Source organism: Agrobacterium sp. SORGH_AS_0440 (genome assembly GCF_031453135.1).
GTDB classification, from domain to species: Bacteria; Pseudomonadota; Alphaproteobacteria; order Rhizobiales; family Rhizobiaceae; genus Agrobacterium; species Agrobacterium pusense.
The window spans coordinates 230,601-345,943 of sequence record NZ_JAVIYR010000002.1 but is presented as its reverse complement, the minus strand read 5'-3'; the positions used below and the strand labels follow the sequence as shown (position 1 = coordinate 345,943).

110 protein-coding genes, 1 tRNA gene and 3 pseudogenes (2 of these 114 cut by a window edge) are annotated in these 115,343 nt (G+C 58.4%); 35 read left to right on the top strand and 79 right to left on the bottom strand.

What is annotated here, in order from left to right; all coding sequences use genetic code 11:
- From QE453_RS10945 to QE453_RS10885, 13 genes and pseudogenes are all read right to left on the bottom strand, one after another.
- On the bottom strand, positions 1–89 hold the start of the coding sequence (locus QE453_RS10945) for a 4-hydroxyproline epimerase (protein WP_112766106.1). The gene continues 949 nt to the left of window position 1, outside the view; the window shows 89 of its 1,038 coding nt (coding positions 1–89); the start codon lies at positions 87–89; its stop codon lies beyond the left edge, outside the window.
- Positions 90–213: 124 nt separating this feature from the next.
- Positions 214–1,536: an alpha/beta hydrolase gene (locus QE453_RS10940; protein WP_004439698.1), complete on the bottom strand. Its 1,323-nt coding sequence runs from the start codon at positions 1,534–1,536 to the stop codon at positions 214–216.
- Between the two features lie 187 nt (positions 1,537–1,723).
- Positions 1,724–3,220: an acetyl-CoA hydrolase/transferase family protein gene (locus QE453_RS10935; protein WP_184285203.1), complete on the bottom strand. Its 1,497-nt coding sequence runs from the start codon at positions 3,218–3,220 to the stop codon at positions 1,724–1,726.
- A gap of 295 nt (positions 3,221–3,515) precedes the next feature.
- A complete protein-coding gene (locus QE453_RS10930) occupies positions 3,516–4,316 on the bottom strand; it encodes a phosphodiesterase (protein WP_184285202.1) in 801 nt (266 codons plus the stop codon).
- Between the two features lie 63 nt (positions 4,317–4,379).
- The gene (locus QE453_RS10925; protein ID WP_004439693.1) at positions 4,380–5,672 is read right to left on the bottom strand and encodes an ABC transporter substrate-binding protein; all 1,293 of its coding nucleotides are present in this window, start codon (positions 5,670–5,672) and stop codon (positions 4,380–4,382) included.
- 42 nt (positions 5,673–5,714) lie between these two features.
- Positions 5,715–6,536 carry a carbohydrate ABC transporter permease gene (locus tag QE453_RS10920; protein ID WP_112766102.1) on the bottom strand — a complete coding sequence of 274 codons (822 nt, stop codon included), beginning with the start codon at positions 6,534–6,536 and terminating at the stop codon, positions 5,715–5,717.
- A pseudogene (locus QE453_RS10915) lies at positions 6,536–7,464 on the bottom strand (carbohydrate ABC transporter permease). Before QE453_RS10915 ends, QE453_RS10920 begins: the two are co-directional and overlap by 1 nt.
- Positions 7,461–8,606, bottom strand: coding sequence for an ABC transporter ATP-binding protein (locus QE453_RS10910; RefSeq protein WP_162699350.1), 1,146 nt, complete (start codon positions 8,604–8,606; stop codon positions 7,461–7,463). Before QE453_RS10910 ends, QE453_RS10915 begins: the two are co-directional and overlap by 4 nt.
- A gap of 200 nt (positions 8,607–8,806) precedes the next feature.
- Positions 8,807–9,619, bottom strand: a complete 813-nt coding sequence (locus tag QE453_RS10905) for a class I SAM-dependent methyltransferase (protein WP_112766101.1) — start codon at positions 9,617–9,619, stop codon at positions 8,807–8,809.
- Between the two features lie 303 nt (positions 9,620–9,922).
- A complete protein-coding gene (locus tag QE453_RS10900; protein ID WP_309777063.1) occupies positions 9,923–11,284 on the bottom strand; it encodes a HEPN domain-containing protein in 1,362 nt (453 codons plus the stop codon).
- A 55-nt stretch (positions 11,285–11,339) separates the two neighbouring features.
- Positions 11,340–12,290 (bottom strand): STM4504/CBY_0614 family protein, encoded by a 951-nt coding sequence (locus QE453_RS10895; RefSeq protein ID WP_309777062.1) that lies wholly within the window; start codon positions 12,288–12,290, stop codon positions 11,340–11,342.
- Between the two features lie 164 nt (positions 12,291–12,454).
- Positions 12,455–13,000, bottom strand: a complete 546-nt coding sequence (locus QE453_RS10890) for a recombinase family protein (RefSeq protein ID WP_309777061.1) — start codon at positions 12,998–13,000, stop codon at positions 12,455–12,457.
- Positions 13,001–13,136: 136 nt separating this feature from the next.
- Entirely contained in the window at positions 13,137–13,586 is a 450-nt protein-coding gene (locus QE453_RS10885) for a hypothetical protein (RefSeq protein ID WP_309777060.1), read from the bottom strand.
- A 1,039-nt stretch (positions 13,587–14,625) separates the two neighbouring features.
- On the opposite strand from QE453_RS10885, the gene QE453_RS10880 reads away from it, so the two are divergent.
- On the top strand, positions 14,626–15,057 hold the full coding sequence (locus QE453_RS10880) for a DUF6998 domain-containing protein (RefSeq protein WP_309777059.1): 432 nt from the start codon (positions 14,626–14,628) through the stop codon (positions 15,055–15,057).
- Between the two features lie 173 nt (positions 15,058–15,230).
- Here QE453_RS10880 and QE453_RS10875 read toward each other — a convergent pair whose 3' ends face one another.
- The 10 genes and pseudogenes from QE453_RS10875 to QE453_RS10835 form a co-directional block, all read right to left on the bottom strand.
- A complete protein-coding gene (locus QE453_RS10875) occupies positions 15,231–15,758 on the bottom strand; it encodes a hypothetical protein (RefSeq protein WP_309777058.1) in 528 nt (175 codons plus the stop codon).
- Positions 15,743–16,378, bottom strand: coding sequence for a hypothetical protein (locus QE453_RS10870; RefSeq protein WP_309777057.1), 636 nt, complete (start codon positions 16,376–16,378; stop codon positions 15,743–15,745). The genes QE453_RS10875 and QE453_RS10870 overlap by 16 nt, the downstream gene beginning before the upstream one ends.
- A 174-nt stretch (positions 16,379–16,552) precedes the next feature.
- On the bottom strand, positions 16,553–17,107 hold the full coding sequence (locus QE453_RS10865; RefSeq protein WP_309777056.1) for a ribonuclease H: 555 nt from the start codon (positions 17,105–17,107) through the stop codon (positions 16,553–16,555).
- Between the two features lie 98 nt (positions 17,108–17,205).
- Positions 17,206–19,671: a hypothetical protein gene (locus tag QE453_RS10860; protein ID WP_309777055.1), complete on the bottom strand. Its 2,466-nt coding sequence runs from the start codon at positions 19,669–19,671 to the stop codon at positions 17,206–17,208.
- A 221-nt stretch (positions 19,672–19,892) separates the two neighbouring features.
- Complete coding sequence (locus tag QE453_RS10855) at positions 19,893–20,156, bottom strand: hypothetical protein (RefSeq protein ID WP_309777054.1); 264 nt, start codon at positions 20,154–20,156, stop codon at positions 19,893–19,895.
- 155 nt (positions 20,157–20,311) lie between these two features.
- Complete coding sequence (locus QE453_RS10850) at positions 20,312–21,673, bottom strand: hypothetical protein (protein WP_309777053.1); 1,362 nt, start codon at positions 21,671–21,673, stop codon at positions 20,312–20,314.
- A gap of 27 nt (positions 21,674–21,700) precedes the next feature.
- Positions 21,701–21,922 (bottom strand): annotated as a pseudogene (locus QE453_RS25245) (DUF6538 domain-containing protein); the annotation flags it as partial.
- A 92-nt stretch (positions 21,923–22,014) separates the two neighbouring features.
- A tRNA-Arg gene (locus QE453_RS10845) sits at positions 22,015–22,091 on the bottom strand.
- 217 nt (positions 22,092–22,308) lie between these two features.
- On the bottom strand, positions 22,309–23,727 hold the full coding sequence (locus QE453_RS10840) for an ATP-binding protein (RefSeq protein ID WP_006698926.1): 1,419 nt from the start codon (positions 23,725–23,727) through the stop codon (positions 22,309–22,311).
- Positions 23,728–23,971: 244 nt separating this feature from the next.
- Positions 23,972–26,026, bottom strand: a complete 2,055-nt coding sequence (locus QE453_RS10835; RefSeq protein ID WP_112766100.1) for a methyl-accepting chemotaxis protein — start codon at positions 26,024–26,026, stop codon at positions 23,972–23,974.
- A gap of 351 nt (positions 26,027–26,377) precedes the next feature.
- On the opposite strand from QE453_RS10835, the gene rpmH reads away from it, so the two are divergent.
- From rpmH to yihA, 4 genes are read left to right on the top strand one after another with little or no spacing between them, the layout of a single operon-like run.
- Positions 26,378–26,515: a 50S ribosomal protein L34 gene (gene rpmH, locus QE453_RS10830; RefSeq protein ID WP_003493611.1), complete on the top strand. Its 138-nt coding sequence runs from the start codon at positions 26,378–26,380 to the stop codon at positions 26,513–26,515.
- A 35-nt stretch (positions 26,516–26,550) separates the two neighbouring features.
- Positions 26,551–26,934: a ribonuclease P protein component gene (gene rnpA, locus QE453_RS10825; protein ID WP_004439680.1), complete on the top strand. Its 384-nt coding sequence runs from the start codon at positions 26,551–26,553 to the stop codon at positions 26,932–26,934.
- Complete coding sequence (gene yidC, locus QE453_RS10820; protein WP_004439678.1) at positions 26,934–28,736, top strand: membrane protein insertase YidC; 1,803 nt, start codon at positions 26,934–26,936, stop codon at positions 28,734–28,736. The genes rnpA and yidC overlap by 1 nt, the downstream gene beginning before the upstream one ends.
- A complete protein-coding gene (yihA, locus tag QE453_RS10815; RefSeq protein WP_004439676.1) occupies positions 28,733–29,386 on the top strand; it encodes a ribosome biogenesis GTP-binding protein YihA/YsxC in 654 nt (217 codons plus the stop codon). The genes yidC and yihA overlap by 4 nt, the downstream gene beginning before the upstream one ends.
- 12 nt (positions 29,387–29,398) lie before the next feature.
- On the opposite strand, the gene QE453_RS10810 is transcribed toward yihA, so the two are convergent.
- Complete coding sequence (locus QE453_RS10810) at positions 29,399–29,776, bottom strand: hypothetical protein (RefSeq protein WP_022555534.1); 378 nt, start codon at positions 29,774–29,776, stop codon at positions 29,399–29,401.
- A gap of 266 nt (positions 29,777–30,042) precedes the next feature.
- On the opposite strand from QE453_RS10810, the gene argB reads away from it, so the two are divergent.
- Entirely contained in the window at positions 30,043–30,927 is an 885-nt protein-coding gene (gene argB, locus QE453_RS10805; protein ID WP_004439672.1) for an acetylglutamate kinase, read from the top strand.
- A gap of 47 nt (positions 30,928–30,974) precedes the next feature.
- Here argB and QE453_RS10800 read toward each other — a convergent pair whose 3' ends face one another.
- Positions 30,975–31,892: a DMT family transporter gene (locus QE453_RS10800; protein WP_037089382.1), complete on the bottom strand. Its 918-nt coding sequence runs from the start codon at positions 31,890–31,892 to the stop codon at positions 30,975–30,977.
- Positions 31,893–31,998: 106 nt separating this feature from the next.
- Here QE453_RS10800 and QE453_RS10795 point away from each other — a divergent pair, with 106 nt between their 5' ends.
- Positions 31,999–32,712 carry a pyrimidine 5'-nucleotidase gene (locus tag QE453_RS10795; protein ID WP_309777052.1) on the top strand — a complete coding sequence of 238 codons (714 nt, stop codon included), beginning with the start codon at positions 31,999–32,001 and terminating at the stop codon, positions 32,710–32,712.
- Positions 32,713–32,812: 100 nt separating this feature from the next.
- Positions 32,813–33,409, top strand: a complete 597-nt coding sequence (locus QE453_RS10790; protein WP_045532928.1) for an EF-hand domain-containing protein — start codon at positions 32,813–32,815, stop codon at positions 33,407–33,409.
- Between the two features lie 41 nt (positions 33,410–33,450).
- Here the strand turns inward: QE453_RS10790 and QE453_RS10785 are convergent, their stop codons facing one another.
- Positions 33,451–33,708 (bottom strand): DUF1150 family protein, encoded by a 258-nt coding sequence (locus tag QE453_RS10785; protein ID WP_003503706.1) that lies wholly within the window; start codon positions 33,706–33,708, stop codon positions 33,451–33,453.
- A 56-nt stretch (positions 33,709–33,764) separates the two neighbouring features.
- Complete coding sequence (locus QE453_RS10780) at positions 33,765–34,190, bottom strand: Hsp20 family protein (protein WP_244405310.1); 426 nt, start codon at positions 34,188–34,190, stop codon at positions 33,765–33,767.
- A 203-nt stretch (positions 34,191–34,393) separates the two neighbouring features.
- Here QE453_RS10780 and QE453_RS10775 point away from each other — a divergent pair, with 203 nt between their 5' ends.
- Positions 34,394–35,338, top strand: a complete 945-nt coding sequence (locus QE453_RS10775; RefSeq protein WP_309777050.1) for a nucleoside hydrolase — start codon at positions 34,394–34,396, stop codon at positions 35,336–35,338.
- Between the two features lie 69 nt (positions 35,339–35,407).
- Here the strand turns inward: QE453_RS10775 and QE453_RS10770 are convergent, their stop codons facing one another.
- Both QE453_RS10770 and QE453_RS10765 read right to left on the bottom strand, forming a co-directional pair.
- Positions 35,408–37,741, bottom strand: a complete 2,334-nt coding sequence (locus QE453_RS10770) for a methyl-accepting chemotaxis protein (RefSeq protein ID WP_309777049.1) — start codon at positions 37,739–37,741, stop codon at positions 35,408–35,410.
- Between the two features lie 166 nt (positions 37,742–37,907).
- Positions 37,908–38,768 (bottom strand): TIGR00730 family Rossman fold protein, encoded by an 861-nt coding sequence (locus QE453_RS10765; protein WP_004439649.1) that lies wholly within the window; start codon positions 38,766–38,768, stop codon positions 37,908–37,910.
- Between the two features lie 143 nt (positions 38,769–38,911).
- Between QE453_RS10765 and dapD the strand changes: the two genes are divergently transcribed.
- Genes dapD through QE453_RS10750 form a run of 3 tightly spaced genes read left to right on the top strand, consistent with a single transcriptional unit; the run spans position 38,912 to position 41,558 of the window.
- The gene (gene dapD, locus QE453_RS10760; RefSeq protein WP_006698917.1) at positions 38,912–39,766 is read left to right on the top strand and encodes a 2,3,4,5-tetrahydropyridine-2,6-dicarboxylate N-succinyltransferase; all 855 of its coding nucleotides are present in this window, start codon (positions 38,912–38,914) and stop codon (positions 39,764–39,766) included.
- A gap of 15 nt (positions 39,767–39,781) precedes the next feature.
- A complete protein-coding gene (gene dapE / locus QE453_RS10755; RefSeq protein ID WP_004439645.1) occupies positions 39,782–40,978 on the top strand; it encodes a succinyl-diaminopimelate desuccinylase in 1,197 nt (398 codons plus the stop codon).
- Positions 40,962–41,558, top strand: coding sequence for a hypothetical protein (locus QE453_RS10750; RefSeq protein WP_004439642.1), 597 nt, complete (start codon positions 40,962–40,964; stop codon positions 41,556–41,558). Before dapE ends, QE453_RS10750 begins: the two co-directional genes overlap by 17 nt.
- A gap of 12 nt (positions 41,559–41,570) precedes the next feature.
- Here QE453_RS10750 and truA read toward each other — a convergent pair whose 3' ends face one another.
- The 3 genes and pseudogenes from truA to def all read right to left on the bottom strand — a co-directional run bounded on the left by truA (position 41,571) and on the right by def (position 43,865).
- Positions 41,571–42,371, bottom strand: coding sequence for a tRNA pseudouridine(38-40) synthase TruA (gene truA / locus QE453_RS10745; RefSeq protein WP_309777047.1), 801 nt, complete (start codon positions 42,369–42,371; stop codon positions 41,571–41,573).
- Positions 42,371–43,307 (bottom strand): annotated as a pseudogene (gene fmt / locus QE453_RS10740) (methionyl-tRNA formyltransferase). The gene truA and the pseudogene fmt overlap by 1 nt, the downstream one beginning before the upstream one ends.
- 45 nt (positions 43,308–43,352) lie before the next feature.
- Positions 43,353–43,865: a peptide deformylase gene (gene def / locus QE453_RS10735; RefSeq protein ID WP_004439632.1), complete on the bottom strand. Its 513-nt coding sequence runs from the start codon at positions 43,863–43,865 to the stop codon at positions 43,353–43,355.
- A 149-nt stretch (positions 43,866–44,014) separates the two neighbouring features.
- Here def and QE453_RS10730 point away from each other — a divergent pair, with 149 nt between their 5' ends.
- The gene (locus QE453_RS10730; RefSeq protein WP_309777046.1) at positions 44,015–45,208 is read left to right on the top strand and encodes a DNA recombination protein RmuC; all 1,194 of its coding nucleotides are present in this window, start codon (positions 44,015–44,017) and stop codon (positions 45,206–45,208) included.
- A 54-nt stretch (positions 45,209–45,262) separates the two neighbouring features.
- A complete protein-coding gene (locus QE453_RS10725) occupies positions 45,263–46,162 on the top strand; it encodes a ribokinase (RefSeq protein WP_004439628.1) in 900 nt (299 codons plus the stop codon).
- Between the two features lie 63 nt (positions 46,163–46,225).
- Here QE453_RS10725 and trmB read toward each other — a convergent pair whose 3' ends face one another.
- From trmB to sppA, 27 genes are all read right to left on the bottom strand, one after another.
- Positions 46,226–46,924, bottom strand: coding sequence for a tRNA (guanosine(46)-N7)-methyltransferase TrmB (gene trmB, locus QE453_RS10720; RefSeq protein ID WP_004439625.1), 699 nt, complete (start codon positions 46,922–46,924; stop codon positions 46,226–46,228).
- A 170-nt stretch (positions 46,925–47,094) separates the two neighbouring features.
- Positions 47,095–48,357 (bottom strand): methionine adenosyltransferase, encoded by a 1,263-nt coding sequence (gene metK, locus QE453_RS10715; RefSeq protein ID WP_004439623.1) that lies wholly within the window; start codon positions 48,355–48,357, stop codon positions 47,095–47,097.
- A gap of 192 nt (positions 48,358–48,549) precedes the next feature.
- A complete protein-coding gene (locus QE453_RS10710) occupies positions 48,550–48,969 on the bottom strand; it encodes a helix-turn-helix domain-containing protein (RefSeq protein WP_004439621.1) in 420 nt (139 codons plus the stop codon).
- A gap of 132 nt (positions 48,970–49,101) precedes the next feature.
- Positions 49,102–50,691 (bottom strand): apolipoprotein N-acyltransferase, encoded by a 1,590-nt coding sequence (gene lnt, locus QE453_RS10705; protein WP_244405323.1) that lies wholly within the window; start codon positions 50,689–50,691, stop codon positions 49,102–49,104.
- Between the two features lie 204 nt (positions 50,692–50,895).
- Positions 50,896–52,035 carry a hemolysin family protein gene (locus QE453_RS10700; RefSeq protein ID WP_004439615.1) on the bottom strand — a complete coding sequence of 380 codons (1,140 nt, stop codon included), beginning with the start codon at positions 52,033–52,035 and terminating at the stop codon, positions 50,896–50,898.
- Positions 52,036–52,050: 15 nt separating this feature from the next.
- Positions 52,051–52,557, bottom strand: coding sequence for an rRNA maturation RNase YbeY (gene ybeY / locus QE453_RS10695; RefSeq protein WP_006698908.1), 507 nt, complete (start codon positions 52,555–52,557; stop codon positions 52,051–52,053).
- Positions 52,558–52,567: 10 nt separating this feature from the next.
- A complete protein-coding gene (locus tag QE453_RS10690) occupies positions 52,568–53,623 on the bottom strand; it encodes a PhoH family protein (protein WP_004439610.1) in 1,056 nt (351 codons plus the stop codon).
- 40 nt (positions 53,624–53,663) lie between these two features.
- A complete protein-coding gene (gene miaB, locus QE453_RS10685; protein ID WP_309777044.1) occupies positions 53,664–55,103 on the bottom strand; it encodes a tRNA (N6-isopentenyl adenosine(37)-C2)-methylthiotransferase MiaB in 1,440 nt (479 codons plus the stop codon).
- Between the two features lie 62 nt (positions 55,104–55,165).
- Positions 55,166–55,963 carry a 1-acyl-sn-glycerol-3-phosphate acyltransferase gene (locus QE453_RS10680; protein ID WP_045532949.1) on the bottom strand — a complete coding sequence of 266 codons (798 nt, stop codon included), beginning with the start codon at positions 55,961–55,963 and terminating at the stop codon, positions 55,166–55,168.
- A 30-nt stretch (positions 55,964–55,993) separates the two neighbouring features.
- Complete coding sequence (locus QE453_RS10675) at positions 55,994–56,422, bottom strand: Fur family transcriptional regulator (protein ID WP_004439602.1); 429 nt, start codon at positions 56,420–56,422, stop codon at positions 55,994–55,996.
- A 64-nt stretch (positions 56,423–56,486) separates the two neighbouring features.
- Complete coding sequence (locus QE453_RS10670; protein ID WP_309777042.1) at positions 56,487–56,981, bottom strand: N-acetyltransferase; 495 nt, start codon at positions 56,979–56,981, stop codon at positions 56,487–56,489.
- A 43-nt stretch (positions 56,982–57,024) separates the two neighbouring features.
- Positions 57,025–57,693, bottom strand: a complete 669-nt coding sequence (gene tsaB, locus QE453_RS10665) for a tRNA (adenosine(37)-N6)-threonylcarbamoyltransferase complex dimerization subunit type 1 TsaB (RefSeq protein WP_244405327.1) — start codon at positions 57,691–57,693, stop codon at positions 57,025–57,027.
- 17 nt (positions 57,694–57,710) lie between these two features.
- The gene (locus tag QE453_RS10660) at positions 57,711–58,274 is read right to left on the bottom strand and encodes a NifU family protein (protein WP_006698903.1); all 564 of its coding nucleotides are present in this window, start codon (positions 58,272–58,274) and stop codon (positions 57,711–57,713) included.
- A gap of 144 nt (positions 58,275–58,418) precedes the next feature.
- Positions 58,419–58,910 carry a universal stress protein gene (locus QE453_RS10655; protein ID WP_003503758.1) on the bottom strand — a complete coding sequence of 164 codons (492 nt, stop codon included), beginning with the start codon at positions 58,908–58,910 and terminating at the stop codon, positions 58,419–58,421.
- A gap of 113 nt (positions 58,911–59,023) precedes the next feature.
- Entirely contained in the window at positions 59,024–60,088 is a 1,065-nt protein-coding gene (gene trpS / locus QE453_RS10650; RefSeq protein ID WP_022555513.1) for a tryptophan--tRNA ligase, read from the bottom strand.
- A gap of 103 nt (positions 60,089–60,191) precedes the next feature.
- Positions 60,192–60,596 (bottom strand): VOC family protein, encoded by a 405-nt coding sequence (locus QE453_RS10645; RefSeq protein ID WP_022555511.1) that lies wholly within the window; start codon positions 60,594–60,596, stop codon positions 60,192–60,194.
- A complete protein-coding gene (gene murJ, locus QE453_RS10640) occupies positions 60,596–62,185 on the bottom strand; it encodes a murein biosynthesis integral membrane protein MurJ (protein WP_022555510.1) in 1,590 nt (529 codons plus the stop codon). Before murJ ends, QE453_RS10645 begins: the two co-directional genes overlap by 1 nt.
- A gap of 7 nt (positions 62,186–62,192) precedes the next feature.
- The gene (locus QE453_RS10635; protein WP_022555509.1) at positions 62,193–65,021 is read right to left on the bottom strand and encodes a [protein-PII] uridylyltransferase; all 2,829 of its coding nucleotides are present in this window, start codon (positions 65,019–65,021) and stop codon (positions 62,193–62,195) included.
- A gap of 97 nt (positions 65,022–65,118) precedes the next feature.
- A complete protein-coding gene (gene mutS / locus QE453_RS10630; RefSeq protein WP_082074375.1) occupies positions 65,119–67,770 on the bottom strand; it encodes a DNA mismatch repair protein MutS in 2,652 nt (883 codons plus the stop codon).
- Positions 67,771–67,959: 189 nt separating this feature from the next.
- Positions 67,960–68,841, bottom strand: coding sequence for a GNAT family N-acetyltransferase (locus QE453_RS10625; protein WP_004439575.1), 882 nt, complete (start codon positions 68,839–68,841; stop codon positions 67,960–67,962).
- 94 nt (positions 68,842–68,935) lie between these two features.
- Positions 68,936–71,182 (bottom strand): hybrid sensor histidine kinase/response regulator, encoded by a 2,247-nt coding sequence (locus QE453_RS10620; RefSeq protein ID WP_244405333.1) that lies wholly within the window; start codon positions 71,180–71,182, stop codon positions 68,936–68,938.
- A 55-nt stretch (positions 71,183–71,237) separates the two neighbouring features.
- Entirely contained in the window at positions 71,238–71,726 is a 489-nt protein-coding gene (gene lspA / locus QE453_RS10615) for a signal peptidase II (RefSeq protein WP_004439571.1), read from the bottom strand.
- Positions 71,726–72,583, bottom strand: a complete 858-nt coding sequence (locus QE453_RS10610) for an RNA methyltransferase (protein WP_184285186.1) — start codon at positions 72,581–72,583, stop codon at positions 71,726–71,728. Before QE453_RS10610 ends, lspA begins: the two co-directional genes overlap by 1 nt.
- The gene (locus tag QE453_RS10605; RefSeq protein WP_137068239.1) at positions 72,580–73,713 is read right to left on the bottom strand and encodes a class I SAM-dependent methyltransferase; all 1,134 of its coding nucleotides are present in this window, start codon (positions 73,711–73,713) and stop codon (positions 72,580–72,582) included. Before QE453_RS10605 ends, QE453_RS10610 begins: the two co-directional genes overlap by 4 nt.
- A 93-nt stretch (positions 73,714–73,806) precedes the next feature.
- On the bottom strand, positions 73,807–74,148 hold the full coding sequence (locus QE453_RS10600; RefSeq protein WP_004439562.1) for a LapA family protein: 342 nt from the start codon (positions 74,146–74,148) through the stop codon (positions 73,807–73,809).
- Positions 74,149–74,211: 63 nt separating this feature from the next.
- On the bottom strand, positions 74,212–74,538 hold the full coding sequence (locus tag QE453_RS10595; RefSeq protein WP_219256707.1) for an integration host factor subunit beta: 327 nt from the start codon (positions 74,536–74,538) through the stop codon (positions 74,212–74,214).
- Positions 74,539–74,540: 2 nt separating this feature from the next.
- The gene (gene sppA, locus QE453_RS10590; protein ID WP_244405503.1) at positions 74,541–75,494 is read right to left on the bottom strand and encodes a signal peptide peptidase SppA; all 954 of its coding nucleotides are present in this window, start codon (positions 75,492–75,494) and stop codon (positions 74,541–74,543) included.
- 234 nt (positions 75,495–75,728) lie between these two features.
- On the opposite strand from sppA, the gene lptC reads away from it, so the two are divergent.
- The 6 genes from lptC (at position 75,729) to ptsN (ending at position 80,845) form a co-directional block, all read left to right on the top strand.
- Positions 75,729–76,394 (top strand): LPS export ABC transporter periplasmic protein LptC, encoded by a 666-nt coding sequence (gene lptC / locus QE453_RS10585; RefSeq protein WP_309777038.1) that lies wholly within the window; start codon positions 75,729–75,731, stop codon positions 76,392–76,394.
- A 13-nt stretch (positions 76,395–76,407) separates the two neighbouring features.
- A complete protein-coding gene (locus tag QE453_RS10580; RefSeq protein WP_004439544.1) occupies positions 76,408–76,971 on the top strand; it encodes an LptA/OstA family protein in 564 nt (187 codons plus the stop codon).
- Positions 76,972–76,980: 9 nt separating this feature from the next.
- Positions 76,981–77,790 (top strand): LPS export ABC transporter ATP-binding protein, encoded by an 810-nt coding sequence (lptB, locus tag QE453_RS10575; protein WP_404977891.1) that lies wholly within the window; start codon positions 76,981–76,983, stop codon positions 77,788–77,790.
- A 153-nt stretch (positions 77,791–77,943) separates the two neighbouring features.
- Entirely contained in the window at positions 77,944–79,494 is a 1,551-nt protein-coding gene (gene rpoN, locus QE453_RS10570; protein ID WP_112555969.1) for an RNA polymerase factor sigma-54, read from the top strand.
- Positions 79,495–79,728: 234 nt separating this feature from the next.
- Complete coding sequence (hpf, locus tag QE453_RS10565; RefSeq protein ID WP_003520085.1) at positions 79,729–80,301, top strand: ribosome hibernation-promoting factor, HPF/YfiA family; 573 nt, start codon at positions 79,729–79,731, stop codon at positions 80,299–80,301.
- A gap of 82 nt (positions 80,302–80,383) precedes the next feature.
- Positions 80,384–80,845: a PTS IIA-like nitrogen regulatory protein PtsN gene (gene ptsN, locus QE453_RS10560; protein ID WP_004439537.1), complete on the top strand. Its 462-nt coding sequence runs from the start codon at positions 80,384–80,386 to the stop codon at positions 80,843–80,845.
- An 82-nt stretch (positions 80,846–80,927) separates the two neighbouring features.
- Here ptsN and grpE read toward each other — a convergent pair whose 3' ends face one another.
- Entirely contained in the window at positions 80,928–81,563 is a 636-nt protein-coding gene (gene grpE, locus QE453_RS10555) for a nucleotide exchange factor GrpE (protein WP_022555501.1), read from the bottom strand.
- Between the two features lie 112 nt (positions 81,564–81,675).
- Entirely contained in the window at positions 81,676–82,767 is a 1,092-nt protein-coding gene (gene hrcA / locus QE453_RS10550; protein WP_022555500.1) for a heat-inducible transcriptional repressor HrcA, read from the bottom strand.
- A gap of 136 nt (positions 82,768–82,903) precedes the next feature.
- Between hrcA and rph the strand changes: the two genes are divergently transcribed.
- From rph to hemW, 3 genes are read left to right on the top strand one after another with little or no spacing between them, the layout of a single operon-like run.
- Complete coding sequence (rph, locus tag QE453_RS10545) at positions 82,904–83,620, top strand: ribonuclease PH (protein ID WP_003503798.1); 717 nt, start codon at positions 82,904–82,906, stop codon at positions 83,618–83,620.
- Between the two features lie 17 nt (positions 83,621–83,637).
- A complete protein-coding gene (gene rdgB / locus QE453_RS10540; protein WP_004439530.1) occupies positions 83,638–84,282 on the top strand; it encodes an RdgB/HAM1 family non-canonical purine NTP pyrophosphatase in 645 nt (214 codons plus the stop codon).
- Positions 84,283–84,287: 5 nt separating this feature from the next.
- The gene (hemW, locus tag QE453_RS10535; RefSeq protein WP_077986818.1) at positions 84,288–85,487 is read left to right on the top strand and encodes a radical SAM family heme chaperone HemW; all 1,200 of its coding nucleotides are present in this window, start codon (positions 84,288–84,290) and stop codon (positions 85,485–85,487) included.
- A 68-nt stretch (positions 85,488–85,555) separates the two neighbouring features.
- On the opposite strand, the gene dnaA is transcribed toward hemW, so the two are convergent.
- From dnaA to mutM, 4 genes are all read right to left on the bottom strand, one after another.
- Complete coding sequence (gene dnaA, locus QE453_RS10530) at positions 85,556–87,019, bottom strand: chromosomal replication initiator protein DnaA (protein WP_309777035.1); 1,464 nt, start codon at positions 87,017–87,019, stop codon at positions 85,556–85,558.
- A gap of 865 nt (positions 87,020–87,884) precedes the next feature.
- Positions 87,885–88,151: a 30S ribosomal protein S20 gene (rpsT, locus tag QE453_RS10525; RefSeq protein WP_309777033.1), complete on the bottom strand. Its 267-nt coding sequence runs from the start codon at positions 88,149–88,151 to the stop codon at positions 87,885–87,887.
- Positions 88,152–88,346: 195 nt separating this feature from the next.
- Positions 88,347–89,120 carry an enoyl-CoA hydratase gene (locus QE453_RS10520; RefSeq protein ID WP_045532973.1) on the bottom strand — a complete coding sequence of 258 codons (774 nt, stop codon included), beginning with the start codon at positions 89,118–89,120 and terminating at the stop codon, positions 88,347–88,349.
- Positions 89,121–89,147: 27 nt separating this feature from the next.
- On the bottom strand, positions 89,148–90,044 hold the full coding sequence (mutM, locus tag QE453_RS10515) for a bifunctional DNA-formamidopyrimidine glycosylase/DNA-(apurinic or apyrimidinic site) lyase (RefSeq protein ID WP_045532975.1): 897 nt from the start codon (positions 90,042–90,044) through the stop codon (positions 89,148–89,150).
- Between the two features lie 143 nt (positions 90,045–90,187).
- Between mutM and ubiE the strand changes: the two genes are divergently transcribed.
- From ubiE to QE453_RS10500, 3 genes are all read left to right on the top strand, one after another.
- The gene (ubiE, locus tag QE453_RS10510; protein WP_045532977.1) at positions 90,188–90,964 is read left to right on the top strand and encodes a bifunctional demethylmenaquinone methyltransferase/2-methoxy-6-polyprenyl-1,4-benzoquinol methylase UbiE; all 777 of its coding nucleotides are present in this window, start codon (positions 90,188–90,190) and stop codon (positions 90,962–90,964) included.
- Positions 90,965–91,000: 36 nt separating this feature from the next.
- Positions 91,001–92,575 carry a 2-polyprenylphenol 6-hydroxylase gene (ubiB, locus tag QE453_RS10505; RefSeq protein WP_309758460.1) on the top strand — a complete coding sequence of 525 codons (1,575 nt, stop codon included), beginning with the start codon at positions 91,001–91,003 and terminating at the stop codon, positions 92,573–92,575.
- Between the two features lie 161 nt (positions 92,576–92,736).
- Positions 92,737–93,651, top strand: a complete 915-nt coding sequence (locus QE453_RS10500; RefSeq protein WP_244405337.1) for a sterol desaturase family protein — start codon at positions 92,737–92,739, stop codon at positions 93,649–93,651.
- Positions 93,652–93,659: 8 nt separating this feature from the next.
- On the opposite strand, the gene QE453_RS10495 is transcribed toward QE453_RS10500, so the two are convergent.
- The 3 genes from QE453_RS10495 to QE453_RS10485 form a co-directional block, all read right to left on the bottom strand.
- Positions 93,660–94,034 (bottom strand): MmcQ/YjbR family DNA-binding protein, encoded by a 375-nt coding sequence (locus QE453_RS10495; protein ID WP_004439515.1) that lies wholly within the window; start codon positions 94,032–94,034, stop codon positions 93,660–93,662.
- Complete coding sequence (gene coaBC, locus QE453_RS10490) at positions 94,031–95,236, bottom strand: bifunctional phosphopantothenoylcysteine decarboxylase/phosphopantothenate--cysteine ligase CoaBC (RefSeq protein WP_244405341.1); 1,206 nt, start codon at positions 95,234–95,236, stop codon at positions 94,031–94,033. The genes QE453_RS10495 and coaBC overlap by 4 nt, the downstream gene beginning before the upstream one ends.
- A 170-nt stretch (positions 95,237–95,406) precedes the next feature.
- A complete protein-coding gene (locus QE453_RS10485) occupies positions 95,407–96,990 on the bottom strand; it encodes a peptide chain release factor 3 (protein WP_022555492.1) in 1,584 nt (527 codons plus the stop codon).
- A gap of 90 nt (positions 96,991–97,080) precedes the next feature.
- Between QE453_RS10485 and dut the strand changes: the two genes are divergently transcribed.
- From dut to cysK, 3 genes are all read left to right on the top strand, one after another.
- Positions 97,081–97,551, top strand: a complete 471-nt coding sequence (gene dut, locus QE453_RS10480) for a dUTP diphosphatase (protein ID WP_004439510.1) — start codon at positions 97,081–97,083, stop codon at positions 97,549–97,551.
- An 87-nt stretch (positions 97,552–97,638) separates the two neighbouring features.
- The gene (locus QE453_RS10475; protein WP_112555979.1) at positions 97,639–98,256 is read left to right on the top strand and encodes a LysE family translocator; all 618 of its coding nucleotides are present in this window, start codon (positions 97,639–97,641) and stop codon (positions 98,254–98,256) included.
- A 141-nt stretch (positions 98,257–98,397) separates the two neighbouring features.
- Positions 98,398–99,366 carry a cysteine synthase A gene (gene cysK / locus QE453_RS10470; RefSeq protein ID WP_006699690.1) on the top strand — a complete coding sequence of 323 codons (969 nt, stop codon included), beginning with the start codon at positions 98,398–98,400 and terminating at the stop codon, positions 99,364–99,366.
- Between the two features lie 201 nt (positions 99,367–99,567).
- Here cysK and QE453_RS10465 read toward each other — a convergent pair whose 3' ends face one another.
- The 10 genes from QE453_RS10465 to rsmI form a co-directional block, all read right to left on the bottom strand.
- Positions 99,568–101,100: a YifB family Mg chelatase-like AAA ATPase gene (locus tag QE453_RS10465; RefSeq protein WP_112555983.1), complete on the bottom strand. Its 1,533-nt coding sequence runs from the start codon at positions 101,098–101,100 to the stop codon at positions 99,568–99,570.
- 182 nt (positions 101,101–101,282) lie between these two features.
- Complete coding sequence (gene gshB, locus QE453_RS10460; protein WP_022555488.1) at positions 101,283–102,242, bottom strand: glutathione synthase; 960 nt, start codon at positions 102,240–102,242, stop codon at positions 101,283–101,285.
- 237 nt (positions 102,243–102,479) lie between these two features.
- On the bottom strand, positions 102,480–102,992 hold the full coding sequence (locus QE453_RS10455) for a cupin domain-containing protein (protein ID WP_004439501.1): 513 nt from the start codon (positions 102,990–102,992) through the stop codon (positions 102,480–102,482).
- Between the two features lie 110 nt (positions 102,993–103,102).
- Complete coding sequence (locus QE453_RS10450; RefSeq protein WP_037089418.1) at positions 103,103–104,203, bottom strand: sn-glycerol-3-phosphate import ATP-binding protein UgpC; 1,101 nt, start codon at positions 104,201–104,203, stop codon at positions 103,103–103,105.
- Positions 104,204–104,213: 10 nt separating this feature from the next.
- Complete coding sequence (ugpE, locus tag QE453_RS10445; RefSeq protein ID WP_004439496.1) at positions 104,214–105,056, bottom strand: sn-glycerol-3-phosphate ABC transporter permease UgpE; 843 nt, start codon at positions 105,054–105,056, stop codon at positions 104,214–104,216.
- Between the two features lie 11 nt (positions 105,057–105,067).
- Positions 105,068–106,036 (bottom strand): ABC transporter permease subunit, encoded by a 969-nt coding sequence (locus QE453_RS10440; RefSeq protein ID WP_020011090.1) that lies wholly within the window; start codon positions 106,034–106,036, stop codon positions 105,068–105,070.
- 82 nt (positions 106,037–106,118) lie between these two features.
- On the bottom strand, positions 106,119–107,417 hold the full coding sequence (locus QE453_RS10435) for an extracellular solute-binding protein (RefSeq protein WP_022555483.1): 1,299 nt from the start codon (positions 107,415–107,417) through the stop codon (positions 106,119–106,121).
- A 107-nt stretch (positions 107,418–107,524) separates the two neighbouring features.
- Positions 107,525–108,085 (bottom strand): sugar O-acetyltransferase, encoded by a 561-nt coding sequence (locus tag QE453_RS10430; RefSeq protein WP_309777030.1) that lies wholly within the window; start codon positions 108,083–108,085, stop codon positions 107,525–107,527.
- 10 nt (positions 108,086–108,095) lie between these two features.
- Positions 108,096–108,464 carry a YraN family protein gene (locus QE453_RS10425; RefSeq protein ID WP_045532991.1) on the bottom strand — a complete coding sequence of 123 codons (369 nt, stop codon included), beginning with the start codon at positions 108,462–108,464 and terminating at the stop codon, positions 108,096–108,098.
- Positions 108,454–109,395 carry a 16S rRNA (cytidine(1402)-2'-O)-methyltransferase gene (gene rsmI / locus QE453_RS10420; RefSeq protein WP_072493860.1) on the bottom strand — a complete coding sequence of 314 codons (942 nt, stop codon included), beginning with the start codon at positions 109,393–109,395 and terminating at the stop codon, positions 108,454–108,456. The genes QE453_RS10425 and rsmI overlap by 11 nt, the downstream gene beginning before the upstream one ends.
- 265 nt (positions 109,396–109,660) lie before the next feature.
- On the opposite strand from rsmI, the gene dnaN reads away from it, so the two are divergent.
- From dnaN to QE453_RS10390, 6 genes are all read left to right on the top strand, one after another.
- Complete coding sequence (dnaN, locus tag QE453_RS10415) at positions 109,661–110,779, top strand: DNA polymerase III subunit beta (RefSeq protein ID WP_309777028.1); 1,119 nt, start codon at positions 109,661–109,663, stop codon at positions 110,777–110,779.
- Positions 110,780–110,971: 192 nt separating this feature from the next.
- Positions 110,972–111,565, top strand: coding sequence for a phospholipid N-methyltransferase PmtA (gene pmtA / locus QE453_RS10410; RefSeq protein ID WP_006699699.1), 594 nt, complete (start codon positions 110,972–110,974; stop codon positions 111,563–111,565).
- Positions 111,566–111,659: 94 nt separating this feature from the next.
- A complete protein-coding gene (locus QE453_RS10405) occupies positions 111,660–112,256 on the top strand; it encodes a histidine phosphatase family protein (RefSeq protein ID WP_309778127.1) in 597 nt (198 codons plus the stop codon).
- Positions 112,257–112,260: 4 nt separating this feature from the next.
- Positions 112,261–112,968, top strand: a complete 708-nt coding sequence (gene pyrF / locus QE453_RS10400; protein WP_004439469.1) for an orotidine-5'-phosphate decarboxylase — start codon at positions 112,261–112,263, stop codon at positions 112,966–112,968.
- A gap of 20 nt (positions 112,969–112,988) precedes the next feature.
- Entirely contained in the window at positions 112,989–113,276 is a 288-nt protein-coding gene (locus QE453_RS10395) for a DUF1330 domain-containing protein (protein WP_004439466.1), read from the top strand.
- Between the two features lie 120 nt (positions 113,277–113,396).
- A complete protein-coding gene (locus QE453_RS10390) occupies positions 113,397–114,377 on the top strand; it encodes a complex I NDUFA9 subunit family protein (RefSeq protein WP_112766079.1) in 981 nt (326 codons plus the stop codon).
- A gap of 577 nt (positions 114,378–114,954) precedes the next feature.
- On the opposite strand, the gene QE453_RS10385 is transcribed toward QE453_RS10390, so the two are convergent.
- Positions 114,955–115,343, bottom strand: partial view of an undecaprenyl-diphosphate phosphatase gene (locus QE453_RS10385; protein ID WP_037089424.1) — the end only. The gene runs 418 nt beyond the window's last position; 389 of the gene's 807 nt are visible here — the last part of the coding sequence; its start codon lies beyond the right edge, outside the window — the gene reads right to left on this strand; its stop codon occupies positions 114,955–114,957.

Genomic DNA, 115,343 nt, shown 5'->3' with positions numbered 1-115,343 from the left:
GGAATTTTCGGCGCGCCGCCGGTGACGACACGGCCGATTTCGCCTTCGCAATGAACATCGAGAAGCTGGAGGGTGCGTTTCCAACGCATGGGTCTTACTCCGAAAGGGGTTGTCGACCGACCATACAGATAAAAATACAAGCTGTATACAAATCTGACGACGCTCTGTGACAAAAAGCGCTTAGCGTTCCCGCGGCCCCTAACGCATCGCAGTTTAGCGATTGCGGCATTCCGCCCGGTTTCGATTGGCAGCGGCATCGCAGTTGATCCTTGACGACTGAAGCGCCTGATCGTCCACCACGGAGCCGGCCGTATCACCCACCGATCCCACGGTATTTTCCACCGAGCGGCCAAGCCGCTCCACCTGCCTGCCGTAGTTTTCCCGCGTGCGGGGATCGAACACAGCAATTGGCGCGCTGACCACAACGCTCGCTGCTGTTCCCACCGTCTGCGCGGCACCGATGCTGACGGCGCCCAAGGCTTCGCCCAGGCCGACATCGGAATCCGTCACGGTCTGGCCCGCGATGAGGCGGTCGCCAATCAGACGCACGACCTCCGGGCTTTCGGCAAACTTGCCGTGGTTCAGGCGGTCACCCGATTGCAGCTTCGTCAAATCGAGAACCGTGATACCGGCCTTCTCCAGTTGGCTGCTGTAGGGCTCAACGGAAGGATCAATCTGGCCAAGACGGTCAACATTGCCGGAAATGCGGCGCGACAGGCTGAGCGCGCGGTCATCCTGCGAAACGAAGAGCGTGAATTTCGGTGGTGTCTTGCCGAGGCTTGCGAACTGGCGGCTGAAGACATCCACGTCGAGATCAGGTGCTGCCAGAATGACGTTGCCGATCTTCGGATCGACGCGGCCATTGCGGATAGCCATCTGCCGCAACGCCTCCACCGCAAGCCAGGTGCCCATGGAATGCGCCATGACCGTGACTTCACGGATGGATTTGTCTTTCGCCAGCCGCGTCAGCATCTCTTCCAGCGCGTCACGGGAATAGTTGGTGCTTTCCTTGTCGTAATTATAGTCGAAGATGCTGGCGCGTGACGGCCAGGTGAAGACGACGGGCACGACATCGGTTCTGGAATCATGGACGATCTGGGCAAATCGATAGACGGATTCCTCGTAGCGGTTGTTGAAACCATGCACGAAGACCAGCACGCGGCGGTCCTTTTCAATATGCCGGCCGATCCAGCTTCGCGTCTCGGCTTCGGAGCGAATGGGCTCGACCGCAACGGTAGTGAAATCCTTCAGCGGATTGGGCGGCAGCTTCTTCGGCCACTGCACCTGTCCGACCTTGCGGTTGGCGTCTGGCGGTATCGAGACGGTGACCGCGTCGACCTTCAGCCCCGTACCCCGCTCGCCGCCGAAAAGAACCGCAGGATTGTCAGACGGCGCGCGTGTCGTCGCGACAAGGAGATTCACCGGCGTCGTACCGGCCACTGTTTGTCCCGTTGGCGTCATCACTCCGATCGGCCGCCCGCCGCAACCGGCAAGCAGGGCAACAATCGCGATCATGGCGACGAAGCGAATGGGCATTACATCACTCTCCTGCAACCCTGAGGCAGCCGGGTCGCTGCCGAGAGAGAGGATTTTCTACCGGAGGCGGAACTGACGCGCCAGCAACCACAGCGAAGTGGCGGATGATTTCCATCCCGGTGTGTCCAAACGGACCCAATTTCGCGTGGGCGCGTCCGATACCTCAGGCTGGATTCCTGATCCGCCGCTATTTCTGCGGCAGCATGGTGCCCCTTTCACGCAGGGCGCCATGCCACGAAAGCGCTTCTTCCATGAGATGCGGCGTGTGCCCTCCCCGCGAGACTGCCCGCTGGAAATAGTCCGTTAGCGCATCACGATAGGCCGGATGCACGCAGTTCTCGATGATGACCGCCGCGCGTTCACGAGGCGCAAGGCCACGAAGGTCGGCAAGGCCCGTCTCGGTCACGAGGATATCGACATCATGTTCGGTGTGATCGACATGGCTGACCATGGGAACGACGCTCGATATGGCGCCGCCTTTGGCGATAGACTTGGTGACAAAGATGGACATATAGGCATTTCGGGCAAAATCCCCCGAGCCGCCGATGCCGTTCATCATATGCGTTCCCCCGACATGGGTCGAATTGACGTTTCCGTAAATATCGAATTCCAGCGCCGTGTTGATGCCGATGATACCGAGGCGACGGATAACTTCGGGATGATTGCTGACCTCCTGCGGGCGCAGAATGAGCCTGCTTTTATATTCGGCCAGACGCGGCATGACCCGCTCATTCATGGCGGAGGACAAGGTGATCGACGAACCCGACGCGAAAGTCAGCTTGCCCGCATCGAAAAGTTCGAATGTGGAGTCCTGCAGTACCTCCGAATACATTTTGAGATCGTGAAACGGCGTATCAATGAAACCGTGCATCACAGCATTGGCGATCGTGCCGATGCCGGCCTGAAGCGGCTGAAGTTCGTGGGTCATACGGCCTTGACGCACCTCGTTCAGCAAGAATTCAGTGAGGTGGCCGGCAATGGCCCTGGTTTCATCATCCGGCGGCAGCACTGTCGAGAAGCTGTCGCTCTTGTCACTCAGGACAATAGCGGCGATTTTTTCCGGCGGCACCGGAATGAAGGGCAGTCCAACACGGCTATCCGTCGCCACCACCGGGATGGGCATGCGGGTCGGACGTTTTGCGGGAATGAAGATGTCGTGCAGCCCCTCCAGCACCTCGGGCTGGGACAGGTTGATCTCGACGATCACCTTATCGGCCAGGATGGCGAAGCTCGCGGAATTGCCAACGGAGGTGGTGGGCACGATGCCACCTTCAGCCGTGATCGCCACGGCTTCAACGATGGCGATATCGACGCCGTGAATCTGACCGCCGCGCAATTGCTCGACGGTCTCGGAGAGATGCTGGTCAATGAACATGACCTTGCCGTCATTGATCGCCTTGCGCAAAGCCGGATCGGACTGGAACGGCATGCGACGCGCCAGCATGCCCGCCTCGACCATGGTCTTGTCGAGATCATTGCCCAGCGATGCCCCCGTCATCAGGGTGATTTTCATGGGATGCAGCTTGGCATGCTCCGCCAGCGCCAGCGGCACCGCCTTGGCCTCGCCGGCACGCGTGAAGCCACTCATGCCCACAGTCATGCCATCCCGAATGAGACTGGCGGCCTCTTCGGCACTGACGATCCGGTTCAAAAGGGACGCGTTGCGAATACGCTTTTCGAGCATGCACTTCTCCATGATCTGCAATCACGATGGCACGGCATTCGGCTGGCCACCTATTCGGCGACTATGGCGTGCAGTTTCATCGATGAAACTGACATAGATCAAGGGCAAGAAGGGAACCATCACTTCTGCGTATCAAATCCCGTTCAGCGACAATAAGTGACGCATCGGCGCGACAGGCTGGCAGGCCCTCACACCATGCCGGCCCTGCGATCGGCAGGAGACTTCCGTTACGCCGTGATCGGCGAGGAGTGACGAGGCCTTGTTCGCGTCATCGCAGTGAGGAAAAAGCAACTCGTCAGGGGCCTTCGCAGACAGGCGCCCGCCCAAGCACGACCTGCCCTACTTCCACATCATAGGCACGCAGGCCGAACGCGCCGAGGCTTATGACCCGGTAACAGGGATTGCCGCCCGTCCACAGGGGATCGACAACGTCGATATCGGTGATAAAGCGATGCGCGCAGGCCTGACCGGAACTATAAGCGATGCCTTCGGCCGTCGTGCCTGCCATTGGCACATGGATATGGCCAAAGATGATGTGACGCACACCGGCCGGGTGAGCGACGAGCCGGCGCATGACAGCCCCGTCATCATGCATGCCGATATGTTCAAAATGGCGGATGCCACAATCCATCGGCGGGTGGTGAATGAAAACCGTCACGGGCAACTCGCCCGCGCTTTCCAGCGTGCTCTCCAGCCATGCCAGACGATCCTCACCATACATGCCGCCTATGACATCGGCTTCATGGCTGTCCAGAAACAGCAAACGACCAAAATCGGTGTCGATAAAGGACTGGATGTAACCGTTATCGTCCCGCGGCTGTTCGGGAAAGGCGGCCACGAATTCCGGGCGGCGATCGTGATTGCCGAGCATCAGCCGCACCGGCATGGAGGCCGACGCGAGGATGCCGCGGAGCAGCTCGTAGGCTTCCGGCTCACCGTAATTGCAAAGATCGCCCGTCATGACAAGAAGATCGGCGTCGGCGTGTTTTTCAACGATATCAGCGATTGCCGCGCGCAGCTGCTTTTCCGGGTCGACGCCATTTATGGCGACGCCGGGCAGCAGAAGATGGGTATCAGTGATCTGGATAATCTTCATTTGGGGCTTCCTGCGCAAAATGGCTGCGGGAACGGATTTCCCGCAGCCTCTCGATGGTGCTGATTATTTCAGCAGGGCGTTGGTCTGCTCGACGATCTGCTTGAGACCGGCTTCCGGCGTCACCTCACCGCGCATGACGGTGCCGATGATGTCACGCTGGGTGCGCCAGATGCGGACGGAATCGCCACCGGGGTAACCGGCCCAGGGCAGAGAACGGTCAGCCTGAAGCGAAGCGGTTTTCACATTCGGGTTCTCGACGTAATAAGGAGCGAGGAAGTCCGGGCCGGTTGCCAGCTTGTTGGTCGGCAGGTAACCGGTGATGCGAACGATGGTGTTCTGCGCTTCCGGACCGGTGATCCACTTCAGGTATTTCCAGGCAGCATCCTGCTTGGCCTTGTCCTGCGTCAGGATAACGGCAGAGTTACCGCCGGTCGGAACGCCGCCCTTTTCCTTGTTGTCCAGCGGGAAGGTCGCCGTCTTCAGCTTGAAGCGGTCGCCAACCAGACCCTGGATCGTCTGAACGTGAGCGGGCGTCGAGAAGATGAAGCCGGTGAGGCCTGCGCCGAACTGCTGGCGGGACTGATCCCAGTCGAGCAGGTTCTGGCCACCTTCGGTGACGAACTGGCGGGTCATCTTCAGGGCGTTGAGGCCGATCTCGTTGTCGAAGGCAACGGTCTTGGTCTTCTCGTCAACGAGCTTGCCGCCCTGCTCGACAATGAGCGCCTGCCACAGCCAGTCATCCGGCCAGCCGTTGATGTCGTAGCTCATGCCAGCGAACTTGGGGTCGAGAGCCTTGATCTTCTTGGCAAGAGCGATGAGCTCCGCAAAGGTCGTCGGCATCTTGTCCGGGTCGCCGCCGGCCTTGGTGACGAGGTCCGAGTTGATGTAGATGATCGGCGAGGAAGCGTTGACCGGCAGACCATACTGCTTGCCGTCGATCTGGCCGAGTGCCGCCATCTTCGGGCTGTAGTTCTTGTCGAGGAAAGCCTGACCGCCTTCAGCCTGAATGAACGGGCCGAGATCGGTGATCTGGTTACGCGGTGCGAGCGTGTGCACCAGTTCCGCCGTCAGATTGTAGCCCGAGAAATAAACGTCGGGCAGATTGCCGGTGACGGCAGAGCGCAGAACCTGCTGCTGGCCTTCGTTATAACCGGCAGCCGGAGCGAGGAAGTTTATCTTCACGTCCGGGTTCTTCTTCATGAATTCATCGGCCAGCGGCTGATGGAATTTCGTGAAGCCCGGCAGGTTGTAGAGAACATTGAGCGTGATTTCGTTGGCGAAAACCGGCTGAGCGAGGCCCGCAAAAGCCATGCCAAGGGCCAGACCGCCCATCACAGCGCGTCGGTTGAGTTTCATGTCAGTCTCCAGAGAGGTTGGGAGGAGGAAGTCTGAACGGCGTCACTTGACGCCGGTCATGGTAATACCGGCGATGAAATGCCGCCGTGCCAGGAGGAAGCACAGCACCATCGGCGCGGTAATCAGTGTCGCGCCCGCCATCAGCGCGCCGTAATTTGCGCCGGATTCAACATCGGCGAAAAACATCATGCCAAGCGGCGGTGGCGCGAGATTGGTGTCAGAGATAACGATCATCGGCCAATAAAGGTCGTTCCAGTGGGCGACGAGCGAAAAGACCGAGAAGGCGGCGAGTGAAGGCAGCGAACCACGCAGCACAAGCCCCCAGCAGATCTCCATTTCAGAGAAGCCGTCCATGCGTGCCGCTTCGATGATTTCATCCGGATAGCTGCGGAAGGACTGATTGAACAGGAAGATGGCGAAGACGGAGAGAAAGAAGGGCATCATCATCGCGAAATAGGTGTTCAGCAGCTCCGTCTTTGCCAGACCGACGAAAAGCGGCAGGGCAAGGGCCTGGATGGGGACGCAGAGCGCGGCGACGACCAGGCCAAGAAGCAGCTTGCGGCCCGGGAACCGCAGTTTCGCCAGAGCGTAGGCCGCCGGCACAGATGTCAGTATCTGGACGACAAGAATACCGAAGCAGACGATGACGCCATTGAGCATGAAGCGTGCCATGGGCACTTGCCCGGCTGCGCGATTGTAATTATCGGCCGCGTCGAATTTCTCCGGGATCGGCCAGAGCGAAACGTTGAATATTTCCGCCGGCGAACGGATTGACGTCAGCACCATCCAGTAGAACGGCAGGAGCATCAGGAAAGCGCCGAGCGCCAACACAAGATGCGGAAGATATTTGCGGAGTGCGGCCATCAATAATGCACCTTCCGGTCCATATGCAGCGTCTGGCCGATCGAAAGCACCAGTACGATTGCGAGGAAGATCACCGTCAGCGCGGCGGCATAACCGGTGTTGGAATACTCAAAACCTTCGAGATAGAGATCGAACAGCAACGTCTCCGATCCGAAACGGCCCTTGGTCAGCACTGCCACCGTCTCGAACACCTTAAAGGCCGAGATGGAAGTGGTGACCACAACGAACATGGTCGTCGGTCCGAGCATCGGCCATGTCACCGTCAGGAAGCGGTCCACCGGGTTCTTCGCGCCATCGAGACGCGCCGCCTCGTGCAAATCCTTCGAAATGGCGGTGAGACCGGCAAGGAACAGCACCATGTTGAAGCCGAGTATCTGCCAGACGCCCATCAGCGCCATGGTAGGGATAAGGAGAACGGGGTTGGAGAGGAAAGCGACGGGTTCGAAGCCCATCCACTTGATCGCCGCATTCACCGGGCCGAGCGATGGATGGAGCAGGAATTGCCAAACGGTCGCCATGGCCACCAGCGTTGCGGTGACCGGAAGGAAGTAAGCTACTTCCCAGAAGGCGCGGCTGCGCTTGCGATTATAGACAAGCAAGGCTACGCCGAGCGCCAGAAACACGCCGAAGGGAATGACGATGGCAGCGTAGATGGCCGTATTCGTCAAGGCACGCAGGAAAACCGGATCCTGAAACGCCTTGACGAAATTTCCCAGTCCCACAAAGCGCGTGGACAGCGCGCCAAGCTGATAATCCGTGACGGAAAACCCGGCGAGAACGAGCATCGGCACGATATAGATTGCCAGAAGCAGCAAGCTTGCGGGTGCCGCAAAGATCAGGCCGCGCCGGATCATCCGCCGGTCGGCCTTTGAAAGCCGCGGGCGAGCGCTGGCACGCGCCGCGCGCCAGAAAAATCAACCGCCGTCATGCCGGCACCTGCTCGCGAACGGTCACCTTGCGGCGGAGACCGTCGGCGGCGAAAAGATGCGCGCGCTCCGGCACAAAACCGAGGGTCATGACGCCATTCGCATCAGCGCCAAGCGTTTCGCCGGCACCCTGTCGCAGGGTTACGGCCACCGTCTCATCACTTAAAAGACGGCAACTCACGAAGCGGTCTGCGCCATGGGTTTCGCTGCGGACCACACGCACGGCCAAACCTTCCGCGCCGGGACGCAGATCCTCTGCGCGAAGACCAAGCGTTGCGGGACCGGCGTCGCGGCCCGCGGCTTCGAGACCAAGATCCCGGGCGAAAGCCGTCACCTTGCCGCTGGCGGCGATTTCGACCGGCAGCAGATTGATGGAGGGCGTGCCGATGAAGCGCGCGACGGTGAGCGTGGCGGGCTTGCGGTAGAGTTCATCCGGCGTGCCAAGCTGCTCGATACGACCTTCAGACATCAACGCGATACGGTCGGACATCGTCATGGCTTCGATCTGGTCATGGGTGACATAGATGAAAGTCGCGCCGAGCCGCCGGTGCAGGCCTGCCAACTCTTCGCGCATGTGGGCGCGAAGCTTCGCATCAAGATTGGAGAGCGGTTCGTCCATGAGGAAGGCGGCCGGCGAACGCACCAGTGCCCGGGCAAGCGCAACACGCTGACGCTGGCCGCCGGAAAGCTGCGCCGGCTTGCGATCCAGCAGATGCGCGATCTGCAGCGTCTCGGCCGCCTGCTCGACGGCTGCTTCGATCTCTCTCACCGTTTCGGCCGGGGCCGCAAACCGCCCGATCAGCGGTAGCCGCGCGGCAAAGGGCAAACGCCGCATCCTAAGCGGCGTCGCGATGTTCTGGCGCACGCTCATATGCGGATAAAGGGCGTAGGACTGGAACACCATCGCGAGATTACGGTCGCTCGGATCGATCTCGGTCACATCCTGTCCGCCGATGGACACCGAACCGCGATCCGGCGTTTCGAGCCCTGCTATGATGCGCAGCAGCGTGGACTTGCCACAGCCCGACATGCCCACCAGGGACAAAAACTCTCCGGGGCGGATGGAAAGATCGATCTCTTTCAGAACATCGTCGGCGCCGAAGCCTTTGCCGATGCCCGAAAGTTCAAGTGATTGTGGCGTCATTCTGCGCTCCTTTTCTGAAGCGCATATGCTTATATTGTATGACAATATGACGAAGGTTTGAGGAAAGTTCGATGACACGCGAAAGCCCGGAAATCTCGGACAATCGAAAACCGCGATGAATGGGCCTTTACTCGAAACCACTAAAATTGATGGGTATTTCCGCGCTTGTCCGTGAACCGAAAATCGCTGGGGGCGCAGACTTATAATGCGGCGAGAATCACATGCGCCTGAATTTTGCCGGTAACCTCACCGCTGCCATGGCGGGCTTCAATGGCTGCGGTGACGTAATCTGTCGCAGCATCCAGTGTTCCGGGGGCCCTTGCCTCGATTTCCGTGCGCAGAACCGTTCCCTGGCAATAAGCAACCGCCGGAATATGGGGCGAATCGGCCCGACTTTGCGTCGCCACCGTTTCAATCGTCACCCAGGAAAACCCCGCATCCTCCAGTTCGCGGCGGATCGCGGCCACATCATGATAACCATGCGGGGTGCGTGCGAGGAAGCGGGGTGGATCATCGGGAAACAGGCGCGCCAACGCGTTTGTCACTTCATCTGCGAAGTGGTTTTCCCCAATGCGATCCCAGACATTGAATAAATAATGCCCGCCGGGCTTCAGCACCCGCTTTGCCTCACGATAGGCCGACGGCCGATCACCAAAAAACATTGCGCCGAACTGACAGAAGACAAGATCAAAAACAGCGCTTGCAAAAGGCAGGAGCTGGGCATCGGCCTGTTGCCATTTTATGCGGTGATCCGGTGCCTGCTGCGACGCGGCAAAGTCGAGCATAGGCTGATTGAGATCGGTCACCACATAGCTGGCGGCAGGCAATAATCGGGACGTGAATTCGCGCGTGACGGCGCCGGTTCCTGCAGCGACCTCCAGAATATCAACCGGCATCAAGGCCGCCGCCCGCCGCGCCAGATCAGTGGCGAAAGGTGCGAAAATCAACGGCACCATATAGCGGTCGTAATTTTCCGGAATCGACCCCGCAAATACCTTATCCGCTTCCAACATGGCTTTCACCCCGAGCCATCCGACGATCGGATGATTTTAACATATATTCGGGATGTGTGGAATTCGTTCGGTCCTGCCGCGTGCCAGAGGGGCCGAGGAATCTGGCGGAACGGACTTGCTCATCCAAGCCGCATACGAGGCTAGAAATATCGCGTGTTTCAATGCTTGTTTTTAAGAAAAGAAATGGCGCACCCGAAGAGATTCGAACTCCCTTGAGCGGCGCATATAACCCGACAAACGCTTGACTTGTCCCCATGCTGCGGAGGCTCTGTGTACCAATGCGGTGAATCAGTGTCAACACAGCTAACCTCCGAATTTCTTTCTGTCGATTGCAGCGAGAAATTCATCTTTGGTTTTAAACCTTCCGATGTTGCCGATGGCCTGTGATAGCGCCGCTCTGATATTCTCGAAAGCGCTATCTAGCTCCTCGACATCCGTCGTGGTCAAGCGATGATGGATGTACTGCGATCTCATCTTGTATGTCCTGCGAAAATTCTCGACGATCGCTTGTCGCTTGTCAGGCACAGAGGTGGTCAAAAAGGCTACGCGCTCGCCCACATTTTGCTGAATAGGCTCGCTCGCGTTTTTCAACATTAGCCCTTCAATCGCAGAGAATGCGAACACCAATCGGTCAGATAGTTCAGGGAATGTGGTCGCGCGAGAAAAGGCTAATATGCTTGACCGGATTGCCTTCTCAAAATCGCTAAGCTTTTCGAGATCAATTAATCCAGCTACAGCATCAAGGCCTTCCTCGACATATGCTCCGGCCTCTTCCTTACTCACACGCCAGTAGTCAACATTGTCTAGCGCAATGCCAGATGAATAATGTAGGCCACCGTCTGTGCCATCAACGATAACATGGGTTTTAGGAATGGATAGCTCACCGAGTAGTGTAACTGGCGACATAATTGTTGACGCTACAGTAGCCACACTAAAAAAACGAAGAAGTCCAATCGCATCACCAGCCCGTTGTAGGGCCGCTTTCTGTGCGTAACCAGCCTCAGCTAGCACCTCAAATTGGAGAGCCGAACAGTCCGCCATTGAAGTGCGGAGAAGACCAACAAATTTTTCAACATCTGTTGCTTTATTAGGGTTAAGCTCTAGGAGACGTGCTTGCATCATATCGAAATACCTAGGGCCCATTGGTATCACCCTAGACATTCCAAATTGAAATGCCTCCTCGACTGCCAAATGCTGAATAGGGACGGTAACGGTTCGCAATACGATGTCCTCCGCAACCTTTCGCAAAAGTAAATCACAGAAAGGCTCTTCTAATCGGACCTCAAGGCGTCCGCGCGCCCAATCCAGAAACAGGTTTTCCACGTAGTCGGTACTTACGGAATTGGAGGCCCATTTGACCTTCAAGACTGCATCGATCAGCTTTGTTAGTTTTTCAAAATCTTCTTGTGTGAGACCAAATGAATGGTTGCCTTCCCACATGAACACGAAGGCTCGGCCACCAGACACCTGAGTGACCCATGCTTTGGGGTGCCCCACAATGTCATCATCTGTGATGGTGGTTATGTTATCTGGTTGCCACCAGCCGTTGCTTGGTTGCCTTTGGGGCGAAACTTCAATTCGCCGCACCGATGAAAACACGTCCCCGGCAATGGCCTCAATGGACGCCCTAGCCGAGGGATGTAGTTCGAAGACAACAGTAGCCATGGATAGTCCAAGTAATAAGGTTTCATTATTTGGTCGCGCGAAGAAACAATGGCTTTTAGCGAAGCCCTCTCTCCGCGTTGATTAGGAACAGTATAGTTGATGCAGTCATATGTAGGACATAGCTAGCTAGATAGTCTGGAACCGCCTGCACTATAACGCCTTGCCCATGCCCACTAGTTTTATTTCTTGCTGTAGGTACGCTTGATTCCAACATTGAGCGGAGACTGCTGAAATGGTTCTGCCAGTAAGAGGGTATCAAGCCATTTTCCAGACACACGTCGATGAGCTTCTTTGCCGTATCGTTTTGATTGATTTGCCACCTACGCTTATTGCAGATGATTTTCATCGTGCTTTCAAAGGCCTTGAGTGCATCGGTCAGGCACTCCTTCGTCTTCCCCTTGCGGAAATGATCAAAAGCACTGCGGAATTCTTCGTCCGCGCCTGCGTAAATCTTATCTTGAAGAAGCAAGAGCGCGGGCCGTACTGCTTCCGCATGAACAAACTCGGAATCGATGCGGACTATCTCACTCGCAATATACTCGTACCCCACGCCTGCTCTGCGCATCCTAGCATTGATCTCAGCTAAGGCATCTTTCGCTATCGTCTCCGCGTCGCTATGTCCTCGGTAATCCGACTTGCTGGCTTGCCTTTCAATGATGCGACACAAAAGCTCGACCGCACTTAGTACCTTTTCAACGTCCTCCTCGCCTAATATGAACTCCGTAAGTTCCGCGAGATAGTTCAGTTCGTAGCGGTTGCTACGATGGGGTAGTTGAAAGAGCCCGAATTCGCGCCGTAATATTGTTACTACGATTTCATATGATTTTCTGACGTTATCTGACCCACGAGCATAGTGGTCACTATAAATTTCATAATTACCCACAACTTCATGCATGATCGTTACGATCTGTACCCTAAGCGGGTTCGGGAGTTCATCGTAAGCGTATACGTCCGGCACCTCGCCGCGTTTTTGTTTTTGCCGCTGCCAGAAAGTCTCAAAAATCACGACTTGCCTCCGTCCGAATCGAGCAAAGCTGCGTATATTAGAAAATATACGTAGCATTGAACGTGACTGCTACAAGTTGTTAGGACTCTCTTTCCACAAGCGGTCGTATACAGACCAGAAACAAAACACGTAGACGTCCTCTCAGAGATGTCTAAACGAAATGCTCACCCCGCTTCCGCAATTATCCTGTAGACCGTCGAGCGCGCGACATTGAAGCGCCGGGCCACTGCTGCTGGCTTATCGCCCACGGCGAGAGCGGCCCTTATGGCATCCCCATCAACCGTCACAGGACGCCCTTTGTATCGCCCTTCTTCTTTCGCTTTGGCGATACCCTCAAGCTGCCTCTCTTTCCTGAGGTCCGTCTCAAACTCGGCAATGGCACCCAGCATGTTGAACATAAGGCGTCCGGTAGGTGTCGTGGTATCGATGTTCTGTTCCGTTGCGATCAAGTCCACACCCTTGGCCTGTAGTTCCTGCGAGATTGCGTGTAGGTCGGACACAGAGCGGGCTAGGCGATCAAGGCGGGTCACAACCAACGCATCCCCCTTTCGAGCAAAGCGGATGGCCTCAGCGAGCTTTATGCGGCCTTCGCGGGTGGTTCCACTTGCCTTGTCGATGAAGACCTCCTCAACACCGTGGCGGGTAAGGATATCCACCTGAGCGGTTTCATTCTGGCCGGTGGAAGATACGCGGGCATAGCCGATTTTCATGAGACACCTTTTGTCCGATAAGGTCTAGATGAAATCGGAATATCGTCCGATAATCCACGTGTCAATCCATATAGGACACTTCTCCGACTGATACGACCGTCCGCAGTGGGTATACTTTATCGGACGAGAGGGGCGGCTAGCTTTTTTTCCTGTTTGCAAAAATCCTTTCCACAACAGCGGCATGTTTCTCATCGCTCATTGCATTTAGCATATGGCTCGTTATCAAGCGGTCTTGGAATGAATTTTCATATGGTAATGTTATTACGAAATTCGACTTGCTCTCTCCCAAAGCAACGTCTTTGTATCGCCATTGAACAGGGTCATCGATCTCATCTTCTATGTGAATAATCAAACCGTCCATGTAGAAGCGAAAGAAACCGACTTCCCGCTTTTCCCCTTGCTCCTCAAATTCTCTGATTTGCTTTATTGGAGTTTGGTTGTGCCAGCCGCCACGCGTTATCAGCTGAATTAGGTGAACCGGAAAATGTTCGAATGGAGTGGCATCATTGGACAAAACCAATTCTGTGAGAAGCCGCATTCGCACATCGGAGATTTTCACCGTTGAAAATCCCGGGAGATTGGTCATTGCTGCTCGCCACAAAAGACTAAGGCAAAACCGCCGCATTTTTACGGGGTCCGAAAACGAGACCTTCCTTAATCCCTTCTCACCGTTAAAGTCTTCGCTCTCCACAGGGCATTTTGACTTATCGCCCCATGAACTCCACACGAGATAGTGGCGGCGTAATTCGGCTATGGCGAATGTGTCGAGACGCTCAAAAACGTCTTCACCCTGTCGGGTGACGAGTGTCTTGTCAAACCAGCTATCGTAACGAGCTATTGGATGCCTATCGTCCCCTCCCTCAACCCTCACTTCGCTGCGGTCCGGGGGCGTAGTGAGGGCTTTGGGAAGTAAATGACATTTAACAAAGGTTCCGCGTGTTCCAGTGAGTTTGCACGTCCCGAATGCCATGGCCAGACCAAATCATCGTTAAGTTGAATGAAGCTGCGTGATTATGACGCTGCATCATGATTGATCAAGTCGCGAGTGATATCAGCCGCCATCAATCTCTTTGCTAGTTCTCTCCCGGCCTTGGTTAGGTGTATCTCGGGTGACCTAGCACCCGTAGGCCCGCATCGCTGCTCCACAAGACCAAGCCCCGGTTTCCCATGCCGGTCATGCTTGCCGAGTGCGTAGACGTTTCGAGAGACAGATGATTGGCTAATGCCGACAAGTTCCGGTAGGTCACACTGGAGAACTCCGGGGCGCATCGCCACGGCCAAGAAAACCGAGACCATGTGTATCGGCATATCAGCCCGGAACTCCCTCAGCACCTCAATGCGGTCACTCAGTATCCGAAGCGCACTCACCCGCTTGGGCGTCCTCCGTTTCTCAATCGCCAGTTCCATATGGTCTCCCTTTGCACGTCATGAAGATGCCGGAAGGAATGCCAAGGTCAAGACTTGATCTTAATGAGGAGTGAGCCTAGCCGCGCCTGTGTACCTGCCCGAGCTAATCTGTGCGTCCGTGGGGGCACGGGGGAGTGCGCGCGAGCATTTCTATCGATTGCCGCCTCGAATTTTTTTGCCGAAATAGCTGCGTGGAAAGAACATGATTGGGGGCCCCTGTGACGAGACATAAGTTACCTGAAGAAATCCGCGCACTAGTTCATGCAAGGAATATGTTGCGCACTAGGTTCGAACACCACGGTCTTAGTTTCACCCTTGACGGCAATCTTGTAGGCGACTTGGGTGAAGCTGTGGCCGCTGAACTTTTCCATCTCACGCTTGTGCCCACTCGAGCATTTAAAGCCGTCGATGCATACGATACCGAAAACCGTTCTGTTCAAATCAAAGCATCAGGTCGGGGCAGGACGTTTGCCTTCACCCACTCCGAATTATGCGCGGACAGACTTATCGCGCTTGTCTTCGACTATGAAAATGAAGAAGTTGAAGTGGTCTATGATGGAGAGTACCGCGCAGCGATCAGCCGCCTACCTGATACCTGGGATGGCCAAAAATCGGTTTCGGTTCACTTCCTACGGACTCTGAAAAAATGAGCCTCAGAGAGGTTTAGCGGCACCTATTCAGCTGACATACGGTCTTGGCTTTGGACGATAAGATACGTATCTTTGTGAGCGGTAGCGGTGGCTACCACCGGGCCTCATTACGCTAGAGGGGCTGAAACACGAGGGTCGCGGTGATCGAGACTGCGGCCCTCACCCCTCCTGCATCAGGGCTGCTTGGGTTTCCCATAACGATTATAGCTGTCCAGCCCGACACCGCCTATCTTGAGCGCGGCAGCAAAGGGGCTGGGGCCAGTTGCCCACGGCATCGAGTTGATACGGTCCTGAGCTTTCGCCTTAAGGCCGTCCATCTCCCGCGTGAGGTTTGCCGTGGTGAACCCCGAGTTCTGGCTGATGCGGTCCTTGGCGGTCGCTTCTTTTCCGTAAACGTCCGCAAGAAGAGCATCGACCGAGAGGCCGGATACACCGGCTTCCCCGGCTGCGACCATGGTGGTGGCGCGGGCAGCGCGGGCTTCACGGGAGATATCCTGCTTCTGGACAGCCGCCGCATCCTCCTCCTGAATTTGTCGTGTCTGTACGTCAGCGTATTCACGAACAAGGTTTGCGTTTGCGGCCTTCTGGTTTTCACGGACCATTGCGTTTTGCGCTGCTGCGGCCTGCCGTTCGCCTATGTATCCGGTAACTGTCTGTGCAGTCCCGAGCGCCGCAGCCACCATCGTTATTGGATCACACATGCGGCGCTCCTGATTTTGAATGCTTCTTGGAAATTATGTCCGCTGGGGCTTTTAGCGATCTTGCCGAAATCAAAACCACAACGGTGCAACATCCGCTTCCGAGGACGATCACGGCAATCCATGAAACTCGATAGGATGGGATACTTCCCATGGAAGATTTCGACATGATGATTGGCTGTCGCGGTCAGGCGTTCGGTGTCGACGCCCAAATCATCAGTCGCCAGAAACCAGAGGTTCCCCACGGTGCGGTCTTGGGGATACGGCACAGTCCCGAACATCGCCACCGGCAAACCCCGGTCATCCAAAGCGGTCAGGCAAATGTCGGAATGTCGGAGACCTCGGGTAAGGCTAACTTCGGCGGAAGGCGATGCACATGCCACGAGGCTTTCGAGGTCGGCCTTGCGGAGCCTTGGGGCGAGATAGGTAATGTCATCGGGAGCGGATGGCCGGACCTCAAGGCGGGCCGGTGATGGCGGTGGTTTGCGTTTCACGGAAATATCCTTGCGGGTGTCGCAGACAGAAAGCCGCTCCTCAAAGATGAGGCGGTGCTGTGGGAGGTGGTGACGATGGTGGAGAAGGGTACAGGATGCAGAGCGATATTGGCTGCCATAGGTCAGCATAAAGACGCCAGAAGGTTCCCATAGGTATTACCTATGATTATGCTTTTATAATCATCCTATGAATAAATATCTTAGGTTTTACCTAGGGAAGACCATCTCTTCTCCTATGGTGGGCTATAACATCTCCTCCTATGGGGAGGGGTAATCGATGGTCTGCCTATTTGGTCTAAGAGATCATGATCCCGATAGGAACCAATTGAGATGCTTTTTCCTGATCGACAACCGCCCTTTGGGGAAGCCTCCCTCTGCCGCCGCATTCGCCAGAGTGTCAGCCATCTCATTGAGACGATGACCGGAATGACCAAGCACCTTCTCCCAATAGATGGTCTTTCCAGCGCAGGCGGCATCTAGCCTTTCCCAAAGCTCCCTATTCTTCACCCAGCCGCTAGATGACTTCCAGCCTTTGGTCTTCCACTGGGGCAGGAAGAGCGTGAAACCTTTGAGTACATATTCGCTATCCGTTTGAATGATGGTCGGCGTTTCCGCCTCCCGGACGCTCTCCACGGCCATGATAACTGCCGTCATTTCCATTCGGTTGTTGGTGCTTTCCAGTTCTTCCGAACGGGCTGCATTGGGTGCTTGCTGGAGAAGCTGCATGCCGTCCCATAGCTGCTTGATGTAACCCCAGCCACCGGGGCCGGGATTGGGAATGGCAGCGCCATCGGTGGCGATGATGTAATGCCTGCCCGCTTTGATGGAGGGGAGGCTGATATCGGGGATTATGGTCATGCTGTTTCCATCGGTTGTTTATCGCGCATAAGCGCTGGAAAAAGAAACCCCCCGGCCCGTGAGGACCGAGGGTGGATTTTGCGATTGAACGCCAGCGGTCATTTGTTGGAGGGCTTCTGTCCGTTGACTTCCTCGTACTTATCGCCGGTGAAAAACCCGCCGCGCACAGGTGGCAACAGTCGTTCCAAAAGCGGCACATGTGGTTTCTCTGGTTCTGCTGGGATGCCGGATGCCTTCCGGTCTTCCTCGTCACGTTTGCGGATGGCTTCGGCAGTATCCCCCGTGAATACCCCTCCGGGGACCATCGGCATCATTCTAGCCAATGGCGTGATGCCTGCCGCTAGGTCTTTCTGCTTCCGGGTGTGTTCATCGATGACTTTCTGCTTGACGTTATCTTGCCGCTCCCGCTCCATTTCAAAAAGAGAGCGAAGTGTCAGATTTGCCCGTGCAGAGTTCTCGACGGGATATTGACCGGATTGATGTACGATAAGCCAGCCCTGCCCGTTTGTGGCGGGCCTGATAGTCAGGTCGCTCGCTTCCACCCCCTCGTCTTCGCCAAAATCCTCGACATATTTTTCAATGGCGCGAGAGGCGAGAGTGCCGAAGTTTTTAGGGATGTCCTTTCCACCCGTGTAAACGAAGTTTCCGCCAACTTCGGTGTGAGAAGCAAGAAAGCGGCTCTTGGCTTCGTCAAGGGCATCCTCTGTGGCCATGCCATTTTGGACATAAAACTTACCCAGCCGGGATATTTCAGAAGCCACGTAACTCTTGTTCGCGGGAGGTGAACCTGAGGTAAACCATCCGCCTCCATGCCGGATGTCGTTAACCCGCTCCTCGACCTGATCTAAGCGGGCTGAGGTGCCAATCGACCGGACTTTATCTGGGTCCGATGTTTGCATCATTGCCATTTGCATCGCCTGTTCCGGCGCAAGTTTGACGTACTGTGTTGCAACTCGGTACGCCTCAAAGAAGTCCCTGTCGGTGCTGTCCTTGATGTGCGTTTCGAGAAGCTTGGGATTGGCAGCATGCAACCTCATATAGAGGTCGGCACTGTCCTGTAGCACAGGTGGAACGGCACCGCCCGAAAGGGTGAAAGGGGTGGCGGCTTTCGACCCTGATTTGAGCAAGCTTTCCCATTTCGGATTAGTAAGATTGTTGACCGAGAAACTTTCCACCTGCATCCCAAATGCCTGCTCCTTGTCTGCCTTGCCCAACTGCACAAGCCGCTCGGTCTGATCGACAATCCTTTTCGCTAGGGCCTTTTTCTGCTCCTCCACAGAGACCGTCTTGTTGCCACCTGTGTCGGTCAAAACGGTCGCCTCCTCGATAAACGGAAGCATCCCTGTTCTCGCTGCCTCGAAATTGCGGAGAATAAGGTCTTCCTCGGACTTCGTGGCAGCGGCGCGCATCTGTAGCCTTTCGGTGTTTTTTCGCGCCTGCTCCTGCTGCTGTTCTACCACGGTATTATTGTGGTTGATGACAGCGATTGACTGGGCTTCCGTGTAAGCGCCGGGGTTAGCCTTATGCCATTCGCGGAACCGCTCTACATTCAGTTTCCCTTCCTGCGCCTCGTTGAGAAAATCGTATCGCGTTTCGCGTGTCGCTTTTTCGGTGTTGTCAAATGCCTGCCTTTCGGCATTTGTCGTGATACGATTTGCATCCGCCTGAAATTCCCGGTTGGCTGAGAGGGGGCCGAGAACAGTGCCATCGGCTCCCTTGCGGTCGGAATTGAGGATGGCGTTGACCATCTCCATGTCGCCCTTAGTCGCGAAAGCTTCGGCCAGCCGGACCATTTCCCTGTCCTGCTCCTTGAAGTCCACATGGAGCAGAGAGCGGTTACCTTCGTATTTCCCCCGGAGTGCGGTGACGATTTCCTGAGGGCTTTTACCGGCTTCCCGGAGTGCGGTGGCTTCACCGTGGAAGGTGTCGTAGACCCCGCTGACGGTATCCTGTTTCACCTGCTCGGTCTTGTATTGAGCCTGAGCGGTCTTCGCCCTGGCACCGAAGCCGTCCATGACCTTGGTGTACGCCCCAGTAAAGTGGGGGTCGTTCCCGTACTGCTCTAAGTCTTCCGCTGTCCGGCCTCGGATAAGACCATCGACATCACCAGAGTTCTTGTCGAAGTTGGTCTCGTATTCCGTGGACAGCTCGTTGACGCGCTCATACGCCAGCCGTTCGCCATACTGCTTCATGAAAGCAGCCTTGAACCACGGGTTCTCCATTTCGCTCATCTTGCCGCTGTTCACAGCATCACGAGCCTCTTGGAAACTCATGCCGCCAATGCGCCGCATAGCGCGGTCCTCGGCGTCCTTCTGTGCCTTGGCGGCGGTATTATCGAGATAGTTGGTGAGCGCTGGGCTGATCTGGGCAAGCGCCCCGGCAAGCTGCTGGAGACCGTTGGGTCCAGAAGGTGCGGCCTGAGGGCGGCTGTAGGTATCCACCGGGCGAGCCTGCGGCTGCAAGGCTACATCCCCGATGGGGTTCCGAACCTGCACGCGTCCACGGTTCGAACCACCCACTGAGGGACGGTCATCTTGTCGGGTCAATCCCGGTAGTTTTGTCATGGGAGTTCCTTCTGGCAGCCGAAAAGGTGCCGAGCTAATAAAAGGTGGGGCCGGAAGCCCGGTAATGGAAATGAAAAAGGCCACCGCCAGCTTTCATGAAAAAAACTGAGGGTGGCCCGAAAAAGGAATTCTCGCGCCACCATCGTCGGGGCGGAGAAACTCTATGGTGAGGGGTAATTCAGCCGTCTGCTGATTTGCGAGCCTCTAATGGTGGGTTCTAATTAACGTCCAGCCAGCCGCGCATACTGCTCACTAAAGCGCTCCGCCCGTTCTGCCCTGTCCAGCGCCTGACCAAGATGGTTACGAGCTTGGGAGTACCCCTGCTTGATGGCCTTGGTTTTTCCGCGACTCTTCCGGGCTTGATTTTTCAGGAACTCGACATTGTATTTTTCAAGCGCGAGCGCCGCCTCCAGCTCGACAATGCGTTTTGTGAGGGCCTCGACGGTATCATTGTGTGTGGCGTTACCGGTGATGATGTTGCGCATGAAAAATATTCCCTGATAAGCGCTGCACCTTCCGCACTGTTCGGAAGGCGTGGAAGCGAAGCCCCCAAGAAGGGCCACAGGAAGGTACAGGTGAGCGGGCGTAAGGATGCCGCCGAACCTGCCTTTGGTTGCCCCGTGGTTCTTCCTCGGGGCTTCTAGGCGGTCTTGATCTCGATGGGCGGGAGCTTGCAAATTTCACGCAACAAGGCACTGGGCTCAAACTCGCCGTAGTTATTTCCCTGTGTCGGCAGGCTATGCCCGCAAATCGCGTCAAGGTAGACGTTATCTATACCAGCGGTGCGGCCCTTGGATTTGAACCAGTGCCTCCAAGCGTGGTTAGGTCCGATACGGGGGTCGGTTACCCCGGCAACGGACCTCACCCACTCCCCAAGCAACTGGACTGTCTGCACCCATGGCTGTTTGGATTTCAGCGCGCAATTGAAAAACAACGGTCCAGCTTTGGCGCGACCGGCGAACTTCCACAAGCCTTGCTCAATGAGGTGCGGGTGAAGTGGAACGTACCGAAATTGTCCTGTCTTGATTGTTCCAGCATCAGGCAAGAGTGCAATGCATTGGATGCCGTCAATCTCTACGAAATCCTGTTTACGGAGCTGGCAGACTTCACCAGCTCTTGCACCTGTATATGCACATATCCAAGGCACCCAGCGCATGGCCGAACGGTTGATTTCGGAATAGCTGTTCTCTGCGGTCAACGCATCGAGCGCACAACGGAGGATGCTATGGGCTTCCTCAACATAAAAGCTCTTGGGGCGGCTCTGCTTTTTCCGAGGACCTTCTAGCAAGAGCTTTGCAGCCGGATTATGCACCACCAGTTTCCCGCCCTGCGCAGTCATCCCATAGGCATAAACGGTGCTTATCGCAGCCCTGTACGCTTTTATAAAGGTTTCATGCGAAACCGCACCCGCTTCGATAAGCTTACTATGCCATCTAACGATATCCGCATCCGTCAAGCGGTCAGCGTCATCATGACCGAGATACGCCACAAGCTGCGTTATGATACCTGTGTAGCGTATCACCGTTTGCGGCTTTGGCTGTTTCAGGCGTCCCGCCCATGTGGAAAGAAGGCCGGTGATTTTGGTCTTTCCGCCCTCATCGACTTTAGATTGAGCATTGCCCATGTCGAAAGTAGGAAACCGAGAGCCTGTTATATCAGGGCTGAAATCACCTTTGGCGCGCTTTTCCAAAAGGTCCGCTATGTCTGAGGCCGCACGGTCGAATTCCAGTAGGAGGCGCTCGTAAGTGTCCTGAGTGACCGTAAGGTGATGCTGCGCGAGCGCACCGTCAACCCATGAACCCAAGCGGCTGCGAAGGTCTGGCAGAGGTTTGATCATCAACCCATAGAGGTCTGACCGCTGTAACACGCGGTCGTTTGCCTCCCATTGGCGGCGGCGTTCGGCCCACTCCCCGGCTTCCCTTGGGTCGTCTTCGAGCGCCTTGCGGATGGTATGGTACATCTCACCGGCTAGGCCAACGATTTGCCGCAGTGTGAGGGTCACAGGGCCATTTTCGAAGCTCAACCAAATGCGGTCAAACTCCGCTTGCGCCTCTGGGGCCAACCTTTTCGCGTCTGCTGGTGTCTTGGTTCTGAGCGATACCTTGATATCATCCCCAATTGTCGGACATGAAGCATAACCGTCAATCGTGACCGTGACGGACTTCCCCTTAGCTATTGACTTGAGTCGCGCTGGTACGCGCTGCCGATACCAATAAACGCCAGTCGAAGGATGTTTATATGGGGAGGGCATAGAAAGGACCATGTGTGCTACCTTTGTGTACCAAAAGCAGCAGGAAATTAATCAGCAAAATCAGATTATTGTTATCCATCAAGAGGATGGAATGGCGCACCCGAAGAGATTCGAACTCCTGACCCCCAGATTCGTAGTCTGGTGCTCTATCCAGCTGAGCTACGGGTGCGTGCCGTTCCGGTCGTTTCCGGTGGCGTGGCGATCCTCTAAAACGTCCTCATTCCGATTGCAAGCGATTTTGCTTCGAAATTGTCATTTTTCCGCAGCAATTCAATTATCGCATTGAAAATAAACGACATTCCTAAACGTGCGTTTTCGAGAGCGCGTGAGCCGCATATCATCCAGCGGGTATGAAGGCTGCGCTGGACTATCCGGGTGGGGGCCTTTCAGGCGGTTCTGGCCGCCTGCACCGTCGTGGCGCGATCGGCGATTTCGATGCGGAACTGCGTGCCGGGGCCCGGCTTCTCGACAAGCGCGATGGTGCCGCCGTGGGCCAGCACCAGTTCGCGGGCGATGACCAGGCCGAGCCCGGTGCCGCCGGAACGGGCCGAGCCCCTGAAGGCGGAAAACAGGTTCTCCTTGGCCTTCCGCGGCATACCCGGACCGTTATCGTCGATCACGATGCTGACGACGCTGCCGGCCCTCTGGCCCGAGATGGAAAGATACCTCGGCGCGGCATTGGCGGCATCGGATTGCAGGGCCTGGACGGCATTGCGACACAGATTGTGGATTACCCGGAATAGCTGCTCCGAATCCGCATCCACCGTCAACTCCGCGGGCACGCTGTCGCGGAATTCAATACCGCTGTCCGGCTCCAGCGCCAGGATATCGCGCACGTCCCGCACCAGAAGGCTCAACTGCACCATCTTGCGTTTCGGCGCACCTTCCGTCGCCTGGCCATAGGCCAGAACTTCGCCGGTATAGGCAACGGCACGGTCGATGGTACGCAGCAGTTTCGGCGCGAAGCTTCGCACCATCGGGTCTTTTGCGTCCACCAGACGGTCAGACATCAACTGCGCGGATGAGAGGATGTTGCGCATGTCGTGGTTTATCTTCGAGACGGCGAGGCCGAGATCCACGAGGTTTTTCTGTTGCCGCAGCGTTTTCTGCAGTTCCGTCTGCATATCGGCGAGATGACGCCCGGCAACGGCCAGCTCGTCCGTTCCCTCCTCCGGCACGAAAATCCGCTCCGGGTTGCCAGGATCTTCCGAAAAATTCTGCATGCCGAGCGTCAGCCGGCGTATCGGCCGTATCATGATGCGGTTGATGGAGATGAAAATGAGGCCGGCGGTGATCAGCGAAAGAACGATGGAAATGAGGAACACATTGCGGGCATAGGCCAGCATGGCAGCCCTGAGCTTGTTCTCGCCCAGCACCAGTTCGATGATGGTGTCGCTGTCGCCAACGACATCGAAAACGCGGATGACGCGGTTACCGCCGAACAGCAGGGTGGAAAAGGCATCGCGTACTGCGGCCACCTGCGACACATCGGAAAGATCATATTGCTCATCGACGCCGGGCGGGGTTTCCGCAGCCGCCAGCAGCCGCGACGTACCGTCCTTGCGCAGGGCTATCAGTTTCGCGCCTGTCGCCATCAGGGTATCGTTCTGCACGCTTCGCGGCAATTCGGCCTGCAATCCGTCAATCACCGCGCCGGCCGCGGCAGCCGTATTCAGACGATCCCTCAACCAGGACAGGCGCATATTTGCGACGGAAGGCACGAAGATGAGCACTTCCGCGATCATGACAAAAATGACCGTGAGCAACAGCAGCCGCCCGGAAAGACCGGCAGTCAATCCCGGCATGCCGTGCGCCGGATTATCTTCCGTGCGGTCCAAGCTGTCTACGCCTTTAGAAAACACCGGGGCCTGATCCTGTATGCGCGCCGCCGCTTCGGTTGAACGGCTCGGTTTATATGCACCAACGATAATAGGACCTAACGGATTTTTTTCCAATGCGCTGCGACGCAAGGTTTTCATTGCAATAAAACAAACGCCGCCACAAGGCGGCGTCTGAAGCAAGAAGCGGCTTAGTTATCAGGTAACCCCGTCAGAATTCCTGCCAGTCCCCCTGCGCCGGCGCTACGGCTGGCTGAGCGCTGAGTGCCCGGCTGACGCTGTTCATCAATTTGCGCGCCGGAGAAGCCACCGCCGTCGTTCTGTCTGACACTGCAACGGGCCGCATGGGCTGCGCGGCGCGGGCCGGACGCGACGCGGTCTCGGCGCGAAGGTTCCGCTGAACACCATCCGCGCCGACATTGAAGCGGGTCACCAGCGTGACAAGATGGTCCGCCTCGCTGCTGAGCTTATGGGTTGCGGCCGAGGTTTCCTCCACCATGGCGGCATTACGCTGTGTAACCTGATCCATCTGGTTAATGGCCGTATTCACCTCGTGCAGGCCTGTGGACTGTTCCTTCGCCGCGGTAGCTATGGAGTGGATATGCTCGTTGATCGCCAGGACGCGCGTTTCGATCTCACTCAAAGCGCTGCCGGTTCTCTGGACCAGCGATACCCCGCGCCCGACTTCCTCACCGGACTTGGTGATCAGCGCCTTGATGTCCTTGGCCGCCGTTGCCGAGCGCTGTGCGAGCTCACGCACTTCCTGAGCGACGACTGCAAAACCCTTGCCTGCCTCGCCGGCCCTGGCCGCTTCCACGCCCGCATTCAGAGCAAGGAGATTGGTCTGGAAGGCGATTTCATCGATGACATTGATGATCTGGCTGATTTCCCGCGACGCATGCTCGATACGGTCCATCGCAGAAACGGCATCGCGTACGACATTGGCGGATTCTTCGGTCTTCTGCTTGGTTTCAGCCACCATGGCGCTGGCTTCCTGGGCGCGGTCGGTGGAATTTCGGACAACGGCAGTGATCTCGTCCAGAGCGGCGGATGTTTCCTCGAGCGCCGCGGCCTGCTGTTCCGTTCGCCTGGAAAGATCATCGGCGGCCGAGCGCAATTCGCCGGCATTACCGCTGATACCCTCCGTGCTGCTGCGCACTTCGCGCATTGTTTCCCGCAGCTTGGCCAGCGTCTGGTTGACGTTCGACTGGAGTTCGGCGAACACGCCGCGGAACTCGCCATCCATCTTCTCCGTCAGATCGCCCCGCGCAAGACCTTCGATGACGCGGCTGGTCTCGGAGACACCATTGTCCACGCCGATGAGCAGGGCGTTGATCGTGGCTGCGAAACGGTTGAGGTTGTCGTCGCCATAATCCTTGTTGATACGGCGGCTGAAATCCCCTGCGGCGGCGGCATCGACGACAACGGCCATGCCGGCCTGCAGGTCGTCACTCTTGGCCCGCATGGCGGATTCCTGAGCGTTCATGCGGCGCACTTCGCGGCCATTGGTCTTGAAGACCTCGACGGCCGCGGCCATTTCGCCAATCTCGTCCTTGCGCCCAAGGTAGGGAACTGCCACATCCAGATTTCCGTCGGCCACCTCGCTCATGACTTGGGATACCCGGCGGATCGGCGCACTCAGTTGACGCGTTCCGATATAGAGGCCGAAAGCAGCCCCCGCCCCCACGCCGGCGACAGTCACCGCGACAATCACCCAGAATATGGAAGTGCTGAAAGCGTCGACCCCCGCCTTGACGACTTCAAGCTCGGCAATGTCGTTTTTCACGATACTGTCGATCTCCGCCTGATAGGCCTTGCGATTGGCGCGGTTTGCTTCGTTGTTGCCCTGCTGGCTCGCCGCCTGAGGCCCGCTTTCCTTAGCCAGCCGGACGGTCTCCAGGCGGAAAGTCCGGAATTCCTTCGAGCGGCCGGCAAGCTTGTCGAAACCAGCCTTCTGTTCCGCCGGCACGAGCGGTGCCCAGCTGGTAATGAGCTTGTCCATGGCGTCGAGGTTCTTGACCATGCCGTCGGCAAAGGGTGCGGCCGCAGCAATGTCCGCCGCTGCATAGATGCCACGCGCCTCCATGACGACTGCCGTTACCAGACGGTTGAGCGCCTCGCCCTTGTAAGCACGTTCGGCCGCTTGTTCGAAATGGTGCGACCGAACCCAGAATTCGTTGATCGCATAGATGGACAGCCCGCCGATGGTACAGGCAACAAGGCTCATCAGTCCGACAAGTAGATTGATACGACCGCGAATTCTCAATTTCGTTCCCCCAACAAAAACCAGCTGCGCGATGAAAATGGGAAGCTGGCATAACTTTTCGCGTCACAAGATTTATCAATGCGGCCTTAAGAAAGAATTTCAGATTTTATCGATTGCGGATGGGAATCGGCCCTTATCTGTCGTCGACAAGAGAAATCGCGGTGCGTTTTCCGCAAAAGGTGAAGAGCGAAAACCCCTTCGGCAATTGACTTTGCTTGGCCTATGCCCTTATAAGCCGCGCACGCTCGGCCATTGAAAGCTCGCCCAGGCGGGTTTAGCCGTGCAAAAAACGAAACGCTCTTGCAAATAATTGCAAATTCAAGAAGGGCCGCACACCGCGGTATTAAATAAATGTCGAAGCGTACCTACCAACCGTCCAAGCTTGTTCGCAAGCGTCGTCATGGTTTCCGTGCCCGCATGGCTACTGCCGGCGGCCGCAAGGTTCTCGCAGCCCGCCGTGCGCGCGGCCGCGCCCGTCTGTCGGCTTAATTGCCGATCTGTGGCCCGATGAAAGTCGTGGGCACATGAGCGAGACTAAGAAAAGCCCCGGCCGGCTTAAAAACCGGTCGGAGTTTCTTGCCGTTCAGGCAGGTGAAAAACGGCGGGGAAGCACCTTTCTTCTGGAAGTGCTTGATCGGAAATCCCCGGAAACCGAGCCTCGCGTCGGTTTCACCGTAACAAAAAGACAAGGCAACGCGGTCGAGCGAAATCGCATGCGCCGCCGTCTGAAGGAAGCCGTCAGGCTTTCTGCCGGGGTCGCAATGAAGCCCGGTCATGACTATGTGATTGTCGCCCGCAGGGATGTGCTTGATACGGCCTTCCCGAAACTTCAGTCTCTCCTTGCCGAGCGCATTGAAGGAACGGCGAAACCGAAACGGTCCCAGGAGACCCGCTCCAGGAAAGAATGATGGAAAAGAACCGCAATTACTTCATCGCGATAGCCCTTTCGGTTGTCATCGTCCTCGCCTGGCAATTCCTTTACATGAATCCGCGTATCGAGCAGCAGCGCCGCGCCGAAGAGGCCCGCCAGGCGCAGCAGCAGACCACGCAGCAACAACAGCCGGCGCCGGGCGCCGCACCAGGTGCTGCCGTTGAAGGCGCACCGCCCGCCTCCTCACCGCAGACTGCCGCAACGGCGACCCGCGAAGAGTCGATTGCAAGAACCCAGCGTGTGGCCATCGACACCAATGCCATCGCCGGCTCGATCAATCTCACCGGCGCCCGCTTCGACGACATCCGGCTCAAGGACTACCATGAGACCGTCGATGACTCGAGCCCGATCATCACGCTGTTCTCGCCCGCTGACACCAAGGACGGTTACTTCACCGAGCTCGGTTACGTTGCAGCGCAGGAAGTCGGCGGCGTTCCCGGTCCGACCACCGTCTGGACGCTCGCAAGCGGCGACAAGCTGACGGAAAACACGCCCGTCACCCTCACCTACACCAATGCCAAGGGTGTGATTTTCTCCCGTACGGTTTCGATCGACGAGCATTACATGATCTCGGTCGCCGACAAGGTTGAGAACCCCGGCCAGGCGGCCATCTCCTTCGCCACCTATGGCCGCGTGACGCGTAACAACAAGCCCGCAGTTCCCCCGGTCTTCGTCATCCATGAAGGTTTTCTCGGCGTTTCGGGCAAAGACGGCAGCCTGACGGAAGAAAAGTACAAGGACGTCGAAGAAGCACCGGTAACGGTTGCCAAGGCGACCGGCGGCTGGCTCGGCATCACTGACAAATATTGGGCTGCGGCCATCGTTCCGCCCCAGACGACGCCATTCGAAACCCGTTATTCGCACATCACCGGCAATCAGCCGAGCTATCAGGCAGATTTCAAGAGTGACCCGATGACGGTCGAGCCCGGCCAGTCGATCGAGCTGAAGAGCCTTGTTTTCGCTGGCGCCAAGGAAGTGCCGCTGGTTGACCGTTACGAGACGACCTACGCAATTCCGAAGTTCGACCTTCTGATCGACTGGGGCTGGTTCTACTTCATCACCAAGCCGATGTTCAAAATGATGGATTTCTTCTTCCGTTATTTTGGTAACTTCGGCGTAGCGATCCTGCTTACCACCATCGTCGTCAAAGCCCTCTTCTTCCCGCTCGCCAGCAAGCAATATGCTTCCATGGCGAACATGAAGCGCGTGCAGCCGAAGATGGAAGAGCTGAAGGCCAAGCATGGCGATGACCGCATGGCCATGCAGCAGGCGATGATGCAGCTCTACAAGGAAGAAAAGATCAATCCCGTTGCCGGCTGCTGGCCGATGCTGCTGCAGATCCCGGTCTTCTTCGCGCTCTACAAGGTCATCTACGTCACCATCGAAATGCGGCACGCGCCGTTCTTCGGCTGGATCCACGACCTTTCCGCGCCGGACCCGACATCGCTGTTCAACCTCTTCGGCCTTCTGCCTTACGATGTGCCGCACTTCCTGATGATCGGTGTCTGGCCGCTTGTCATGGGCATCACCATGTTCCTGCAGATGCGCATGAACCCGACGCCGCCCGATCCGACGCAGGCGATGATCTTCAACTGGATGCCGCTGATCTTCACCTTCATGCTGGCCTCCTTCCCCGCCGGTCTGGTCATCTACTGGGCATGGAACAATACGCTCTCCATCACCCAGCAGGCGGTCATCATGAAGCGCCAGGGCGCCAAGATCGAGCTGTTCGATAACATCAAAGGGCTGTTCAAGCGAAAGCCGGTGCAATCGAAATGAGTGAAACCGGCGCGGCAACCGAAAAGCCACTATTCGGACGACCCTGGATTTTCATTCGCGGCGTCCCCGCGATGAAATTCCTGCCGCCTGAAGGGCCGCCGGAAATTGCCTTCGCCGGTCGTTCGAATGTCGGCAAATCCTCGCTCATCAATGCGCTGGTGGGCCACAAAGGGCTTGCCCGCACCTCCAACACGCCGGGACGCACCCAGGAACTGAATTATTTCGTTCCCGATGGTTACTCCGGTGCAGAGGGCGATCTTCCGCCGATGGCGTTGGTCGACATGCCCGGTTACGGTTATGCGCAGGCCCCCAAGGATCAGGTCGATGCCTGGACGAAGCTCGTCTTCGATTACCTCCGCGGCCGTGCGACGCTGAAGCGCGTCTACGTGCTGATCGATTCCCGCCACGGCGTGAAAAAGAATGACGAGGAGGTTCTGACCCTCCTCGACAAGGCGGCTGTGTCCTACCAGATCGTGCTGACGAAGACGGACAAGATCAAGGATGCCGGCGTGCCGCGGCTGATTGGCGAAACGCTTGAGAAAATCCGCAAGCGCCCTGCCGCCTATCCGGAAGTTCTCGCCACATCCTCGGAAAAATCAGTCGGGCTGGATAACCTGCGGGCCGAGATCATCAGAACGATCTCTCTTTGAGAGGCGTGCCTCTCAGGCGATGGTGAAAAGCAGAACGGCGGTCCAGAGCATCGCCGTCAAAGCCAGAAGGCGCCAGAAGCGCACGGAATGCCAGATCTCCGAGAGCATGGCTGCGAACATGCTGCCACTCCGCAACGGCTGGCTCCTGAATGGCAGACCGGATCGGCGGGGGTCCCGTTCCAGCAGCGCAGCGACGGTCGCATTTTCGCGATATTCGGTTTCCGCCAGATTGTCACGCCAGCGCCTGACCATGGCCGCGAACTGCCTGTCGCGTTTTACGCGCTTGGCAAGCTCCGCCATGCTTTCCGGCGGCAGGGCACCCAGCACATATTCGCCGGCGAGCACTTCGTCCCGCAAACCGCTTTGCTTGTCTCGATCGGGTGCCGTCATGTGTTCAATCACTCCTCGGTCGTTCAGGTGCACCATTTCCACGGCGCGAGACATCTTCATCACCCTGAATTAACCCCTCCCCTTCATCAGCAAGGCTGGTCCCATTGGCCCTTTATGTCAATCTCATTACAGGGCCGGAACAGGCAAAAAAAAGAAATTTGACCGCAGCCGACACAATAAGGCCCGGAGGTTATTTCATCCGTCAAAGACTTGCTTTAGAGCGGTGACAGGCTTCAACGGCCGCAACCACAGACCGAGGTTTTTAGATGACGTCTTCCGAAAGCGAAACTCAGGCGCGGCTGCTCGCACAGGCTCTGCCTTTCATGCAAAAATACGAGAACAAGACCATCGTGGTGAAATATGGCGGCCACGCCATGGGCGATTCCACGCTTGGCAAGGCATTCGCGGAAGACATCGCCTTGTTGAAGCAGTCGGGAATCAACCCCATCGTCGTGCATGGCGGCGGCCCGCAGATCGGCGCCATGCTGAGCAAGATGGGCATTGAGTCAAAATTCGAGGGCGGCCTGCGCGTCACCGACGCCAAGACGGTCGAGATCGTTGAAATGGTTCTGGCCGGCTCGATCAACAAGGAAATCGTCGCCCTCATAAACCAGACGGGCGAATGGGCCATCGGCCTGTGCGGCAAGGATGGCAACATGGTCTTCGCCGAGAAGGCGAAAAAGACCGTGATCGACCCCGACAGCAACATCGAGCGCGTGCTCGACCTCGGCTTCGTCGGCGAAGTCGTGGAAGTCGACCGCACACTGCTCGACCTGCTCGCTAAATCGGAAATGATTCCGGTCATCGCACCGGTCGCCCCTGGCCGCGATGGCGCGACATACAACATCAATGCCGATACCTTCGCCGGCGCGATTGCGGGTGCACTTCACGCTTCGCGTCTGCTGTTCCTCACCGACGTTCCCGGCGTTCTCGACAAGAACAAGGAACTCATCAAGGAGCTCACCGTCTCGCAGGCACGCGCCCTCATCAAGGACGGCACGATTTCCGGCGGCATGATCCCGAAGGTCGAGACCTGCATCGACGCCATCAAGGCTGGTGTTCAGGGCGTGGTGATCCTCAACGGCAAGACGCCGCACTCCGTCCTTCTGGAAATCTTTACCGAAGGCGCCGGCACGCTCATCGTGCCCTGATGTGCTTCAGGGTGGCGGACGGCAAACCTGTCCGCCACATCAGGCATTCACCCGAATGCCAGGAGCGACAGCACACCGACCACAATCAGCAGGCAGCCGGACAGTTCAAGCCGGTTGATCTTCTCCTTGAAGAAAAGCACGGTCGAAGCGAAGGCGAACAGCATCTCCACCTGCGCCAGTGCCTTCACCACGGCGGCCTGCTGCAGGGTCATTGCCGTGAACCAGCCGAACGAGGCCGTGGCGCCCACGAAACCGACGGCAAGTGATGGTTTCCACACCCTGGCGATGCGCCGCAATTCTTCCCTCTCCCGCCAGATGATCCACAGGAACATCGATACCGTCTGCATGACGATGACGATGACGAGGGTGAAGCCCGCCTGCATCATCGCATCCGGGGCAGGCAGGCTTGGTGCTAGCGCCAGCGATGCCGACCGATAGGCAACAGACGACAGTCCGAAGAACGCACCCGAGGCGAGGCCGATACCCGCCGTTCGGCTGAAGATCGAGGTGAGGAAGGAAGCGGGCGTTACTTCCGTGCGCGCCACGGAAATCAGCATGACGCCGGCGACCGAAATCGCTATCGCCGCCAATGTACCGCCCGTGACGCTCTCGCCTATGAAAATGAGAGCAAACAGCGCCGCCTGTGCCGGCTCCGTGCGGGAATAGGCCGTGCCGACAGCGAAATTGCGGAAAGAGAACAGGTGCACCAGAAGGAATGTGGCGGCGATCTGCGCCATGGCCCCGACCGTTGCCCACACGGCGAAGGCCATGTTCGGCACCGGCAGCGGACGGCCAAGCCCAAGATGCAGGAATGCAAGATAAGCGAGAGCGAAGGGCATGCCGAACACGAAGCGCACAAACGTTGCACCCGTGGTGCCCATCATGCCCTTGAGGTGTTTTTGCAAAGTCGAGCGCAGGTTCTGCAAAAACGCGCTTGCGAAAGTAATGCCTATCCAGAGTTCCATGCCCTTGGCGGTATCATGCGCGCGAGGCCGCAGCCAAGCCCGAATTTCTGATCAATCGTCCTCTTTTCGATTTTCTTCCGCATTCGAAACAGGCATAAAGCTGCCCATGGACACAAAGCCGAAAAACCTGCCAGACGCCGCCGATTTCGCCCATGTCAGCGAATGGATCTTCGATCTCGACAACACGCTCTATCCGCATCACGTCAATCTGTTTTCCCAGATCGACCGCAACATGACGGCGTATGTGGCGGAGCTTCTGAAGCTCGACCCCGACGAAGCGCGCGCCTTGCAGAAGCGTTATTATCACGACCACGGCACGACGCTGCAGGGCCTGATGATCCATTACGGCATCAGCCCGGACGAGTTTCTGGAACGCGCCCATGCAATCGACTACTCGGCGCTGAAACCGCATCCGGAACTGGGTGAGGCCATCAAGGCTTTGCCGGGTCGGAAGTTCATCCTTACCAATGGCAGCGTCAAGCATGCGCAGGCTGCTGCCGGAGCGCTCGGCATTCTCGATCAGTTCGAGGATATTTTCGATATCGTCGCCGCGGGTTATCTGCCGAAACCTGCCAGCGCAACCTACGAGAAGTTTGCAGCACTTGCAAAACTCGATACGAAAAAGGCTGCGATGTTCGAGGATTTGCCGCGCAATCTCGCGGCCCCGAAAGCGCTGGGCATGAAGACCGTGCTACTCGTGCCATCAAATCTTGAGGGCGTCATCATGGAACGATGGGAAATCCCTGATGTGACGGATGAGCATATCGACTACATTACCGACGATCTGACCGGGTTCCTGACAAAAACCATCGCCCGCTGACTAGCGAACATTACCGAAGCTTCATGCACCTTACGGATGTTTAAGTGGTGGGGCTTGCTGGACGTCACTATCTTTTCTTCAGGGACACCAAAGAAAGGTAATGACGATGACCACACGCAAAATCGCCCTGTCTGCTCTTGGCGCAGCCCTTGTGCTCAGCACGGCCGCAACGGCCAGTTTCGCCGCACCCGGTAAAGGCCATAAGGATCGCATGCCGATCCGCCAGGAGGCTGCCTTCGTTCACCTGCTGAAGGTGGCCGACACGAACAAGGATGGCAAGATTTCCAAGGAGGAATTCACCGCCCGTCAGGATGCCCTGTTCGCTGAGATCGACAAGGACAAGGACGGCTCGATCACGCCAAAGGAAATGCGCGAATATCGTCAGGCAAAGATGGAGGCCTTCCGGGCCGCTCACCCGCGCCCCGAGCGGGAAGAGGCCAAGGCGGATGAAGCGAAAGCGCCTGAGGGCAAGCGTGCCGAGCGTGACCATGGTGGTCGTTTCGGCCATCAGGGCTGGGGCAAGCACGGCGGTAAAGGTGGCGGCTTCGCGCTGATCCGCTGGGCCGATACTGACGAGAACGGCCAGGTCAGCAAGGCCGAATTCGCCGCCGCCGGAGAAAAGATGTTCGAACGACTGGACAAGAACAAGGACGGCGTCATCTCCATCGACGACATGCCGGACCGGCCGTTCCTCTAAGCCAAAAAAGCAGAAAGCCCGCTCAACCGGCGGGCTTTTTCTTAATGCAGACTGACGGTTTTAAGATCGTCTTCCGCCGCCTTGAAGAAGGTGCTCGAACGATTGTCTGTCAGGAGAATTGGCGTCCCGTCCGCGCCGAACAATGCCCAAAGGTCCAATTGCGGATCGAGATCGGGCGCCTCCGGGAAACAGCGGCTGACGTCTTCCGCTCGGATCTTGCGGATATATCCCACTTCTCCTTCGCCGATATGGGCGAGCTGGGATTGGGTGAGACGCGCATGCGCTTCTTTCAAAAGCATATTTCAGCCTCCTTCTTCACGCCGAGCGATTCATGTCCGATTCCGGCGTTCATGGTCTACTCTGAGACGGAAATATTAATTTTCTTTACCACGTCTGAAATTTCGGGCCGGACCAGATCGATGGAAAGAAGGCCGTTGCGCAGGCGCGCCTCCCTGACTTGCATGCCATCGGCAAGCACGAAGACCCGCTGGAACTGGCGTGCCGCGATGCCTCGATAGAGAAAATCGCGCTTCTCCTGTTCCTGCTGGCGTCCGCGAATGACGAGCTGATTATCAGCCGTCGTCACGTCGAGATCATCCTCGGAGAACCCCGCCACGGCAATGGTGATGCGCAGGCGTTCCGGTACGTCATCGCTGCCGGGCAGGCGCTCAATATTGTAGGGAGGGTAGCCGTCATTGGCCTTCGCCATGCGCTCCAGCGTCTTTTCCATGGCATCGAAACCCAGCAAAAGCGGGTGGGTGAATGGCGTCATGCGGCTCATATCTGTTCTGTCCTTGCAACCAAGCGACGTTTAGCGGCCCCGCTTCCGGCAACCTCGCCGGTCAATCGCACCGGCCCCTGCAATATGGGAAGCCGAACCGCGATGCGCAAGTCAAAGTGACCGGTGAGCGGCGGCAGGAATGAGGCTTGACAAGTGAGCACCCGCGGCTCGAAAAAAGCGCTCATCTCAACGGCGGGCAAGACATGGCAGAACGCAGAAAAATCATTATCGACACCGATCCCGGACAGGACGACGCAGCCGCGATCATGCTGGCCTTCGGCAGCCCGGAAGACATCGAAATTCTGGGGTTGTGCGCAGTTGCCGGCAATGTTCCCCTGAAGCTGACAAGCCGTAACATTCGCATCATCTGCGAATTGTGCGGTCGCACCGACATTCCCGTTTACGAGGGCGCCGAAAAGCCGCTGGTGCGCAGGCCCATCACCGCCGAACATGTTCACGGCAGTACAGGTCTCAACGGCCCGGTTCTCGACGAACCGACCATGGAGGCAGAAAAGCAGCACGCGGTCGATTTCATCATCGAGACGGTGATGCGGAAGCCTGAGGGCACCGTTACCCTCTGCACCCTCGGGGCCTTGACCAACGTGGCGCTGGCGCTCCTGAAGGCGCCGGAGATCGCTGATCGCGTCAAAGAACTGGTGATGATGGGCGGCGGCTTCTTCGAGGGCGGCAACATCACGCCCGCGGCGGAATTCAACATCTATGTGGATCCGCAGGCTGCCGACATCGTCTTCCGCTCCGGCATGCCCATCGTCATGATGCCGCTCGATGTCACGCATCAGTTGCTGACGACCAAGGCACGCGTCAATCGCATTCGGGAGATCGGCACGAGGCCGGCGATCGCCATGGCGGAAATGCTGGAATTCTTCGAGCGGTTCGACATCGAGAAGTACGGTTCGGATGGCGGTCCGCTGCATGACCCAAGCGTTATTGCCTATCTCATCAAGCCCGAACTGTTCGAGGGCCGCGAATGCAATGTCGAGATCGAGGTCCATTCCGAACTGACCATGGGCATGACCGTGGTGGACTGGTGGCGCGTGACGGATCGCCCCGCCAATGCCCGCGTGATGCGAAAGGTGGATGCGGATGGTTTCTTCGAGTTGCTGACGGAGCGTTTCGCGCGTCTTTGACGGACGCTGATGCTAAAAAAGGCCGCTGGCGATACCAGCGGCCCTTCATATTTCAAACGGAAAACCGCATCAGAATTCCGTCCAGTCATCCTGAGCCAGCGCATTTGCGCCGCTGGTTCTAGGACGCGCGCGGGGCGCAGCTGGACGGGCGGACGTCGGGGCGGCAGCAGCGGGAGCGCGCATGGCCGCAGCGGCGGCACGCAATTGCTGGCTGGGCTGACCGCCGGAAACTACGAAACCGGCGACAAGCGATTTGAGCGTTTCGGCCTCGCTGTTGAGCGTCACGCTGGCCGCAGTGGTTTCCTCCACCATCGCCGCATTTTGCTGGGTGACCTGATCCATCTGCGTAACGGCGGAGTTGATTTCCTTCAGGCCCACCGCCTGCTCACTGGCTGAGGCCGAAATCTGCCGTATAAGCTGGTTGATCTGCAGAACCTGATCGGCGATCTTTTTCATCGTGTCGCCGGCCTTGCCGACCAGCTGAACACCCTCGCCCACCTGCGTGGCCGAGGTATTGATCAGACCCTTGATCTCCTTGGCAGCAGTTGCAGAGCGCTGCGCGAGTTCGCGCACTTCCTGGGCGACAACGGCAAAGCCCTTGCCGGCATCACCCGCGCGGGCCGCTTCCACCCCGGCATTCAGCGCCAGAAGATTGGTCTGGAAGGCGATCTCGTCGATGACGCCGATGATGCGAGAGATTTCCGCCGAAGATTGCGCAATGCCCTGCATGGAGTTCACGGCCTGCTGCACGACCTCGCCAGACTTGCCGGCGTCTTCACAGGCATGGCTGACGGCACCGGCCGCCTCTGCGGCGTTTTCGGCGCTGGAATTGACCTGGGCGGTCAGCTCGTTAAGCGCAGCGGCAGTTTCTTCAAGGCTGGCGGCCTGCTGTTCCGTGCGATGCGAGAGATCGCTGGCGGCGCGGGTGATCTCACCGGTGCCATTGCCGATGCTGACGACGGTTGCGTTGACGGTGGAAACCGTTTCCTCGAGGCTGGCAAGCGCCGAGTTGAAGTCGTCGCGCAGCTTTGCATATTCGCCCGGGAACTCGTCCTGAATGCGGTAGGTCAGATTGCCCTGCGACAGGGCATTCAGGCCGGAACCGAGAACGCTGACAATGTGCTGCTGCATGCGGCTGTTTTCATTGCGCTCGAATTCAGAGCGCTGGCGCTCCGTTTCGGCGTGACCACGCTGGGCGTCGGCTTCGGCCTCCATCTCACGGATGCCGGCAAGCTTGGCGCGGAAACCTTCAAGCGCTGTCGCAACCGAACCGGTCTCATCCTGCCGGTCTTGACCGGAGACGGGCACGTCGTAGCGACCGTCGCTCAGCGTCCTGACGTCGGTAACTAGCGATGCAAGCGGGTTGCGAACGAAATAACGGACTGCAAAATAAAGCGCTGCAATGACGGCGGCAAGAATGACGATCGCACCGATGATCATCAGATAGGTCTGCTCCTGAACCGGAGCGTTCAAGGCCTGATGGGGAATATCAACAAGGACGACCCAGGTTGCGTTGAGCCCTGGAACGGCGAAGGGATAAACGAGACGGTTATACGGCGCGTCGGTATCAAGGCCGAGGTCTTCGATGAGACCCTGCTTGCCGGAGGCAATCGCGGCCTGGACCGTGGCCGCGCCTTCTCCGTCATACGCTTTCATATTCTGCTCGGGCGTTGGCGGAACCAGCCACTGGCCGCCCTGGGAGACGAGCGTCACGCGACCAGTTTCAAAAGGATGCAGAGACTGCAGTTTCTGGGTGAGAGAGGCGAGTGAAATATCGACACCTGCCACACCGATCATCTTGCCATCCGACATGACGGGGTAGGCAAGCGAGGTCATCGTGGTCGGCACTTCCGTGCCTTCGGCGAGATAAGGTTGGGTAATCGCTCCCTTGCCGGTCTTGGCGGCCAGCGCATACCACTCCGCTGCGTAATCGTTCTTGAAGGTCGAGAACTGGATATCGCCCTTCTGTGTCTTGGACCAGTAAGGTGCGAAGGCGCCGGTCGCATTGGTTCCGAGATCGAGCCTGCCCGCAATCTCTGTCGACTGGCCATCGAAAAGGCCGAGCTGCTCGCAGAACCAGCTGCCGAATGCAAAGGTATTCTGCTCCACATTGGCCTTGAGGATGTTGACGATGCCAGGGCGATCCATCGACTTCGCCTGATGCGCCCGACCGATGACGCCAGCCATTGAGCGGGCAGCGCTGCCGAGTTCACCGACGTCGGCGGCGATGACGTTGGCGATGGCGCGGGCTTCCGTATTGGCCTGATCCATGGTCAACGCGTGTACGCGCTCACTGGTCTGGGAGATGAGGAAAGAATTGGATGCAACGAGAACCGTGGTGATGGCACAGCCGGTTACGAGGATCAGCTTGGTCGCAAGCGACTTCACTTTGAGATTGAACATTTAGGCCCCAATGGAAATCGTCAACCCGAAGGAGCTGACGTCAACGGATGACAATCTCCGTCATGGAGGCCCGTCCGCATGGGACAGTGCGCTGCAGCGCGACAGGGCGAAGTTAGAATATGATTGCTAATTAAGCCCTAATAATACTTCGCCGCGCCGTGCATCTTCAGTGTTCGTAGTAGTCGGAGATGATCTTCCAGGCATCGTCCGCCGTTTCGGCAAAGTGCAGGAGATTCATATCCTCGGGAGCGATGGTGCCGAAATCCGCCAGGAACTCGAAATTGACGACGGATCGCCAGAACTTTTCTCCAAAAAGAATGAGAGGGATCGGGGCCATGCGCTTGGTCTGGATCAGCGTCAAGGCTTCAAAAAGCTCATCGAGCGTGCCAAAACCGCCGGGGAAAACCACCACGGCCTTTGCCCGCATCAGGAAGTGCATTTTCCGGATCGCGAAGTAGTGGAAATTGAAGCTCAGTTCCGGCGTTACATAAGGGTTGGGCGCCTGCTCGTGCGGCAGGACGATATTGAGGCCGATGGAAGGGCCGCCGGCATCCATGGCGCCTCGGTTACCCGCCTCCATGACGCCGGGGCCGCCGCCGGTGACCACCACATATTCCAGGTGACCGGATTTCGCGCCGTAGTCGGTGCAAAGGCGGGCGAATTTGCGCGCTTCGTCGTAATAAACCGAGGATTGCTCGAGATTGCGCTTCTGCGTTTCATTGCGCGCCGCCCAGGCCTCTCCTCCCGGTTCGGGAATGCGGGCGCCGCCAAACATGACGACGGTGGAATTGATCCCGCGTTCGGTGAGCGCCATTTCCGTCTTCAGAAGTTCCAGCTGCAGCCTGACGGGTCGCAATTCCTCGCGGCAGAGAAAGTCCGTATCCACATAGGCCAGCCGGTAGGACGGGGAGTCCGACTGCGGCGTCTTGACAACGACCTCGGCCTGCTGCTTGTCCACAGCGCTGCGCTTCAACGGGTCCCATACCCCGTCCTTGCGCCGCAATTTGCCGTTTTTCAGTCGTGTCATTTCCATGCCTTTCGTCTGCGGCGCCAAATCACCCAAATCGCATTGACGCCTTTCCAACACTCCCTTAGATCAAATGGCCAAAGCCTTCCAGCGGCACGGAACCCGCCGTGACCACGAACACACGCGACTTTAAGGAATTTTCCATGAGCCTCACGGATCTCTCTTCCCTCGAAACGATCATCGAAACCGCCTTCGACAACCGCGACAGCGTGAATGTATCGACGAAGGGCGAGGTTCGCGACGCCGTGGACACATCTCTTCAACTTCTCGACAGCGGCGAGGCACGCGTTGCTGAAAAGCAGGCGGATGGAAACTGGAAGGTGAACCAGTGGCTGAAAAAGGCCGTGCTTCTCTCCTTCCGTCTCAATGACATGGAAATCGTGACCGGTGGTCCGGGCGAAGCCACCTGGTGGGACAAGGTTCCGTCGAAGTTTGAAAACTGGGGTGAAAACCAGTTCCGCGCCGCCGGTTTCCGCGCGGTGCCAAACGCCGTCGTGCGCCGCTCGGCTTACGTGGCCAAGAACGTCGTGCTGATGCCTTCCTTCGTCAATCTCGGCGCCTATGTCGATGAAGGCACGATGGTCGATACCTGGGCAACGGTCGGCTCCTGCGCGCAGATCGGCAAGAACGTGCATCTCTCCGGCGGCGTCGGTATCGGCGGCGTTCTGGAGCCGCTGCAGGCAGGGCCCACCATCATTGAAGACAATTGCTTCATCGGTGCGCGTTCGGAAGTCGTGGAAGGCTGCATCGTGCGCGAGGGTGCTGTTCTCGGCATGGGCGTCTTCATCGGCAAATCGACCAAGATCGTTGATCGCGCCACCGGCGAGATCACCTACGGCGAAGTCCCGCCCTATTCCGTCGTCGTTGCCGGCACCATGCCGGGCAAACCGTTCCCGAATGGCGAGCCGGGCCCCAGCCTCTATTGCGCCGTGATCGTCAAGCGCGTGGATGAAAAGACCCGCTCCAAGACCGGCATCAACGAGCTTCTGCGCGACTGATATAAAGCTGATACCATGACCACGACCGATCCCGTTGCCAATCTCGCCGCCCTCATCCGTTGCCCTTCGGTGACGCCTGCGGAAGGCGGCGCGCTTACTCTGCTCGACAACCTGCTTTCGCCGCTCGGTTTTGTGGTGGAAAAAATGGTGGCGAGCGAGGCGGGAACACCCGATGTAGAGAACCTCTACGCCCGTCTCGGCAACGAGGGGCCACATCTGATGTTTGCGGGCCATACGGATGTGGTTCCCGTGGGGGATGAGGCCGCATGGAGTCACCCGCCTTTTGCCGCAGAGATTGCCGGTGGCGAAATGTTCGGTCGCGGTGCGGTGGACATGAAGGGCGGCATCGCCTGTTTCGTGGCAGCCATTGCCCGCCATATTGAAAAACACGGCAAGCCGCAGGGCTCCGTCTCCTTCCTGATCACCGGTGACGAGGAAGGCCCATCAATCAACGGCACTTCCAAGCTGCTGGAATGGGCTGCTGCAAAGGGCGAGACGTGGGACGCCTGTGTCGTCGGGGAACCGACCAATCCCGACCAGCTGGGCGACATGATCAAGATCGGCCGCCGGGGGTCGCTCTCCGGTCGCATCACGGTCCATGGCGTGCAAGGCCACGCCGCCTATCCGCATCTCGCCGACAACCCAATTCGCGGTCTGCTGCAGTTGACGCATGCGCTGATGCATCCGCCCTTTGATCACGGCACGGATAATTTCCAGCCTTCCAATCTCGAAGTAACGACCGTCGACACCGGCAACGCCGCCACCAATGTGATCCCGGCGCGGGCGACTGCCTCCTTCAACATCCGTTTCAACGACACATGGACAGCGGAGAGCCTTCGGGCGGAAATCATCCGCCGCCTGGATGCCGCTGCGGCAGACGGCGAGCTTCGCCCCGACCGCACACCGGTAAAGTACGAGATCGTCTGGGCGGACCGACCGGCCCATGTCTTTTTGACCCGGAACAATGCCCTCATTTCGTCGCTGTCAGGCGCGGTGGAGGCCGTGACCGGCAAGGAGCCGAAGCTTTCAACCACCGGCGGCACGTCGGATGCGCGCTTCATCAAGGACTATTGCCCTGTCGTGGAGTTCGGCCTTGTCGGGCAGACCATGCACATGGTCGATGAGCGGGTAGCCATTGCCGATCTTGAGACGCTGACGCGCATTTACGAAACCTTTATCGAGCGCTGGTTCGCCCATGCCGACGGCAAGTGAAGTAAGGCTCTATCTGACGGGCCTGTGGCTGTTGCTGCTCGGCGACCATAATGGCGCACGTTATCTGGACCTGACCGAACGCGGCATGTGGCGGTCCTTCTATTCCGTCCTTTGGTGCCTGCCCGCCATGCTGGTTTCCTGGCTGTGGCTGCGGGCAGCGTTTCTCGCCAGCTACCCGCCGGGAACAGGAACGGGGTTCATCTTCTTCTTTCGCCTGGCGATGGTGGAGGCCATTTGCTGGATCGTGCCGCTGCTTTTGATCGGCATGTTGCTCTTTGCCTTTGGCGCACGTGAAAAATTCACGCCTCTCGTCACCACCATGAACTGGCTGTCGCTGCCCTTCTCATACGCCTACGCCGTTCTGATCCTGATTGCGTTCTTCCTGCCACCGTTGCAGGGGCTGATCGCGATTTTGTGGCTGGCGCTGCTTCTGTCGCTGGTCTTTGCCTTTTCACGGATCGTGCGGTTTTTTATCCGCGACCAGTCGCTGCTCGTTTCCGCCATCGTCATGACGCTACTGGTGCCCGGCATGCTTCTGTCGGAAGCGTTGCAGCGCTTTCTCGGTGTCTATCCGGCCTGAGAGAATTAGACGTCAATCCGCATCCTGCATCACCTCGGCTTCGGGGTGTCGGCGCGGCGGAATGACGTCGGGATAATCGACCTGCATGAAATAAAGACCGTCCGGTGGCGCGACCGGGCCACAGGCTTTTCGATCGCGTGCCTCCAGTGCGGCACGCACGTCCTCTGGCGTCATCGTGCCCTCGCCTGCCAGTTTCAGCGTGCCGGCGAAAGAGCGGATCTGGTTATGAAGGAAGCTCTGCGCCGTCGCGCGTATCTCGATGAGATCGCCATTGCGCGTCACATCCAGCCGGTCGAGCGTGCGCACGGGGCTGTTCGCCTGGCAGTGCACGGAGCGGAAGGTGGTGAAATCATGCCGGCCGACGAGCATCTGGGCGGCTTCATGCATGCGCTCGTGATCGAGGTCCTTCGACACCCACCACGCCCGCTTGTGCTCCAGCGCCAGCCGGGCTTTTCGGCAGACGATGCGGTAGAGATAGTGCCGACGAAGGGCGGAAAAACGGGCGTCGAAATCCTCAGTCACGGAGGCGGCATCGAGCACGGCCACCGCTTCACCCGCCATGGCGAGATGCGCATTGATGGCATTGCGTAGCTTGTAGGGCTCCCAGTCTCGCGAGAGATCGACATGGACAACCTGCCCAACGGCATGCACGCCGGAATCGGTTCGGCCAGCGCCGCGAATGGAAACGCTCTCGCCGGTCAGCGACCGAACCGCAGCCTCCAGCGCACCCTGAACCGAGGGGCCGTTTTCCTGTCTCTGCCAGCCATAATAGGGCGTACCGTCATATTCGACGGTCATGCGGAAGCGTGGCATCAGCCGAGCCTTGTAGTGGCCGGAACCGGGGTACCGCGCACGAAATCGGCCGCCGACATCGGCTTGCCACCCCGCCTTCTGCAAACGGGTAAGCCGCACGGCGCCGCTGCCGCAGGCAATGGTGAGAACATCATCCAGTGCGCTGCCTGCCTCGCCCATTCCGCTGGCGAGCTCGGACGCCAGTACCTTGACGCGCTCGGGCTTGCCGCCGATCTCCATCTCCAGCCATGCGCCGGGAAACGGCGAAAGGCCGCGAATATGATTATGCACATCCTGCGCCGGCCTTGAAAAATCGATACGGGTTTCACCCTTGTCGATCTTTGCGGCGTAGAGCACACCCTCTTCCGCCTGTGTGACGAGGGGCAGGTCATCTGCTTCCAGCTTGTCCATCGCCTGACGCATCAACCGAGCGCCTGTCAGCATCAGGCTGTCATGCAGCTCGCCGGCCGTCATGTTCTCGGCAATCGCGACTTTAGCGGTCAGCGCGACAGGGCCGGTATCCAGACCCTTTTCCATTTTCATGACCATCATGCCGGTTTCGGTGTCACCCGCCATGATCGCCCGCTGGATGGGAGCCGCGCCGCGCCAGCGCGGCAGCAGCGAAGCGTGACCGTTGTAACAGCCAAGCCGCGTGCCGGAGAGGATCGCTTCAGGCAGCAGCAGCCCGTAAGCCACGACGACCGCGACATCGGCATTGAAATCCCGAAACTGCTGGCGATCTTCCTCCGCCTTGAAATTCAAGGGTGTCAGTACCGGTAAGCCCAGCAGTTCCGCAGCCTGATGCACCGGCGATTTCTGCAGATCAAGGCCGCGACGGCCGCCTGGACGCGGTGGCTGGGTATAGACGGCAGCAATCTCGTGGCCCGCTTCCACCAGTGCACGCAACGTCGGAACGGAAAAATCCGGCGTGCCCATGAATATGATGCGAAGAGCCATGATTGCCCCCTGCCCTGTCTTCCGCTCCGTCAGCTGTGCGACGGATCAGACTTTTGCGCGGGCTGCTTTCGTGAATTTCTTGATGACCATGTCCCGCTTCAACCGCGAGATATGGTCGATGAACAGAACACCATTCAGGTGATCGATCTCATGCTGAAGGCAGGTTGCCAGCAGACCATCCGCCTCGACCGTCTGCTGCTTGCCGTCACGACCGACATATTGCACCGTGAGCGACGCAGGGCGCTCCACCTCGGCATAATAATCGGGAATCGAGAGACAGCCTTCCTCATAGGTGGAAATGTCATCGGAAACCTTGAGGATTTCCGGATTGATGAAGACGATCGGGGTCTTTTCTTCGCCTTCACGCGCAACATCGATCACCAGCAACCGGCGCGGCACACCTATCTGGATGGCGGCAAGGCCGATGCCGGGGGCATCATACATCGTTTCCAGCATGTCGTCCGCCAAACGCAGCACCTCGGCATCCACCTTTTCGATGGGCTTCGATTGCTGGCGCAGCACGGGATCGGGCAAAATGATAAGCGGTTTGATGGTCATGGCTTCCCATAACGTATCTCTCGCGCGGAGGAAATAAAAAACACGACGATGAAAACGGCTCGCGGCATCCGTTCTGCCGGACTCATTTCCGCCGCAGGAACGTTCTTGTTTTGATCTTACGAATCAATCGAAATCTGCTAGATTTAGTCATGAACACAGACTTCTCGGTTCTCCTTCAACCCGCGCTGCGGGCCGGCTCAGTCGATATCAGCTTCGGCGCGCTTCTCGCTTCCGCGATTTTCGGCCTTGTCGTTACATGGCTTGTGACGGCGAACCGGTCGAAGAAAGCTGGGGCCGATGGCGAGATCTCCGACCTGCTCAAAACCCAGTCCGAACTGCATGGCCGGATCGCGGCCATGGCGGAAACGCTCGGCACGCGTCAGACGGAGATGAGCCAGACGCTGAATCAGCGTCTTGATGGCATGTCGCAGCGGCTGGGCGAAACGCTGACCGAGCAGACCCGGTCTACCCATGAAAATCTGAGCCGCCTTCAGGAGCGCCTGGCGGTCATCGATGCCGCACAGGGCAATATTCAGGATCTGGCCAAGGACGTGGTCGGGCTTCAGGCGATACTTTCCAACAAGCAGACACGCGGCGCCTTCGGACAGGCGCGCATGGAGACGCTGATCGCCGACGCCCTGCCGCCGGGTTCCTTCCAGCTGCAGCCGACACTTTCCAACGGTTACCGGCCGGACTGCACCATCAAGATGCCGAACAATGCGCCGCCGCTCGTCATCGATGCCAAGTTTCCGCTGGAAGCCTGGAACGCCATCAAGGCGGACGAGACGCCGGAAACCAAACGCGCGGCCGTGCAGCAGTTCCGCCGGGACATGGAAGTGCATATTCGCGATGTCGCCGAGAAATATCTCATTCGCGGCGAGACACAGGATACCGCCTTCATCTTCGTGCCGTCGGAATCGATTTTCGCCGATATCCACCAGCATTTCGAATATCTGGTGCAGCGCGCCCATCGCGCCCGGGTGGTCATCGTTTCGCCATCGCTGCTGATGCTCTCTGTGCAGGTCATCCAGTCCGTGCTCAAAGACCAGCGCATGCGCGAGCAGGCGCATCTCATTCAGGGTGAAGTGGCGCTGCTCATGGACGATGTGCGGCGGCTGGACGATCGGACGCGGAAGCTGCAGGCCCATTTCGGGCTGGCGCAGAAGGACGTCGACATGATGCTCATCTCCTCTGACAAGGTACTGGCGCGCGGACAGAAAATCGAGGGCCTCGATTTCTCACCGACGGAAAAAGACGCTGCTCATGGTGAAATCGAACAGGCGCGTCGCTTTGCCGAAAACCGAGCCGGTGCGGCCAAGTTGCGGGTGGTTGACGACGAGTGATCGTCTCGGGCAAAGTCGCCGCCTTGCTTAAATTTCGTACGGACCCAGCGCCCCATGATTACTGTTTTCGGCTCCATCAACATGGACCTCGTCGCGACCGCCAAACGTCTGCCCAAGCCCGGTGAAACCGTAACGGGAGAGACATTCTCCACGGCCGCCGGCGGCAAGGGAGCCAATCAGGCGCTTGCCGCACGGCGTGCGGGCGCCGCGGTCAAGATGGCGGGCGCTGCGGGTGATGACACCTTTGCCGCTCCAGCACTGACCTTGCTGCGGGACGCGGGAACCGATCTGTCATTGGTCAAAACCGCGCCCGGCCCGACTGGAACGGCGGTTATCCTGATCGGCGAAGGCGGAGAGAACATGATCTCGGTCATTCCCGCTGCGAATGGTGAGGTCTCGGCATCCGACGCGGCAAAGACCATATCCGAAATGGCTCCAAGCGATATTCTCATGCTGCAGTTCGAGATACCGGCACCCGCCATCGAAGCTGCACTGACGGCCGCAAAGGCGAAACGCGTCACCACCGTCATCAACACAGCACCGCTGACCGCGGACGGACCGCGTCTCGCCGGCCTTGCCGATATCGTCATCGCCAATGAAACCGAGTTCGAGCTGCTGATCGGCAAGAATGGCCTCTCCAGCGACGAGCGGGAAAACGAACTCAAGGCCCTTCACGAGAGGACCGGCCAGACTTTGATCGTCACGCTTGGTGCGGATGGCGTGATCGCCATTCGTAATGGCAAGCTCTACAGGGCTTCCGGCCTGAAGATCGAGCCGGTCGATACGGTTGGTGCGGGCGATACCTTCTGCGGATATCTCGCCGCGAGCCTCGATCAGGGAATGGATTTCGAAAGGGCTCTGAAGCGGGCCGCAGTCGCAGGCTCACTCGCCTGCACGCGTGCCGGCGCGCAGCCTTCCATTCCGCAGGCAGCGGAAGTTGACGCGGCCCTTTAAGGGGTCTTGCCGTTAGCGCATTTTCCGGACGTAAAACCGCTGCACACTTTTACTTGAAATGCTTTAGCGACGGATGAAGGTGAGATAGGCCGAGCTGCGGCCTTCTCTTTTTGCCTTGTTCTCGTAACGCGTGCCCGGCCAGTTGGCATAGGGCGTGCGCCAGTCATCAGCGCTTGTCGCCGTCCAGTCAAAGCCGCCGTGCCGGGCGCAATGCTGCAGCGTCCAGTTGACGTAAGTGTCGATGTCGGACGCAAAGCAGAACTTGCCGCCGGGTTTCAACACACGATGGAAACGGGCGAGATTGACGTCTGACACGAAACGCCGCTTCCAGTGCTTCTTCTTCGGCCAGGGATCGGGATAAAGCAGATCGATGTGATCGATCGATCCTTCAGGCAGCCAGTCGAGTAACTGCGTCGCATCATCGTCGTAAAGGCGGATATTCATCAGTTCACGTTCGCGAACCGTGGCAAGCAGTTTGGCCATGGAATTGACGAAGGGTTCGACACCGATGAAACCCGTCTCGGGATTTTCGACCGCGCGGTGGGCGAGATGTTCGCCACCGCCGAAACCGATCTCCAGACGGATCGATCGCACATCTGCCGGAAAGAGCGCGGCGAGATTTTGCGGGGGCACGCTTTCCAGATCGATTTTCAGCAAAGGCAGCAGATTTTCGATCGTATCGACCTGCTGATTGCGCAGGGGCTTGCCCTTGCGCCTGCCAAAAAACGCTTCCGTCGCGCGCGAACGCCGTTCTTCCGTCATCTCATACTCTCAAGACCAAATAGACTTAACCCGCACAGCACCCCGTGAGGCACTGTGCGGGTTACAAAACTCGGTGACGGTATCTCTCAATCGCCGCCAAATAACAAGCGCGATATCCAGTTGACGCATTTTCCGGACGTAAAACCGCTACGCACTTTTACTGGAAATGCTTAAGCGCTCAAAGCTTCCTTGAGCGGCTTCACCAGATCGAGCTTCTCCCAGGAGAAGGAGCCGTCGCGGCCAGCCTTACGGCCGAAATGACCATAGGAAGACGTCTTGGCGTAAATCGGCTTGTTGAGATCGAGATGACGGCGAATGCCCGATGGCGAAAGGTCCATGACCTTGCGGATCGCGGCCTCGACCTGATCTTCGCTGACCTTGCCGGTGCCATGCAGATCGACATAGATCGACAGCGGCTGGGCAATGCCGATTGCATAAGAAATCTGAATGGTGCAGCGCTCGGCGAGGCCGGCAGCCACGACGTTCTTGGCGAGGTAGCGGGCGGCATAGGCGGCGGAACGGTCGACCTTGGTCGTGTCCTTGCCAGAGAATGCGCCACCGCCATGGGGGGCGGCACCACCATAGGTGTCGACGATGATCTTACGGCCGGTCAGACCGGCATCGCCATCAGGGCCACCGATGACGAACTTGCCCGTCGGGTTGATATACCACTGGCAATCGTCAGCGATCTTCAGATCACCGAGAGCTTCGCGGATATAGGGTTCGACAACGGCGCGAACCTTTTTCGAATCCCAGCTTGCATCGAGATGCTGCGTGGACAGCACGATGGACACGGCTTCGGAAGCCTTGCCGTCGACGTAACGAACCGTCACCTGGCTCTTGGCGTCGGGGCCGAGCTTCGCCGCCTCGCCTTCGCCGCTTTTACGGGCGGTGGCCAGCAGCTGCAGGATACGGTGGGAATAATAGATCGGCGCCGGCATGAGGTCAGGCGTTTCCTTGCAGGCGTAACCGAACATGATGCCCTGGTCGCCGGCACCCTCGTCGCCCTGCTTGTCGGAAGCGTTGTCCACACCCTGCGCGATATCAGCCGACTGCGGATGCAGGAGAACGTCGATCTTGGCGGTCTTCCAGTGGAAACCATCCTGCTCGTAGCCGATATCACGGATCGCCTTGCGGGCGGCGGATTTGAACTTCGAGGGATTGATAACCGGATGGCCGGCTGCGTCCTTGAGGACCTTGCCGTCCTTGTCCTTCTTCAGCAGCGTATCGGGAACCCGAACCTCGCCCGCAATCACGACGCGGTTGGTCGTTGCAAGCGTTTCGCAGGCGATGCGCACGGTCCACGGGTCCACGCCCGTCTTGGCCGCTTCACGGTAAATGAGATCCACGATTTCATCGGAAATACGATCACAAACCTTGTCCGGATGACCCTCGGCCACGGACTCGCTGGTGAACAGATAATTGGCACGCATGCGGGATTCCCCTCAAAGAACGGTCTTCGAGTTTGTTAGTCATTTCGGCCGCGAAAAACAAGGACACAACCACATAAATATATCGTTTATGTGAGAATTCCTTTCTAATCTGGCACAAAAAAACGGTCCCTGCGGACCGTTGAGTGCCCGGCATACCATGCCGGAAATTTTCTGCGCTGCAGGGGCCAGGCCCTACTCGGCATCGCCCTCGGCGGCGAGCGCCTTGACGAGATCGACCAGACGGCGACGGACCTTCGGGTCGGCGATCTTCACGAAGGCGCGGTTCAACTGCAAACCTTCAGCCGAAGACAGGAAGTCGACGACGTAATTGGAGCTCGAGGCTTCCGCCATGCCGGATGTACCGCCAGCCTGATCGCCGGGTGCATCTTCGAAAAAAAAGGAAACCGGTACATTGAGGATCGCCGAGATATTCTGCAGGCGGCTGGCGCCAACACGGTTCGTGCCCTTTTCGTACTTCTGAATTTGCTGAAAGGTAATTCCGAGACTTTCACCCAGTTTTTCCTGGCTCATGCCGAGCATGGTTCTGCGAAGACGAATTCGGCTTCCGACATGAATGTCGATGGGGTTAGGCTTTTTCTTATTTTCGGTCATCATGCGGTCCTGACACTCGGATGGGTTGATATCTCGCTTCATTACTATTCGAAGAAATGAGCCGGTATTTCGACAGCAGCTAAACTTGTTTTACGACTGACGTATTCACTATGCAATTGCAGGAGTTCCCGGTCAATTCTGGCGCCGGGCAAAACTCCAGGCAGGAAATACCGCAGCGATCATCATCACGGAAAAAATCAACCAGAAATACGTCCGATGTGTGTCGTAAGTAAATGCGTCGTTTGACCCACCACTCAAAGTGGCGTCAACAATGCCCACCCGACCGTAATCCAATCCGGCAATAATGCGGCCATAAGGGTCTATAACCGCCGAGATACCCGTATTGGCACCGCGAATCACCGGCACACCCGTCTCAACCGCCCGCACTCTGGCCTGAAGAAAGTGCTGATACGGCCCAGGCGTATCACCAAACCAGCCGTCATTCGTCACATTGAGGATCGCCGCCGAGCCAGCGAGAGCCGGCGTCATCTCACCGGGAAAAATGATCTCGTAACAGATCAGCGGATAAAAGGTCTTTCCGGATGGAAGCGTCAGGGGCGTGCGCGAAGAGGCTGCTGAAAAGCCCCCGGGCAGGGCGATGACATTATCAATGCCAAACTCCCGCAGGATACCCTCGAAGGGAACATATTCTCCAAAGGGGGTCAGATGGACCTTGTCCGTCGCGCCGATGATTTCTCCCTGACTGTCGATGGCGTAGACCGAGTTATAATAACGCGGCGGCCTGCCAGCACCCGCATCTTCCATCCTGACGGCTCCGGTGAAGAGCACCTGCCCGTCTTGCAGCGTCTTTGCGATCTCGGCCAGCGCGTCGGGATTTTGCGTTAGGATGAACGGCACCGAGGTTTCGGGCCAGACAATGATGTCGGGGCGCTTTTTGCCTTCGCCCGGAGGCAGGGCTGTCAACCGCAGATGCTCGCCGAAAATCTCGGCGCGGTCATCATTCAGCATCTTGCGAGACTGATCGATGGACGGTTGGACGATTCTGACTGTCACCGCATCTGCCGGTGTCTCCGCGGGTGTCTGGACGCGGTAGAAGCCATAACCCACATGGCTGGCCAGCAGCAGCGCCGCCAGGGAAAGGCCGGGCCACATGCCTTTTCTCGTGGCGATGAGCGCGGGGGACGCGAAGATGAAAACGGCAAGCGTGGTCACACCGAAAAGACCGATCAGATGCGCCGACTGCATCATGACCGGGATCGGCATGATGCCGTAACCTATGGCGTTCCACGGAAAGCCCGTCGCCAGGAAACTGCGCAGCCATTCCGCAAATCCGAATGCGGCGGCAAGGGCGGCGATCCGGCCTAGACCGTTCGACCACACAAGATTGGCCGCAGCAACCGCGAAACCGTAAAACAGCGCCAGAAAGGCCGGAAGCCCAAGGATGGCAAGCGGCAGCGCCCAGGCAAATTCGTCCGCTTCAAGCAGAAGCGCGTTGCCCAGCCACCACAGGCCAGCCACGAAATAACCGAGACCGAAACACCAGCCTATAGCAAAAGCGGGAAGAATGCGGCTGAAGAGGCCGCCGCCCGGCTTGCCGGTGCAGCCATCCACCAGCCAGACCAACAGGGTGAAAGACAGGAAAAGCGCTGCGAAGAAACCGAATGGAGGCAGGGCGAGCGCTCCGACCGCGCCTGCAGCAATCGCCATCACTGCGCGGCTCATGCCGCCGGCCAGCATCACCCTGCCTGCAAGACGCTCCATGCCATCTCCGTATCATGCGCATCCGGAAACCCGCTCCAGGCAAGCCATTCCGCGAAATTTCCCTTTGTTTCGACGTAAAGGAAAAAAGATTCGCCGTCCACACCAGGCAGGGCAGATGGAGCGGGATCTCATGCCCGGGTAGTCGAACCCGCAGAATCCGGAAGATCAAACGGCGGGATCGACGGGGGCTACCCGTCTATCCTTTCAGTCCACGTTCTGCTGATGGGCGATCAACCGCGTCTCCGGCGGCGGCAATGCAATCACCTCACCGGCATCGCCAGGGGCGCGGTCGTCTTCCCCTTCGGAGCCGTGATCGCGTACGATACGAACGCCCTTGATACGCCTCGTATCCGCATCGAGGATCTGAAACTCGAAACCGGGCACGGCGCGAACGACCTCGCCCTTGGCGGGGATACGGCCCAGCGCGAAGAAGATGAGTCCACCGAGCGTATCGATTTCTTCCAGATGTTCGCGCACGTCGAATTCCGGACCGATAGCCTCGGCAAGTTCGGTGAGTTCCGCGCGGGCATCCGCCACGAGCACATCGGCAGAAAGACGCGAGAACATCGCCTCGTCCTTGTCGTGCTCGTCGTCGATGTCCCCAACCACCATCTCGACGATGTCTTCATGGCTGACAAGACCGTCGGTACCGCCATATTCATCGATCACCACGGCGAGCTGGGTTCTCTGGGCCTGCATGGTCTTCAGAAGATCGGAGGCCAACATGGACGGCGGCGCGAAAAGAATCTTGCGCACCAGCCCGGCGTCGGCAACCGTCTTTTCCAGATCGACCCGCGCCAGATCGAAATTCGGCCGCGGCGACCGCGGCGCCTTCACTTCACCGTAAGCGACGCCACGCGATCCCACCCGGCGCTTGTTGCGAGCCTGTTTGGCAACATAAGCAAGCAGATCGCGGATATGGATCATCCCCTTGGGGTCGTCCAGCGTCTCTTCATAAACCGGCATACGGGAACGTCCGGTTTCCTCAAACAGGATCAGCGCGTCACCGATCGTCATATTCTGATCGAGACCGTCAATATCCACCCGCGGGATCATGATATCTTCGACCCTGATCTCACGGAAACGGAGGATGTTGTGTAGCATCGCCCGTTCTTCGGGCGTAAAAGCGGCGCCTATTTCAGTGTCGTCCATCAGCGCATCGGTCAGATCCTCGCGCAGGCGCTCACCCTGAGACGGTTTCAGCAACCGCGCGATGCGCGACCAGATGGTCGATCTCGGTTTGGCATTGTAGTCCTGACGTAAGTGACTACTGCCCTCCTCCGAAGAGGACTGCTCGCCGTTTTCTCTGCCCTCATTGGCAGGTCGTGCAGAATGTTCGTTCATGGCTCCAGACAATATTTAAAGCGGTTCTTGACCCGCATAGGGATCAGATAGGCCAAGCACCGCCAAAATGCGAGTCTCAAGCGACTCCATTTCTTCCGCTTCTTCCTCGTCCATGTGGTCATAACCAAACAAATGCAGGAACCCATGAACGAGAAGATGGGTCAGATGATCCTCGAAACTCTTCTCAAGTTCAAGGGCCTCTCGCTCTACCGTTTCTCTCGCGACGACGATATCGCCCAGCATAGGGCCGGGCATTCCGCCCGGCTCCAGCGGAAAAGCAGGGAAAGACAAGACGTTGGTCGCCTTGTCCTTGTCACGCCACTCGGCGTTGATTTCCCGGATATTTTCATCGTCGGTGAAGACCAGCGAGAGCTCGACCGGCATTTTCGGGAAGGGTTGATCCTCTTCCCGCTTCAGAAAATCGACCGCCGCATCCAGCGTCTTTGACGCAAAAGCAGACAGGTCCTCTTCCGAGGACCAGCCTTCGGCCTCGACGCTGATTTGAATATCCAGAGCTGTCATTATCTTTTCGTCAGTCGCCCTTCAGCAGGCTCTCATCCGGCACAGCCGTATGGGATTCATAGGCCCGGACAATGCGCGCCACCATCGGGTGACGGACAACGTCCACATCCTTGAACCGCACAACGGACACGCCTTCCACATCCGTGAGGATCTGCAGGGCTTCCACGAGGCCAGACTTCACGCCGCGCGGCAAGTCCACCTGGCTTGGGTCGCCGGTCACAATCATGCGACCGTTTTCGCCAAGGCGCGTCAGGAACATCTTCATCTGCATGGTGGTAGTATTCTGAGCTTCGTCCAGAATGACGGCGGCATTGGCAAGCGTGCGGCCGCGCATGAAAGCCAGAGGTGCAATTTCGATGACGCCCGCCTGAATGGCGCGCTCCACCTTGTCGCCGGGCATCATGTCATACAGCGCGTCATAAAGCGGGCGGAGATACGGATCGACCTTTTCCTTCATGTCGCCGGGCAGGAAGCCCAGACGCTCACCCGCTTCAACGGCGGGACGCGAAAGGATGATGCGATCGACCGCGCCACGCTCCAGAAGCTGCGCGGCATGCGCCACGGCCAGATAGGTCTTGCCCGTGCCGGCAGGGCCAACACCGAATACGAGTTCGGATTGTTCCAAGGCGCGCATATAGACGTCCTGCGTGGGCGTCCGCGCCGAAATGGTTTTCTTGCGCGTTGAAATCTGCGCCATGGAAATCTTCGCCTTGCGCTCCATGGTCGGCAGCGTCAGCTGGTCGTCCGCTGCAACGGCCATGCGGATCGCCCCCTCGACATCAGAAAGCTCGACGGCGCCACCTTTCAGCAAACGCTCGTAAAGGAAATCAAGCGCGCGGCGGGCCTGATTGGTGGAGACCACATCGCCGGTGATAGCGACCGAATTTCCACGCGGACGAGCGTCGATATTGAGGCGCTGCTCCAGAAGCTTCAGGTTCTGATCGAACTGACCGAATAGCTCTCCTGCTATCCTGTTATTCTCGAACGTGAGGACGAAGTGATTGGCGTCGGTCGCGGCTTGGCGTGGCTGGCGCGATGAATTTGATACCAATTCGTGTGCGTTCAAGCGGTCAGGCTCCTGTCCCAATCAGTGTCGGCTCCCCACTCTAACTCTCTGCCACCTCGGCAAACAAGCTGTTTGGACCCGTTGCGGTGATTCGTACATTAACAATGTCACCGATTTTCAAAGTCTTTGCATCAAGATTCACGGATTGCAGCCACGGAGAACGACCTATCAACTGCTCAGTCATGCGGCCGGGCTTTTCCAGCAGCACATCCATGGTCTTTCCGACCAGCGATTCGGCAAATTCCTTCTGTTGCCGCAGCAAGAGAGCCTGCAATCTTTCCAGCCGCTCGGCCTTCACGTCTTCTGCAACCTGGTCCGTGAGGTCGGCCCCCGGCGTGCCGGGACGGGTGGAGTATTTGAACGAGAAGGCCTGCGCGTACTTCACCGTTTCGACCATCGCCATCGTATCTTCGAAATCGCGATCCGTCTCGCCGGGGAAACCGACAATAAAGTCTCCAGACATGGCAATATCAGGGCGGGCGGCGCGGATTTTTTCAATAAGCTGGATATATTCCTCGCCCGTATGGCGACGGTTCATCGCTTTCAGAATTCGGTCCGAACCGGACTGAACCGGCAGATGCAGATAGGGCATCAGGATGCGCAGGTCGCGATGGGCGCCGATCAGGCGATCGTCCATGTCGCGCGGATGGCTGGTGGTGTAGCGGAGCCTCGCAAGGCCCGGAATTTCCGCCAGCCGGTAAAGCAGTTCGGCAAGGCCCCATTTTTCGCCCTTCGGGCCTTCGCCCTGCCAGGCGTTGACGTTCTGGCCGAGCAGCGTGATCTCACGCACGCCGGCATCGACAAGCTTCGTCGCCTCATCAACAATCTGGCGCACGGGACGGGAAACCTCCGAACCGCGCGTATAGGGCACGACACAGAAGGTACAGAACTTGTCGCAACCTTCCTGCACGGTCAAAAAAGCCGTAACACCACGCGTTCGCAGCGTGGATTTCTCGGCAACCGGCAGGTGTTCGAACTTGTCCTCCACCGCGTATTCGGTCTCGATGACGCGCTCGCCTCCACGTACCCGTTTCAGTGCTTCCGGCAGGCGGTGATAGGTCTGCGGGCCGATGACGACATCCACGGCGGGCGCCCGGCGAAGGATTTCCTCGCCTTCCGCCTGCGCCACGCAGCCGGCAACGCCGATCATGAATTCCCGACCCTGCTCTTCGCGCGACTTTTTCATGTCCCGCAGGCGGCCAAGCGCGGAGTAGACCTTTTCCGCCGCCTTTTCGCGAATGTGACAGGTATTCAGCAGAACCAGATCCGCCTCGCCCATATCCTCCGTCTGAACATAACCGTCCTTCGCCAGCGCATCGCTCATGCGGACGGAATCGTAGACGTTCATCTGACAGCCATAAGTCTTGATGAAGACCTTTCTGCTGTTTGCCCCATCGCGCGCGATGGATGCGGGCTGGCTGTTCGAACCCTCGCGGGCGATCATGGGTGGGGCGTCAAGGCCAAGCGTTTCCTGGGTCATGGCGGCTATCTAGTGTTTTTCACGGCCAGATTAAACAGAAAAATGCCGGAAAAGCTACGATCTCACGAATTCCGCCAGCCGCCGCGCAGGCTGAAGGCCAGCATTGAGCGGATGGAGGCGGCGATATCGGTCGCCAGTCGCTTGCGGTTGTCGGTGCTGTGGAACGGAACGCTGTCACCAAATGTCACGTCGACATCGATGGCGCCCGCTTTGATGATGCCGAGCAGATGCGGCACGAGCGTGATGCTGCCCGGCCAGGCGGCGATGACGCGATGATAGCGCCCCATCGCCATGCCATGCAGCCGCGTATAGGCGATGGCTACCGGCTGGACATAAACAAGCTTGCCCGGTACCTGTTCTGCGGCGGTGGACGCCGCACCGAAGAGCGAGGATTTGACGGCCAGCATGCGGTTTCCGTCCGAGGTAGTTCCTTCGGGAAAGAGGACAACGATCTCGCCATCGGCCATGCGGCTGGCGATCTCGCTCACCTGCATGCCGGTGCTGCGTTTCTGCTCGCGTTGAACGAAGATGCTTTTCTGCAGCCGCGCGAGCCAGCCGAAAACCGGCCAGTCGCGCACCTCAGTCTTGGCGATGAACACCACGTCGGCAATGCTGCCCAAAACGAGGATGTCTTTCCATGAGGCGTGATTGACCGCGAGCATTAACGGCTTTGCCCGCTCCACTTCCCCGTGGACATGCACGCGTATGCCGAGAACATGGCAGGCGATACGATGCCAGACGCGGGGAATGCGGCGGCGGAGCCGCCAGTCGAAGGCAAGGCCCAGCAGTTGAAGCGGCAGCAAAACAAGCGTGACGATCAGGAGTACGACCGCAATATAGGCTGTCCGCAGCCACATCATGATGGGAACGCCCGCTTGTTCACCGGCGTCTCAGTGTTCGCCAGGCTTCAATGGCACGCCGTAAAGTTCCAGCCGGTGATCCACGAGCCTGAAGCCGTGTTCGCGGGCGATCTTCTCCTGCAGAGCTTCGATCTCGGCCGAGTGAAATTCAATGACGACGCCATTCTTCAGGTCGATCAGGTGATCGTGATGCTCTTCAGGCACGGTCTCGTAGCGTGAACGGCCGTCGCGAAAATCGTGACGCTCGATGATGCCGGCATCCTCGAACAGCTTCACCGTTCTATAGACGGTGGAAATCGAGATGCGCGGGTCCACGGCGGAGGAACGGCGGTAAAGCTCCTCGACATCTGGATGGTCGGCCGATTCCTGAAGGACGCGGGCGATGACACGGCGTTGGTCGGTCATCCGCATACCGCGTTCGGCACAAAGCTCCTCCAGCGTTTTCGAAAGGTCTGTCACGTCTTATGGCCTTTTGAGAATTCCGGTTTGCGGCTTTCGCCGAAAAAATGCCTGTCGCAGGGAACTAGCGAAGATCGCGGCGCATGACAAGCGCCGTCGACTTCGTTCCATCTTTGGCCGTGTAATAGGCTTTGCGTTCCGCGACGGTTTTGAACCCGAGCTTCCTGTAAAGACCCAGAGCGGACGCGTTGTTATTATCAACTTCAAGGAACATGGTTTCTGCGCCGCGCATCATCGCCTCGCGGATGGCCGACTGCATCAAACGCCAGCCGAGACCCGCACGTGCGAACTTGTCGGCAACGACCACGGTCAGGATTTCCGCCTCGCCCGCCACTTCCCTCGCCAGCACGAATCCACCGAGCGGCTTGCTGAAAAAGGCGTTTGTCTGCCGGGCAACGGCACCGAAAACCGATCCCTGCGTCAGCAGTCCCGAAAACTCCCCGTCGTTCCACGGGCGCGGAAAGCGCAGCGCATGCAGTTCCGCAACCGCGGCGCAATCCTCATGCTGCATCGGCACGATCTCGAAATAGGGCTTCCAGCTTAGATATTCGTCAAACATATCAGGAATCGGGAATCAGAAACATGCACTCATGCATGCCGTATCAGGCAACGTCCTGACGTGCCAGCGCAAAACCGGTTTGTGGCCGGGCATCCGGCCCACGCAGATAAAGAGGTGCCGGTTTCGGCTGCCCTTCCGGCTTGCGCGCGCCAGCACGGGCAACCGAGGCAATCGGAAAGTGGTCCGGCCCGGACCCGCTTTCCTCTCCTGCAAACAGCGGCGCGGCGGAGCCGATGATGGAACAATTAAAACCGGAAAGAACACTCTTGGCGTCATCCAGAGACAGAAGCGCCGCCTCGTTGAGCGGTAATCCGTCCATGCCGAATGTCTGGAGATAGGTTTCGCCACGTTTGGCATCCAGACCGACCGCCACTGGCCGGTCGGGGTTTTGCAGCAGATGATGCAGGGCAAGCGTTTCTAGCGTGGTGACGCCGACGGCCTCGACGCCGAGCGACAGGGCAAAACCGCGCGCCGCGGCAACACCGACCCGGATGCCCGTGAAGGACCCGGGGCCGATGGTCACGGCAATACGCCCGACATTCCGCAGCGACAGTTGCGCCTGCTCCAAGGCTCCATCGATCACGGCCATCAGCCTTTCGGCATGGCCCTTTCCAATTGTTTCGCAGACTTCTCCAAGCACCCTGTCCGAGGTGCTGTCATAGATACAGGCGGAACAATCCACACCTGCGGTGTCGAGTGCGAGAACAATCATGATCTGGCTTTACAGCATTATACCGCTTCGACTTCGCGCACTTCCGGCACGAAATGGCGAAGCAGATTCTGAACACCATGCTTCAGCGTGGCGGTGGAGGATGGGCAGCCCGAGCACGCGCCCTTCATGTTCAGGAACACCGTGCCGTCGCGGAAGCCGCGGAAGGTGATGTCGCCGCCGTCCTGCGCCACGGCGGGACGGACGCGGGTTTCCAGCAGTTCCTTAATGGTGGCGACGATGGTTTCATCACCCTCTTCGAAGAACTCGCCTTCCTCATCCGATACTTCGGCCGCAATGGCAGTGCCCATGATCGGGCGGCCGGACATGAAGTGTTCCATGATCGCGCCCAGAATGGCGGGCTTCAGGTGCTGCCATTCCGCGCCGTCCTTGGTGACGGTGATGAAATCGAAACCGAAATAAACGCCGGTCACACCCGGTATCATGAAGAGGCGCTCTGCCAGCGGCGAAGCTTGGGCCTGCGACGGGTTGAGGAACTCCACCGTTCCGCTTTCGAGCACGACCTTGCCCGGCAGGAACTTCAGCGTTGTCGGGTTCGGCGTGGCTTCCGTCTGAATGAACATCGTCTGTCTCCTTCGAGGTCGCCGTTCACGCCCCGCAATTTAGAATTCTTCCAAAAAATACGCCCGGCGAAGCTACACTTCAAGCCCTGACATGATAATTACATTCAAGAAATCGTAAGGCCCTGAATCTCGCCCGAAACCGGATCAGCAGAGAGCGTCGATTTCCTCATCGGACAAAGTATCCGGCAACACGGTGACGGGGATCGGGAAGGCTGCCCCTCGCCCGGCGATGGAGGAAACGAGCGGTCCCGGACCTTCCTTCGTCGATCCCGCCGCCAGAACGAGAATGGCGATATCGCGGTCTTCCTCGATCAGCCCATGGATCTGCTCGGTGGCGCTGCCTTCGCGGATCACCGCTTCCGGCTCGATGCCGATCGTCTCGCGCACCTTCTGGGCGATCTTGGCAAGCGTGGCTTCCGCCTCCTCGCGCGCCTCGGCCCGCATGATCTGCTCGACGCCAAGCCACTGCTGGAAATCGCCTTCCGGGATCATGTAAAGCAGCACCAGCCCGCCATTGGAGTTCTTGGCGCGACGACCGGCATAGTGCACGGCCCTCTCGCATTCCGGCGTGTCATCGATAACTGCAAGAAACTTGCGCCGATGCCCTTCCAGACGCGACAGCCGTTTTGAAACCATTCTGCACTCCCTAGGTCCGCCGTGATCCGTAAACCGCCCGACGGTTCGGGCGGAGATTATATCAAATCACGACAGGCGCAAACCGCCCGACGCATTCGAGCAGCAGCGACCTGTCAGCGCAGGAAGCCGACGATGTCGCGCACCTCGTTCATGGTCTTTTCGGCAATGGCGCCCGCCCGTTCGCCGCCCTGCTTGAGGATGGCGTCGATATGGGTCGGATCATCGAGAAGGCGACGCATCTCATTGTTGACGGGAGCCAGCACATTCACCGCGAGCTCGACCAGGGCCGGCTTGAAAGCCGAGAACTGTTGTCCGCCAAACTCGGAAAGAACGTCGGCCTTCGTCTTGTCGGAAAGCGCGGCATAGATGCCAACGAGGTTGTCGGCCTCGGGGCGACCTTTGAGGCCTTCCACTTCGCTCGGCAGCGCATCAGGATCGGTCTTTGCCTTCTTGATCTTCTTCGAGATGGCATCGACATCATCCATCAGGTTGATGCGCGACAGATCGGACGGGTCGGACTTCGACATCTTCTTGGTGCCGTCCTTCAACGACATCACGCGCGGGGCCGGACCGCCGATCAACGGCTCCACCATCGGGAAATAGGCGTGCACCGGCTCATCGCCGACCGTTATATCAAGCCCGAGGCCCGCCTTGCGGATATGGTCGCTGAAATCGATGTTGAATTTCTGGGCGATGTCGCGGGCGAGTTCCAGATGCTGTTTCTGGTCGTCACCAACAGGAACATGGGTGGCACGATAAACGAGAATGTCGGCAGCCATTAGGCTCGGATACGCAAGGAGGCCGAGCGACACCTGTTCGGCATTCTTGCCGGACTTGTCCTTGAACTGCGTCATCCGCTCCATCCAGCCAATGCGCGCCACGCAGTTGAACACCCAGGCCAGTTCCGCATGCTGCGGCACGGCCGACTGGTTGAAGACGATATGCTTCACCGGATCAATGCCCGAGGCGATGAAGGCGGCCGCGATAGAGCGGGTCTGCGCCTTCAGGTCCGAGTGAACGAGCTGGGCGGTGATGGCGTGCATGTCGACGACGCAATAGATGCAATCATTATCTTCCTGCAGCGCCACGAATTTGCGGATCGCGCCGAGATAATTGCCGAGATGCAGATTGCCGGTCGGCTGGACGCCCGAGAAAACCAGCGGCTTGAATGCGTTCATTGTCGTCCTCGAAAAGGCTTGTGGAGGGCCCCGCCCCGTGATTGGAATTGCACGCGCGCTTATGCACCCGCAGCCCCTCGCAATCAAGCGCTTTCAGGGCCTGTCAGCCGCGCGGCTCCAGAAGATCCCAACGATTTCCATAGGGATCGACAAAGACCGCAACGGAACCGTAAACCTCATGGCGAGGCTGTTCCAGGAAGCGCACGCCGCGGGCAAGCATCGTCTCATAATCGCGTTGGAAATTGTCGGTATGCAGGAAAAATCCGACACGGCCGCCGGTCTGGTTGCCGATGGCAAGGCGCTGCTCTTCACCATCGGCCTCGGCGAGCAGAAGGGCGCCACCGTCAGCGCCCTGCGGCTTGACCACCAGCCACCTTTTGCCGTCGTCCAGTGGCTGATCGGAGAGGCACTCGAAGCCGAGAACATCGCAATAAAACGCCTTCGCCCGATCGTAATCATCAACCACGACGGTAACGAGGGCGATGCGGCGGTTTTCAGCAAAGGACATCAGCCAGCCTCCGTCTCGACGTTCTTTTTTCCGCGCTTGCGGGCGGCCCGCTTCACCATGCCGATGTCGGCACCTCCAGACACGAAAGCCAGAACGAAATAAACCAGCATGGCGGCAAAGACGAGGCCCATGATCGTGCCGGCCCGCACGAAAATGGACGAGGCGGAAGACAGCTCGAAGGTCAGCCACGTCAGCGCATAATGCACAAATACGGCCATCAGTGCCGCGGCCAGGAGCAGGCGCGGGATACGGGTGAGTAGCGGAATATCCACATGCCAGTGACCGCGCCACAAAAGCATGCCGAACAGCAGGGCGGCATTCACCCAGCCGGCGGTGATTTCGGCAATGGCAATGCCCGGGCCGCCAAGACGCGGGAAAAGCGTCAGTGCCAGCGAGACGTTCACGACAACCGAAATCGCCGCGAAAATCATTGGCGTGCGGGTATCCTCGCGCGCGAAAAAGCCCGGAATGAAGGCCTTGATGAGCACGAAAGCCGGCAGGCCCAGACCGTAGATGCCAAGAATTTGCGCAACGGTGAAGGTGGCCGAGGGCGAGAAATTGCCGCGCTCGTAAAGGAAACGAACGATGGGTTCGGCCATGACGAGAAGAGCGGCTGCAGCGGGCAGGGTCAGGAACAGCACGAACTCGACCGAGCGGTTCTGCAGGCTTCCGGCCTCCACCATATGGCCGCCGCGCAGCGCTCGCGCCAGTTCCGGCAGGAGCACCGTGGCAACGGCAATGCCGACGACGCCGAGCGGCAGTTGATAGATTCGGTCCGCATAGGCAAGCGAGGATATGACGCCCTCGCCGCCGGAAGCGATGTTGGTGTTGATGAGCAGATTGATCTGGGTAATGCCGCCGGTGATGGCTGCCGGCAGGGCAAGGACCAGAAGCCGCTGCACGTTCTTGGTCAGCCGTGGTCTGCGGAAACCAATGCGCATGCCGGCATTGCGCACCGCAATCCAGACGATGGCGAGCTGCACAAGACCTGCCACCATCACGCCCCATGAGAGCGCGTAACCGACCTGAAGCGGATCGTAATTTTTCCACCATGCCAGCGCGAGCACGCCGATGAGAATGATGTTGAGGAAAACGGGAGCAATCGCAGCCGCAAAATAACGGTGCAGAGAGTTCAGCATGCCGCCCATCATCGCCGCCAGCGACATGCAGGCGAGATAGGGGAACATGATGGTGGCAAGGTGGATGGTGTTTTCGAACTTCACCGGGTCATCGACGAAACCGGGAGCAATCACCGTGCGCACGATGAAAGGCATCGACAGTTCCATCAGGATCGTCAAGGCCAGCAGCACCGTGAACAGGACGCCGAAGACCTCTTCCGAAAAGCGCCTTGCGCCTTCCATGCCATTCGCTTCGATTTCCTTGGCGAAAAGCGGCACGAAGGCAGAGTTGAATGCACCCTCGGCGAAAAGCCGCCGGAAGGTATTGGGAAAGCGGAAAGCGGCGTTGAAAGCATCCGCCACCGGCCCGGTGCCGACGGCGGCTGCCATCAGCGTTTCGCGCAGGAAGCCGAAGATGCGGCTGCCGAGCGTGGCTGTGCCGACTGTGGCGAACTTGCCGATGAGACTCATGGGACTTTCAAGCCTTTGCCGTGCGCGCGGCCGGCAGCGCCGCCACGTCTGGATGGGCGATGATGCCGTTTGGCATGCGGTCGCGCAATTCGTCTTCCTGCTCGCTCATGACCGCCTTCAAACGTTGCGCGATGCTGGCCTGCCGGTTGTCGTTCGTCACCTTCTGACCGAAGAGATCAGTGACGTAGAAGGTATCGATGACTTTTTCACCAAATGTCGTGATGCGGGCGGAGTGAATGTCGAGTGACAGGTCGGCGATGACAGCCGTCATGTCAGCCAGAAGCCCCGGCCGGTCGAGGCACTCGACCTCGATGACGGTGAACTTGTTGGACAAGCCATTCGAGATCGTCACCGAAGGCGGAATGGTGAAGGCGCTCTTTTTCTTCCGGCTCTTGGTGCGGGTGGCGATCATTTCCGGCAGGCGCTGCTTGCCGGAGAGTACTTCCTCGATCAGTTTGCCGACATTGTTGCCGCGCCGCGTCTCGTCCTCGTCGATCGGAAATTCGCGGTTGATGAGGATCGTATCGAGCGCCCGCCCGTCTGAGGTGGTGAAAATCTGCGCATCGGCAATGTTGGCGCCGGCCGCGGCGCAGGCGCCGGTTATGATCGAAAGCAGGCGCGGATGGTCGGGCGCCAGAACGGTGATTTCCGTGATGGCGTGGAAGGAATGGGTGCGCACCATGGTCGAGAGTGCCTTTTCCTGCTTGTCCGCCTCGCGGATGAAGCGGGTGTGTCGCACCTGATCTTCCAGCGCCACAGTCAGGAGATAAGGCTCGTAATGCAGCTTGGTGTATTTGCGCCGCGCCTTCTGGCCCCAGTCATCAAGGGCGTCGTAGAGCGCCTGCCGGGCAATCTGCGCGCGCTCCTTGCGCGAAACTTCCGAGAAACCGCCGGAGAGAAGCAGTTCCGTCTCATAATAGAGCGAGCGCAGCAGCTGGCCCTTCCAGCCGTTCCACACACCCGGACCGACAGCCCTGATATCGCAGACGGTCAGGATGAGCAGCATCTTCAGCCGCTCCATGGATTGCACCTTGTCGGCAAAATCGGTGATGGTCTTGCGGTCGTGCAGGTCACGCGTCTGGGCAACCATGGACATCAGAAGATGCTGCTCGATAAGCCAAACGACGGTTTCGGTCTGCTTGCCGGTGAGACGGAAGCGCTGGCAGAGCTTGCGGGCGACGCGGGCACCGGCGATCGAATGATCTTCCTGCCGGCCCTTGGCGACATCGTGGAGCAGCACCGCCACATAAAGCGCCTCGCGTTCCTCGACGCCGGGCATCAACTGATTGGCGAGCGGATGGGCATCGACAGCCGTTCCCTTATCCACTTCCGACAGCACGCCGACGGAACGAATGAGATGCTCATCGACCGTGTAATGATGATACATGTTGAACTGCATCATCGCGACGATCTTGCCGAATTCGGGAATGAATTTGCCGAGCACGCCGGCCTCATTCATGCGCCGTAACGTCAGCGCCGGATCGCGCCGCGAGGTCAGGATCGACAGGAAAAGCCGGTTTGCTTCCTCGTTTTCCCGCAGCTCGTCATTGATGAGCGAAAGCGAACGGGTGACCACGCGCAAGGCATCGGGGTGCAGTTCGAGATTGTTGATATCGGCGATATGGAAGAGCCGGATGAGATTGACCGGGTCGTTCTTGAAGACGTCGGGTTTCGCGAGCGCGATGCGCCCCCGGTCCTCGACGAATTCCACCGAGCCAGGGATTTTACGCACGCGATGGGCAAAACGGCTGAGCACGCCGGAAAGGCCCGGCACGTCCTTCGCCTGCCTGTCTTCCAGCCCGGCACAGACAATGCGGGTCAGATCACCGACATCCTTCGCCACGAGGAAATAATGCTTCATGAAGCGCTCGACGGCGGAAAGGCCGGGGCGCGGCTGATAGTTCAGCGCATCGGCAATCTCACGCTGAATATCGAAGGAAAGGCGCTCTTCCGCTTTATTGGTAATGAAATGCATCTGGCAGCGCACCGCCCAGAGAAAATCATCGGCCTTTTCGAACAGCTTCAGTTCGGATCTCGACAGGACACCGAGCTTCACCAGATCGGCCGTGTCGCGAACGTGGTAGTAATATTTGGCGATCCAGAACAGCGTGTGCAGGTCACGCAAGCCGCCCTTGCCTTCCTTGACGTTCGGCTCCACCAGATAACGCGTATCGCCAGCCTTGCGGTGGCGCTGGTCACGCTCGGCGAGCTTGGCGGCGATGAATTCCGGGCCTGTGCCGGTGACGACTTCTGACTCGAAGCGTTTTTCGAGATCGTCGGTCAGGGATTTTTTGCCGCAGATCGCCCGCACCTCCAGAATGGCGGTGCGGATCGTCATGTCGGATTTGGAAAGCCGAATGCATTCATCCACGGTGCGGGTGGCGTGGCCGACCTTGAAGCCGAGATCCCAGAGGAGATAGAGCACGAACTCCACGGCCTTGTGCATGTCAGGCGTGTTCTTGGTGGGAAGCAGGAACAGGAGGTCGATATCTGATCCCGGCGCCAGCGTGCCGCGTCCATAACCGCCAACCGCGGCGACAGCGATCTGGGGCGCATCTTTCGGATAGACGTATTGGCAGGAGAGATCATAGAGCGTTTCGATCAGCCGATCCTGGAGCCAGGAGATGCGACGGGCGCAATCAATACCGCTGCCATCGGCCTTGAGCAGTTCCCTGGCCTTTTCCCGGCCCTCCGTACTGGCCTTGCGGAAGATCGGCAGCAGATCGGACTTGATATCGGCGATGCGTTTGCCGTCTTCCCTGAAGATGATGTCACAGTCGCGCTTCAGCGCCGATACATCGAGAATGTCGGAAAAATCCAGGTCCTTGATGGCCATCTATGCCGTTATCCATGTCCTGTGGGAAACCCCCACCGCTTGCGTTGGGAGTGTCCTATAAAGAGTTTCAGAGGCTATGGACAGGCACTCTATCCCTTCAAGCCTTGCCAAGTTCTTTCTTCAACGCATAGAGCGCGTCCAATGCCTCACGCGGTGTCATTTCGTCCGGATTGAAGCTTTTCAGGGCTTCCTCCACCTTTGATGATCCTGCCTTGCGCGTTTCCTCGCGGCGAACCGCGATCTGGAACAGCGGCAGATCATCGATCAGCTGGCTTGCCGGGTTCTTGCGGTCGGCATCTTCGAGCTTCGTCAGCACCTCGCGGGCGCGCTCCACCACCGAGGCCGGCAAGCCCGCAAGCCGTGCGACCTGAATGCCGTAGGAACGATCCGCAGCGCCGGGTCCGACTTCATGCAGGAAGATGACGTCACCTTCCCACTCCTTCACCCGCATCGTGGCATTGGAAAGGCGGCCAAGTTTTTCCGACAACACCGTCAGCTCATGAAAATGCGTCGCGAAGAGGCCACGACAGCGATTGACCTCATGCAGGTGCTCCACCGACGCCCAGGCGATGGAAAGTCCGTCGAAGGTCGCTGTACCCCGGCCGATCTCGTCCAGAATGACCAGCGAGCGGTCCGTCGCCTGATTGAGGATGGCGGCAGTTTCCACCATCTCCACCATGAAGGTCGAGCGGCCACGCGCCAGATCGTCAGACGCGCCGACACGCGAAAACAACCGGTCCACAACGCCGATATGGGCAGCTTCCGCCGGCACGAAGGAACCGATCTGCGCAAGGATGGCGATCAGCGCATTCTGGCGCAGGAAGGTCGATTTACCGCCCATGTTGGGACCGGTGAGCAGCCAGATCGCGCCGTTCTTGCCGCCATTGACCGCCGACAGGTCGCAATTGTTGGCGATGAAGGGCCCAGCTGACTGCCGCCTGAGCGCCTGTTCTACAACCGGGTGTCGCCCACCCTTGATCGAAAAGGTCATGGAGGCGTCGACGATCGGCCGGCAATAGGCCTGTTCGGTTGCGAGATAGGCCAGGCTCGAGGCGACATCGATGACCGCTAGCGCCAGCGCGCCGGCCTTGATCGCGTCGGCCTGCTGCACCACCGCCTTGACCATCCGTTCGAAGGCTTCCAGCTCCATGGTCAGGGCTTCGGCAGCAGCATTGGCGATGCGGCTTTCGAGATCGGCAAGCTCGGTGGTGGTGAAACGCATGGCACCGGCCATCGTCTGGCGGTGGATGAAGCGGGCCTTCGCCTCGTCGGTCGCCGTCATCACATCGGCATTGCCCGCCGTCACCTCGATGAAATAGCCAAGCACATTGTTATGCTTGATCTTGAGCGACTTGATGCCGGTCTCCTCGGCATATTGCAGCTGCAGCCCGGCGATCACCCGACGCGACTGATCGCGCAGCGCCCGCACCTCATCGAGTTCGGGATTGGCGCCCTCACGCAGGAAGCCGCCATCGCGCTTCAGAAGCGGCAGATCGTCGGCCAGCATCGAGCCGAGCATCGCTTCCAGCCCGCTCGGCAAGGCTTTCAGATCCGCAAGGGCTGAGGCAAGCTCCTCCGGCAACAGCCCCTGATCGAGAATGGCGGCAATTCTCTCGGCCGACGCCAAGCCCTGCCGGATCGCGCCGAGATCGCGCGGGCCGCCGCGCTCCAGCGCAAGGCGGGAAAGCGCGCGCGGCATATCGGCCACCTGCTTGAGCGCATCGCGCAGACCGTCGCAGAGGGAGACGTCGTCAATCAGATAAGCAACCGCGTCGAGACGGGCATTGATCCTCTCCGGATCGGTCAAGGGTGACATCAGCCGCTCGGCGAGAAGCCGCGCACCGCCGCCGGTGACCGTGCGGTTCAGCGCATGCAGCAACGAGCCGTCCCTCTCACCCGAGAGCGTCTTCACCAGCTCCAGATTGGCACGGGTCGCGGGATCGATGAAGAGCGTGGAGGCAGCGCTTTCGCGTTCCGGCGCGCCGAGCGGCGGGCGCTCGGCGATCTGCGTTTTTTCGACATAGGCAACGGCGGCAGCGGCAGCGGCCATTTCCACGCGCGAAAATGTGCCGAAACCATCGAGCGTCGAGACGTTGAAGTAACGCGCGATCCGCCCTTCAGCCGTAGCGCTGTCGAACAGAATGGCCGGCTGCGGCACCGCCACGCGGCCCAGCATATCGAACACCGGCCGCAATTCCTCGTCGTGGAACAGGCTGTCGGCAACGATCAGCTCGCGCGGGTCGATACGCCAGATATCGGCAAGAAGCCGCGTCAGCGTCGTTTCCGCCAAACGGAAGACGCCGGTGGAAATATCAATCCAGGCAAGCGCGAACTGTGCCTCCGCACTGCCGCGAATACGAGCAAGCGCCATCAGATAGTTGGATTCCGTTGGCGAAAGCAGCTTTTCTTCGGTGAGCGTGCCAGGCGTGACAAGCCGCACCACATCGCGTTTTACCACGGATTTCGATCCGCGCTTCTTCGCCTCGGCCGGGTCTTCGACCTGCTCGCAGACGGCAACGCGATAGCCGCGCATGATGAGCTTCTGGAGATAATCATCCGCAGCATGGACGGGAACGCCGCACATGGGAATATCGTGACCCATGTGTTGGCCACGTTTCGTCAGCGTGATACCGAGAGCGCGGGAAGCTTCCACCGCATCGTCAAAGAACAATTCGTAAAAATCGCCCATGCGGTAGAACAGCAGCGAACCGGGATTGTTCGCCTTGATTTCGATGTATTGCTCCATCATCGGAGTGGCCGTCGCACGGCTCTCTTCCGAGATCAGGGAAGCGGTTGTCAGAACGTCCGTCAATGGCCTGCCGATGTCATATCGTGTTGCGGAAAAGGAGCGCTGACACTAACGGGAATGGCTACCCCAAGACAACACGCACGGCACCGCTGCCCACAGGAACATCCCCTCCGGCTACGCAGAACCCGCTCAGCCGTTGATACGTTCGGTCTCGCCGCCATAATAGCTGATGTATCGGCCGGCGATCGACGAAACCGGCAGGACCACCAGCACGTCGGTCGTGTTGAAGGCGTGGTCTACCACCGCGCCGGAGCCGAACATGGCGCCGAGGCGCATATAACCCTTGATGAGCGGCGGCATGGCGTTCAGCGCCTTGCGGGCGTTCAGGGCTTCTGCCGGAACGAGGTCCATTTCATGGTAGAGCTCAGGAAGAGCAACCGCCTCCCACTCCCCCTTAGCAAGGCAGTTATGGTGCAGGAAAGACAAGGCGAGCGCATGTGCTTCCGGCTGCACACCCGGGAAGGAGGCGCAGCCGATCATGGCGTCCATCCGGTGTTTAACGGCGTAGGACCAGTTGCCCTGCCACAGAAGCTCGACGGTGCGCTTGGTGCGATATTCCGGCAGCACGCAGGAGCGGCCAAGCTCCATGAAGCGCTTGCCTGGGTGGCGCGCAACGAGACCGGCGATGTCGAATTCGCTGGCGGAATAAAAGCCATTATTGGCGAGCGCGACTTCCTGACGCAGCAGGCGATAGGTGCCGACGATCTGATCTTCGCTGTCACCCTCGATCGACTTATCGAGCACGAGCAGATGGTCACACACACTGTCCCAGGCGTCGAAGTCGCGCTGGCGCCGCATCGCTTCTGCCGGAAGCCTTGCCTTCATCTCCTCGACGAACACCCGGTACCGTACGGACTGCGCAGCATCAATCTCGCGTTCATTTCTGGCAAGCCGGGTTTCCAGCGTGCCGATGCGACCGAAAAGGCCCTCATTGTCCTGAGCTGTCTCCGGACGAGGAGTAATGACAACATTGTTTTCACAAATGTCGTGATTGAGGATTTCGGCAACCATGGGGAATCGCTCCGCCACCAAAGAATTTTCCTGTCATAAATCACTATTTAACGACAGAATAGTGACAAAATGCAGCCAGAGCGAGTCTGTCAATTTACGATAGCGACAGGCGTTTCGCCTCCAGCAGACGACGGATTTCCTCAACCAGTCGTCGCGGGTCGGCAGGTTTCGTCAAAATCGCGCCAACACCAGCCTTCAGCAGGATTTCGGCGGTCGCGTCACTGGTATCGCCGCTGAGCACGATGACAGGAATATTTCTTTCGCCCTGCAGCATATGGAGGAGGTCAGGGAGCGCTTGGAGCCCGTCGCCGCCCGGCATGTTGAGGTCGGAGACTATGAGATCAGGCAAACGGGATACGCCCTGCTCCAGAGATTGCCGCAACGCCGCAAAATCCCCGACGGCGCGGACGATATAGCCGCTTTTTTCCAGAACGGCGCGGATGACGCGCTGATTAACAGCATCGTCTTCCGCCACGAGTATCTCGATACCGCTCGCCCCCTCCACCACCCGCGAGGAAAATCCCACATCCGGGTGGTTGTCGTTGATGGCGTCCCGTCGCTCTATGCCGCGCAGACGACCGCACAACACGTCGATCAGGGATTTTTCCCGCAGCGGCCGGATCAACCACGCGTCGAAGGCCACATGCATTGTCGACGGCCGCTCTTCGGGGCTGACGAGCAGCGTGCGGCGGACATTGCCGTCCGGCCAATCCTTAAGTGCATCTTTGAACAACGGCGAAATGCGCCGGTCGACGATGACATCGGTAAGGGGGGCTGTCCCGATGGCGGAACTCTTCCTCAGCTTTTCCAGATCTTCAGGCTGATGGATAAGTGTGCATTGGCCGCCGAAGGCCTCGATCGCCTCCATCGTGACCGCTGCCGCCACGCCCCTTGGTGCGACGAGCAGGACATTTGTATGTCGCAGGCAATGGCGCCGCGCCGGATCCGCCATTTCGGCAGGCGCGCCTCCCGGGCGAAACGCCAGCTTGAAAGTGCTACCCTTGCCCTTGCGGCTGGAAACCGTGAGACGGCCGCCGAATTCCCGCACGATACGGGCGGAGATCGCAAGTCCAAGGCCCGTGCCTGCGCTTCGCTGCGACAACGGGCCAGCCTGTTCGAATTCCCCAAAAATACGGGCCTGTTCCGCCCGGCTCATGCCCGGGCCGGTGTCTTCGACGGCGATGTGCAATTCGTCACCGATCATGCGCGCCCGGATGACGACGCCGCCTTCCCGCGTGAATTTGACGGCATTGCCGAGGAGATTGAAGAGGACCTGACGCAGCCTCGCCGGATCGAAATCGAGATGATCGGGTACTTCAGGCGCAACGAAGGATGTAATCTCTATACCTTTTTCATGGGCGCGATGGGCGAGCATCTCAACGATGCTCTCAATCAGCCGCCGCAGGTTCTCCGCGCGCGGATTGAGCCTGAAGCGGCCAGCCTCCATGGTCGAATAATCCAGCAGATCCTCGACCAGCTGCACCAGCGACTGGCCGGATTGCCGCATGCCATCGAGATAGTTGCGCTGCTCGTCGCTGAGTTTCGTCTGCGACAGAAGATGGTTCATGCCGAGCATGCCGGAAAGCGGCAGGCGGATTTCATGACTTACCGTGGCAAGCAGCCTCGCCTTTTCCGCCTCGGCCTTTTCGGCGCGCAGACGGGCATCTTCCCTTTCGGCAAGTGCAAGCCGCTCCTCAGTCACATCTCGGGCGATGCTGCTGATGTGAAGACGGCTGCTTGCCAGATCGCGGGTCACGACATCATGCCAGGAGAAGATGCGTTGGCCGAACGGGGTCGCGATCTCCACATCATAAGCGTGGACCTTTTCGCCCGGGCGGAAAGCGATCCCGATTTCCTCGCAGCTCAACCCTTCCGGGGCCGTGCAGCCGGTCATTTCGCGAAACACTCTATTCGCCTCGACAATACGCCGGTTCATGTCGCGGATCACGACTATATCGCCCATGAACTCCTGCATTTCGGCAATCAGAGACCGGTTTTGCGTCTGGCGCAGCCGGAGATCTGCTTCTGCAACCAGGGCATCGGGCCGATGCAAAGACTCATCAAAGAGCGCATGGAAAAGGACACCGACGAGCACTGCGCCGAAAAAGATCGCCATCGCAACAGTGACAGCATAAGGCACTGCAAGCGCGATAAGGGCAGCGGAAAAAGCCCCCACCGATAACGACACGGCGACATAGAGCGCAATCGACCCGGTACCGGTCGCATGTCCTTCATCTGCAGGGCGTGCCGTCGTATCGAGACGATCCGCAGGCTGCACCGCCGTGGCAGCCAGGCCAAGGCCATCCGAGACTTTTTGCCGAAGTTTTGCCAGTTCGCTCATAGGCAACCGCTACCACGGCAGCGGTTTTGATATGTTTGGCCGAAACGGTAAAATTTTACTTTTTAGCCGCCCGGGCGTGCAAAAACTCGTCGAGAATGACGCAGCCTGCACCGATGGTTATGAAACTGTCAGCAAGGTTGAAAACAGCGAAGGACCATGTCTGGGTGTGGAACAGGATATAGTCGATGACGTGACCGTAAAAGAAGCGGTCTAGAAGATTACCCGCTGCTCCGGCGATGATGAAGGCAAAACCGAGATGGGCGAAGGTGCGATCGGCAGCCGTCTTGCGCCACAGCCACAGAACGAAGACAACGATGACGAGCCGCATGCTGACGATGAACCACCCGTGCATGTCTTCGAGCATGGAAAAGGCGACACCAAGATTGTAGGTGCGGTAAAGCGCCAGAAACGGCGCGACAGGCACCATCTCCTGCAGCGGCAGATAGGCTTCGACCAGCTGCTTGACGATTTGATCCAGCACCAGCGCGGCGACGATCAGGGCAAAGGCCGGGCCAAATTTCGAGAACAATGCCGCCTTGGCCATTACGTCACCGGTGCGAGTTCGAGGAGATGTCGCCGTGCTTCGAACAGCATGACGGCGGTTGCGATGGCGAGATTAAGGCTGTCTGCGCGACCCTGCTGGGGAATGCGCGCCAGCTGGTCGGCCTTGCCGGCAAGCTCCGGCGGAAGGCCGGATTGTTCATTGCCCATCAGGATCACGACCGGCTTGCCGGCATAATCGATCTTTCGATAATCCACAGAACCGGCAAGATGGGTGGCGACGACGCTGACATGTGCCGATTTTTTCCAGGACAGGAAGTCCTCGACCGAGGCGCGCGCAACGGGCGTGGCGAAGACCGAACCCATGGTGGCGCGTACCGTTTCCAGCGAAAATGGGTCCGTGCAATCCCCGACCAGAATGACCCCCGAGGCACCAGCCGCGTCCGCTGTGCGGATGATGGTGCCGAGATTGCCGGGATCACGAACCCGGTCGAGTGCGATATAGGTCTCGCCCTTTTCCGGCCGGATATCCTTCAGCGGCTTCCATTTCTGCTCGAAAATGCCGACGACCATTTGCGGATTGTCGCGGCGGGTGATCGAGGCGATGACCTTTTCGCTGACTTCGAGCACCAGCCCGCCGGATGCGACCGTCTTCACCGCCGCCTGCTCCACCAGCGGCTTGCCCTTGGCGGCTTTGGCGTAAACCAGCGTCTTTATCGTCCAGCCGAGTTCGAGGGCATCGATGACCAGCTTCAGGCCTTCCGCCATGAAAGTGCCGGTCTCCTCCCTGCCCTTTTTCTGGGTGAGCGCCTTGATGTCCTTGATGATGGGATTGGCGAGGCTGGTCACTTCCTTGACCTGACCAACCCGGCGCGTTGTATTTTCGCGCATATCCTTCATTTCGGCTCCCAGCGGCTGAACAGCGATGTGGAAAGCACGCGGCCGGGCGTCTTGCCGTCCAGCCCGGCTTCACGGATGACAAGTTCGCCGGACGTGACGACGCCACCGGCGCCGCGCATGGTTTCACGCATCAGCTCATGCATTGAATAGAAGCTCGCCCTGATCGAATAGGCTGTCAGCACCAGGCCGAGCGCTTTGGGCGACAGGATTTCCCGGCAGATGTCCAGCATCAGAGGCAGATGGTCGAACAATTGCCAGACCTCGCCGTGGGTCCCGCGGCCGAACTTCGGCGGGTCGGTGAGGATGATATCGTAGCTGTTGCCGCGGCGTTCCTCACGCTGGATGAACTTCATGGCGTCTTCGCAGATCCAGCGGATCGGCGCGTGCTCGAGCCGGGCAAGGGCCTGATTTTCCTTGGCCCAGCCGATCGCCTTCTTGGAGGCATCGACGTGGGTGACTTCAGCGCCCGCAGCCGCCGCGACCAACGAGGCGACGCCTGTATAACCGAACAGATTGAGCACCTTCAGCGGCCGGTCAGCCGTCTCGATGGAATGTTTCAGCCACTCCCAATGAACGATCTGCTCGGGAAAGACGCCAACATGCCGGAAAGCCGTGAAGCGGCCGAGAAAATCGACGCCCAAGAGCGACAGGGGCCAGGTTTCTCCGAGCGCTTCCTTGGGAAACCGCCAGCGGCCCATGCCGTCCTCGTCCGTATCGCCGGTAAAGACGGCATCGGCATTCTGCCATACGCGGTCGGGGATCGACGGTCTCCAGAGCGCCTGCGCCTCGGGACGGACGATGCGATAATCGCCATATTGCTCGAGCTTCAGGCCGTTGCCGCTATCGATGAGGTGAAAATCACCGGCGCCGCTCGATTCCAGAATGACGGGAACCTGTTCCGCAGGCAGTGCGCCGGTGCGCTGCATCAGTGCGCGCGCAGGAACCTGTTCGATGGCGGCGGCTACAACGGTTTTTTCCTTCGGTGCGGCCTTCTGCACGCTGCGCACCGCATCCGGCTCGCGCTTTTTCGGCGCGGCATCCGCGCGGCGCGCCGGCTTTACGGCATGAGCCTGTTTTTTCTCGTTTCCGGCTCGCGCGCGATTGCCCGGCCGGCTGTCTTTTTTCTTCAATGGAAATCTTTCCGCTTTTGCCCGCGTCTTATCGCGCCAGCAAATAACATTCCGTAGGCCGCTCGACTAGAGCCGGGACCAATACTGGCGCCATCACTTTGCCGGGAGTTGTCCCGCCTGTGGAAGCTGGCCGGCCGCGGCAGCCTTTTGACGGTTGGCCTCGTCGTGCCAGCGAACGGCTTCCTTCGCCTCGATACGGGCGCGTTTGCGATGTTTGCCCTGAGCGAACCAGGTGGCCGCAGACCCCAGCAGTACACCAAAAATGACCGCCAGAAACAGGAAAACGAAAAATGGCGCGGTGAAGGACAGAACGCCGTCTTCCGGTCGGAAGGGGTTGAGCGCCAACGTCACGGACTGACGATTGGCGACACACAGGATGACGAGGATGATCGCCAGCGGAAGCAGGATGATGAGGTTGATGATTTTTTTTGACATCCGAAAATACTCCATCGCCGCGAGGAAGGCCGGCTCCGTTTCAGTCGCCGGCGTCAAGAACGATCAATCGTCCTCTTCGTCACCCATTCCGGGGTTCAGGCGTTCACGCAGTTCCTTACCCGTCTTGAAGAAGGGCACCCATTTTTCCTCGACGAAAACCGATTCACCCGTGCGCGGGTTCCGGCCCGAGCGCGACGGACGGTTTTTCACCGAAAACGCGCCAAAACCGCGGAGCTCAACACGATTGCCTGCCGCCAGAGCGTCGGTGATTTCATCCAGCACCGCATTGACGATGTTTTCCACGTCACGGTGATAAAGGTGCGGGTTACGCGCAGCAACGATCTGCACCAGTTCAGATTTGATCACGGTTGCCCCCTGAAAGAATTGGATTTTTAACGCGGCTCAACCTGCCAAACGGAAACAAGACCGTCAAGAAACAACTTGTCCGTACCGAGCTGGCCAGGCCCTGCGAAGGGAATTAAATCGTCATATCCCAGAAACTTCGCTATTTGCGCAACACTGAAAAGCGCGAAAGGCGAATTGGAGGACGGCGCACGCCATTCGACAATCGGCAAATCCTTTGCCACACTGCGGGTTTCGAAATAGGTGCGAATTTCCTTTTCGCCGCCGAGCGTGTCGACCAGCCTGTTGGCAAGAGCCTGACGGCCGGTGTAGATCGATCCATCAGCCAGTTTCAGCACATCCTCGCGTGGCAGTTTGCGGCGATCTGCCACAAGGTCCACAAACCAGCCATAGCTGTCCATCACCATGGCGCGGATCATCGTCTTTGCTTCTTCCGGCGCCTCGTGGAACGGTGAAGGCTCCGCCTTCATCGGCGACGACTTGATTTCCTGCAACGAGACGCCGAGCTTGTCCATCAACTGGCCAAGTTGGGGATATTGGAAGATCACGCCGATCGAACCGGTGATCGAGGTTTCTCCGGCAACGATGACATCGCCCGCCGATGCGATCATGTAACCTGCGGAGGCAGCGAGCGTGCGCACATCCGAAACGACCGGCTTCTTTTCTGCGACCCCTCGAATGGCCTTAAAGATGCGCTCACCGCCATAGGTGGTGCCGCCTGGCGAAGAAATCGACACGATCAGCCCTTTGACATTGTCGCTCTTGGCGATCCTGTCGAGCCGCTCGAGAAGTTCGGTATTGTCGGTGATCAGGCCAGAGACCTCGACGCGGGCAATATGGGGCTTCGCACTCTGCTGCGGTCCATCCCAGAAAAAACGGTAGAGGCCGAAGAAACCGGCAACGAGCAGAAGAACGGCGGCAATCCGCCAGAAAGTCAGCTTGCGGCGCAACCGCCTGCGATCCGCTATCGCCATATTGTCCATAAAAACCTCTGTCATCCGCTCTTGCGCTTCAGGCCATATGGTTCTTCTAACGCGAAGCCGCAAGGAAACAATAAGGAAACCAGAATTACGATAAAATTCGCATTTCCCTTGCACCTTTCCAGACAAAAACCATATTGGCAGGACAAAGCACTCGTGCCAAAGACATTTAGATAGAGACACAAGCTTCAATTGTGCGCCTGAAAGGCGCCGGAGAAGCATTCCGGACCCGCTCTTATGCTCGAAAGACTCCGCGAACCCGCGCCAGCATTTCCGCTGCCCAATGACCAGAACGGCGCTTACGGGCGTGCGCTCCGGCATTCAGCGCGTGTGAAACGGCTGAAAATCATTCTGCCGCTCGGGGCGGCAATCGTTTCGCTTGCCTTCATCGCTGTCTCGGTTATCCGAACCTGGGCGCCTGAAGAAGTCTCCCTCGAAAGCGCGAGGATAGAAGACGGCAAGATCGTGATGGAAAAACCTGCCGTTGCGGGCCGCAACGAGAAGGGAATCGATTACTCCATGAACGCCGACCGCGCGTTGCAGGACATCGCCAACCCCAATCTGATGACGCTCGAAAAGGTTCTGGCGGCGGTTCCGGTAAACGACAGTGTCGCGCAGGTGATTGCCCAGGAAGGCATTTTCGACCGCGCCACGAACAAACTAAAGATGACCGCCCCTTTTGACATCAATCTCAGCAATGGCATACAAGCGAAATTCCAGTCTGCGGAAGTCGATCTGGAGGCCGGGAAAATGAGCAGCCAGCAGCCGGTTTCAATCAAAACAAACGACGGCTCGATTGTTGCGCAATCGATTGACATCGCCGATAATGGCAAGACAATTACATTTTCGGGGCAGGTACGGGCACGTATCGCTGCATCCAATATCAAAAATGAAGGCAAGTGAGAGCCCGGTCCAGATGATGCAAATTTCCCGTCCCGTTTTCCTTGGCAAATCCGCAGGCTTAACAGCCGCAGGTCTTGTTTTTTCGTGTCTTGCAACTGTGGCTTTCGCCCAGAACACCACCAGCAACATGCAGGGTGTCAAGCTTTCCGGCGATCAGCCGATTGCGATTGAAAGTGACCAGCTCGAGATTCGCGATCAGGAGCGCAAGGCATATTTTACCGGCAACGTGAAGGTTGTGCAGGGAACGACCACCCTGCAGGCCGGCAAGATGACGGTGAATTACAAGGGCGAGGGTTCCTCGCTCACCAGTGGCGACGCCAACATCGAAAAAATCTTCGTGGACAATAATGTCTATCTGACGTCCGAGACCCAGAAGGCGACGGCCGATCACGGCGAATTCGACATGGCGGCGCAGACCTTCATTCTGACGGGCAAGCAGGTCGTGCTGTCCGAAGGCACCAATGTCTTCACCGGCTGCAAGCTCACTGTTCTGATGAATACGGGACAGGCCAAGCTCGAAAGCTGCGGCGGTCCTGTCCGGATCATGCTCGATCCGAAATCGCAGAAGAAACAGTAGTCTTTCCTCGTGAAGATACCCTCGATCTCAAAAATATTCGGCGGCGGGCGCCACCGATCCACGGACGCCGCCTCACCGGCGGACAAGACCCCCTATCAGGGCACGCTGATCGCGCATGGTTTGACCAAGACCTATAATACGCGTCGCGTGGTCAACGGTGTTTCGCTGGTCGTTCGTCGCGGCGAGGCTGTGGGCCTGCTCGGGCCGAACGGCGCCGGCAAAACCACCTGTTTTTATATGATCACGGGCCTGGTTCCGGTCGATACCGGCAAGATCGCCATCAACGGCAATGATGTGACCACCATGCCGATGTATCGGCGCGCGCGTCTCGGCGTCGGTTATCTGCCGCAGGAAGCCTCGATCTTCCGCGGGTTGACCGTGGAGGAGAACATCCGCGCCGTGCTGGAAGTGCACGAGCCGGACGCAGCCAAGCGCAACCGCAAGCTCGATGAGCTGCTGGAAGAATTCCATATCGCGCAGCTGCGCAAGTCGCCCGCCGTGGCGCTTTCGGGTGGCGAGCGCCGCCGTCTGGAAATCGCACGCGCGCTTGCGACAGATCCGACCTTCATGCTGCTCGACGAGCCTTTCGCGGGCGTCGATCCGATTTCGGTCAGCGACATCCAGAATCTGGTAAGGCATCTGACAGCGCGCGGCATCGGCGTTCTCGTCACTGATCATAATGTCCGAGAAACGCTTGGCCTCATCGACCGCGCTTACATCATCCATGCAGGCGAGGTGCTGACGCATGGACGTCCCGACGATATCGTCAACAATCCGGATGTGCGTCGCCTCTATCTCGGCAATAATTTCAGCCTTTAAGCTGTAGGGCGCGAAAGATTCTTCGTCGCGCCCTGCCCTGACGCTTGACCAAACAAAATAAAAAAGCAATTTTTGGGCCAAGTTCTGTCGTCTCGGTAAAATTTCTGGAAAATCTGGCGACGGAGAAGCTGTAAAGGGAGTTTCGCGTTCGCCATGGCATTGTCTGCCAGCCTTTTGCTGCGTCAAAACCAGTCTCTCGTGATGACACCGCAACTGATGCAGTCCATCCAGCTGCTTCAGATGACGCATTTCGAGTTGACGCAGTTTATCGCGCAGGAGGTGGAACGTAATCCGCTGCTGGAAATTGCGGCAAACGATGGCGATTTGAGCAATGACATGCCGGCGGAAGCCGACAATTTCGGCGACAGCGATGGTGACGGCGCGGGAAAATCCCCCAGCGTGACCGCGGATAGTGAAGACTGGTACGGGGATCGCGCCGCCAATCTTGGCGAGCAACTCGACACGAGCTTCGAAAACGTCTTTCCCGACGATGGCGAGCCGAGAAAGGCCGATGCGCCCGAACTGGCGAGCCAGTGGAAATCGATGCCGGGCCAGGAATCCGGCGAAAGTTACGATCTCGATGACTTCGTCGCCGCAAAACAGAGCCTGGGCGACCATCTCAGTCAGCAATTGCCGCTCTCCATCTCTTCCCCCGAAGACAGGATGATCGCCGATGTGCTTATCGGCCAACTCGATGAGACCGGCTATATCGCCGCAGACGCTGTCGACGACGTCGCCGAGCGGCTGGGAGCGGCTCCTTCGACTGTCGAGCGGGTTCTGAAGACACTCCAAGGCTTCGATCCTCCCGGCGTATTTTCACGTTCACTGAGCGAGTGTCTGGCGATCCAGCTCGCGCAGAAGGACCGGCTCGACCCGGCCATGCGGGCTTTCATCGACAATCTCGAGCTTCTGGCGAAACGGGATTTCGCCTCCTTAAAGAAACTCTGCGGGGTCGATGAGGAAGATCTACTCGACATGCTGGCGGAAATCCGCACGCTCAATCCACGCCCCGGTGCAGGCTACGATTCAGCGGTTTCGGAGACCATCGTTCCCGATATCATCGTTCGTCCCTCCTCTTCCGGCGGCTGGCTGGTGGAAATCAATCCCGAGACCCTGCCACGCGTGCTCATCAACCAGAGCTATTTCGCCGAAGTCTCGAAACACAAGGCTCGCGCAGGAGAGGACCAGGACTTTCTGGCTGAATGCATGCAGACCGCCCATTGGCTGACCCGCAGCCTCGACCAGCGCGCCCGGACGATCATGAAGGTTGCGACGGAGATCGTGCGTCAGCAGGATGCCTTTCTCCTCAATGGCGTGGATCACCTGCGGCCGCTGAACCTGAAGACGGTTGCGGACGCCATCAAGATGCACGAATCCACCGTCAGCCGTGTGACATCAAAGAAATACATGCTGACGCCACGCGGGCTGTTCGAGCTCAAATATTTCTTCAGCGTGTCGATCAGCGCTGTGGAAGGCGGTGACAGCCATTCAGCGGAAGCAGTTCGTCACCGCATCAAGGCCATGATTGCGCAGGAAGCGGCTGATGCGGTGCTTTCCGACGACGATATCGTAGACAATCTAAAGAAGAACGGTATCGATCTCGCCCGCCGCACCGTCGCCAAATATCGGGAGGCGATGAACATCCCCTCCTCCGTGCAAAGACGCCGGGAAAAGAAGGCTCTTGCCAGGTTGTCCGCCTTCTGAGCGATGAACCCGATCACGTTTATGGCGGTTTTTTGCCGCACCATTGACTCTTGTCGCGGCAAGGGCTAGAAGCCCGCCGCACACGTAAGCAAGGTCATTTGTAACGGATTCATCTCCACCGTCCATGGGCGTAAAATTCGAATGAGGGCTTTTTAAGGTCTTCGAAACGCTTGGATGCGCGCGCGGCTTGACGTAAGCTGGTACTCGCAAATCACTACAAAAAGGAAAATTTCCATGAGTGTGCGTGTATCTGGTAAACATATGGAGATCGGTGAATCTTTCCGTCAGCGGATTGAGGACAATATAGGTCTGGCGGTTACCAAATACTTCGATGGGGGGTATTCAGGCCAAGTGACCGTAGAGAAGTCCGGATCGCGTTTTGCGGCCGATTGCAAGCTGCATCTCGATACGGGCGTTGTATTGCATGCGGCGGGTCAGGCGAATGATCCGCAAGCGAGCTTCGATGCCGCCGCCGAGCGGATCGAAAAGCGCCTGCGTCGCTACAAGCGCAAGCTCAAGGACCATCACAATGGTGCGAACGGCGTGTCGCAGGAAATCGCCTATACGGTGATGGATGCTATTCCCGATGAGGACCACGAGGTCCCCGAAGATTACGCACCCACCATTGTGGCCGAGAGTTCGAAACAGATTAAGACCATGTCTGTTGCCAGTGCCGTAATGGCGCTCGACATGACCGACGAACCGGTTCTGCTGTTCCGCAGCCCGGGCAAGGAATATCTCAACATCGTCTACCGGCGTCACGACGGCAATATCGGCTGGATCGACGCGGAAACGATCAAGAGCTGAACAGTCTGACAAGACGTGGAAGGCAGGACGCGAAAGTGCATCTGCCTTCCGCCTCGTCTCGATGGCATGAAGGAAAAAGAGAATGGCGTTGGCAGATTTGCTGCAACAAGATGCGATTATTCCCGCCCTCAAGGTGAATTCCAAAAAGCAGCTGCTTCAGGAGCTGGCCGCAAAGGCAGCCAGAATTACCGGAGTCTCGGAACGGGAAGTGTTCGACGTCATCCTCCAGCGTGAAAAGCTCGGTTCTACCGGTGTGGGCCACGGCATTGCCATTCCCCATGGCAAGCTCAACAGCATCCAGCAGATCACCGGTGTTTTCGCACGTCTTGAAACGCCGGTCGATTTCGAAGCGCTGGACGATCAGCCTGTTGATCTGGTTTTCCTGCTGCTGGCGCCAGAAGGTGCCGGCGCCGACCATCTGAAGGCACTTTCACGCATTGCGCGTGCCCTGCGCGACCCTGAACTGGTGGCCAAGCTGCGTGCTACAGATTCCGATACGGCGATCTACGCCTTCCTTAATCAGGAACAGGCAACGGCTGCCTGACGGCAGGCCTTCTATTCCCAGTTAATGGCAATAAAAAACGCGCCCTGAAGGCGCGTTTTTCGTTACGTCGGCACAGATGGCCTCAAGCGTCTTTTTCATTGACCGACGCGGTGCCCGGTTCGGCCGAGGCAGCGGTTTCCGCCTTCGGGCCGCCCTTGGAGACACCGACCATGGCGGGGCGCAGAACGCGGTCGCCAATGGTGAAACCGGCCTGAATTACCTGCAATACGGTATTGTTGGGAACCGTCGTGTTGGGAATCTCAAACATGGCCTGGTGGAAATTCGGATCGAACTTCTGGCCTTCGGCATCGATCTTCTTCACGCCATGGCGTTCCAGCGTCGACAGCATCGAGCGCTCGGTCATTTCGACACCTTCAATCAAGCCATTCAGGCCGGCTTCGCCATTGGTCTTGAGCTCAGCGGGAATGGCCTCGAGAGCGCGGCGAAGATTGTCTGAAACCGCCAGCATGTCGCGGGCAAAAGCGGCCATGGAGTAGGTCTTGGCATCCTTTACGTCGCGTTCCGTGCGACGACGAAGATTGTCCATTTCCGCGGCAAGGCGCAGGAACTTGTCGCGCAGGTCGGCATTTTCCGCCTTGAGCGCTTCGACCGGATCGGGCTCCGCCGTTTCAGCCTGTTCTTCGCCTGCCTGAACAGGTTCGACAAACTCTTCCGCGACGTCCGCGTCAGGTCCGGGCTTTTTTGTATCGTCGGTCATGACGTTCTCCAGATTAGACTGTTAGTGGTTGCGCCCGATATCGAGCTTTGGCGGGCAAAAATCAAGGCTTGCGGCGAAAAGCTTGCCGCATTCTCCTTCCTTGCCGGCTTGTCTATCTCTGTTTGCGGGAAAGGCGGGCCATGATCTGCGCGGTGTAATCCACCATGGGCACGATACGGGCATAATTCAGCCTGGTGGGCCCGATGACGCCGACCGCACCAACGACACGATTGTCCTCGTCACGATACGGCGCGACGATGAGCGAGGAACCCGACAGCGAAAAGAGCTTGTTTTCCGAACCGATAAAAATCCTCACTCCCGACCCACTTTCCGCGAGGTTGAGGATTTCAATGAGGTTTTCCTTACGCTCCAGATCGTCAAAGAGCAGGCGAACACGATCGATGTCTTCCTCGCCGGCCAGTCCCTCCAGCAGGTTGGACCGCCCGCGAACGATGAGACGACCAAGCTTGCCGTCCTCGCTATCGCCCGCCCAGACAGCCAGACCGCGTTCGATGAGATCCTGTGCCAGCGTGCCGAGTTCGGATTGCAGCTCCGCCTGCTGCTTCTGGAACTGGCCGCGCAATTCCTGCAGCGTCTGGCCGGACAGATGGGCATTGATGAAATTCGCAGCCTCGGTCAACTGTGACGAAGAAATGCCAGTCGGTAACTCTATGATGCGATTTTCGACCTGATTATGATCACCCACCAGCACGGCGAGCGCCTTGGTCGGTTCGAGCCTGATGAATTCGACATGCTTGAGCACCACATCGTTCTTGGCCGTCAGCACCAGGCCTGCGCCCCGCGACATCCCGGACAACATGCGGCTCGCTTCCGTCAGCAGCCCTTCCAGCGATTGCTCGTGACCGGCGACCGGCCCGATCTGGCGATCGATACTTGCGCGTTCCTCCGCCGGCAGATCGCCTACCTGCATGAAGGCATCGACGAAAAAGCGCAACCCGGTCTGGGTAGGAAGGCGCCCCGCGCTGATGTGAGGGGAATAGATGAGGCCCAGTTCCTCCAGATCGCTCATGACGTTCCGGACGGAGGCCGGTGAAAGCGACATCGGCAGCAGCCGCGACAGGCTGCGTGAGCCCAACGGTTCGCCGGTATCGAGATAACCTTCGACGATGCGCCGGAAAATTTCCCGCGACCGTTCATCGAGAAGCGATGCCTGATCTTTTGAAAGCGGTGCAGAAAAGCCCATTCGTCCGTTCTTTGTCGTCCATATCCTGTCTGCCATCAATATAATGCGTCGCGCGGCCGCGGCAAAATGGAAATTGGCTTTGCAAAAGCCAGGACCTCGCCTTAGAAGGCAGGGACCAACATGGAGAGTGGATCATATGCGGCCTTCAGGCAGAAAAACCGACCAGATGCGCAAGGTTTCCTTCGAGCGCAATTTCTCGAAACATGCCGAAGGCTCCTGTCTCGTGAAATTCGGCGACACGCATGTGCTCGTCACCGCAAGCCTCGAAGAAAAGACGCCGCCGTGGCTGCGCAACAGCGGCAAGGGCTGGGTTACCGCAGAATATGGCATGCTGCCGCGCTCCACCCATGAACGCATGAAGCGCGAAGCTGCTTCCGGCAAGCAGGGCGGCCGTACGCAGGAAATCCAGCGCCTCATCGGCCGCTCGCTGCGCGCCGTCGTTGACCTGCAGGCGCTCGGCGAACGCCAGATCAGCATCGATTGCGACGTCATCCAGGCCGATGGCGGTACCCGCACCGCCTCCATTACCGGCGCGTGGATCGCGCTGCACGATTGCCTGAAGTGGATGGAAACCCGCAACATGATCAAGGTCGAGAAAGTCCTGAAGGATCATATCGCGGCGATCTCCTGCGGTATCTTCGCCAACCAGCCGGTTATCGATCTCGACTATCTCGAAGATTCCTCCGCCGAAACCGACGCGAATTTCGTCATCACCGGCTCGGGCGGTATCGTCGAGGTTCAGGGTACTGCTGAAGGCGCGCCCTTTTCCGAAGAAGAATTCCTGACGCTGCTCGGCCTGGCCAAAGCCGGCTGCAGCGAATTGGTCGCCCTTCAGAAACAGGCCATCGCCTGAGCCGACAGGAAAGCGTGATGCGCAAGCTCGATACCAGAACCATCGTCGTCGCCAGCCACAACAAAGGCAAGATTGCCGAAATTGCCGATCTGATCGGCCCTTTCGGCTTTTCCGCCAAGTCGGCGGCTGAGCTCAACTTCGAAGAGCCGGACGAGACAGGTACGACCTTCGAAGAAAATGCCGCCATCAAGGCGCTTGCCTCTGCTAAGGCATCCGGTCTTCCGGCTTTGTCCGACGATTCCGGTCTGGTTATCGACGCGCTTGACGGTGCGCCCGGTGTCTACACCGCCAATTGGGCGGAGACGGCTGACGGCACACGCGACTTCGCCATGGCGATGCGGAAAGTTGAAGATGCACTGGCCGAGCATGGCGCATCGAAACCGGAAGATCGCACGGCCCGCTTTGTCAGCGTGCTGTGCCTGGCCTGGCCCGACGGTCATGTCGAGTATTTCCGTGGCGAGGTGGAAGGCACTGTCGTCTGGCCACCGCGCGGAACGAGCGGATTTGGCTATGATCCGATCTTCAAACCCGAGGGTTACGACACCACATTCGGTGAGATGACCGCGGACGAAAAACACGGCTGGAAACATGGCGACAGCTTTGCGCTATCGCACCGTGCCCGTGCGTTTAAAAAATTCGTAGAAACCTGCCTGGAGGCATGAACCCGATGGTCGGGGAGCACCAACTTTATGCCCCCGGCGCATCGCTTCTGCCGGATACGGGCGATCCCGGTTTCGGGATTTATCTGCATTGGCCCTTCTGCGCGGCCAAATGCCCCTATTGCGATTTCAACAGCCATGTCCGCCACCGGCCGGTAGATCAGGAGCGGTTTACGGCTGCCTTCCTGCGTGAAATGGAACATATGCGGTCGCTGAGCGGCCCGCGCGTCGTCACCAGCATCTTCATGGGCGGCGGCACGCCATCGCTGATGGACCCGCAGACAGTCGCAGCACTTCTTGATGGCGTCTCGCGCTTCTGGCATGTGCCGGATGGTATCGAGATCACCATGGAAGCCAATCCTTCGAGCGTCGAGGCAGAGCGGTTTCGCGGTTACCGGGCGGCGGGCGTCAACCGCGTCTCTCTCGGTGTGCAGGCGCTGAATGACCGCGACCTGAAATTCCTCGGACGGCTGCATGATGTCGCTGACGCCCTGAAAGCCATCAGGCTGGCGCGTGAGATTTTCCCGCGTATGTCCTTCGACCTCATCTATGCCCGCCCGAACCAGACGGTGGCCGAATGGGACGCCGAGCTGAAGGAAGCAGTCTCCTATGCCGTTGACCATCTGTCGCTCTATCAGCTGACAATCGAAGAGGGCACGCCCTTCTACGGCCTGCACAAGGCCGGCAAACTCATCGTGCCAGATGGCGAGCATTCGGCCGTGCTTTATGAAGCCACTCAGGAAATCACCGAGCGTTACGGCATGCCGGCCTACGAGGTTTCCAACCATGCCCGGCCCGGTGCTGAAAGTCGCCACAACCTCACCTACTGGCGTTATGGCGATTACGCGGGCATCGGTCCTGGCGCGCATGGGCGTCTGACGCGCGGCTCCTCCAAGCTCGCAACGGCAACCGAACGCCACCCTGAGACCTGGCTGGAAACCGTTGAGCGGGAAGGCCACGGCATGATCGATCAGGAACTCCTCGGCGTCGATGAACAGGCCGACGAATTGCTGTTGATGGGCCTTCGCCTGCGGGAAGGCATCGATCTCGCCCGCTGGAGCGATCTTTCCGGACGCGACCTCGACCCGGAAAAGGAAGAGTTTCTTCTCCAGCACGGCTTTGTGGAGCGGCTCGGAAACTCCCGGCTGCGCTGCACCCCATCGGGCATGCTCATTCTGGACGCCGTCGTCGCCGACCTCGCCTGCTGACACCCGCGCATCCGGCTTTAATCCTCAAACAAGAAGACAATAAAAAAGCGGCCCGGAGGCCGCTTTTTTCATGCGTTGTTTTCGTTGATCAGGCGCTTCAGCAGCTCGACCTCATGACCGAGCTTGGTATCGCCGGAGATCAGCTCCTCGATCTTGCGCACCGCATGCAGAACCGTGGTATGGTCACGTCCGCCAAAACGGCGGCCGATCTCCGGGAAAGACCGCGGCGTCAGCATCTTCGCCAGATACATGGCGATCTGGCGTGGCTTGACGATGACTCGGGTGCGGCGGTTGGACACCAGTTCCTGCCGCGACACGTTGTAATGCTTGGCGACGATCCGCTGAATATCCTCAATACGCACGCGCTTGGCCTCGCCCGTGCCGACGAGATGCGACAGTAGTTCATCGACCCGATCGACCGACAGATTCGGTTCGAAAGAGCGCCGGAACATCAGCTGGTTGAACGCACCCTCAAGTTCGCGGCCGCTCGCCGTAACGCTTTTGGCGACATGGGTCAGGATTTCGTCCGAAATATCAAAGGAAGGATCTTCCTGACGGGCCGAACCGAGGCGGCGGTTGAGCATTTCATAACGCATGTCGTAATCGGGCCCTTCGATCTCGATGGCCATGCCGCCCTGAAGGCGGGAGCGCACGCGCGGATCGAGCGATTCCAGTTCCCATGGAGCGCGGTCAGCCGCAACCACGACCTGCTTGGCGCTGTCGAGCAGCATGTTCAGCAGGTGGCAGAATTCGTGCTGGATCATCTTGCCCTGCAGAAACTGCATGTCATCGATGACGAGCAGATCGATATTGCGCAGCGTATCCTTCAGCGTCAGAGCGTCATTGTCACGTATCGCGGTTGCGAAACGCCACATGAAATATTCGGCCGTCAGATAAACCACGCGCGGATTGCGCGGGCTGTCGATGGCCGCATTCGCGATGGCCTGCAGAAGATGTGTCTTGCCGAGGCCCACACCCGCATGGATGAACAGCGGATTAAAACGCACAGCGCCGGCGCCGGCTTCTGCGATCGTCTTTGCGGCTGCAAGCGCAACACGGTTGGAGGAACCTTCTACAAACGTCTCGAAGGTGAAACGGGTATCCAGCGGTGACCCGAACAGCGGACCGGAGCCGCCCTGACGCAGGGTTGCCTGCGCGGCCACGGGCTGCGCAGAAGGCGCCGCCGCGGGCTGCTGCGGGACAAAAGGCTTGTTGCGCTGAACCGCCCCGATTTCCTGAGCGGGCTGTGCCCGTTCCTCAGCCTGGGCCGGGCGCACCGGGCGGCTGGCCGAGCGGACCAGAATCTCCACCTTCAGCACATCCGGATCCTCGCTCTGCACGAGGCTGGTGATCAGGTCCATATAACGGTTATTGATCCAGGACTTCAGAAAGGTCGTCGGAACGGTAAAACGAACGACGCTTTTTGAAACGGAATGGAGTTTCAGCCGTGCAAACCAGCTCGCATAGACTTCCGGACCAACCTGTGCCTTGAGCCGCGCGCTAAAACGTTCAAACAGCGCATCATGCCTCATTGCCGATTTGTCCCCTGCCGCTTCTGAGCAAGCTGCATCACATGCCTTTGGTGCGCGGTCCCCATCAGCCACCGCACCCATCGCCAAATTCAATTGCATATTGCCGCCTTTCAAATTGCCAATCATAGCCTGACGACCAAAATAGATCGCCAGAGATCCCCCTCGTTTATTCCCGCCTCCAGCGTTCCCCTCGAAAGAACGTCAAAGACTATTCTCGTTTGCGAGCCGGTTTCCCATTTCCCTCTCCCTCATGGAGAGGCCTGCGACACGCTCAAAACGCTCCTTTCGCCACAACCTTAAGGCGCATTTTTGAGGACAAAAAGCTCCCGCCCGTTCCGAGACCGAAACGGTACAAAAAGCTCCATGACCTGAAAAAACGGACCTCGAAAGACCCGTCAGCAAGAAGGTGAATATCGTCGATACGAACATCGAGATAATCTGTGGACTGAGATCCGCACCCCTTGTTGGAATGCATTTAGGCAGGATCGTGGGGAGAGATCAATGGCGTTTTTTCTGCAAAAACGTAGATCGGCCATTGACTCGCAAAGGCCGTTTTGCATCACCGTCAAGGTTCAAAGCAGAATCGCTTATGAATCAATGAGATTCAATTTTGGCGTTTTTTGAGAGCCTGTTTTGGCAAAAAAATAAAAATCTTCTTGACTCAAAACTTGCCCCGACTTCCGTAGAGCAAGCTTCCCATTTTGGAGAAGACCTCCAGCAAGTATTTGTTTTTGCTTAGTTTTTCCTGTCGTTCAGTTGACACGCATTTGTCACGTTACGGGAGGAATGATTAACAGGCGGTTAGAATCAGAAAAAGCCCGGTCAAAGACCAGGCTTTTTGAATAATTATTTGTAATTAGCCGGATTAGGTGGAAAGAGCCTTCACGCGCTGTGCAAGGCGCGACACCTTACGGGATGCCGTGTTGCCATGCAGAACGCCCTTCGTAGCGGCGCGCTGGATCTCGGGCTGAGCTGCCTTCAGAGCTTCGGTAGCGACAGCGAGATCACCGGTAGCGATAGCTTCCTCGACCTTGCGGATGAAGCCGCGAACGCGCGAACGGCGAGCCTTGTTGACTGCGGTACGGCGAGCGATCTTGCGGGTCGCCTTTTTCGCCGAAGTTGTATTGGCCATGTATGCCTCTCTTCGAATTCAAACCAAATTCCGCAACCAGAGGATCGGGTCTTTCGAAGACCTCACGTAACCCAAGAATGCGGGAGTAATTTCGGACAAGCCGGATGGCTTTCCTTAACCGTGGGCGGGCATATACCGCTAAAGCTTACGCCCGTCAACGCGCAAAACGCTTAAAAGCGCCGATATTCCGAATCCTTAGCGATTCCGGAAAGCAGGTTTGCGCTTTTCGACGAAGGCCGCCATGCCCTCCTTCTGATCTGCCGTGGCGAAAAGCGACTGAAAGGACCGTCTTTCATATCTCAGACCTTCCGAAAGCGGCACTTCGAAGGAACGATTGACACTTTCCTTGGCCATGAGCACGGAGGCACGCGACAGCGACGCGATGCGGGTGGCGGCCTCCATCGCCTCGTCCATCAGGTTCGCGGCTGGCACGATTCTCGATACGAGACCGGCGCGCTCGGCTTCCGCCGCATCCATCATGCGGCCAGTCAGAACGAGGTCCATCGCCTTTGCCTTGCCCACCGCGCGCGTCAGCCGCTGGGAGCCGCCCATGCCTGGAATGACACCCAGCGTGATCTCCGGCTGGCCGAACTTTGCCGTATCGGATGCTATGATGAAGTCGCACATCATGGCGAGTTCGCACCCACCCCCGAGGGCAAAGCCGGAAACGGCGGCGATGACGGGTTTGCGGGTGGCCGCAACCTCGTCCCAGCCGCCAAGAAAATCGCCGACATAGGCATCGACGAAATCCAGCCCCTGCATTTCCTTGATATCGGCACCAGCCGCAAATGCCTTCTCAGAGCCGGTGATAACGACCGCACCGATGGAATCGTCCACGGAAAATGAAGACAGGATGTGTCGCAACTCTTTCAGAAGCACGGAATTGAGAGCGTTTAGCGCCTTTGGACGATTGAGCGTGATGACCCCCACCTCGTCGCGCTTTTCGACCAATATCGTTTCATAATCCACGGCAGTCTCCCCTTCTCCGTCGTTCGTTCATTTCTGGCAGGCGGCGCAATAAAAGGTGGAGCGGCCAGCCTGCACCACCCTTTCAACCGTACCCCTGCAGCCGGGGGTACGGCAAGGCTGCCCCTCCTGATCGTAGACCGAAAAGGAATGCTGGAAATAACCAAGCGTTCCGTCCGTCTGTATATGGTCGCGCAATGATGAGCCCCCGGCGGCGATGGCATCGGCGATGACATCGCGGATTTTCTCCGTGAGATCGACGAGCTTCGCTGTGGGCTTGCCACCTTTCGTTACCAGCGTTCCGGCGGCACGCAGGGGGGAAAGATGGGCGCGCCACAGCGCCTCGCAGACATAGATATTGCCGAGGCCGGCAATAACCTTCTGGTCCAGCAGCGTGCTTTTCAGCGGTTGGCTTTTACCGTCGAACCGGCTCGCGAGATAATCCGCACTCAGCGTATTGCCTGTTGGCTCCGGGCCAAGTTCCGCAAAGGCGGGATAAAGATCGAGCTTGCTGCGCTCCACCAGATGCATGAAGCCGAAGCGACGCGGATCATTGTAGATAACGCAGATGCGCTCTTCGCCTTTATCCAGATGAAAGACGACGTGGTCGTGCTTGCCGTCCTTCGAGCGGGGATGGTGGAACACGCCGGGTATGCTGCCTTCTGCATCGGCTTCCGCTTCCACGCGGAAAGAGCCGGACATGCCGAGATGGGACACGATTGTCAGCCCGTCCTCCAGCTCGATCAGAAGATATTTTGCCCGCCTTCCGAGCGAGATGATTGTCTTCCCCTCGATAAGCTCCGCGAAATCCTCTGGAAACGGAAACCGCAGGTCGGGGCGGCCGAGATGGAGCTTGCGAACCCTTGCCCCTTCCATGGCGGGAGCAAGGCCGCGTCTGACGGTTTCGACTTCTGGCAATTCTGGCATCTGGCTTATCCGGCAGTTTTTCGTTAGGACCATGTGGTCTATAAAGTGCACGCGAAATGTCGCGCCCAGGCGATGCGGCAACAGATAGCGTCGCCATGGCGTTTCCGCTATGGTCCGCCACGCAATAAATATGGAGACAGACGATGACCGACGCCCGTACCACCGCCCAAGGCGGCATGGAAACGTCCTATGGCTTCCACAAGGTGGACGAAGGCCAGAAGCAGGGGATGGTCAACGAGGTCTTCCACAAGGTGGCCAAGCGCTACGATATCATGAATGACGTGATGTCGGCCGGCCTGCACCGGCTGTGGAAGGACGCCATGGTGTCCTCGCTTTCGCCGCGCAAGGATCCCTCCTACAAGGTTCTGGACGTGGCTGGTGGTACCGGGGATATTGCCTTCAGGATCGTCGAAGCTTCCAACCGTCTGGCGCATGCCACCGTTCTCGATATCAACGGCTCGATGCTTGCCGTCGGCGAAGAGCGCGCGGCGAAAAAGAAGCTTTCGGACAATTTGACCTTCGTGGAGGCCAATGCCGAGGAACTACCTTTTGAGGCGAACAGCTTCGACGCCTATACGATCGCCTTTGGCATTCGCAATGTTCCGCGCATCGACGTTGCGCTGAAGGAAGCGCACCGTGTGCTGAAGCGCGGCGGGCGGCTTCTGGTGCTGGAGTTTTCCGAAGTTGAGATGCCGCTGCTTGATCGCGTCTACGACGCGTGGTCGTTCAATGCCATTCCGCAATTCGGCAAGATGATTACCGGCGACGCCGAACCCTATCAGTATCTGGTCGAATCGATCCGTAAATTCCCCAATCAGGAGGATTTTGCGACGATGATCCGCACCGCCGGCTTCTCCCGCGTGACCTATACCAATTACACCGGCGGCATCGCCGCCCTGCATTCCGGCTGGAAGCTCTAAGACCATGGCCGGCATAGGCAGGAGACAAGCATAAGCATGAGCACTTTGGGCGCATATTTCCGCCTCGCAAGGGTTGGCTGGGTTCTCGTGCGCGAAGGCGTCGTGCTGGCCCTGCCGTCCGATGACCTGCCCGCTCCCGCGCAGGTGTTAAAAGCCCTGCTGAAGCCATTCGCCCGTAGCAAGGCGAAAAGAGCGCAGCGTAGTGATCGGCTGGCGGTGGCTGTCGAGCGGCTTGGGCCGTCCTATGTGAAGATGGGTCAGTTTCTGGCCACCCGTCCGGATGTGGTGGGCGCGGAGTTCGCAGACGATCTCGCAAGCCTTCAGGACCGCATGGCCTTTTTCCCAGCAGCAGCCGCCAAAGCGAATATCGAGGGATCGCTCGGACGGCCGGTTTCGGAACTCTACAGGGAATTTGGCGACCCGATCGCCGCCGCCTCCATCGCCCAGGTCCATCCGGCGATTGTGGATACGCCAAAGGGGCCACGCAAGGTTGCCGTGAAGGTGATCCGTCCCGGCGTGCGACAACGCTTCCAGAACGATCTCGAGGCGATGTATCTGATCGCCGACCTGCAACAGCGCTTTGTCCGCTCGGCCCGTCGTCTGCGCCCGGTCGAAGTGACGCGCACGCTGGAGCAGACCACCAAGATCGAGATGGATCTGCGGCTTGAGGCCGCCGCCCTTTCCGAGCTTGCGGAAAATACCAGGCAAGATCCCGGTTTTCGTGTTCCCGAAGTCGACTGGGAACGCACCGGTCGTGACGTCGTCACCATGGAGTGGATCGACGGCGTCAAGATGTCGGACATTGAAGGCCTGAAGGCCGCCGGTCACGACCTGAACAAGCTCGCCGACACACTGATTCAGTCCTTCCTGCGGCACACCCTGCGCGACGGTTTTTTCCATGCCGACATGCATCCCGGCAATCTTTTCGTCGATCCGCAGGGCATGATAGTCGCGGTCGATATGGGCATCGCCGGACGGCTCGGGAAAAAGGAGCGGCGGTTTCTCGCCGAAATCCTCTACGGCTTCATCACGCGCGATTACATGCGGGTGGCGGAAGTACATTTCGAGGCCGGTTACGTGCCGGGCCATCACGACATAGCGAGTTTCGCGCAGGCGATCCGCGCCATCGGCGAGCCAATTCACGGCCAGCCGGCCGAGACGATCTCCATGGGCAAGCTCCTGACCCTTCTCTTTGAAGTCACCGAGCTTTTCGACATGGAAACCCGGCCGGAACTCGTGATGCTGCAAAAGACCATGGTGGTGGTGGAAGGCGTGTCGCGTATGCTCAATCCGCGCTTCAACATGTGGAAGGCGGCTGACCCTGTTGTCGGTGGCTGGATAAGGGACAATCTTGGCCCGAAACGGGTCGTAACCGATCTGAAAGACGGCGTTAAGGCCGCCCTGAAGCTCGCCGAGGCAGCGCCGGAAATCGCCGCCAAGACGGAGAAGCTGCATTCCGAACTGATGTATATGAGCGAGCACGGCTTGCGTTTCGACGCCCAGACCGCAGAAGCCATCGGCAGGGCGGAAGCGCGCCATACCAGATGGGGGCGGATAGCGCTGTGGGTTATTGCGCTGACGCTTGTCTTTATTGCCATCAAGGTAAGCTGAACATCTCGGCACGTTTCCGTGCCATGTTTGTGTAACGTCTCGAGGTAATAAAGACCTGGCCTTTCCTCGGGTCAGGCAGTTGTGCGGGTAAAGGGCTGCTTTGAAGCCGCGATAGTGCGCGGGTGCTAGAGACGGATGATGCCGGTAGGGATTTGATTGTGATGGCTAAAGCGCAGATACTGAAACAAACCCTCTCCTATTCCTCCTGGCCACTCGTCTTTGTTGGCGGCCTCGTGGGGTCATATTTCGCCTTCACGAGCAGCCATCCGATCGCGGCGTTTCTCAGTGTTTATGCCTGCGCGGTTATCACTCTCTTTCTTCTCGAACGCTATATTCCCTATGAAGTCGAATGGCTCGAAGGGGATGGCGAGACAATGACGAGCATCGGCCACACGCTTTTGACCAAGGGGCTTGTGCAACTTGCCGCCGCAGCATCGGCCATCTTCCCGATGCTGGCCGCGAACGTGCTGCAACCGCTTGCCGCAATGCGCTCTGACCTGTGGCCATCGCATCTGCCAATGGTGGTGCAGGTCTCGCTTGCGGTAACGATTGCCGAATTCGGTCTCTACTGGGCCCATCGCATCGCGCATGAAACCGTTTTTTTCTGGCGGTTCCATGCCCTGCATCACAGCGTCGTACGGCTATGGGTCGTCAATACCGGGCGGTTCCATGTGGCCGATTCCCTTTTCAAGATCGCGCTCAGCCAGATTCCGCTTTATTTCATGGGTGCGCCGCTGCAGGTGTTCTGGTGGCTGGGTGCTGTGACCGCATTCATCGGTATCTTGACCCATTGCAATGTCGACATGAAAACGGGTGTGCTCGACTATGTCTTCAGCACGCCGCGCCTACATCGTTGGCACCATTCAAAACAGCTTCCGGAAGGCAATACCAATTACGGCGAAAACCTCGTCATCTTCGATATTCTCTTTGGCTCCTACCATAACCCTGACCGACCCTCATCAACTGATATCGGCATCAAGGGTGAGATCGCCAAGGGGTTTTTGCCACAGCTCGTGCAGCCCTTCACCAAAGAAGGCGTCCGCCAGATCATCGGCAAGGACAAAAAGGTCAATTGAAGCGGAAATTACAGGGCGGGTGCGGGATCGATCACGATGCCCAGCTCGCCCCGCAGTTTTTTTGTCAGGCCGGCTGCCACAAGCTCATAGGAGCGGCGCACATAGTGCTCCACTTCTTCCCGTTCGAGCGGAGAATGATCGGCAATCGATATCCATTTGCGTTTGGCAAAATACGGCGCCTGGGCGATCCCTTCGAGCGCAGTGAGGATTTCAAAGCTCTCCTCCGAGCATTTCACCACCAGCCGCCAGTCTTCCCGTTCGCCCAGCACGGCAAAGACCTTGTCGCCCACCTTGGCAACATGCGAATCCCATTGATCGACGAAACGCACGCCCGGCCATTCGCCAAGCATCCTGTCGAATGTCTTGCGATCAAAGATGGTCATGTGAGTTTCTCCGCGACAAAGGCTGCCAGACGTTTTGCCACTTCGGCCTTATCGAGATCCGGCCATGCCTCAACACCCTCAGCCGAAATGATTTTCACGCTGTTGCGGTCTCCACCCATGATTCCGGTTTGCGCCGAGACGTCGTTGGCGACGATGTAATCCGCGCCCTTGCGTTCCAGCTTGGCGCGACCGTTTTTTTCCACGTCCTGCGTTTCGGCAGCGAAGCCCACCACAAGCTTTGGACGGTTTTCATGGTGGCCGACGGTTTTGAGAATATCGGGATTTTCTGTCAGCTGGAGCGCCGGCGGCGCATCACCCGGCTGTTTCTTGATCTTTTGTTCTGATGAACCCGCCACCCGCCAGTCGGCGACGGCGGCAACCATGACGGCGATATCCGACGGCAGCCTTGAGATCACCGCGTCCCGCATTTCTTCGGCGCGCTCGACATGGATTACCGTCACACCGGCGGGATCAGCAATGGTCACCGGCCCGGAAACCAGCGTTACGTCTGCACCGAGTTCCGCGAGAGCCGCTGCAATCGCATGGCCCTGCTTGCCCGATGAACGGTTGGCGATGTAGCGCACGGGATCGATCGGCTCATGCGTAGGGCCGGAGGTCACGATCGCCGTCTTGCCCTTCAGGGGCTTCGTCCCCCCATCCAGCAGCGCTTCAACGGCTTGGACGATCTGTAAAGGCTCCGCCATTCGGCCGAGACCAGCCTCCCCCTTCTCAGCCATCTCGCCGGCAATTGGTCCGACGAAAAACACACCGTCTTTCTTCAGCGTATCGACATTGCGTATTGTTGGCTTTGCCGACCACATTTTTGGGTTCATCGCCGGCGCAACCAGCACCTTGCGGTCGGTCGCAAGAAGGACCGCCGAAGCTAGATCATCGGCCAAACCATGTGCCATCTTCGCCATGAGATCGGCGGTGGCGGGCGCCACCAGCACGAGATCGCAATCGCGCGCCAGCCTGATATGGCCAACATCCTGCTCGTCCTGCCGTGAAAAAAGCTCCGTGAAAACATGGGTGGCAGACAATGCACCAACGGCGAGCGGGGTGATAAATTCCTGCGCGCCTTTCGTCATGACAGGCGTAACCTTTGCGCCGCGCTCTTTCAGACGGCGGATGAGGTCGAGGCTCTTATAGGCCGCGATGCCGCCTGATATGATGAGGAGAATATGTTTGTCTGAAAGCGCCATAATGCCGGACCAGTTTCCCGTTCACCGGGAAACTAGAGCATTTTCAGTGAAAACGTAATCACCTTCAATGCTCTAGCTCTTTGTTTTTCCACATTTCTGGACGGAAAGACGCTTGCGCATTTTTCCTGAAATGCTCGGCCCTTCGCATACAAAGTGCAACCCGGCCGATATCACGCCGCCTTGGCGACGTGATATTCCTTGATCGCAACCATCTTGATAGCGGGGAAACGCTCGGATTCATAACGCAGCGAAAAGGCATCCTGCGCCAGAAATACCGGATCGCCATCCAGGTCGCGGGCGATATCGCCACGCTTGACGTTGAGGAACTTGTCCATTTCTGCCGGCTGATCGGACGAAATCCAGCGGCAGACCGAGAAGCGCGACATTTCGAAGGAAACCGGCAGGCCATATTCGCCCATCAGTCGTTCCTTCAACACGTCAAGCTGCAGCGCACCGACGACGCCGACGATGGCTGGCGAGCCGTCTTCCGGCGAAAAGAGCTGCACGACGCCCTCTTCAGCCATTTGCTGCAGGGCTTCCTTCAGCTTCTTCGCCTTCATCGCATCTTCCAGACGCACACGGCGCAGGATTTCCGGCGAGAAGTTCGGCACACCCTGAAACACGAGGTTTTCACCCTCGGTCAGCGTATCGCCGATGCGGAGCGTGCCGTGGTTCGGAATGCCGACCACATCACCTGCAAAGGCTGTGTCGGCCAGCTGGCGTTGCGAGGCGAAGAAGAATTGCGGCGCGGTGAGTCCCATCTGCTTGCCGGTGCGTGACAGGCGCGCCTTCATGCCGCGCTCCAGCTTACCGGAGCAGATGCGGGCAAAGGCGATACGGTCGCGGTGGTTCGGGTCCATATTGGCCTGAATCTTGAAGACGAAGGCAGTCATTTTGTCTTCGGCCGCATGCACGGTGCGGGTATCCGCCACCTGATCGCGCGGCGGCGGTGCGAAATCGCCGAGCGCATTGATAAGGTCACGCACACCGAAATTGCGCAGCGCCGAACCGAAGAAGACCGGCGTCATATGACCTTCGAGGAAAGCCTGCCGATCGAAGGGACGGCAGGCTTCCATCGCCAGTTCCGTTTCTTCGATGAAAGCATCGCGCTCATTTTCCGGCAGTCGATCCGCCACCGCCTGCGGACCGTTAACCTTCATGGCCTCCACCTGCGTGTCGACGCCGCGGAACGTGCTGTCGGCAAGATGATAGGCGCCGCAGAAGGTTTTGGCGCGGCCCACCGGCCATGTGATCGGCGCCGTATCGAGCGCCAGCTTCTCCTCCACCTCGTCCAGTATCTCGAAGGGGTCGCGGCTTTCGCGGTCCATCTTGTTGATGAAGGTGATGATCGGAATATCGCGCATGCGGCAGACTTCGAACAGCTTCAGCGTGCGCGGCTCGATACCCTTGGCGGCGTCGATGACCATGATCGCCGCATCCACGGCCGTCAGCGTACGATAGGTATCGTCGGCGAAATCTTCGTGGCCGGGCGTATCGAGGATATTGAAGACGCGGTCGTTATATTCGAAAGTCATGACCGACGTGACGACCGAAATGCCGCGCTCGCGCTCGATCTTCATCCAGTCCGAACGGGTCTGGATGCGGTCCTTTTTCGCCTTCACCTCACCGGCAAGCTGGATTGCTCCGCCGAACAGCAGCAGCTTTTCGGTGAGCGTGGTTTTACCCGCGTCCGGGTGCGCGATAATAGCAAAGGTGCGGCGGCGGGAGACCGCCTCGGCAAGTGTTTCGGCCATCTGACAAATCCTGTGGAATTGCGGGGTATCTAGCGTTTCAGGCCCGGTTTTGCAATTGACCTTGCCGCGATCTCGGCAAACTAATGCCGCATGACCGTTCAAAACAACAATCTGCCTCCTCTTCGTCTTGCCCGCCTCGCCCACGGCGCGGGCCTTGAACTCCCCTCTTACGAGACCGGTGGCGCCGCCGGCATGGACCTGCGTGCAGCTGTGTCCGTGGGTGAGCCGTTGACCCTGAAACCCGGTGAACGGGCGCTGGTGCCGACCGGCTTCGTGTTCGAAGTTCCCGCCGGATATGAGGCGCAAATCCGCCCCCGCTCCGGCCTTGCCATCAAGAACGGCATCACCTGCCTTAATTCCCCGGGCACGGTGGACAGCGATTATCGCGGCGAGGTGAAAGTCATCCTCGCCAATCTCGGTCAGGACGATTTCGTCGTCGAGCGCGGCATGCGCATTGCGCAGATGGTCATCGCGCCCGTGACGCAGGTGACTGTTGTCGAAGTGATGGAAACTTCGCAGACGGCGCGTGGCGTCGGCGGTTTCGGCTCTACCGGCGTTTAGCGACACCCCTGGTGCAGAGGAGCGGACTGATTGTCTTTGCCCGGCATTTTCGCTATGGATCTGGCGGATTTTCAGGGAAACACGATCATGACGCTGACCACCCTATTCGCTTATGCCACCGCCCTCTTCATCGCTGCCGCCATTCCCGGCCCCGGCATGACGGCAATCGTGGCGCGGGCGCTGGGTTCGGGCTTTCGGGAAACCTTTTTTATGGGTCTCGGGCTGGTGCTTGGCGACATGATCTATCTGACCGCTGTGATCCTGGGGCTGGCCTTCGTCGCGCAGACCTTTCAGGAGGCCTTCATGGTCCTGAAATTTGCAGGTGCGGCCTATCTTCTCTATATCGCCTGGAAGCTCTGGACCGCCGGTCTCTTGCCGCAGGACCTGAAGGCGAAGAAGAGCACGAGCATGTCCATGTCCTTCCTGTCCGGCCTGCTGATCACCCTCGGCAATCCAAAAACCATGCTTTTTTATGTGGCGCTGGTGCCGACGCTGATCGACATCCGCGTGATCGGCCCTTCGGAATATGCGACGCTTCTTGCCATCACCTTTGTCGTGCTGATGGCGGTTCTCCTGCCTTACATCCTGCTTGCGGCCAAAGCGCGCAACCTCCTGAAAAGACCGAGCGCCCTGACAATTCTCAACCGCACCGCGGCGGGTATTCTGGCTGGAACAGCGACGATGATCGCCATCCGCAGCACGTAAAACAAATTCGTGCATTTCCGCGATCTGGCGTGAAATTATTCCCGCAATTCACGGATATTAGGACGAACGTTCGCTAGCTTGCGGAGGTTATTGCTCCTATTCTGCCGCTCAAATCTTGCGGTCTTTACACAGGAGAGCATCATGCCGGAAGCCAGAAAGCCCGGACGCGGACGCGTCTATTCCTCGATTACGGAAACAATCGGCGATACACCGATCGTGCGGCTCGACAAGCTGGCGAAGGAAAAAGGCGTGAAGGCCAACCTTCTTGCCAAGCTCGAATTTTTCAATCCCATCGCTTCGGTGAAGGACCGCATCGGCGTCGCCATGATTGAAGCTCTGGAAGCCCAGGGCAAGATTACGCCCGGAAAGACGACGCTGGTGGAACCGACCTCCGGTAATACGGGGATTGCGCTCGCCTTCGCTGCCGCCGCGAAAGGCTACAAGCTGATCCTGACCATGCCTGAAACCATGTCGGTCGAGCGTCGGAAAATGCTGGCTCTCCTGGGCGCGGAACTGGTGCTGACCGAAGGCCCGAAGGGCATGAAGGGCGCCATCGCCAAAGCGCAGGAACTGGCAGAAACCCTGCCTGACGCCATCATTCCGCAGCAGTTTGAAAACCCCGCCAATCCGGAGATCCACCGCAAGACGACGGCTGAAGAAATCTGGAACGACACCGAAGGCACGGTTGATATTCTGGTCTCGGGTATCGGCACCGGCGGCACGATCACCGGCACGGGTCAGGTTCTGAAATCCCGCAAGCCCGAGGTGAAGGTGATTGCGGTGGAGCCCGCCGACAGCCCCGTTCTTTCCGGTGGCAACCCCGGCCCCCACAAAATTCAGGGCATCGGCGCCGGTTTTGCCCCCGCCATTCTCGACACCGGCATTTATGACGAGATCGTAACCGTCACCAATGATGAGGCTTTCGAAACCGCACGTCTGGCGGCGAGGCTGGAAGGCGTGCCCGTTGGCATCTCCTCGGGTGCGGCGCTGGCGGCGGCAATCAAGGTCGGTGCGCGTGAGGAAAATGCCGGCAAGAACATTGTCATCATCATTCCCTCCTTCGCGGAACGTTATCTTTCGACAGCACTTTTCGAAGGGCTTGGGCTCTAGCCCCTTCTCGGCACCCGGTTGCGGAAGAGCGAATATTTGACGTGCCGCCTGTTTGCCGGCGGCACTTCCGTTTCAAGGCCCCCTCATTCGGCCCATCAGCTACCGAGCTGTCCAAACAGCATTTTACCCGTCATTCCCGGAACCGCCTGATTGACCGGCAGGCATAAGCGTCCTTCCCAGACAAAGTGCCCTTAGCTGGTTTTACGCCGCGGCGGTTAGCCTTTCGCCGGCGATACGATAGGACACTGCTTCGGCAATATGGATACGCCCAACCGTTTGCCTGCCATCCAGATCCGCCAGGGTGCGGGCCACCTTGAGAATGCGATGGTAACCGCGCGCGGAAAACTTCATGCGCTCCGCCGCATCACGCAGCAATTGCAGCCCGGACTGGTCCGGTTCGGCGTATTTTTCGATCATTGCTGTCGTGCAGCGGGCGTTGGTGCGGATGGCAGGGAAGCCCGCTGCCGCATAACGTTCCTGCTGAGCAAGGCGCGCTTCGGCGACGCGCGCCGCGACCACGGCGCTCGGTTCGGCCGTCACGGGCCGAATGAGATCGGCGGCGGAAACGGCGGGAACGTCGATACGGATGTCGATGCGATCGAGCAGCGGGCCAGAAATGCGAGCCTGATAGTCTGCCACACAACGTGGGCCTCTGGCACAGGTAAAACCCGGCTCTCCCGCCATACCGCAACGGCAGGGATTCATTGCCGCGACAAGCTGGATTTGCGCGGGATAGCTGACACGGTGATTGGCTCGCGCAATAATGCATTCGCCGGTTTCGAGCGGCTGACGCAGGGCATCCAGCACCTGCGGCGAAAATTCCGGGAACTCATCCAGAAAAAGAACGCCATGGTGAGCAAGCGAAGCCTCGCCCGGTTTGGCCCGCAGCCCGCCGCCGATCAGGGCCGCCATGGTGGCGGAATGATGCGGCGTGCGGAAGGGCCTGCGATCCGAAAGCTTGCCACCCGACAATTGGCCGGCAATGGAATGGACCATGGACACTTCCAGCAGTTCTGCCGCCTCCAGCGGCGGCAGGATCGAAGGCAAGCGGGCGGCGAGCATGGATTTTCCCGAGCCGGGCGGGCCGACCATCAGCAGATTATGGCCGCCGGCGGCTGCCACCTCCAGCGCCCGCCGGGCGCTCTCCTGCCCCTTTATGTCAGCTAGATCAGGCAGATTGACCGGATTGGCGCGAATGGCGGGCGTCGGGCGCGAGAGAATCTGCGTGCCACGAAAGTGATTAGCGAGCGCAATCAGGCTGCGCGGGGCGAGAATATCGATCCCGGCTCCGGCCCATGCCGCCTCCGGGCCGCTGTCAGCCGGGCAAATCAGTCCCTTTCCAAGCGCATTGGCCCCGATCGCTGCCGGAAGCGCGCCCGCAACCAAGCCGATAGTACCATCGAGATTGAGTTCGCCAAGGACCACGTAACGCCCCAGCGCTTCGGCCGGTATGGCTCCCAGGGCAGCCATGAGGCCAAGGGCAATGGGAAGATCGAAATGCGATCCTTCCTTCGGCAGATCGGCAGGGGCAAGATTGACCGTGACCTTCTTTGCCGGCAGCGCCAAGCCTGAGGCATGTAATGCCGCCTGCACGCGCTCCCGGCTTTCGGCGACGGCTTTATCCGGCAGACCGACAATCTGGATGCCGACCCTTCCCGGTGCGACCATGACCTGCACCTCGACAGGCACACCCTCTATGCCCTGAAATGCCACCGTATTGACCCGTGCCACCATGGCCTGCCCCCGCAAACCGCCGCGCTTTCAGAGCCTTATGCCCATCCACGACCATTGCCAAGCAACGTGCCACAGCTCAAAGAATAAAACAAGAACATCCAGCGAACAATTTATCGCATCCGCTGTATTTTAGTTGTATCGAGTTGTATAGCCGGAACAAACCGAGAGCGATTTATGTCTTATCAAAAATCCTGAGCTTCGCGCTTTTTCTCGATGGCGTCCCACAGCAGGCTCGCCACATCGGCGCCGCCGAATTTCCGCACCTCTCGAATGCCGGTCGGCGAGGTGACGTTGATTTCGGTGAGGTAATCGCCAATGACATCAATTCCAACGAACAGGAAACCACGCTCGCGCAGGGCGGGGCCGATACGGCGGCAGATTTCCTTTTCGCGCGCGGTCAGTTCCGTAGGCTCAGGGCGGCCGCCAGCGTGCATGTTGGAACGGGCGTCGTTTTCCGCTGGAACGCGGTTGATCGCACCCACCGGCTCTCCATCCACCAGCAGGATGCGTTTATCGCCCTTGCGGACGTCGGGCAGATATTCCTGAGCAATGTAAGGTTCGCGGAACATCTGACCGAACATTTCCAGCAGCGAGGAGAAATTGCGGTCGTCCCGCGCTGAATGAAAGACGCCCGCACCGCCATTGCCATAAAGCGGCTTGAGAATGATATCGCCCATTTCGTTGCGGAAGCGCGCGATTTCCGCGACATCCTTCGTGATCAGCGTCTTCGGCATGAGATCCGCGAATTCGGTGACGAAGATCTTCTCCGGCGAATTGCGCACCCAGGCGGGATCATTGACCACCAGGGTCCTCGGATGAATGCGCTCCAGCAGATGGGTGGAGGTGATATAGGCCATGTCGAACGGTGGATCCTGACGCAGATGGATGACATCCATCGTGGACAGATCGACGCGCTCCGGTTCGGAAAGCGAGAAATGGTCACCCTTGATGTCGCGCAGCTCCATCTGCTCGACGGTCGCGTAAATCTTGCCATCGCGCATGGAAAGGCGGTCGGGCGTGTAATGGAACAGCCGATATCCGCGCGCCTGCGCTTCAAGGCTCATGGCGAAGGTGGAATCACCGCCGATGTTGATGCCTGAGACATGATCCATCTGGATCGCGACGTTCTTGATCTTCGCCATGCGCATGTTCCTCTCGCAGCATACGGACGCCTGCGATCCGCCATGCCGTGTCTCATCTTTCAAGCGTTCCGGCAGGACCGGAAGAGACCCGGAAATGCTTCAGAAAACTTGAAAGATGTAGGGCAGCGACCATTCAAACGCAACTGCTGCGAGCCGTGGTTTCTGTGAGTTTTATTGAACCTTCATAATTCCTGCGGCGAAGGCACACCCGCGCCCGCCAACGGCATGGGCGACGGCTCAGGCTGCCAGCTTGTAGGAGCGACCGGCGAACAGCTTGTTCTTGACGCGATAGGCAAATGCCAGCGCCGTGGGGAACGGACGACGCATGAAGGCAACCTTGCGCACATAATGATCAACACGCCAGGTGGCCCATGTTCCGGCCCTGAAATAAGCGACGTCACCGACCCGCAGGATGCTGACCGAGCCGTCCTCGGCCGTCACATGCACCTCGCCTTCCAGAATATAGACGGTCTCATCCCAGCCGAAGAACCAGCGGAATTCGCCTGCAGTGCAATCCCACATGGCAGTGCTTGAGGCACGGTCGCCGCTTCGGGAATGATCCGCAGCACGTGCCTGCGGGTTGCCGGCAATGATCCATTCAGGATTGATAGGCGCCGGCTGAAGCCGCAGATCGGTGCAGGATGCGCTGACCACGGCGTCGTCTTTTTTCCGACGCAGATAGGCCGGCAATATCGGCACCGTACGGATAGCCATGGTTGCGGCCGCCGCGAACATCATTTTGAACGACATATGAGAAAACCCCCGTGAAATATTGGAGGCCTTTTATCATCGGGATCGTAACAAACCAGTTTTGACAATCGGCGCAATTTTAGCCATCGCGCCGATTTCAGGTGACGAACTCAGGCCGTCGCCAGTTGAGCGTCCTGCAACACCGTCTGTTCCGCTCTGCTGGCGATACGCTTGCCAGTTTCGCTGGCGAAGAAGTGCAATTTTTCCGGAGCAATCGTCACCGAAAGCGCGGACGGAACCTCGACGTCAGCCGGAAAGGCCACGGTCAGGCTCTGATCGCCGATCATGCCGTGTATAAGGCGTTGCGAACCCAACTCCTCAATATAATCCACCCGAAGTGCGAAACCCTGGGCGTCAGCAGCAGCGAGACGAAAATCTTCCGCCCGCATTCCAACAGTCACCGGGCCGGACGTGGGGGCGAAGCCATTGAGCGCAAACAGCGACGGCCCGATGGCAAGGCTATCGCCGTGCAATTCGGCGCTGAGAAGATTCATGGCCGGAGAGCCGATGAAACTTGCGACGAAGGTTGAGGCAGGCGTGTGATAGACATCCAGCGGCGCACCGATCTGCTCGATACGGCCGCCATTCAGCACGACGAGACGGTCGGCCAGCGTCATGGCTTCCAACTGGTCATGGGTAACGTAGATCGATGTCGTGCCTAGACGTTTTTGCAGCCGCTTGATTTCGCCGCGCATGGAAACACGCAGCTTGGCATCGAGATTGGACAGGGGTTCGTCGAACAGAAAGGCAGCAGGCTTGCGAACGATCGCGCGCCCCATGGCGACGCGCTGCCGCTGACCACCGGAAAGGGCGCGTGGCTTGCGGTCCAGATAGGGTTCGAGTTGCAGCATACGCGCCGCTTCAGCCACACGGGCGTCAATTTCCGCCTTGGGTGTCCTGCGGTTCTTCAGCCCGTACTCCAGGTTCTCGCGTACCGACATATGCGGGTAAAGCGCGTAGTTCTGGAAGACCATGGCGATATCGCGGTCGGCCGGATCGGTCTGGTTGACCACCCGGTCGCCGATCTTCACCGTGCCTTCTGAAATATCCTCAAGCCCGGCGACCATACGCAAAAGCGTGGACTTGCCGCAGCCGGAGGGACCGACGAGAACGATGAACTCGCCGTCCTTGATGTCGATATCGACATAATGCACGGCGCGCACGCCGCCATGATAATCCTTGCAGACCTGACTGATTTCTATCGCGGCCATTTCGGTCTCCTTATTTATCGCTCTCGGTCAGGCCCTTGATGAACCAGCGCTGGAAAATAACGACGATCAGCACGGGTGGCAGCATGGCCAGCACGGCGAGCGCGAAAGCTTCGTTGTAATCGGGGATTTGCGAACCGACCCAGACCTGCAGGATCGACTTGATGCCACGCATCAGGGTGAAGAAACTCTCATCCGTCGTCATCAGCATGGGCCAGAGATACTGATTCCAGCCATAGACGAACATGATGATGAAGATCGCCGCCATCATGGTGCGCGACAGCGGAATGAGAACGTCGACGAAAAATTTCACTGGCCCCGCACCATCGATACGGGCAGCCTCCAGCAGCTCTTCAGGCACGGATTTGAAGAACTGCCGGAAATAGAAGGTGCCCGTCGCCGAAGCGAGAAGCGGCACGATCAGACCGGTATAGGAGTTCAACAGTCCGAGTTTGCTCATTACCTCGTAGGACGGCATGATGCGCACTTCGAGCGGCAGAAGCAGCGTGGTGAAAATGATCCAGAAGGCGAGCGTCGCAAAACGGAAGCGGAAATAGACGATCGCATAGGCCGCCGTCATCGACAGGACAATTTTGCCGACGGCAAAGCCGATGCCGAGGATCAGCGAATTCAACACCATGTTCAGGCCTGTAACCTGTCCGGTGAAACCACCCTTCTGGGTAAGGACCTTCTCATAGGTTTCGATGAAATTGTCGCCGGGAATGATCGCAAGGCCGCTGCGGTGAATTTCAGCCGCCGTGTGGGTGGACGTCATGAAGGCCACGACAACAGGCAGGATTAGAAACAATGCGCCAATGATCAGCACCAGATGATCGAGGGGTTTGGTCTTGTACATCGTCTTTTCCCTCAATTGTAATGGATGCGCTTCTCGATGAAGCGGAACTGGATGATGGTGAGGACGAAAACGACCAGCATGAGGATGACGGACTGGGCCGAGGAACCGCCGATGTCATTGCCGCGGAAGCCGTCGAGGAACACCTTGTAGACCAGCGTGATCGGATTGTTGGCGGCCTTATCCTTCACCATCACGTCAATGACGCCGAAGGTGTCGAAGAGCGCATAAGTGATGTTGATGATCAGCAGAAAGAAGGCCGTGGGCGCCAGGAGCGGCATGATGACGGTCCAGAACCGGCGAAAGCCCGAACGGCAATCGATGGACGCGGCTTCCCGCACGGAGACCGGAACGCCCTGGAGACCGGAGAGGAAGAAGATGAAGTTGTAAGGAATCTGCTTCCAGACCGCGACAACGATCATGGCAAAGGCCGTATCGAAATAATTGAGGCCGACCTTCATGTCCCAGCCAAGAAACGCGGCCATCTTCACGAAAGGGCCGATATGCTGGTCGAAAAACATCATGCCGATAAGGCCGGCTACCGGCGGCGCAATGGCGTAAACGGAAATCAGCAGCGTCTTGTATGTCGAACTGCCGCGAATGACCGCATCCGCCTTAACGGCGAGCAGCAGGCCGAGCGCCAGCGAAAAGAAGGTGACGAGCACGGTGAAGACTACCGTGAATTTCGCGATGCTGAGATATTCGGGGCTGAAGATCGCATCCGAATAATTGGCGAGTCCAACGAAGGAAGCGCCGAACCCGAACGGGTCTTCGATATAGAAAGACGAATGGATGGCCTGAACGGATGGCCAATAGAAGAAGATGAAAATCACCGCAAGCTGCGGTGCCAGAAACAGGTAGGGCACAAAGGACGAGGAGAACTGCACGCGCTTCATGCCGGCTTCTGCGGGCTTGGCGGGTTTTCCAGCCTTTGCGGACCGACCGGAGAAAAACCGGCGCGGTTGAGACGATGTATAGGCCACGCTTGCGCCTCCTTATCCAGAAGTGAGCCTCCCTTCCGTCAGAAAGGAGGCTCGACAAGATCAACGGTTTCGAAGAGATCGATCAGCCGGCCGTCTTGGCGAAGCGGGCCAGAAGGTCGTTTCCTTCCTTCTCGATGATTTCGAAAGCAGCCTTCGGCGTGACTTCGCCGGAGAAGATGCGGTTATATTCGCGTTCCATCACGGCGCGGATCTGCGGGTAGAAGCCGAGGCGATAACCCTTGGACCAGTCGCCACCCTGCAGTGACAGCTGCTGGATGCCGACTTCGGCGACCGGCTTTTCCTTGTAGTAGCCTTCAGCCTTGGCCTTTTCATAAGCGGCCTTGGTGATGGCGACGTAACCGGTTGCCTTGTGATAGAAGACCTGGATTTCCGGCGAGGTCAGGAACTGGAAGAAGTCGGCCACGCATTTGTTTTCGGCTTCGGACTTGCCCGACATTGCAAAGAGGGCAGCGCCGCCGATGAAGGAGTTGGTACCCGCGCCCTTGATGGAGCCCCAGTAAGGGAGGAAAGTTGCCGAGAATGGCATTGTGGCCGTCTTCTGAAGGCCCCCGAAGGAACCCGACGAACCGATCCAGAGTGCTACCTTACCTTCTTCGAAGGGCTTCTGGTTGTCGTTCCAGCCGGCGCCGTAATAGGCAAACAGGCCCTTGTCCTTCCAGTCCTTCAGCTTCTCGAACATCATGACGAGGTTCGGGTCGGTGACCTTGAGCTTGGTGTCGGTGACGCTGTCGTAACCATTGTTGTTCGTGGCGAACTGGATGTTGTTACGCGAGAAGAAGTTCTCCGTGAACTGCCAGGTCAGCTGCGACTGGACGAGCGGAATATAGCCGGCTTCCTTCAGCTTCGGGGCGACCTTTTCAAAGTCTTCCCAGGTCTTCGGAGCTTCGACGCCAGCCTTCTTCAGGGCCTCGTCGTTGATGTACATGATGGGAGCGGAGGAATTGAACGGCATGCCGACGAACTTGCCGTCAGCGGCAGCGTAGAAGTAGCGCACGCCGTTGATAAAGGCGTCGCGATCGAACTTGTAACCGGCCTTGGTGATCAGGTCTTCGGCAGGAATGACCGCGCCCTTGGCGTTGATGATGGTGGCAGCACCTGCATCGAAAACCTGAAGAATGTTCGGCTGTTCGCCCGAACGGAAAGCTGCGATGCCGCTGGCGAGAGCTTCTTCATAGGAGCCCTTGGAAACCGGCGTCAGCGCGCATTCTTTCTGGGCTTCGTTGAATTTCTGGGCGACTTCGTTGATGACTTCGCCGTTACGGCCGCCCATGCCATGCCACCAGGTGATGTTGGTCGCAGCCATGGAAGAGGTCGCGGAGATGCTGACGGCCACAGCGGCCATGGAAATCTTCTTGAACATATCAAATCCTCTCCACCATTTATTGGGGTGAGGATGCGAATAGAGGGGTTCAATGACGCCTCTTTGACAGTTCCATGTCAGATTTATTACAGCGGCGGATGAAAATCTCAGTCGGATGTGCGTTTCAGGGGCCGCGCAGGGTTCCCGACCACCGTCACGCCTGCAGCGACGTCGCGTGTGACGACCGAACCGGCACCGACAATCGCACCGTCACCCACTGTCACGCCCGCAAGCAGAATCGCTCCACCGCCGATCCAGACGTCGCGACCGATGGTCACGGGTTTTGCGATTTCAATGCCTTGGGCACGCGGCACCGGGTCGCGATGGTGTTCCGCACAGTAAATCTGCACCGCAGGCCCCAGCATCGCGCCGTCGCCTATCGTTACCTTAGCGGAATCGAGAATGGTGCAGCCCGCGTTGAGATATACATTTTTTCCGAGCGTGATGTTGAAGCCGTAAGCGCAATGAAACGGCGCTTCGAGAAACGTGCCTTCCCCGACGGAATTAAACAGCGCGCGCAGCAGCGGTGCAATTGCCCCGCGCTCATCCGGTGGCATCGTATTGTGCTGGTGGACGGCCCCTCGTGCGCGCCGGCGCAATATATCCAGCTCGCCATCCATGCAGCTGTACCATTCGCCCGCGGCCATTTTTTCACGCTCGGTGGACATCGTCTCCCCTTCAAAAGGCATCGATAAAATGCTGCGGCAGACCTCGCGGCAGAATGGCGACGATATCGAAGCGCAGTGAAAGCCGCCCGGCATCGCCGTGGCGGGCCAGCCACAGGTCCGCAGCCGCCCGGATGCGTTGCTGCGAATGAAAGCCGACGGCATCGATCGCGCTGATGCCGGACGGCCGGGCCTTGACCTCCACAAACGCGACGACGTCCGCCTTGCGGGCGACAAGGTCAATCTCCCCCAGCCGGGTGCGATAACGAATGGCGAGAATGCGATATCCCTTCAGCAGCAGAAAAAGTGCCGCCCAATATTCCGCAGCATGACCACGCCGCTCGGCTTTTCGCCTTTTATCGTTTCGCCAGTCAGCGGCCATCCGCTTCCTTCATGTCCAGCAGCCTTTGATAAAGCTCCTTGCGCGGCAGGCCCGTCAGCTTCGCCGCTTCGCCTGCAGCCCTTGCAGCGGGCATGGTGGCGACCAGATCCTTCAGCAGCTTCTCGACATCCTCGATATCGGGAATCTCGTCATAGGAAGGCGGCTCCACCAGAAGCACGATCTCGCCCTTCACCACACGGTCACCGTCATAGTAATCCGCAAGCTCACCGAGCGTGCCGCGGCGGAATTCCTCGAACGTCTTGGTCAGCTCGCGGCAGACCACGGCACGGCGCTCACGGCCAAGCACTTCCGATGCGACCTTGATGGAAGCGCTGATGCGATGCGGTGATTCAAAAAAAATGAGGGTCGCGGGGATTTTCGCCAGTTCGGCAAAACGGTCGCGCTTGCCGCGGTCCTTTACCGGCAGGAAACCCGCAAACAGGAAGGCGTCACTTGGCATGCCCGAACCGACCAGCGCGGCTAACGGCGCCGAGGCGCCCGGCACCGGCACGACGCGATGCCCGGCCTCGAGTGCAAGCTGGCCAAGCCGGTAACCAGGATCGGAAACAAGCGGCGTTCCCGCATCCGACACCAGCGCCACGGATTTTCCTGCTTCCAGCGCCGCGATGAGCTTTGGCCCCACTTCATTCGAATTGTGCTCGTGATACGCAAACGGACGGGTGCGGATACCGTAACGCTCGAGCAGGATGCGCGTGACGCGGGTATCCTCGCAGGCGAGAACATCAGCAGAAGCCAGCGTCTCCAGCGCGCGAATGGTGATGTCGCCCAGATTGCCGATGGGGGTGGCGACGAGATAAAGCGCGCACTCCAGCGGACGCGCGGGAATTGTGGCAGCCCCGATCCTGAATTCCTTCACCGCCTGCCTGGCGTCAATCTTCGATGTTTCTTCCGTCACACGGCTTCCAATCATTCTTGCCGATCATTTCCGGCCGGTCGGTCCAGTTATTCCTCTTTATGGGCAATTGAAAACCGGCGAACAAGGGCAACGGGCGGCGCCAGCCTGTGGATCATGTTGTATAGCAGCAAAATGACCCGCGGCAGACGAACTCGGCTCTTGCATTCTCCGCAATAACTCTGCCATTTTGCCCGTCCACATTATCCGGCATTTGCCGGTGAAGACTCTTCTTGCCGATCCGGCGGTGGCCGGTTCGCAACGGTTGAAAGCGGTAGTGTCCATGCGTATTACTCTTGAGCGGTCGAACCTTCTGAAATCGCTGAACCACGTCCACCGGGTCGTCGAGCGTCGCAACACGATCCCGATCCTGTCGAACGTTCTGCTGCGCGCTTCCGGCGCCAATCTTGACATGAAGGCGACCGACCTCGATCTCGAAATCACCGAAGCGACCCCGGCCATGGTGGAGCAGGCGGGCGCCACCACCGTGCCGGCACACCTGCTTTATGAAATCGTGCGCAAGCTGCCGGATGGTTCCGAGGTGCTTTTGGCGACCAATCCGGACGGTTCCTCCATGACCGTCGCGTCCGGCCGCTCGAAGTTCTCGCTGCAATGCCTGCCCGAGGCGGATTTCCCTGACCTGACCGCCGGCACCTTCAGCCACACCTTCAAGCTGAAGGCGACCGATCTGAAGATGTTGATCGACCGCACGCAATTCGCGATTTCGACGGAAGAGACACGCTATTACCTGAACGGCATCTTCTTCCACACCATCGAAAGCAATGGCGAGCTGAAGCTGCGCGCTGTCGCAACCGATGGTCACCGTCTGGCACGCGCCGATGTGGATGCGCCGTCCGGTTCCGAAGGCATGCCTGGCATCATCATTCCGCGCAAGACTGTCGGTGAATTGCAGAAGCTAATGGACAATCCGGAACTGGAAGTCACCGTCGAAGTCTCGGATGCGAAGATCCGCCTGACAGTCGGCTCGGTCGTTCTGACCTCGAAGCTGATCGACGGCACCTTCCCGGACTATCAGCGCGTGATCCCCACCGGCAACGACAAGGAAATGCGCGTCGATTGCCAGACCTTCGCCCGGGCCGTAGACCGTGTTTCGACGATTTCTTCCGAGCGCGGCCGCGCGGTGAAGCTGGCGCTAACTGACGGTCAGTTGACGCTCACCGTCAACAATCCAGACTCAGGAAGCGCTACTGAAGAAGTGGCCGTTGGTTACAACAATGATTCGATGGAAATCGGTTTCAATGCCAAATACCTCCTCGACATCACGTCGCAGCTTTCAGGCGAGGATGCGATTTTTCTGCTGGCAGATGCCGGATCGCCGACGCTCGTTCGCGACACGGCCGGCGATGATGCCCTCTATGTTCTGATGCCGATGCGCGTTTAAACGGCTGTTTTTTGCCAATTCAATCAAAAACGCCGGTGGATCGCTCCCCGGCGTTTTTTGATTCGAGTAACGCGCATTTCAAACGAAAACCGAATTTTTCCAGTTACGACATTTTGCCTTGTTTTTGCGCCAAATGGGATCAACATTGCGTAACAGTTTTTTGACAATGACCAAATGCATCTGAGGGGAATTATGGCACTTAACCTGAAGCAACGCCTTGAACAGAAATTCGAGGAAGAAATCCGCTTTTTCAAGGGCATGGTCAGCCAGCCGAAAAAAGTCGGCGCCATCGTACCGACATCGGCCATCACAGCGAAAAAGATGGCGAGTGTCATCAATCCCCATTCCGGCCTGCCGGTTCTTGAACTCGGCCCAGGCACGGGTGTCATCACCAAGGCCATCCTGGCGCGCGGCATCAAGCCGGAGAATTTGACCGCCATCGAATATTCGACCGATTTCTATAATCAGCTGCTCAAAAGCTACCCCGGCGTCAACTTCGTCAATGGGGATGCCTTCGATCTCGATGCGACGCTCGGCGAACACGGGCATCAGATGTTCGACAGTGTCATTTCAGCCGTGCCCATGCTGAATTTTCCGATGGCCGCCCGCATCAAGCTTCTCGACGAATTGCTGAAGCGCGTGCCGCATGGCCGCCCCGTGGTGCAGATATCCTATGGCCCGATCTCGCCGATCGTCGCACAGCCGCATCTTTACCACATTCGTCATTTCGATTTCATCGTGCGCAATATTCCGCCGGCGCAACTGTGGACCTATACTCGGGCCTGACGTCCGGCAGATCGAGAAAATCCGTCATTTCCCGGTCGTAGCGCATGGTTAGGGTGTCGATGCCCTTTCCATGGCCTTTTGGGGACCGATTGCCGTGCATGCTCTCTACATTACCCACCCCCAGGTCAGAATAGATCGGGCTGTTCCCGTTCCTCAATGGGGGCTTTCGGAAAGAGGTGCCGAGCGGGCGCGAGAGGCAGGCCGCCTGCCTTGGGCGCTGGCATTGCGCCATATCGTTTGCAGCGCCGAGACGAAGGCGATTGAAACCGCCCGTATCCTTGCCGAGACATCCGGAGCGGAGATAGAAATCGTCGAGGAGATGCATGAAAACGACCGGTCCTCCACCGGTTTCCTGACGCCACCGGAATTCGAGAAGGCGGCGGACTGGTTCTTCGCTCACCCGCAGGAAAGTTTTCGCGGCTGGGAGCGGGCAATCGATGCGCAGGCGCGGATTGTCAATGCCGTCAGAGCTCTTCTTGACCGGCACGATACACAGCGGCCTATCGCCTTTGTCGGCCATGGCGGTGTGGGCACACTTCTGAAATGCCATATAGAAGGCCGCCGCATCAGCCGCAGCGAGGACCAGCCACCCGGCGGCGGCAATCTCTTTCGCTTCTCCATCGCCGACTTTTCACTTGCAGCCGCCTCCCCCGCATGCGACTGGACGGCAATGGAAACATGGCAGGGATAAGACAATGACCGCGCGCGAAAAACTCATCGTCGGGCTCGATGTTCCGACTGTGCAACAGGCCGAAGACATCGTTTCAAAAATCGGCGACGAGGTTCTTTTCTACAAGATCGGTTATCAGCTCGTCTTCGCCGGCGGTCTGGAATTCGCGCGCGACCTTGTCCAAAGCGGCAAGAAGGTCTTCCTCGACATGAAGCTGCTCGATATCGACAACACCGTCGCCTCCGGTGTCGAAAACATCGCCCGGATGGGCATGTCGATGCTGACGCTGCATGCCTATCCCAAAGCCATGCGCGCTGCCGTCAAGGCGGCGGAAGGTTCCGGCCTCTGCCTGCTCGGTGTCACGGTGCTGACGTCGATGGACGACAGCGATCTGGCCGAAGCCGGTTACGCCGCGGATGCCCGTTCGCTGGTGCTGCGCCGCGCGGAACAGGCGCGCGAGGCGGGCATGGGCGGCATCGTCTGCTCGGCGGAAGAATCGACCGCCGTGCGCGAAATCCTCGGCCCCGATCTTGCGGTCGTTACCCCCGGCATTCGCCCCGCGGGCGCCGATCTCGGCGATCAGAAACGGGTGATGACGCCTTACGACGCCATCAAGGCGGGTTCGAGCCATCTGGTTGTCGCCCGACCGATCGTCAGGGCGGAAGATCCCAAAGCGGCGGCCCGCGCCATTCTCGATGACATGCTGCGCGCCAGCTTTCCAGCCAATCAATAATGACGACGGGAGGAGATGAAATGGCAAAGGGATATTGGATCGCCCGCGTCGATGTTCGCGACAGCGAGCGTTACAAGGACTACGTCTCAACGGCAAAACCCGCCTTCGAGCGGTTCGGTGCGAATTTCCTCGCTCGTGGCGGTGCTTTGACCGAGCTTGAGGGCAAGGCACGGGCGCGCAACGTCGTCATCGAGTTTCCTTCGGTGCAACACGCCATCGATTGCTATAATTCCCCCGAATACCAGGCAGCCGCCAAAATCCGCCAGGAAGTCGCGGATGCGGAAATGGTGATCGTCGAGGGAATTTGACGGTCGTCAACCCTATGTCCCAAACCCGCCTCTCCCCGGCGAGAACATCTCTTCCCGTGCGCGCGGCTTTGGGCTAAGAGACTGAAAAACGCTTTATCGACAGCTTCTGAGGAGCCTCCCATGACCTTGGCCAACCTTCCCCCCCTCGTCACCGTATTCGGCGGTTCGGGTTTTGTCGGGCGGCATGTGGTGAGACTGCTCGCCAAGCGCGGTTATCGCATTCGTGTCGCCGTGCGCCGACCCGATCTCGCCGGCTTTTTGCAGCCGCTTGGCAATGTCGGCCAGATTTCCTTTGCGCAGGCCAACCTGCGTTACCGCGATTCCGTCGTCAAAGCCGTGGAAGATGCGGATCATGTGGTCAATTGCGTCGGCATCCTGACCGAAAGTGGCCGCAACACCTTTGACGCCGTGCAGGAATTCGGCGCGAAAGCCATCGCCGAGGCCGCCCGCGATGCCGGCGCCACGCTGACGCATATTTCCGCCATCGGCGCGGAAGCCAGTTCGTCCACGGGTTACGGCCGCACCAAGGGCCGCGCCGAAGCTGCTATCCATTCCGTTCTGCCCGCCGCCGTTATCCTGCGTCCTTCGATCATCTTCGGACCGGAAGATGATTTCTTCAACAAGTTCGCGAAGATGGCCCGCGGCATGCCCTTCCTGCCGTTGATCGGTGGCGGAAAAACCAGGTTCCAGCCGGTTTATGTCGAGGATGTCGCGGAGGCGGTCGCCCGTAGCGTTGACGGCAAGCTGAAACCCGGCGCCATCTATGAGCTCGGCGGCCAGGATGTGATGACGTTCCGCGACTGTCTTGAGGCCGTTCTTGCCGCCACCTATCGCGAACGTCCGTTCGTCAATCTGCCTTTCGGCGTTGCCTCGATGATCGGCAAGGTTGCTTCGATGGTGCCGCTGATCACGCCACCGCTGACATCCGATCAGGTGACCATGCTGAAAAAGGACAACGTCGTTTCCGCCGAGGCGGAAAAGAACGGCCTGACGCTGGAAGGCATCGGCATTACGCCCGTTCGTGTTGCGTCTGTTCTGCCGTCCTACATGGTGCAATATCGCCCGCACGGCCAGTTCTCGAATGCGGGCAAGGCGGCCTGAGCTCTGCCGCCATGCGGCACCTACTTGAAAGGCGGGACTTGTTCCCGCTTTTTTTGTGCATTCTTCATCGCAACCAAACCGCTTTCGGTGCATTTCTCCTTCGATAACGGGAAGGAGGCGACATCAATATCGGAGCGGCGAGCCGCTGGAAAAGGTTAACGGCGGAAAGGTCTCCGCAGGCAAGCGTGGCACAAGCGCAACTGTGGAAAAGACTTCGCATTAACCCGGTATTCAACAAGCTGCTTTATTGATATTCGCCACATTCCAAACATATCCCGAACCCTCAATTCACACACGGCGGCACGATCCGCGCGAACGAACGTCTGAAAGGCAATCATAAAATGGGCAGATCTATCGCACTCTTTTTTGCGTGTGCGGCTTTGGTGGTTCTGGCGGGTTCATTCATGGCACCGGGCACGGTTGCAGCGGGCAAGAGCGGTTGTGCTCCGGCTTATGGCGTGGACCCCTGTGCGACGGCTTCGATCAGCACCAACTGACCAGCCTTTAGAAGTTTAAAAAAAAGCGTCGCCGGTTTTCCGGGGCGCTTTTTCTTTTTCAGACCATATAAATTAAAGCCTTAGCCCAGGACCAGAAGCGCGATAAGTCCCAGAGACCCGATGGCGATGCGCCACCAGGCGAAGGGCGCGAAGCCCCGTCGCGAGACGAAATCCAGGAGCGAGCGAACGACAAAAAGACCCGAGACGAAAGCGGCGATGAAGCCGACGGCGATCAGAGCGCCGTCATCGAAACTCAGGGCATCGCGGTTCTTGTAAAGATCGAGCGTAAACGCGCCGAGCATGGTCGGCATCGCCAGGAAGAACGAAAATTCGGCGGCGGAGCGCTTGTCCGTGCCCATCAGCAACGAGCCGACGATCGTGGCGCCGGAACGCGATGTGCCGGGAATCATCGCGAGGCACTGGAAGAGGCCGATCTTGAATGCAAGCGACGGCGGATAATCCATGATGT

Bases quoted from the DNA above. Each gene is read 5' to 3' on its own strand.
- QE453_RS10940 (WP_004439698.1), bottom strand. From the start codon at position 1,536: ATGCCCATTCGCTTCGTCGCCATGATCGCGATTGTTGCCCTGCTTGCC.
- QE453_RS10935 (WP_184285203.1), bottom strand. From the start codon at position 3,220: ATGCTCGAAAAGCGTATTCGCAACGCGTCCCTTTTGAACCGGATCGTC.
- QE453_RS10930 (WP_184285202.1), bottom strand. From the start codon at position 4,316: ATGAAGATTATCCAGATCACTGATACCCATCTTCTGCTGCCCGGCGTC.
- QE453_RS10925 (WP_004439693.1), bottom strand. From the start codon at position 5,672: ATGAAACTCAACCGACGCGCTGTGATGGGCGGTCTGGCCCTTGGCATG.
- QE453_RS10920 (WP_112766102.1), bottom strand. From the start codon at position 6,536: ATGGCCGCACTCCGCAAATATCTTCCGCATCTTGTGTTGGCGCTCGGC.
- QE453_RS10910 (WP_162699350.1), bottom strand. From the start codon at position 8,606: ATGACGCCACAATCACTTGAACTTTCGGGCATCGGCAAAGGCTTCGGC.
- QE453_RS10905 (WP_112766101.1), bottom strand. From the start codon at position 9,619: ATGTTGGAAGCGGATAAGGTATTTGCGGGGTCGATTCCGGAAAATTAC.
- QE453_RS10900 (WP_309777063.1), bottom strand. From the start codon at position 11,284: ATGGCTACTGTTGTCTTCGAACTACATCCCTCGGCTAGGGCGTCCATT.
- QE453_RS10890 (WP_309777061.1), bottom strand. From the start codon at position 13,000: ATGAAAATCGGCTATGCCCGCGTATCTTCCACCGGCCAGAATGAAACC.
- QE453_RS10885 (WP_309777060.1), bottom strand. From the start codon at position 13,586: ATGACCAATCTCCCGGGATTTTCAACGGTGAAAATCTCCGATGTGCGA.
- QE453_RS10875 (WP_309777058.1), bottom strand. From the start codon at position 15,758: ATGTGTGATCCAATAACGATGGTGGCTGCGGCGCTCGGGACTGCACAG.
- QE453_RS10870 (WP_309777057.1), bottom strand. From the start codon at position 16,378: ATGCTGACCTATGGCAGCCAATATCGCTCTGCATCCTGTACCCTTCTC.
- QE453_RS10865 (WP_309777056.1), bottom strand. From the start codon at position 17,107: ATGACCATAATCCCCGATATCAGCCTCCCCTCCATCAAAGCGGGCAGG.
- QE453_RS10860 (WP_309777055.1), bottom strand. From the start codon at position 19,671: ATGACAAAACTACCGGGATTGACCCGACAAGATGACCGTCCCTCAGTG.
- QE453_RS10855 (WP_309777054.1), bottom strand. From the start codon at position 20,156: ATGCGCAACATCATCACCGGTAACGCCACACACAATGATACCGTCGAG.
- QE453_RS10840 (WP_006698926.1), bottom strand. From the start codon at position 23,727: ATGCCGGGATTGACTGCCGGTCTTTCCGGGCGGCTGCTGTTGCTCACG.
- rpmH (WP_003493611.1), top strand. From the start codon at position 26,378: ATGTCGAAGCGTACCTACCAACCGTCCAAGCTTGTTCGCAAGCGTCGT.
- rnpA (WP_004439680.1), top strand. From the start codon at position 26,551: ATGAGCGAGACTAAGAAAAGCCCCGGCCGGCTTAAAAACCGGTCGGAG.
- yidC (WP_004439678.1), top strand. From the start codon at position 26,934: ATGGAAAAGAACCGCAATTACTTCATCGCGATAGCCCTTTCGGTTGTC.
- yihA (WP_004439676.1), top strand. From the start codon at position 28,733: ATGAGTGAAACCGGCGCGGCAACCGAAAAGCCACTATTCGGACGACCC.
- QE453_RS10810 (WP_022555534.1), bottom strand. From the start codon at position 29,776: ATGACGGCACCCGATCGAGACAAGCAAAGCGGTTTGCGGGACGAAGTG.
- argB (WP_004439672.1), top strand. From the start codon at position 30,043: ATGACGTCTTCCGAAAGCGAAACTCAGGCGCGGCTGCTCGCACAGGCT.
- QE453_RS10800 (WP_037089382.1), bottom strand. From the start codon at position 31,892: ATGGAACTCTGGATAGGCATTACTTTCGCAAGCGCGTTTTTGCAGAAC.
- QE453_RS10795 (WP_309777052.1), top strand. From the start codon at position 31,999: ATGGACACAAAGCCGAAAAACCTGCCAGACGCCGCCGATTTCGCCCAT.
- QE453_RS10790 (WP_045532928.1), top strand. From the start codon at position 32,813: ATGACGATGACCACACGCAAAATCGCCCTGTCTGCTCTTGGCGCAGCC.
- QE453_RS10785 (WP_003503706.1), bottom strand. From the start codon at position 33,708: ATGCTTTTGAAAGAAGCGCATGCGCGTCTCACCCAATCCCAGCTCGCC.
- QE453_RS10780 (WP_244405310.1), bottom strand. From the start codon at position 34,190: ATGAGCCGCATGACGCCATTCACCCACCCGCTTTTGCTGGGTTTCGAT.
- QE453_RS10775 (WP_309777050.1), top strand. From the start codon at position 34,394: ATGGCAGAACGCAGAAAAATCATTATCGACACCGATCCCGGACAGGAC.
- QE453_RS10770 (WP_309777049.1), bottom strand. From the start codon at position 37,741: ATGTTCAATCTCAAAGTGAAGTCGCTTGCGACCAAGCTGATCCTCGTA.
- QE453_RS10765 (WP_004439649.1), bottom strand. From the start codon at position 38,768: ATGACACGACTGAAAAACGGCAAATTGCGGCGCAAGGACGGGGTATGG.
- dapD (WP_006698917.1), top strand. From the start codon at position 38,912: ATGAGCCTCACGGATCTCTCTTCCCTCGAAACGATCATCGAAACCGCC.
- dapE (WP_004439645.1), top strand. From the start codon at position 39,782: ATGACCACGACCGATCCCGTTGCCAATCTCGCCGCCCTCATCCGTTGC.
- QE453_RS10750 (WP_004439642.1), top strand. From the start codon at position 40,962: ATGCCGACGGCAAGTGAAGTAAGGCTCTATCTGACGGGCCTGTGGCTG.
- truA (WP_309777047.1), bottom strand. From the start codon at position 42,371: ATGCCACGCTTCCGCATGACCGTCGAATATGACGGTACGCCCTATTAT.
- def (WP_004439632.1), bottom strand. From the start codon at position 43,865: ATGACCATCAAACCGCTTATCATTTTGCCCGATCCCGTGCTGCGCCAG.
- QE453_RS10730 (WP_309777046.1), top strand. From the start codon at position 44,015: ATGAACACAGACTTCTCGGTTCTCCTTCAACCCGCGCTGCGGGCCGGC.
- QE453_RS10725 (WP_004439628.1), top strand. From the start codon at position 45,263: ATGATTACTGTTTTCGGCTCCATCAACATGGACCTCGTCGCGACCGCC.
- trmB (WP_004439625.1), bottom strand. From the start codon at position 46,924: ATGACGGAAGAACGGCGTTCGCGCGCGACGGAAGCGTTTTTTGGCAGG.
- metK (WP_004439623.1), bottom strand. From the start codon at position 48,357: ATGCGTGCCAATTATCTGTTCACCAGCGAGTCCGTGGCCGAGGGTCAT.
- QE453_RS10710 (WP_004439621.1), bottom strand. From the start codon at position 48,969: ATGACCGAAAATAAGAAAAAGCCTAACCCCATCGACATTCATGTCGGA.
- lnt (WP_244405323.1), bottom strand. From the start codon at position 50,691: ATGGAGCGTCTTGCAGGCAGGGTGATGCTGGCCGGCGGCATGAGCCGC.
- QE453_RS10700 (WP_004439615.1), bottom strand. From the start codon at position 52,035: ATGAACGAACATTCTGCACGACCTGCCAATGAGGGCAGAGAAAACGGC.
- ybeY (WP_006698908.1), bottom strand. From the start codon at position 52,557: ATGACAGCTCTGGATATTCAAATCAGCGTCGAGGCCGAAGGCTGGTCC.
- miaB (WP_309777044.1), bottom strand. From the start codon at position 55,103: ATGACCCAGGAAACGCTTGGCCTTGACGCCCCACCCATGATCGCCCGC.
- QE453_RS10680 (WP_045532949.1), bottom strand. From the start codon at position 55,963: ATGATGTGGCTGCGGACAGCCTATATTGCGGTCGTACTCCTGATCGTC.
- QE453_RS10670 (WP_309777042.1), bottom strand. From the start codon at position 56,981: ATGTTTGACGAATATCTAAGCTGGAAGCCCTATTTCGAGATCGTGCCG.
- tsaB (WP_244405327.1), bottom strand. From the start codon at position 57,693: ATGATTGTTCTCGCACTCGACACCGCAGGTGTGGATTGTTCCGCCTGT.
- QE453_RS10660 (WP_006698903.1), bottom strand. From the start codon at position 58,274: ATGTTCATTCAGACGGAAGCCACGCCGAACCCGACAACGCTGAAGTTC.
- QE453_RS10655 (WP_003503758.1), bottom strand. From the start codon at position 58,910: ATGGTTTCAAAACGGCTGTCGCGTCTGGAAGGGCATCGGCGCAAGTTT.
- trpS (WP_022555513.1), bottom strand. From the start codon at position 60,088: ATGAACGCATTCAAGCCGCTGGTTTTCTCGGGCGTCCAGCCGACCGGC.
- QE453_RS10645 (WP_022555511.1), bottom strand. From the start codon at position 60,596: ATGTCCTTTGCTGAAAACCGCCGCATCGCCCTCGTTACCGTCGTGGTT.
- murJ (WP_022555510.1), bottom strand. From the start codon at position 62,185: ATGAGTCTCATCGGCAAGTTCGCCACAGTCGGCACAGCCACGCTCGGC.
- QE453_RS10635 (WP_022555509.1), bottom strand. From the start codon at position 65,021: ATGGCCATCAAGGACCTGGATTTTTCCGACATTCTCGATGTATCGGCG.
- mutS (WP_082074375.1), bottom strand. From the start codon at position 67,770: ATGATGGAGCAATACATCGAAATCAAGGCGAACAATCCCGGTTCGCTG.
- QE453_RS10625 (WP_004439575.1), bottom strand. From the start codon at position 68,841: ATGGTTGCCGAAATCCTCAATCACGACATTTGTGAAAACAATGTTGTC.
- QE453_RS10620 (WP_244405333.1), bottom strand. From the start codon at position 71,182: ATGAGCGAACTGGCAAAACTTCGGCAAAAAGTCTCGGATGGCCTTGGC.
- lspA (WP_004439571.1), bottom strand. From the start codon at position 71,726: ATGGCCAAGGCGGCATTGTTCTCGAAATTTGGCCCGGCCTTTGCCCTG.
- QE453_RS10610 (WP_184285186.1), bottom strand. From the start codon at position 72,583: ATGAAGGATATGCGCGAAAATACAACGCGCCGGGTTGGTCAGGTCAAG.
- QE453_RS10600 (WP_004439562.1), bottom strand. From the start codon at position 74,148: ATGTCAAAAAAAATCATCAACCTCATCATCCTGCTTCCGCTGGCGATC.
- sppA (WP_244405503.1), bottom strand. From the start codon at position 75,494: ATGGACAATATGGCGATAGCGGATCGCAGGCGGTTGCGCCGCAAGCTG.
- lptC (WP_309777038.1), top strand. From the start codon at position 75,729: ATGCTCGAAAGACTCCGCGAACCCGCGCCAGCATTTCCGCTGCCCAAT.
- QE453_RS10580 (WP_004439544.1), top strand. From the start codon at position 76,408: ATGATGCAAATTTCCCGTCCCGTTTTCCTTGGCAAATCCGCAGGCTTA.
- rpoN (WP_112555969.1), top strand. From the start codon at position 77,944: ATGGCATTGTCTGCCAGCCTTTTGCTGCGTCAAAACCAGTCTCTCGTG.
- hpf (WP_003520085.1), top strand. From the start codon at position 79,729: ATGAGTGTGCGTGTATCTGGTAAACATATGGAGATCGGTGAATCTTTC.
- ptsN (WP_004439537.1), top strand. From the start codon at position 80,384: ATGGCGTTGGCAGATTTGCTGCAACAAGATGCGATTATTCCCGCCCTC.
- grpE (WP_022555501.1), bottom strand. From the start codon at position 81,563: ATGACCGACGATACAAAAAAGCCCGGACCTGACGCGGACGTCGCGGAA.
- hrcA (WP_022555500.1), bottom strand. From the start codon at position 82,767: ATGGGCTTTTCTGCACCGCTTTCAAAAGATCAGGCATCGCTTCTCGAT.
- rph (WP_003503798.1), top strand. From the start codon at position 82,904: ATGCGGCCTTCAGGCAGAAAAACCGACCAGATGCGCAAGGTTTCCTTC.
- rdgB (WP_004439530.1), top strand. From the start codon at position 83,638: ATGCGCAAGCTCGATACCAGAACCATCGTCGTCGCCAGCCACAACAAA.
- hemW (WP_077986818.1), top strand. From the start codon at position 84,288: ATGGTCGGGGAGCACCAACTTTATGCCCCCGGCGCATCGCTTCTGCCG.
- dnaA (WP_309777035.1), bottom strand. From the start codon at position 87,019: ATGAGGCATGATGCGCTGTTTGAACGTTTTAGCGCGCGGCTCAAGGCA.
- rpsT (WP_309777033.1), bottom strand. From the start codon at position 88,151: ATGGCCAATACAACTTCGGCGAAAAAGGCGACCCGCAAGATCGCTCGC.
- mutM (WP_045532975.1), bottom strand. From the start codon at position 90,044: ATGCCAGAATTGCCAGAAGTCGAAACCGTCAGACGCGGCCTTGCTCCC.
- ubiE (WP_045532977.1), top strand. From the start codon at position 90,188: ATGACCGACGCCCGTACCACCGCCCAAGGCGGCATGGAAACGTCCTAT.
- ubiB (WP_309758460.1), top strand. From the start codon at position 91,001: ATGAGCACTTTGGGCGCATATTTCCGCCTCGCAAGGGTTGGCTGGGTT.
- QE453_RS10500 (WP_244405337.1), top strand. From the start codon at position 92,737: ATGGCTAAAGCGCAGATACTGAAACAAACCCTCTCCTATTCCTCCTGG.
- QE453_RS10495 (WP_004439515.1), bottom strand. From the start codon at position 94,034: ATGACCATCTTTGATCGCAAGACATTCGACAGGATGCTTGGCGAATGG.
- coaBC (WP_244405341.1), bottom strand. From the start codon at position 95,236: ATGGCGCTTTCAGACAAACATATTCTCCTCATCATATCAGGCGGCATC.
- QE453_RS10485 (WP_022555492.1), bottom strand. From the start codon at position 96,990: ATGGCCGAAACACTTGCCGAGGCGGTCTCCCGCCGCCGCACCTTTGCT.
- dut (WP_004439510.1), top strand. From the start codon at position 97,081: ATGACCGTTCAAAACAACAATCTGCCTCCTCTTCGTCTTGCCCGCCTC.
- QE453_RS10475 (WP_112555979.1), top strand. From the start codon at position 97,639: ATGACGCTGACCACCCTATTCGCTTATGCCACCGCCCTCTTCATCGCT.
- cysK (WP_006699690.1), top strand. From the start codon at position 98,398: ATGCCGGAAGCCAGAAAGCCCGGACGCGGACGCGTCTATTCCTCGATT.
- QE453_RS10465 (WP_112555983.1), bottom strand. From the start codon at position 101,100: ATGGTGGCACGGGTCAATACGGTGGCATTTCAGGGCATAGAGGGTGTG.
- gshB (WP_022555488.1), bottom strand. From the start codon at position 102,242: ATGGCGAAGATCAAGAACGTCGCGATCCAGATGGATCATGTCTCAGGC.
- QE453_RS10455 (WP_004439501.1), bottom strand. From the start codon at position 102,992: ATGTCGTTCAAAATGATGTTCGCGGCGGCCGCAACCATGGCTATCCGT.
- QE453_RS10450 (WP_037089418.1), bottom strand. From the start codon at position 104,203: ATGGCCGCGATAGAAATCAGTCAGGTCTGCAAGGATTATCATGGCGGC.
- ugpE (WP_004439496.1), bottom strand. From the start codon at position 105,056: ATGTACAAGACCAAACCCCTCGATCATCTGGTGCTGATCATTGGCGCA.
- QE453_RS10435 (WP_022555483.1), bottom strand. From the start codon at position 107,417: ATGTTCAAGAAGATTTCCATGGCCGCTGTGGCCGTCAGCATCTCCGCG.
- QE453_RS10430 (WP_309777030.1), bottom strand. From the start codon at position 108,085: ATGTCCACCGAGCGTGAAAAAATGGCCGCGGGCGAATGGTACAGCTGC.
- QE453_RS10425 (WP_045532991.1), bottom strand. From the start codon at position 108,464: ATGGCCGCTGACTGGCGAAACGATAAAAGGCGAAAAGCCGAGCGGCGT.
- rsmI (WP_072493860.1), bottom strand. From the start codon at position 109,395: ATGATTGGAAGCCGTGTGACGGAAGAAACATCGAAGATTGACGCCAGG.
- dnaN (WP_309777028.1), top strand. From the start codon at position 109,661: ATGCGTATTACTCTTGAGCGGTCGAACCTTCTGAAATCGCTGAACCAC.
- pmtA (WP_006699699.1), top strand. From the start codon at position 110,972: ATGGCACTTAACCTGAAGCAACGCCTTGAACAGAAATTCGAGGAAGAA.
- pyrF (WP_004439469.1), top strand. From the start codon at position 112,261: ATGACCGCGCGCGAAAAACTCATCGTCGGGCTCGATGTTCCGACTGTG.
- QE453_RS10395 (WP_004439466.1), top strand. From the start codon at position 112,989: ATGGCAAAGGGATATTGGATCGCCCGCGTCGATGTTCGCGACAGCGAG.
- QE453_RS10390 (WP_112766079.1), top strand. From the start codon at position 113,397: ATGACCTTGGCCAACCTTCCCCCCCTCGTCACCGTATTCGGCGGTTCG.